The sequence below is a fragment of the Cedecea davisae DSM 4568 genome, assembly GCF_000412335.2.
Classification (GTDB): domain Bacteria; phylum Pseudomonadota; class Gammaproteobacteria; order Enterobacterales; family Enterobacteriaceae; genus Cedecea; species Cedecea davisae.
The window spans coordinates 4,267,915-4,351,889 of sequence record NZ_KE161030.1; the positions used below are offsets into that span (position 1 = coordinate 4,267,915).

Sequence of the window (83,975 nt, forward strand, 5' to 3'; positions counted from 1 at the left end):
ATGGGAAGTGTTGATGGTGATACCACGAGCTTTTTCTTCTGGTGCGTTATCGATCTGGTCGAATGCACGAGCAGAACCACCGTAGGTTTTAGCCAGAACGGTAGTGATTGCAGCAGTCAGAGTGGTTTTACCGTGGTCAACGTGGCCGATAGTACCAACGTTGACGTGCGGTTTTTTACGTTCAAATTTTTCTTTAGACACGGCTATATTCCTTACTATTGTGCTCGCCCCTCGTGGAGAGAGCACGGGATCATTGTGTTAAAAGCGTTGGCTTATTTGCCACGAGCTTCGATTACGGCCTGAGCAACGTTGTTAGGTGCGTCATCATACTTCAGGAATTCCATGGAGTAAGATGCACGACCTTTGGTCAGAGAACGCAGCTGAGTTGCGTACCCGAACATTTCAGACAACGGAACTTCAGCATGAATCTGTACGCCAGTAGCGTTAGATTCCTGGCCTTTCAGCTGACCACGACGACGGCTAAGGTCACCGATAACGTCACCAGTGTTCTCTTCCGGAGTCTCAACTTCAACCTTCATGATAGGCTCAAGCAGAACTGGTTTAGCTTTCTTAAAGCCATCTTTGAAGGCAATAGAAGCGGCCAGTTTAAACGCCAGCTCGGAGGAGTCAACGTCGTGGTAAGAACCGAAGTGCAGACGCACGCCGAGATCGACTACCGGGTAGCCCGCCAGAGGACCAGATTTCAGCTGCTCCTGGATGCCTTTATCAACAGCAGGGATGTATTCGCCAGGAATCACACCACCTTTGATGTCGTTGATGAACTCGTAACCTTTAGGGTTAGAGCCCGGCTCCAGTGGGTACATGTCGATAACAACATGACCGTACTGACCACGACCACCAGACTGCTTGGCGTGTTTACCTTCGATATCGGTAACTTTCGCGCGAATCGCTTCACGGTAAGCAACCTGTGGTTTACCGACGTTCGCTTCAACGTTGAACTCACGCTTCATACGGTCAACGATGATGTCGAGGTGCAGCTCACCCATACCCGCGATGATGGTCTGGTTAGATTCTTCATCAGTCCATACGCGGAATGATGGGTCTTCTTTAGCCAGACGGCCCAGAGCCAGACCCATTTTTTCCTGGTCAGCTTTGGTTTTCGGCTCAACGGCGATGGAGATTACCGGTTCAGGGAATTCCATACGCTCCAGAATGATCACGTTGTCCGGATCACAGATGGTATCACCTGTAGTCACGTCTTTCAGGCCGATTGCCGCAGCAATGTCGCCCGCGCGAACTTCTTTGATCTCTTCACGTTTGTTAGCGTGCATCTGAACGATACGACCGAAACGCTCACGAGCCGATTTAACCGGGTTGTATACGGTATCACCGGAGTTAACCACGCCAGAGTACACGCGGAAGAACGTCAGGTTACCTACGAACGGGTCGGTAGCGATTTTGAATGCCAGAGCAGCAAATGGCTCGTCGTCGCTAGCGTGACGCTCAGATGGAGTGTCTTTACCGTCGTCCAACATACCGTTGATAGCAGGTACGTCAGTTGGTGCTGGCAGGTAATCAATTACCGCATCCAGCATCGCCTGAACACCTTTGTTCTTAAATGCAGAACCACAGGTAACCAGGATGATTTCGTTGTTCAGAACGCGCTGACGCAGAGCAGTCTTGATTTCTTCCTCGGTCAGCTCTTCGCCGCCCAGGTATTTTTCCATCAGCTCTTCAGAAGCTTCTGCAGCGGACTCGATCAGGTTCTGGTGCCATTCGTCAGCCAGGTCCTGCATGTCAGCCGGGATATCTTCGTATTCGAAGGTAACGCCCTGATCTGCATCGTTCCAGTTGATGGCTTTCATTTTCACCAGGTCGATAACGCCGGTGAAACCTTCTTCAGCACCAATTGCCAGCTGAAGCGGAACAGGGTTCGCGCCCAGGCGGGATTTGATCTGGCCTACAACTTTCAGGAAGTTTGCACCCATACGGTCCATTTTGTTAACGAACGCGATGCGTGGAACTTTGTATTTGTTAGCCTGACGCCATACGGTTTCAGACTGTGGCTGAACACCACCAACTGCGCAGTAAACCATTACTGCACCGTCAAGAACACGCATGGAACGTTCAACTTCGATGGTGAAGTCAACGTGCCCTGGGGTGTCGATGATGTTTACGCGGTGCGGTTCATACTGCTTAGCCATACCAGACCAGAATGCAGTAGTTGCAGCGGAGGTAATGGTAATACCACGCTCCTGCTCCTGCTCCATCCAGTCCATGGTTGCAGCGCCGTCATGAACTTCACCGATTTTGTGGTTTACACCGGTGTAGAACAGAATACGTTCGGTAGTAGTGGTTTTACCGGCGTCGATGTGTGCACTGATACCGATGTTGCGGTAGCGTGCAATGGGTGTTGTACGAGCCATTTGATTCCTCTATATCCTGGGACGTTCAAGTTAAGTAACCCAAAGCGGGCAGCTCACATGAAGCACCCGCTCTGGGACTAACACTACGAAGGATTTGTTACCAACGGTAGTGAGCGAACGCCTTGTTGGCTTCTGCCATACGGTGAACGTCTTCACGTTTCTTAACTGCAGTACCTTTGTTTTCTGCAGCATCAGACAGTTCATTCGCCAGGCGCAGAGCCATGGATTTATCACCGCGTTTACGAGCAGCTTCTACGATCCAACGCATTGCCAGGGCATTACGACGAACCGGACGAACTTCAACTGGAACCTGATAAGTAGAACCACCAACGCGGCGGGACTTAACTTCGACGGTCGGACGGACGTTGTCCAGAGCGACTTCGAATGCTTCCAGCTCGTTTTTACCAGAACGCTGAGCCAGGGTTTCCAGCGCGGTATAAACGATAGATTCTGCGGTAGATTTCTTACCATCTACCATCAGGATATTTACAAATTTGGCCAGCAGTTCTGATCCGAACTTAGGATCCGGCAGAATTTTACGCTGACCAATGACGCGACGACGTGGCATGGGAATACTCCGTTGTTAATTCAGGATTGTCCAAAACTCAAAGAGTTTATTTTGACATTTATTTAAAACGTTTGGCCTTACTTAACGGAGAACCATTAAGCCTTAGGACGCTTCACGCCATACTTGGAGCGAGATTGCTTACGGTCTTTAACGCCGGAGCAGTCAAGCGCACCACGAACGGTGTGGTAACGAACACCTGGCAAGTCTTTTACACGACCACCACGGATCAGGATCACGGAGTGTTCCTGCAGGTTGTGACCTTCACCGCCGATGTAGGAGGTGACTTCAAAACCGTTAGTCAAACGCACACGGCAAACTTTACGCAGTGCGGAGTTTGGTTTCTTAGGAGTGGTGGTATATACACGGGTACATACACCACGTTTCTGCGGGCAAGCTTCCAGCGCAGGCACGTTGCTTTTTGCAACTTTGCGCGCGCGTGGTTTGCGAACCAGCTGGTTAACTGTTGCCATTAAATAGCTCCTGGTTTTAGCTTTTGCTTCGTAAACACGTAATAAAACGGCCTCATATAATATGAGGACGCAGAATTTTAGGGCTGAGCCGAAAAGGTGTCAAGAAATATACAACAATCTGCCATCACCAGGCGAACTGCTGGTCGTGTTTTACCGCTAATCTGACGAAATCAGTATAGCTGACACACTCAACTTTGGATGAAATTTGAGCAATCAGGCCACGAGCCTCGATATCTTCCTGCAGAGCGCTTACAGAGATGGGGGCGCTAAGCAGTAATTCAAGCGCCCTGCTGTTACCGAGCGCGGCAATCACGCCGTCCTCAATCAGCAACAGGTCATCTCCGGGCTGCATAAAGCGCAATATTTCAGCTAGATCGCACTGAAACGGCGAGTGACGTAGGGTATGGAGCATGGGCGCCTCAGAAAGTTAATACCACATCGAACTGGTTCAGCTTTTCGCGCAAAACATCGGACGCCAGCGGTTCAGCTTCGATAACCCACGGCGACTCGGTCGATAAGCCGCGCTCGCACAGAGAGTCTGCGCACAGAAAGCATTGCTCGATATCGTAAAGCGGCAGAACACGGAAAGTAGCAATGTAATCCCGCCCCAGCACCTTCGCAGGCTGCTGGCCCGGCAACAGTTGCAAAACGCCATCGCCGATAAAGAACACGCCGATATCCTCAGAAAGCGCGGAGGTAGCCAGCAGCGCATCTAAACCTTCACGACCGGCCGTACTGCCGTGCGGCGCCGTGCGAAAAACAAATGCGACACGCTTCATCAGAATTGCACCATTCTTTCGCAGGTGAGCGCGGCTTCCGCCAGCGCGCCGAGGCCGCTCAGCGTAAATCCGGGCTGAAGATTATTACCGCTTAGCCCCAGCGACTTCGCCTGCTCTTCATCCGTCACTCCGCGGCGCAGCGCCGCCGCAACACAGATATGCAGCGCTACGCCATGCTGCTGGTTCAGCGCCTGCCACTCGCGCACCAGGTCAACTTCATCGCTGGCCGGAGAAGTTAGCTGGTTCGCGTTATAAATACCTTCGCGATAGAAAAAAACACTCTCCAGCGTATGCCCTTCCGCCAACAGCGCACGGGCAAACAGCAGCGCGCTGCTCGCCTGCTGCGTACCGTAAGCGGGGCCGGTAACCATTAACGCAAACCGCATTACTTGTCCTGGCCGAGGAAGTCGCCATTTTTGAACTGGCGAATGTAGAGATAAACCGTGTGCTTGGAGATGTTCAGGCGATCTGCCACCTGGTTAATCGCATCTTTAATATCGAAGATGCCCTTCTCGTACAGATTCAAAACTATCTGGCGATTTTTCGCGTTATTTGACACGTTGCGATCGGCGTTCACCTCTTCGATCGTGAACTCAAGGGTTTGCATCACAAGGTCTTCAACGGAAGAAGCGAAGTTAACCGAAGACGGCACTTCCTGATCCTGAGTCTCAGGCGGAATGAAGGTCGACATAATCTGGGAAAACGGAACATCGAGGTTCATGTTGATACACAGCAGGCCAATCACGCGCTGGTCACGGTTGCGGATAGCAATCGTCACCGACTTCATCAGCACTCCGCTTTTGGCGCGGGTAAAGTAACATCTGGACACGCTGCTGTCGGCGCCGGTCATATCGTGCAGCATACGCAGCGCCAGGTCGGTAATCGGCGAGCCGATTTTTCGCCCGGTATGCTCACCGTTGGCAATACGAATTGCCGAGCATTTCAGATCCTGCAGAGAATGCAGAACGATTTCGCAATGTGAACCAATCAGCATCGCTAACCCGTCCACCACCGCTTCATAGGATTTTAAGATTTCGAAGTCGGTTTGCTCAAAAGGACGCTGGTCCAGTAAATCGAGTTCACTGGTTTCGTTGGTTAAAAGCGAATTGGACATGTAAAAATACCACCCTCTAATGAGAGCCTGTCGCGCTTTATTGGTGTCAGGGCAGACTCATACTCGGTTGAAACGCTGCCCGCTAAGGTAATACAACGTCAGACGTGCTTTCCAGTCTTTATTCTAGCCTGGATGGGTCAGATGGCCGAAGTGGGAGCCTGAAAACAAAACCGCCGCCCGGAGGGCGGCGGTGGAGACGGTCAGCAAATTATTTGCTTTTTGCCGCGTCGGCGGCTTTGGCGGCCGCTGCTGCATCAGGCTTAGCGTCAGCTTTTGGTGCCTGTTTGATGTCCAGCAGTTCAACTTCGAACACCAGCGTAGAGTTAGCCGGAATGCCCGGAACGCCGGTTTTACCGTAAGCCAGCTCCGGTGGGATAACCAGCTCGATTTTGCCACCTTTCTTGATGTTTTTCAGGCCTTCGGTCCAGCCAGGGATAACACCGTCAAGACGGAAGGAAAGCGGCTCGCCGCGGGTATAGGAGTTGTCGAACTCTTTACCGTCGATAAGCGTACCTTTGTAGTTTACTACCACGGTATCGGTATCTTTCGGCGCATCGCCGGTGCCTTCTTTCTCTACTTTGTACAGCAGGCCGGTAGAAGAGGTTTTCACGCCTTTCTGTTTAGCGAAAGTGTCGCGGTAGGCTTTGCCTTTGTCCGCATTTTCTTTAGCGTCTTTTTCCATCTTCTCCTGAGCGGAGGCTTTTACGCGGGTTTCAAACGCCTGCAGGGTTTTCTCAATTTCCTGGTCAGAGAGTTTGCTCTTGTCGGCAAACGCGTCCTGCACGCCTGCGATCAGCTGAGCTTTATCCAGGGTGATGCCCAGTTTTTCCTGCTCTTTAAGGGAGTTTTCCATGTAACGGCCAAGCGATGCGCCCAGTGCGTAGGCTGCTTTCTGGTCATCGTTCTTAAAGGCGGCTTTGCTGTCGGCCTGAGCGGCGGCAGGAGCGGCATCCTTTGCGGCAGCCGGAGCAGCAAACGCAGGAGCATTAAGGACAACGGCCATCGTGGTCGCCAGAAGCGTTACTTTAAATAATGATTTCATCCATTTCTCCAGGGCCGGGGCCTCTCACCCCAGGGTTTCAAATAAACTAAGTGACGTACTATAACGTCGTGAAAGAAATCTACACAATCTCTCAGTACGTTATCGAGTCAAATTCAGATTCTTTTTGTTTAAAGAAGTTTCCTTCCGCGTGCATCTGCGCTGTAAAGCTGAGTCATTTTCAGTAAAATCGCCGCATCTTGTCCATCGAGCAGGCAGAAAGAGGAATCGCCATGCACACTAAATCCACCGAACAGCGGCTGGAAGAGCTCGAAAGTCGTCTCGCGTTTCAGGAGATAACGATTGAAGAGTTGAACCAGACCGTCACGGCGCACGAACTTGAGATGGCCAAACTACGCGAGCATTTCCGTCTGCTGGTTGAAAAGCTAAAGGCCAGCCAGCCGTCAATGGTCGCTTCTGAGGCGGAAGAGACGCCGCCGCCGCATTACTGAATTGCGGGCATAAAAAAAGCGGTGATTGGCATCACCGCTTTTTTCTTTTGCTGCAATTAGTGGCAGCCGCACCCGCCGTTACCGCAACCACCTTTACCGTGCTCATGGTCATGGTCGTGATCGTGGCCGTGACCGCCGCAGCAGCCGTCGTGATCGTGGTCATGGTGATGGTCGTGTTCGCCGTGAACGTGGCCGTGAGCCAGCTCTTCTTCGGTCGCTTCGCGGATCGCCACAACTTCAACGTTGAATTTCAGGTTCTGACCAGCCAGCATGTGGTTACCGTCAACCACTACGTGCTCGTCTTCCACTTCGGTGATTTCTACCGGCACCGGGCCCTGATCGGTTTCCGCCATGAAGCGCATACCAACTTGCAGTTCGTCAACGCCCATGAAGACGTCTTTCGGTACGCGCTGTACCAGGTTTTCGTCATACTGGCCGTAAGCGTCGTTTGCGCCCACTTCAACGTCAAATTTGTCGCCAACTTCGTGACCGTCCAGCGCTGTTTCCAGGCCAGAAATCAGGGAGCCGTGGCCGTGCAGGTAGTCCAGCGGCGCGCTCACCGGAGACTCATCGACCAACACACCGTCTTCTGTACGTACCTGATAAGCCAGGCTGACCACCAGGTCTTTTGCTACTTTCATGATATCTCCTGAACGAGCGTGGGGAAAAAACTGGCGCAGATTGTAACGGAAATCTGCGCCGCTGTACCCTCTAGCTTAAAAAAAGCTGCCTCATCCCGCTAGTCAGGATGAAAAATCCCTATCACTTGTTCCTGTTCGCGAACGTGCTCGCGAACCTGCTTATCCGCCTCGCGCATCTGGTGGCCGCACTTAACACATTCAACGATATCAACATTGTTCTCGCGCCACAGGGCGAGAGAATCCTTAGCCTGGCACTTGGGGCAAACCGCTCCGGCAATAAAACGTTTACGCACTGACATTGGCTTCACCTGATGTTCTGAAAAAGAGGGAAAAAGCGTGGTTTTTCCCTCTTTTTGGTTATCTGGCGAAAATCAATAAATTGATTTTCCTGGTTTATTTCTTGCTTCCGCCGATCAAATCTCTATCGTAGGTATTTCTTCTACGGGCTGGTTTACTATTCAAATTCATCCCAGCCGTCCAGCTGGCGCCGTTCTTGCTGCATTTCTCGCTCAAAAATCTCCTCCAGTTCGCGGCGGGCTTCACGCACCCTGGAAATCTGCGCGGTATCGGTATGGATGGGCATCAGCTCGCGCAGCATGCGCATATCCAGACGGCGGAAGTGCAGCTGAGCGCGGTGCGCCTGATGCGGATGCATACCCAGAGTTAACAGCGCCTTACGCCCAAGTTCAAGGGCGCTGGAGAAGGTTTCACGCGAGAACAGTTTAACCCCGGCCTGGAGCAATTCGTGCGCCTCAACGCGCCCGCGAGCGCGGGCCAGAATGGCCAGATGTGGAAAGTGCTGTTGACAGAGATGCACAATCCGCATCGTATCTTCCGGCTCGTTACAGGTGATGACGATGGATTTTGCCGCCTCTGCGCCAGCCGAACGCAGCAGTTCCAGCTCGGTCGCGTCGCCGTAATAGACTTTATAGCCGTATTTGCGCATCAGGCTTACCGCACTTATGTCGCGTTCCAGCACCGTAATGCGCATTTTATTAGCCATCAGTAAACGGCCAATAACCTGCCCGAAACGCCCGAAACCAATGATAATGACCTGCGGCTGATCGTCTTCCACATAAGGGGCTTCATCCGTCTCTTCGCCGCTATTAAAGCGCCGGGCCAGAATGGCATCCACGCCTTTCATCAACAGCGGCGTGGTCATCATCGACAGCGTCACCGTCACCAGCAGGAGCGGCATTTGCTCGCCCTGAAAAAGCTTCTGCGAGGCCGCGGCGGAAAACAGCACGAAGGCAAACTCCCCGCCCTGGCTCAGTACGCCAGCAAACTGGAGCCGCTCAGAGCTACGCAGGCCGTAGACTCGCGACAAGCCGTACAAAATGGAAGCCTTCACCGCCACCAGCCCAAGCACGCTAACCGCTATCCACAGCAGATGGGTAAACAACACGCCAAGATTCAGGGCCATGCCCACCGAGATAAAGAACAGTCCCAGCAGCAACCCTTTAAAGGGATCGATAGCGATTTCGAGCTCGTGGCGATACTCGCTTTCCGCCAGCAGTACGCCAGCCAGAAACGTCCCCAGAGCCATTGAGAAACCGAGCGCGTCCATAAATAGCGCCGAGCCAAGCACCAATAACAGCGACGCGGCGGTAAACACTTCGCGCACGCCGGAGCTAGCGATAAAGCGAAACACCGGACGCAGCAGGTAGCGTCCGCCCAGCAACATGCCGATAAACGCCAGCGCCTTGAGCCCGACTTTAATCCAGTCGGTATGATTATCGCCATTTCCCGCCAGCAAAGGCACCAACGCCAGCGCAGGAATAACCGCGAGATCCTGGAATAACAACACCGAAAAACCCAGCTGCCCGGACTCATTGCGGTTCATGCCCTTGTCGCGCATCAGCTGTAGCGCCATTGCCGTAGAAGACATAGCGAGACCAATCCCGCCGATGACCGCCGCCTGCCAGGAGAAATCTGTCAGCATCAGCAGGCCGCCCAGCACCACGGCGCTTAAAATAACCTGTGCCGCGCCGACGCCGAATATCGAACGCCTGAGCTGCCACAGCTTAGAGGGATTCAGTTCAAGGCCGATGATAAACATCAGAAACACAACGCCAAGTTCGGAGAAGTGCAGGATTTCATCGACGTCGCTGATAAAACCCAGGCCCCATGGGCCAATCGCTATCCCGGCCAGCAAATAGCCCAGCACCGCGCCAATGCCGAGGCGGGCCGCAATCGGCACCGCCACCACCGCCGCAAACAGAAACAGCACGCCGGCTAACAATAAATCAGAACCTTCCATTAGCGGCCTCCCATCGGCAGCGGATTGGCCAGCCATTCGCCATAGGCTTTTGCATGGTTTTCCAGCTCCTGCTTAGACTGGCGGCGAGCCCAGTAAACGACGATAGGCGTCATCCAGTGCATTTTGCACATCGCGGCAGTCAGCTCAAAAGGGCGCAAAATTTCAGTCAGCGGAAAGCGGTTATAGCCATCGTAGCGGTAGGCACCTTCCGGCTCACCGGTCGTTATCACGCTGCGCCAGTACTTTCCCGCCAGCGCATTGCCCCCCACTCCGCTGGCAAAATCGCGGCTCAGAACGCGATCCATCCACTCTTTCAGTAACGCAGGGCAACTATAGGTGTAGAGAGGGTGTTGAAAAACAATGACATCGTGCTCCAGCAGCAATGACTGTTCGTGATAAATGTCGATAAAAAAATCAGGATAGTGCGCGTAAAGATCGTGCACGGTAACATTTGCAAGCTGCAGAGCCGGTTTGAGCAAAACCCGGTTGGCAACCGAGTCCTGGGATTCCGGATGGGTATATAGCAGCAAAACTTTCGGCGGCTGCGACATCATTACCCTCCAGGGCGTCGTCATAGTCATTATTTTGGGCTACCATGCAGCCCGACCTGTTGCCGAGGCGACATGTTAACGAATTACAATGACAATTTAACATACTCTGAACATACGGCGCTTTATGATTGTTTTCTCCTCGTTACAAATTCGTCGCGGCACCCGCGTTCTGCTGGATAACGCCACCGCCACCATCAACCCAGGGCAGAAAGTCGGCCTGGTGGGTAAAAACGGCTGCGGAAAATCCACGCTGCTGGCGTTATTAAAAAACGAGATAAGCGCCGACGGCGGCAGCGCAAGCTTCCCCGGCAACTGGCAGCTCGCCTGGGTTAACCAGGAAACGCCCGCTCTTGCCATGCCCGCCATTGAGTATGTCATCGACGGCGACCGTGAATTCCGCAAGCTGGAAGCCGAGCTGGCGCAGGCCAACGAGCGCAACGACGGCCACGCCATCGCGCTGGTTCACGGCAAGCTGGATGCGGTAGATGCGTGGACTATTCGCTCCCGCGCCTCCAGCCTGCTGCACGGTCTGGGCTTCAGCAATGAGCAGCTGGAACGCCCTGTCAGCGACTTTTCGGGCGGCTGGCGCATGCGCCTTAACCTGGCCCAGGCGCTGATTTGCCGCTCTGACCTGCTGCTGCTCGATGAGCCAACCAACCACCTCGACTTAGACGCGGTAATCTGGCTCGAGCGCTGGCTGAAGAGCTACCAGGGCACGCTGATCCTTATCTCCCACGACCGCGATTTCCTTGACCCGGTGGTGGACAAAATTATCCATATCGAACAGCAAAGCATGTTCGAATACACCGGCAACTACTCTTCGTTCGAGATCCAGCGCGCCACGCGCCTGTCTCAGCAGCAGTCGATGTATGAAAGCCAGCAGTTGAAGGTCGCGCACCTGCAAAGCTTTATCGACCGCTTTAAAGCTAAAGCGTCCAAGGCCAAGCAGGCTCAAAGCCGCGTGAAAATGCTGGAACGCATGGAGCTGATTGCCCCTGCGCACGTCGATAACCCGTTCCAGTTTAGCTTCCGAGCCCCGGAGAACCTGCCGAATCCGCTGTTGAGAATGGAAAAAGTGAGCGCCGGTTACGGCGAGCGCATTATCCTCAACTCGATAAAGCTCAACCTGGTGCCCGGCTCTCGCATCGGCCTTCTCGGCCGTAACGGCGCGGGGAAATCTACGCTTATCAAGCTGCTGGCCGGTGAGCTTGAGCCATTGCAGGGTGAAATTGGCCTGGCGAAGGGCATCAAGCTTGGCTACTTCGCCCAGCACCAGCTTGAGTATCTGCGGGCCGACGAGTCACCGCTTCAGCATCTTGCCCGCCTGGCTCCTCGCGAGCTGGAGCAACAACTGCGCGACTACCTTGGCGGCTTTGGCTTCCAGGGCGACAAAGTTACCGAGGTGACGGCACGTTTTTCCGGCGGTGAAAAAGCGCGTCTGGTACTGGCTCTGGTTGTCTGGCAGCGCCCTAACCTGCTGCTGCTCGATGAACCGACTAACCACCTCGACCTCGATATGCGTCAGGCGCTGACCGAAGCGCTGATCGACTTCGAAGGTGCGCTGGTTGTGGTTTCGCACGACCGCCACCTGCTGCGCTCCACCACCGATGACCTCTATCTGGTTCACGATGGTAAAGTTGAGGCCTTCGACGGCGACCTGGAAGATTATCAGCAATGGCTGAGCGACCTGCAAAAACAGGAAAATCAGCCTGCGGATACTGCAAAAGACAACGCCAACAGCGCTCAGGCGCGTAAAGATCAGAAGCGCCGCGAGGCAGAGCTTCGCACCCAGACCCAGCCGCTGCGCAAGCAAATTACCCAGCTCGAAAAGCAGATGGAAAAACTCAACGCCCAGCTTGCTGAGGTAGAAGAGAAACTGGCGGACAGCGCGATTTACGAGCAAAGCCGCAAAGCTGAAATGAACGAATGCTTGCAGACGCAGGCAAAAGTGAAATCGGCGCTGGAAGAGTGCGAGATGGAATGGCTCGATGCTCAGGAACAGCTCGAGCAGATGCTACAGGGCGAGTAACAGTTAAGATTAACCCTCTCCCGGCGGGAGAGGGTTAGCAGCATCAACGCCAGATAAGCAGCACGCAGGCGGCGGTTAATACGCCCATGCTGACGTTGAAAATAGCCCAGGAGCGACGGCTGCGCAGGAACAGGCCTATCAAGCTGCCAAAGGCAATCCAGATAACGCCTGCGACGATGTTCACCAGCGCAATGCCGACGCTTATCATCGCCACCGAATGCAGGTAAGCAGCACCGGCAAGGCTAAAACTGGCGACCGCACCGAGTGCCATTAACCAGGCTTTGGGGTTGATAACCTGCAACAGCCCGCCCTGCCAGAACGGCACAGGAGCAGGCGGCGCGGCACCGGTTTCCAGGCGCTCATATTTTGCGGTGCCGATTTTCCAGGCCAGCCACAAAAGGTAAACGCTCCCTGCAATCTTAAGGATAAGGTGCAAAGCCGGGTACAGCAGGATCAAACTGCCGACGCCAAAGGCAACCAGCACTAAAATGCACTGCATGCCCAGCATAATGCCTATCATCAGCGGCAGACTGCGGAAGAAACCGTAATTCGCCCCGGATGCGGTAAGTAACGTATTATTAGGGCCAGGTGTAATAGCGGCGACCCAGAGAAAGCCCAGCATCGAAAGAAAAAGCGTTGAGTCCATTAAGTGGGCGCTCCACACCCGATAGAATAATTAGCGAACTAAACGAAACTAACAGTGTGATATGGCCAGTACAAGCCCTTTAGAATTGAATATTCATCATGATGAAGGTGACGATTTCCGCCCTATGCGCGGGCTGAGTAACCCGCATCTGCAAACCATGATCCCACGTTTGATTCGCAGACGGATCAATTTCAAACCCCACTGGCAGCGTCTGGACATGCCGGACGGGGATTTTGTCGATCTCGCGTGGAGCGAAGACCCGCAGGCAGCCGCACACAAGCCGCGCCTGGTGGTGTTTCACGGACTGGAGGGAAGCCTGCACAGTCCTTATGCCCACGGCATGATTGAGGCCGCTAAAAAACGCGGCTGGTTAGGCGTAGTGATGCATTTTCGCGGCTGTAGCGGCGTCCCTAACCGCAAAGAACGCATCTATCATTCCGGCGAAACCGAAGACGGCAGCTACTTCCTGGACTGGTTAAATCAGCGCTATGGCGAAGTGCCTACCGCTGCGGTCGGCTTCTCGCTCGGCGGCAATATGCTTGCCTGCCTGATGGCTAAACAGGGCGCGGCCTGCACGCTCAAAGCGGGCGTAGTGGTTTCCGCTCCGCTGATGCTCGAGCAGTGCTGCTACCACATGGAGCAAGGCTTCTCGCGCTTCTATCAGCACTATCTGTTGAACCTGCTGAAGAAGAACGCGGCGCGCAAGCTGAAAAGCTACCCTGGCTCACTGCCTATTGACCTGCGTAAGCTAAAAAGCCTGCGCCGGATACGCGAATTTGATGATTTAATTACCTCAAAGATCCACGGTTTTGCCGACGCGCTGGACTATTACCGCCAGTGTAGCGCCATGCCGCTTCTGCCGGACATCGCCAGCCCGACCCTCATTATTCACGCGAAGGACGATCCCTTTATGGATCATCACGTCATCCCCGACCGCGAGTCGCTACCGGCAAATATCCAATACCAGCTCACCACCTACGGCGGCCACGTTGGCTTTGTCGGCGGCACGCTGCTGCGCCCGCAAATGTGGCTGGAACAGCGTATTCCCGACTGGCTAACCCGCTACCTGGACAACTGAAATGATTCTTCCCTGGCAAGAGCTGGACCCGGAAACTCTCGATAACCTGATCGAATCTTTTGTATTACGCGAAGGCACGGATTATGGTGAGCAGGAGCGATCGCTGACGCAAAAAGTCGCCGACGTGAAGCGTCAATTGCAGAGCGGCGAAGCCGTGCTGGTCTGGTCTGAACTCCATGAAACGGTCAACATTATGCCGCGCGGCCAGCTTCGGGGCTAACTGCGACTCTCTGGGGTAATCTATACTTTCCAAAAAGTATAACTATCAGATGCAGGCTCCCTTTCTGATTACCCATGGAGTTGTAGCCCTATGTCAGCCAAACACCCGGTTATTGCGGTAACAGGTTCCAGCGGTGCCGGAACCACCACCACCAGCCTCGCCTTTCGTAAGATATTCCAGCAGCTCGGCCTGCGCGCTGCGGAACTGGAAGGCGACAGCTTTCATCGCTATACCCGCCCTGAAATGGATATGGCGATCCGCAAAGCCCGTGATTCAGGCCGCCATATCAGCTACTTCGGGCCAGAAGCCAACGACTTTGGGCTGCTGGAGCAAACCTTTATCGAATATGGCCAGAGCGGCAAAGGCCAGTCCCGTAAATACCTGCATACCTACGACGAAGCCGTGCCGTGGAATCAGGTGCCGGGAACGTTTACCCCGTGGCAGCCGCTGCCGGAGCCAACCGATGTGTTGTTTTATGAAGGGCTACACGGCGGGGTTGTTACGCCGCAACACAGCGTGGCCGATTGCGTAGATTTGCTGGTTGGCGTGGTGCCTATCGTCAACCTGGAGTGGATCCAAAAGCTGGTGCGGGACACCGGCGAGCGCGGGCATTCACGCGAGGCGGTGATGGACTCGGTTGTGCGATCGATGGAAGACTACATCAACTTCATTACGCCGCAGTTCTCCCGCACCCACATTAACTTCCAGCGCGTACCCACGGTGGACACCTCAAATCCATTTGCCGCCCGCGCGATCCCTTCCCTCGATGAAAGCTTCGTGGTCATTCACTTCCGCGGACTCGACGATATCGACTTCCCGTATTTGCTGGCGATGTTGCAGGGATCGTTTATTTCCCACATCAACACGCTGGTGGTGCCGGGAGGGAAAATGGGGCTGGCGATGGAGTTGATTATGGCGCCGCTGGTAGAGAAATTGGCGCAGGGCAGGAAGATAGCTTAATCCGACATGGGCGGTGCCGACACCGCCCATCCCGAATATTACCCTTCGATCACTTCATAGCTGTGGCTTATCTCAGCCGCTTTCTCCAGCATCAGCGTGACCGAGCAGTATTTCTGTGCCGTCAGCTCGACGGCACGAGCGACCGCGCTGTCTTTCAGGTCTTTGCCGGTAACCACAAAGTGCAGGTTGATATGCGTGAACAGGCGCGGCGCTTCTTCACGGCGCTCGGACGTCAGCTTCACTTCGCAGTCGGTCACCGCGTGGCGGCCTTTTTGCAAAATAGAAACCACGTCAATCGAGCTACAGCCCCCGGCGGCCATCAGCAGCATTTCCATCGGGCTTGGTGCTTTATCTCCGGAGTTACCGTCCATCAAAACCTGGTGGCCGGAAGCGGATTCACCGAGGAAGGTCATGCCTTCCACCCATTTAACTCGTGCCTGCATTTGCGTACTCCCAGTTGAGAAAAATTTCTTTCAGATTACGCGCCTGGGCCAAAACTGGCAACGTAAGGCGATCCAGGTCATGCTGAAACGAGACAATACAAGACACTTACCAAAAGCTATGCTAAAACAATCCGGATGCTGCTGCGGGACAGAGACGTTGATGCACGTAAGCAGAGGAAACGACTAATTACAGGCCGCAGGATTGACCTGCTCGCCAGCTCCCAGGGCTTGGGAAAATTTCACGATTGCAACGCCAGACAAGAGGTTCCGAGTCTTGTCTTTGGTAGCCAGTTTACAACAGAGGATAACCGCGCATGGTGCTTGGCAAACCGCAAACAGACCCGACTCTCGAATGGTTCTTGTCTCATTGCCACATTCATAAGTATCCGTCGAAGAGCACGCTGATTCACCAGGGTGAAAAGGCGGAGACGCTGTACTACATCGTCAAGGGCTCCGTAGCTGTTCTGATTAAAGATGAAGAAGGCAAGGAGATGATCCTTTCTTATCTGAATCAGGGTGATTTCATTGGTGAATTAGGGCTGTTCGAAGAAGGTCAGGAGCGTAGCGCCTGGGTTCGCGCCAAAACAGCCTGCGAAGTAGCTGAAATTTCTTATAAAAAATTCCGTCAGCTGATTCAGGTTAACCCGGATATCCTGATGCGTCTCTCATCCCAGATGGCTCGCCGTCTGCAGGTGACTTCCGAGAAAGTCGGCAACCTCGCCTTCCTCGACGTAACCGGCCGTATCGCACAGACGCTGCTCAACCTGGCTAAACAGCCGGACGCGATGACCCACCCGGACGGTATGCAGATCAAAATCACCCGTCAGGAAATTGGCCAGATCGTGGGCTGCTCCCGCGAAACCGTTGGCCGTATTCTGAAAATGCTGGAAGATCAAAACCTCATCTCCGCACACGGGAAAACGATTGTCGTCTACGGCACTCGTTAATCAGTGCTAAAAAAGGCGTGTCGCTTCGGTAACACGCCTTTTTTGTCTCTACAATTCAGGCTATGTGGAAAAGATTAATTTACCATCCCGAGGTTAACTACGCTCTGCGGCAAACGCTGGTGCTGTGCCTTCCCGTCGCCGTCGGTCTGGTACTCGGCAGCCTGCAAAACGGCCTGCTGTTCTCATTAGTTCCCGCCTGCTGCAACATCGCCGGGCTGGACACCCCCCACAAACGCTTCTTTAAACGCCTGATTATCGGCGGTGGCCTGTTTGCCGTCAGCAGCCTGATAATGCAGCTTCTCCTGCTCTACACCAGCGTACCGCTGCCGGCGATACTCATCGTCATGGCCCTGCTGCTGGGCGTAACGGCGGAGATAAGTTCGCTGCACGCCCGCCTGCTGCCCGCCTCGCTGATTGCCGCCATCTTCACGCTTAGCATGGCCGGGAATATGCCCATCTGGAAGCCGATGTTGCTGTATATCTCCGGCACCATCTGGTACGGCGCATTCAACTGGTTCTGGTTCAGGATGTGGCGCGAGCAGCCGCTGCGGGAGTCGCTGAGCCTGCTCTACCGGCAGTTGGCCGATTACTGCGAGGCGAAATACAGCATGCTGACCCAGCACACCGATCCGGAAAAGGCGCTGCCGCCTTTGCTGGTTCGCCAGCAAAAAGCCGTGGATCTGATAACCACCTGCTACCAGCAGCTCCACATGCTGTCGGCCAATCAGCAGAACGGCTATAAGCGGCTGCTGCGTGCCTTTCAGGTCGCCCTCGATTTACAAGAGCATATTTCGGTTAGCCTGCATCAACCGGAGGAGGTTCAAAAGCTGGTGGAGCAAAGTCACGCCGAGGCCGTTATCCGCTGGAATGCACAAACTATTGCCGCCCGCCTGCGGGTACTGGCGGATGACATCCTTTACCACCGCTATCCCACGCGCTTCACCATGGAAAAACAGATAGATGCCCTGGAAAAGATTGCGCGCCAGAACCCTGATAACCCGGTCGGGCAGTTTTGCCACTATCACTTCAGCCGCATTGCCCGGGTGCTGAAAACCCAGCGCCCGCTCTACGTCCGGGATTTGATGGAGGACAGGGAGCGCCGCCTGCCGTTCTTCCCGGCGCTCAGGAATTACCTCTCGTTCAAATCCTCCGCGCTGCGCAGCTCCGCCCGCCTCGGCGTAATGCTGACTATCGCCAGCCTGCTCGGCTCGTTTTTACATCTGCCAAAGCCCTACTGGATCCTGATGACGGTAATGTTCGTCACCCAAAACGGCTACGGCGCAACGCGGGTACGCATCGTCCACAGGGCGGCAGGCACCATGGCGGGCCTGTGTATCGCCGGGATAACCCTGCACTTCCACGTCCCGGACAGCTACACGCTGCTGGCAATGCTGGCGATTACCCTGGTGAGTTACCTGTTTATCCGCAAAAGCTACGGCTGGGCGACCATCGGCTTCACCGTCACGGCGGTATACACCCTCCAGCTGATTACGCTGAGCGCCGAGAGCTACATCATTCCAAGGCTGATAGACACCCTGCTCGGCTGCCTGATAGCCTTCGGCGGCATGGTCTGGCTCTGGCCGCAGTGGCAAACCGGCCTGCTGCGCCAGAACGCTCACGACGCGCTGGAAACCGACCAGGACGCGATTCGCCTGATCCTGAGTAATGACCCGGAGCCCACCCCGCTTGCCTGGCAGCGTATGCGGGTAAACCAGGCACACAACGCGCTGTTTAACTCGCTCAACCAGGCGATGCAGGAGCCGGGGTTCAATTCTCATTATCTTGCGGATATGAAGCTTTGGGTGACGCACAGCCAGTTTATCGTCGAGCATATCAACGCCATGACCACCCTGGCGCGCGAGCACAACATGCTGACGCCGGACCTGGCGCAGAAATATCTGCAATCCTGTGAAATAGCGCTTCAGCGCTGCCAGCAAAGGCTGGAATATGACGGGCCGGGGAGTTCGAACGATGCCAATATTCTGGACTCGGACACGCTGCCCACGGGGCCGTTAAGCACCATGGAGCAGCATTTACAGCGGATTCTGGGCCACCTTAACACCATGCATACCATTTCGTCGGTTGCCTGGCGTCAGCGGCCTCATCACGGGATTTGGCTGAGTCGCCGCCTGCGGCGCTCGGGTTAAACTTAGCCTGCCACAACCCGGGCAACGGCTTTGGCAAAGCGCTGCATGCCTTCTTCAATATCCGCCTCTTCAACAATCAGCGACGGTGCGAAGCGCATGACGTCAGGCCCGGCATTCAGCACCATCACGCCTTCAGCCGCTCCCGCATAGAGAAACTCACGCGCGCGGCCTTTGTATTGCTCTTTCAGCTCTGCGCCAATCAGCAGCCCCATGCCGCGAATATCGCTAAACAGATCGAACTGGTCGTTAATCTTCTGCAACTGTTCAACGAACAGTTGGCGCTTCACCGCCACGCCTTGCAGAACTTCTGGCGTGTTGATGATGTCGAATGCCGCCCCGGCCACCGCACAGGCCAGCGGATTGCCGCCGTAGGTTGAACCGTGGCTGCCAACGTGGAACGCCGAGGCAATATCGTTGGTCGTGAGCATCGCGCTCACCGGGAATCCGCCGCCGAGCGCCTTGGCGCTGGTAAGAATATCCGGCGTCACGCCGTAGTTGATGTAGGCAAACAGCTCCCCGGTGCGGCCCATGCCGGACTGCACCTCGTCAAACACCAGCAGCGCCTGGTGCTCATCGCACAGCTCGCGCAGCCCCTTCAGAAACTCAGGCGTGGCCGCCGTTACGCCACCTTCGCCCTGAATAGGCTCAACCACTATCGCGCAGGTATGATCGTCGATGACCGCTTTCACCGCAGCGAGATCGTTATAAGGGACGTGGATAATATCGGCCGGTTTCGGGCCAAAACCATCGGAATACTTCGCCTGACCGCCAACCGACACGGTAAACAACGAGCGGCCATGGAAGGCGTTATAGAAGGCGATGATTTTGCTTTTGTACGGGCTATGGCGGGTGGAGGCGTAGTAGCGTGCCAGCTTGAACGCCGTTTCGTTAGCTTCCGTCCCGGAGTTCATAAACACCACGCGCTCGGCGAAAGTGGCGTCAATCAGCTTACGGGCGAGCTTCAGGGCGGGTTCATTGGTAAATACGTTGCTGGTGTGCCACAGCGTTTCGCCCTGGGTTTTCAGGGCATCCACCAGCGCCGGGTGGCAGTGGCCTAATGCGGTAACGGCGATGCCGCCGGCAAAATCAACGTACTCTTTGCCCGCGCTGTCCCACACGCGGCTGCCCTTCCCTTTCACGGGAATAAACTCTGCTGGTGCATAAATCGGCAGAATCACTTCATCGAAGGTAGCCCGCGTTACCGCTGATTGTTCAGTTGCCATTTATTCCCCACCCGTTTTTACGCGTCAATCATGAATGAAAATATAATCACGAAATATGCATAAAAAACCAAATACAGGCAAGCAGGAATTTACCCGTTGAGGAAATTTGCCAGCAGCGCATGCCCCTGTTCGCTGAGAATACTTTCCGGGTGGAACTGCACGCCCTCCAGCGCCAGAGAGCGATGACGGATCCCCATAATTTCCTGCTTATCCGTCCACGCGGTAATCTCAAAGCAGTCGGGCAGGGTTTCGGGGGCAATCAGCAGCGAGTGGTAGCGGGTCACGGTCAGGGGATTGTTCAGCCCGCGAAATACGCCGCTGCCGCTATGAGTAATCGCCGAGGTTTTACCGTGCATCACCTGTTCTGCGCGAACGATAGTCGCCCCAAAGGCCTGGGCAATAGCCTGATGGCCCAGGCAAACCCCCAGGATGGGCAGCTTCCCGGCGAAATGGTTGATCGCCGCCAGCGAAATACCGGCTTCATTTGGCGTGCAGGGGCCGGGGGAGATGACCAGCTTTTCCGGGGCCAGTTGCTCGATGTCCGCCAGGCTTATTTCGTCGTTACGCTTAACCACCACTTCCGCACCCAGCTCGCAAAAATACTGGTACAGGTTCCAGGTGAAGGAATCATAGTTGTCGATAAGCAGTAACATGGCGGCTCCGGTGCAAAAAAATAACCGCGCTATTCTAGACGCTTTCCGGCACGAAGCTCACAAAAATCTCGGATGCGAAAACGAAGGGTGGCGCGGGTTGAAAGCCCGCGCCGGATTCTTATGGCAGAACTTTCGCGGACAGAATGACGATAGGTTTGGACGGAACATTCTGGTACGGGCCAACGTCGTGAGTCGGCGCCTGGGAAATCTTATCGGCAACATCCATGCCCTTCACGATTTTACCGAATACGGCATAACCAAAGTCACGCTGGCCGTGGTCGAGGAAGGCGTTATCGGCAACGTTGAGGAAGAACTGGCTGGTCGCGCTGTCCTTGTCTGCGGTACGCGCCATAGAAATAGTGCCGCGGGTGTTGCGCAGGCCGTTGTCCGCTTCATTTTTGATAGGCGGGTTAGGCTGCTTCTGATTCATATCTTCGGTGAAACCGCCGCCCTGAACCATAAAGCCCGGGATAACGCGGTGGAAGATGGTGTTGTTATAAAAACCGCTGTTGACGTAGTCAACGAAGTTTTTCACCGAAACAGGTGCTTTTTGGCTATTTAACTCAAGCTCAATATTGCCAGCCGAGGTGGTCAACAGAACGTGCGGGTCGCCTTTTGCAGCCAGCGCGGCAGGGGAAAGCGCGGAGAGGGCGAATACAGCTGCAACGGCCGCCAGTGTTGATTTGAGCATGAACAATTCCTTACGAAGGCAGTGAGTGAAGCAAGTGGCTTGATTGTAAAGAGGCGCCGCTATCGACGCCAGCCATTTACGGTTTTTTACTTTTACGCAAATCAACAAGTTGCAGCGCTCCGGGGCTGAAACAGATTGAAATATGTGACGCACTTCATGAATCGATCAGTTTATTTCTGTAATAAATTCATAATTCATTTAAATAGATCACGCAAATGACTAAAATCTGCCCGTCCGCCGCGCTGTCAATGCGCTTTACACTTCCTTGCACAGGCTCGTTATGACTAACAGCAACCGAACCAAGCTTTTATGGATTAGCTTCTTCTCCTACGCCCTGACCGGTGCGTTGGTAATTGTCACCGGCATGGTGATGGGGAATATCGCAGAGTACTTCAATCTGCCAGTATCCAGCATGAGTAACACCTTCACCTTTTTGAACGCCGGGATCCTTATCTCCATCTTCCTGAACGCCTGGCTGATGGAAATCGTTCCGCTGAAAACCCAGCTGCGCTTCGGCTTCCTGCTGATGGTGCTGGCGGTTGCAGGTCTGATCTTTGGTCATAACCTCGCTATCTTCTCGGCCTCTATGTTCGTTCTGGGCCTGGTAAGCGGGATTACCATGTCCATCGGTACGTTCCTGATAACCCACATGTATGAAGGACGCCAGCGCGGTTCACGCCTGCTGTTTACCGACTCCTTCTTCAGCATGGCCGGGATGATCTTCCCGATGGTTGCCGCTATCCTGCTGGCCCGCAGCATTAACTGGTACTGGGTCTACGTCTGCATCGGCCTGGTGTACGTTGCCATCTTCCTGCTGACCCTGGGCTGCGAATTCCCGGCGCTCGGCAAACATGCAAAACAGGAAAACACCCAGGTTACCAAAGAGAAGTGGGGCATCGGCGTGCTGTTCCTGTCCATCGCCGCACTCTGCTACATCCTGGGCCAGCTGGGCTTTATCTCCTGGGTACCGGAATACGCCAAAGGCCTGGGCATGAGCATCAACGACGCCGGTAAACTGGTAAGCGACTTCTGGATGTCTTACATGTTCGGCATGTGGGCCTTCAGCTTCATCCTGCGCTTCTTCGACTTGCAGCGCATCCTGACGGTTCTGGCGGGTGCGGCTACCGTGCTGATGTACCTGTTCAACCACGGTGACCCGGCTCATCTGGCCTGGTTTATTCTGGCGCTTGGCTTCTTCTCCAGCGCGATTTATACCACCATCATTACCCTAGGCTCACAGCAGACCAAAGTTTCTTCGCCGAAACTGGTTAACTTTGTGCTGACCTGCGGCACCGTGGGCACCATGCTGACCTTTATCGTCACTGGCCCAATCGTTGCCCACAGCGGCCCTCTGGCCGCTCTGCATACCGCTAACGGTCTGTACGCTGTTGTCTTCGTCATGTGTCTGGTGCTTGGTTTCGTGACCAAACACCGTCGCCATGGCGCTGAGGCTGCCGCGCACTAATCGTCTTGCTGTTCCCCCTCTCCCTTAGCGGGGAGAGGGTCCTGCAAACCGAATTTCTTCTGCTTTATCACCCAGCATTATCTTCGTTTGAGCAGGCTGCGTAGTCGCAATGACCCGCCCGGCACGAATCGACCAGCGCACCGGCACCTGACGGCGCACCGCATCAAACCCGTTTTCAGCAGGCAGGATCACCAGATTCGCCGTGTTGCCCTCAGTAATACCGTAGTCCTCCACGCCAAAGGTTCGGGCGCTGTTATCGGTAATCAGCTTTAGTCCCTCATCAATCTGTCGGTAACCCATCAGCTGGCAAACGTGCAGCCCCATATGAAGAACCTGCAACATATTGGCGGTTCCCAGCGGATACCACGGGTCGAAGACATCGTCATGACCAAAGCATACGTTGATGCCCGCGCCCAGCATCTCCTTCACCCGCGTTACGCCCCGGCGTTTAGGGTAGTCATCAAAGCGCCCCTGCAAATGAATGTTGACCAGCGGGTTAGCGACAAAGTTAATCCCGGAAAGCTTCAGCAGGCGGAACAATCGTGAAGTATAGGCCCCGTTGTAGGAGTGCATTGCCGTGGTGTGGCTGGCGGTGACACGCGCACCAATGCCGTCACGATGGGCAAGAGCGGCGACCGTTTCTACAAAGCGCGACTGTTCGTCATCAATTTCATCGCAGTGAATATCCAGCCGACGATTGTATTTTTGCGCCAGGGCAAAGGCTTTATGCAGCGACTCAACGCCATATTCGCGGGTAAACTCGAAATGCGGGATAGCGCCCACAACGTCGGCACCAAGTTGCAGCGCTTCTTCCAGCAGAGCTTCACCGTTCGGATAAGAGAGAATGCCCTCCTGCGGGAACGCCACCAGCTGCAGCTCTACCCACGGGGCAACTTCCTGCTTCACTTCAAGCATCGCCTTCAATGCGGTCAGCGTCGGGTCAGAAACGTCCACATGGGTACGCACATACTGGATGCCGTTGGCAATCTGCCACTTCAGCGTTTGCCACGCCCGGTTTTTTACATCCTCATGGCTAAGCAGAGCCTTGCGCTCCGCCCAGCGCTCGATACCTTCGAATAAAGTGCCGGACTGGTTCCAGCTCGGCTGCCCGGCAGTTTGTGTGGTATCGAGGTGAATATGCGGCTCGACGAAAGGGGCAATGGCTAACCCGCCGTTACCGTCCAGAACCTGCCCGCCTTCTGGCAGGGCATCGCCCATCGGCGTGATGCCCCGAAATTTTCCGTCGGCAATCGACAACTGCCACAATCCTTCTCGCCCGGCCAGCCGCACATTCTGAATCACCTGTAGCGCCATCGTCTCCATAAGTCCTCTCTTCTTCGTGTCGCAGTTTGCTTCATAGCATACACCGCTTAACGGCGGCATCTTGCTTTATCTGGCGAAAAACCAGCCAATTCCATAACTTACAAAACCCCATCAAAATCAACCATATACCTATTAAGGGGTATATAAAGGCGTATTTGATTTGCATCAATAATCACCGTAGCTGAATCGTTAAGGTAGGCGGTAATAAAAAAGAAATTGAGGCAATTATGAGCAAAGTCAGAATCGCAGTTATCGGTAACGGCATGGTTGGCCATCGCTTTATCGAAGACTTACTTGATAAAGCCCAGCCCGACCAGTTCGATATCACCGTATTTTGTGAAGAGCCACGCAAAGCCTATGACCGCGTGCATCTCTCGTCTTATTTCTCCCATCATACTGCTGAAGAACTCTCGCTGGTCCGCGACGGCTATTACGAAAAACACGGCGTGAAAGTGCTGGTTGGCGAACGCGCCATTACCATCAACCGCCAGGAAAAGGTTATCCACTCCAATACCGGCCGCACGGTGTATTACGACAAGCTGGTCATGGCGACCGGCTCCTATCCGTGGATCCCGCCGATTAAAGGTTCTGAAACCCAGGACTGTTTCGTTTACCGCACCATCGAAGATCTTAACGCTATCGAGTCCTGCGCACGCCGCAGCAAACGCGGCGCGGTAGTCGGCGGCGGCCTGCTGGGCCTGGAAGCCGCAGGCGCGCTGAAAAACCTCGGCGTGGAAACCCACGTTATCGAATTTGCCCCAATGCTGATGGCCGAACAGCTTGACCGCATGGGCGGCGAGCAGCTGCGCAGCAAAATCGAACGTATGGGCGTTCGCGTACATACCGGCAAAAACACCCAGGAAATCGTGCAGCAGGGTAACGAAGCGCGTAAAACCATGCGCTTTGCCGACGGCAGCGATCTTGAAGTCGACTTTATCGTGTTCTCTACCGGCATTCGTCCTCAGGACAAGCTCGCGACCCAGTGCGGGCTTGAAACCGCCCAGCGCGGCGGTATCGTGATTAACGACAGCTGCCAGACCTCGGACCCGGATATTTACGCCATCGGCGAGTGCGCCAGCTGGCAAAACCGCGTTTTCGGTCTCGTCGCCCCCGGCTACAAAATGGCGCAGGTCACCGCGGACCATCTGCTCGGCACCGCAAATGCCTTCGAAGGCGCGGATATGAGCGCCAAGCTGAAGCTGCTCGGCGTTGACGTCGGCGGCATTGGCGACGCGCACGGCCGCACGCCAAACGCACGCAGCTATGTCTATCTGGACGAAAGCAAAGAAATCTACAAACGCCTGATCGTAAGCGAAGACAACAAAACCCTGCTCGGCGCGGTGCTGGTTGGCGATACCAGCGACTACGGCAACCTGCTGCAACTGGTGCTAAACGCCATTGAGCTGCCGGAAAATCCGGACTCGCTGATCCTCCCGGCCCACGCCAGCGGCGGCAAGCCTTCTATCGGCGTCGACAAACTGCCGGAAAGCGCGCAAATCTGCTCATGTTTTGACGTCACCAAAGGCGACCTGATCAAAGCTATCAATAAAGGCTGCCATACCGTTGCGGCGCTGAAAGCGGAAACCAAAGCCGGTACGGGCTGCGGCGGCTGTATTCCGCTGGTCACTCAGGTGCTGAACGCCGAGCTTGCTAAAGCCGGGATCGAAGTTAACAACAACCTTTGCGAACACTTTGCTTTCTCACGCCAGGAGCTGTATCACCTGATCCGCGTTGAAGGCATCAAATCCTTCGACCAGTTGCTTGAGAAGTACGGCAAGGGCTACGGGTGTGAAGTTTGCAAACCAACCGTTGGCTCGCTGCTGGCTTCCTGCTGGAATGAGTATGTGCTGGAGCCGGAGCTGACCCCGCTACAGGACACCAACGACAACTTCCTCGGCAACATTCAGAAAGACGGCACCTACTCGGTCATCCCGCGCTCCGCAGGCGGCGAAATTACCCCTGAAGGGCTGATGGAAGTGGGCCGTATCGCCCGCGAATATAACCTCTACACCAAAATAACCGGCTCTCAGCGCATCGGCCTGTTCGGCGCGCAAAAAGACGATCTGCCGGAAATCTGGCGTCAGCTGATTGAGGCTGGCTTTGAAACCGGCCACGCCTACGCAAAAGCGCTACGCATGGCGAAAACCTGCGTGGGCAGCACCTGGTGCCGCTATGGCGTGGGTGATAGCGTGGGCTTCGGCGTCGAGCTGGAAAACCGCTACAAAGGCATCCGCACGCCGCACAAAATGAAGTTTGGCGTTTCCGGCTGTACCCGCGAATGTGCGGAAGCCCAGGGCAAAGACGTCGGTATTATCGCCACCGAGAAAGGCTGGAACCTGTATGTTTGCGGTAACGGCGGCATGAAACCACGCCATGCGGACCTGCTGGCGGCCGACCTCGACCGCGAAACCATCATCAAGTATCTCGACCGCTTTATGATGTTCTACATCCGCACCGCGGACAAACTCACCCGTACCTCCGTCTGGCTGGAAAACCTTGAAGGCGGCATCGACTACCTGCGCAGCGTTATCATCGACGACAAGCTTGGCCTCAATGAGCATCTGGAAGCCGAACTGGCCCGGCTGCGTGAGAAAGTCATTTGCGAGTGGACCGAAACGGTCAATACGCCGCAGGCGCAGGTCCGCTTCAAGCACTTTATCAACAGCCCGCTGCGTGACCCGAATGTGCAGGTGGTGAGCGAGCGCGAACAACATCGTCCGGCTACGCCATACGAGCGTATCCCGGTCACTCTGGTAGAAGTGGAGGAACACGCATGAGCCAGTGGACAACCGTTTGTCAGCTAAACGACATCCTGCCCGCGACCGGCGTTTGCGCCCTGGTGGGCAATGCTCAGGTTGCGATTTTCCGCCCGCGCAAAGATGAGCAGGTGTACGCCATCAGCAATATCGACCCGTTCTTTGAAGCAAGCGTGCTTTCACGCGGGCTGATTGCCGAACACCAGGACGAGCTGTGGGTTGCCAGCCCGCTGAAAAAACAACACTTTCGCCTGCGCGACGGGCTTTGCCTGGAAGATGAAAGCCGCTCCGTACCGCACTATGAAGCCCGCGTGCAGGACGGATTGGTGCAGGTAAAAGCGTAATTCTTAAAACAACCCTCACCCTGCCCTCTCCCTGAGGGAGAGGGTATCGTCGGTATTCTCCCCTCGAACTGAGGGAGAGTGCCGAAAGTATTCCTCCCTCGGGAGAGAGGGAACCGATCGAGCAAAAATAGCGACGACGGTTTCCCCCTCTCCCTTTGGGAGAGGGTTGGGGTGAGGGCAATTCATTTTTACTTTTTCTTTTTTAACTTCATTTGGGATAACAAAAATGTTCACCGATACCATCAATAAGTGTGCGGCGAATGCCGCGCGTATTAACCGGCTCTCGCAGAGCAATCCTCTCGGTTTCTGGGTCAGTTCCGCCATGGCGGGGGCCTATGTCGGCCTCGGCATCATCCTGATATTTACCCTCGGTAACTTGCTCGACCCTTCCGTGCGGCCGCTGGTCATGGGTGCCACCTTCGGTATAGCCCTTACGCTGGTAATTATCGCCGGTTCAGAGCTGTTTACCGGCCACACCATGTTCCTGACCTTCGGCGTAAAAGCGGGCACTATTTCGCACGGGCGCATGTGGGCAATTCTGCCGCAGACCTGGCTTGGTAACCTGCTGGGTTCCGTTTTCGTTGCCCTGCTCTACAACTGGGGCGGCGGAAGCCTGCTGCCGGTTGATACCAGCCTCATTCATAGCGCGGCGCTGGCAAAAACCACCGCCCCGGCGATGGTGTTGTTCTTCAAAGGCGCGCTGTGTAACTGGCTGGTTTGCCTGGCTATCTGGATGGCAGTCCGTACCGAAGGCGCGGCGAAGTTTATCGCCATCTGGTGGTGCCTGCTGGCGTTTATCGCCTCCGGCTACGAGCACTCCATCGCCAATATGACGCTGTTTGCTCTCTCCTGGTTTGGCAACCATAGCGAGGCTTATACCCTGTCCGGTATCGGCCACAACCTGCTGTGGGTCACGCTGGGGAATACCCTTTCCGGCATAGTATTCATGGGTCTGGGTTATTGGTATGCTACGCCGAAAGCCGAGCGCCCGCAGCCTGAGCGCGTAAGCGCGCCGGAAACCGCCCGTAATTAATTGAGGATTGACCGTGGATCACCTGCCGATATTTTGTCAGTTACGTGGCCGTGCCTGCCTGCTGGTAGGCGGTGGCGACGTTGCTGAACGCAAAGCGCGTTTATTGCTGGAGGCAGGTGCGCGCATCACCGTTAACGCCCTTGAGTTCAGCCCACAGTTTAAAGCGTGGGCCGAACAGGACATGCTGACTCTGGCCGAAGGCGCATTCTCACCCACTCTGCTGGACGAGAGCTGGCTGGCCATCGCCGCCACCGATGACGATGCTGTAAACCAGCAGGTTAGCGACGCCGCAGAGGCTCGCCGAATCTTCTGCAACGTTGTCGATGCTCCAAAGCAGGCAAGCTTCATTATGCCTTCGATAATCGACCGTTCTCCGCTGATGGTCGCCGTCTCTTCCGGCGGCACCTCTCCGGTGCTGGCCCGACTGCTGCGTGAAAAGCTGGAAGCCACCCTGCCGCTGCATCTCGGCAAAATTGCCGCTTATGCGGGAACCCTGCGCGGGCGCGTAAAGCAAACCTTCGCCTCTATGGGCGAGCGCCGTCGCTTCTGGGAAAAGTTCTTCACCAACGACAGGCTGGCACAGTATCTGGCCAATGAAGACCAGCTTGCCGTTGAGAAAGAGACGGAAACGCTGTTTTCTACCCCGCTCGATCACCGCGGCGAAGTCGTGCTTGTCGGTGCCGGGCCTGGCGATGCGGGTTTACTGACTCTGAAAGGTTTGCAGCAGATCCAGCAGGCCGACGTAGTGGTTTACGACCGCCTGGTATCTGACGACATTATGAATCTGGTGCGCCGCGATGCAGATCGCGTATTCGTCGGTAAACGAGCGGGCTACCACTGCGTACCGCAGGAAGAGATTAACCAAATCCTGCTGCGCGAAGCGCAAAAAGGCAAACGTGTTGTGCGCCTGAAAGGCGGCGATCCGTTTATCTTCGGGCGCGGCGGCGAAGAGCTGGAAACCCTGTGCAACGGAGGGATCCCGTTCTCCGTGGTGCCGGGAATTACCGCAGCCTCGGGCTGCTCCGCTTACTCGGGCATCCCGCTGACCCACCGCGACTATGCGCAAAGCGTGCGCCTGGTCACCGGCCATTTAAAAACCGGCGGCGAACTGGACTGGGCCAACCTGGCTGCGGAAAAACAGACGCTGGTGTTCTATATGGGCCTCAATCAGGCCGCGACCATTCAGCAGCAGCTGATTGCTCATGGTATGGAAGAGAATATGCCGGTGGCGCTGGTAGAAAACGGCACTGCGGTAAATCAGCGTGTGGTAAGCGGCAGTCTGAACCAGCTCGGCGAGCTGGCGACCCAGGTTGGCAGCCCGGCGCTGATTATCGTCGGGCGCGTGGTTGCCCTGCGAGATAAGCTCAACTGGTTCTCAAATCACTAATGGAAAGGGAGGCTCTGGCCTCCCTTTTTTACTTTTCTACCGCCGCACAGCTTTCCCGTAAGATTCTTAGCACCGTCCCGGCACCGCTGCGGTTCGGGTTAATACGGATAGTCCGCTGCTCAAGGCTCGCGTCGGACTGCCGGAACGTGCCGGAAACGCGATAAAACAGCGGCGGGACTTCATATTTAGACTCGGCCCCAACCGGGTAAGGCAGCGCGCCAAGCTTGTGGGCCTCGGCCAATACCTGTTCGGCAATCGGCCGATGAAACTCAACCAGCAATACCTTCGACTGAGCGTTGGCGATAAGCGCCTGCTTCACCTGCGGTATTGCTCCTGCGTTGAGTGCCGCCGCCAGCTCATCGTTAACCTGGGCCTGAACCGCATGCATCACGGGTGCAAACACCAGCCCGCGCAGCACTTCCATTGCCTGGAACCCTTGCACCTGGCTGCCGCCGGAATACAGGCTGTGGCGCACGGCCTTCACCGCGCCCGCTTCGCCTACCACCACGCCAACGCCAGCCGGGCCAAACAGCTTGAAACTGGAGAAAGTTGAAAGCGTGGCTCCGCATTCGCAGCCGATTTTATCGACCTTCATCACCGCATAGTTATCGTCGGTAAGCGACGGCAAACCGAGACGGTTAAAACAGGCGATAACTTCAGCCAGATGATAAGCATCGTCGAGTTGCTGACGGGTATGCTGGACTAAAGCCACGACCGGGCGATGCGCAACGATGGATTTTTCCACCTTGCTTAGCTCATTAAAATCAGCCCGCACCAGCTCAAGCCCCATCTGTTCAGCAATCACCGCCGTTGTAGGATACAGAGGGGCATCATGCACCAGCAGCTTATCGCCCGCCTTTAACAACGCAGCCAGCCCGCTGCGAATTGCTCCGGTTCCCGCCCCCTGCACTAGCGCGGCAGCCGGTACAGAAAAGAAGTCCGCCAGCACCGCCTCAACCCGCCGGGTCATATGCGGCTGGTTAAGGCCGGTCGCCAGCCCAACATCGCCCAGGGTAAGGAAATCCTCCCCCGGAAAATGGCGGCAGATAATATCCACCAGGCGAAACTGTTTTAGCCGGGCCTGTTCCATGCTCAGGCTTTGCAATGGCGAGCTTTTCACGCTACCTCCCTCAGGCCGGGATAAACAGGCCGCAGAAGAACAGAATATTCAGCACGATGCCGGTTATCATCACCGCCACAACCGGCGCGGCCATTTTCTGCACCGGACGCCCCAGCGACTCGTTCAGGAAGTAGAGCGCCGTCGCGATGGTAAAGCCGGTATAACCCGCCATCTTAATGGCCGCAAAAATAGAGCCAATAAGCAGCGCCATTTCCATCAGCATATTCATGGCGTTACGGATATTGTCCGAAGCGTTACGCACCGAAGGATAGCGCCCCAGCCATTTCCCGATGGAGCGCAGCAACAGCACCTCGGCGGAGATAACCAGCGCCCCGACCACAAAAGCAATCAACGGGTTAGCAATCAGGTAACCAACGGCAAACACGAAGGTGAAGCCCGCCACCGCGTAAACGCCGGTCGCCAGCGCCGTGGTAGCAATCATCGGCACAAAGCCCAGCCCGCGCATAAATTCAGCCAAAGCGGCCTGGTCTATCAGGCTCTGGGACTGCGCAGGGTCGAGGCCAATTTTGTAGGCTTTCTCCAGCGTGAAGATAGACACCTCGCTACCGGCGAACAGCTTCATGCTGGCAACGGCGGCGATCAGTCCGCCAACGATGGCGATATATGGCAGATTTTTAATTATCCTGGAGGTTCGCTCCTCGAATACCGACTGCCCGTGAGCGTCATGCTCATTCTCGCCGCGAGAACGCAGATCCTGAACAATGGCGATAGCCAGCAGCATAATCATGCCGACGAAAATCTCGATAGACTCCGGGTTAAGCAGCGGGAAGAAACGCACCACCAGCACGCGGGTCAGCAGCACGACAACCGCCGCGAACAGGCTGTTCTTCCAGCCGAACTGATAAAAAATCGCCACCAGCGGGAAGAGAGCAAAAGCCGAAACAACCGGAGAACTTAGCTCGCCTAGCGAGCCGAGAACATCCACCGGCAGCGCGGTAAGCAGGTGGTTAACCGGCACCAGGCAGGTGAGGATCAGCACGCCCCAGATGGCCCCAAGCCCGAATGCCAGCAGGCTGTTAGCCGCCAACACGCCGAGAATATCTGTAGGCAGGAACAGCAGCCAGCTATTCAGCAGCCCGGTCTTCAGGGTGAACGAAATACCCACCGAAGCCACAAAGCCGATGCTCAGGCCAAAGGCGATGCTCCCCGCCTCGCGGCGGTTCATATTGCCTTCAATCAGCTGCGGCAGGATCGGACGAATACCGTCGTGAAATACCGCCGCAGAGCGATGCGCCAGCAGCGCCGTCATCCCGGTGAGCAAGGCAACAACTACAAGGTGAAGGTAAAATTCCATACGGATGCCTTTATTTTAAATGGTTAACCAGCAGCGGAATGGCATGCTCGATATGTTCGACGGAGAGGCCAAATGCCACCTTGCCTTCGGACACCAGGCGGGCAATTTGCTCCTCTTTTGCTTTAATGCCGGGCTTGGCAATGGTGCAGCTGCGGTTATAGCCAATCACCGCGATGGCAATCGACAAGGCCGCACCTGCCCCGGTATTGCAGGCGCCAATGTAGTAATCAAGCTGGCCGGATTTCACCTTCAGCGCGGCATCCATGTCGTTATAGATAAACACTTCGAAGCAGCCCGGAGCGGCCGTTTCGATGGTTTGTTTGATGAGTTCGCGCTGTAAGCCAGCGACACCGATCTTTTTCATGGAAAATCCTTACTTAAAGAAGACAGAGGGGTTGTCACGCAACATCAAATCGATATCTGGCTGGCTGAAACCGGCCTCCAGCAGCATCGGCACAAACGTGGTAAGCAAATATTCAAAACCTGGACCGCCGTTGGCTTTCAGATGAGAGCGGCGGGTAATATCCATCGACAGCATGACATGGTCGAGCAGCCCACGATTCTTTAGCTCGTTCAGCATCCAGATGCGCTTCTCATCCGGGTAATAGCTGTTTTTTCCGATGGTATCGAACTGAACGTAGGCTCCCTGGTCAATCATCCGCAGGATATTGTCGAGGTTATCTTTCAGGTCGCAGTGGCCGACGGTGACGCGGGAAAGATCCACGCACCACGATTTCAGCAGCGCCAGCTGCTCAAGCCCCATGGTGCTGAAAGAGGTATGGGTCGAAATCGGCCTGCCTGTTTCGTGATGAGCAATAGCCGCCGCCTGGAAAACGCGGGCTTCAACGGGCGTGATGACATCCACGCTGGAGCCAATTTCCGCGATAATCCCGGCTTTTAACTCCGTGCCGTCGATACCGATTTCAATTTCGTCGATCATCTCCTGAGCCAGCACCTTTACCGGCGTCGTCGCCACATGCGGCGGGAAGAAGTCGTGCTGGTAGTAACCGGTGCAGGCCATCACATTGATGCCGGTATCACGCATGATATCCAGCATAAACTGAGGGTTACGCCCCATATAGCGGTTAGTCATCTCAATGATGTTGCGCACGCCCCGCTGGTAAAGCACCTTCATTTCCCCGCAAATCAGCTCATACCGATCGAGGCGGCAATCAATGTTGTCCTTGAAGCTGGAAAGGTCGATGTGAAGATGCTCATGGGCATAGGTATAGCCCGATGGATCGATATGCTTATGCCCCGTCATGATTGACTCCACTTGCAGAAGAGAGATTCAGCAGCGGCAGGAACGAAACGCCGTTCTGCGGCGCTGCCGCCCGGAAAAAGTCACAAACCGTCGCACCTACATCAGAAAGCGTAGCGCGTGCCCCAAGATGAGCGCCGACGATGCCCGGCTGCCACACCAGCAGCGGGACGTTTTCACGCGTGTGTTTGCTGTGGCCGATGGTCGGGTCGTTGCCGTGGTCGGCCATCACCACCAGGCAGTCTCCGGCCTGCATATCCGCCATCAGCAGAGCCAGATTTTTATCGACCAGCTCCAGCCGCTCGGCGTATCGTTCGACGTCCTGGGCATGGCCCGCCAGGTCGGTTTCCTGGATATTGGTGCAAATAAAGACGTTACCGGGCTTATTCAGCTCATCCCGCGTGATATCGAGAATCGCCTGCGAGTCGACCAGGTTTTGGTAGCTGACGCCATGCGGATTAATCGCGATATCGGCAACTTTGCCGACCAATACCGTTTTTACCCCGACCTGATGCAGCTGCTGCGGAGCCTGAACGCTGGCGTCAACGCCATAGCCCATATGCACGACCTGGAACCCGCTTTTATATACCCCGGAACGCGGCGCATTAATGCCGATATAACGGCCCTGTTTTTCTTCAGCGGCTTGAATCAACTGTTCGCTGCTCTCAAGCAGGCCGCCAAAGGCAATCACCCGCCCGACTTTGACGCAGCGGCGCACCACTTCGCCAATCGCCCGCACCTGCTCAAACGGCACGGCGTTAAGATTGGCGCTGATATTAAAAACCTGCCCGAGATCGGCCTCGAGGTTATCGCCAACGGCCACCGCCTGGTTTACCCAGAGGAATTGCAGCTCCGCGCCTTTTCGTTCCGTATGCCAGCCCTCGGCCAGCAGCGCTTGCTCTACCTGGTCGATAACTTCTGAGAACGGCATGCGCAGAGGCGTTTGCGGGCGCGTACCCAGAATTTCCTGGTGCCCCATAAAGGTGTCGCCGCCTTCATGCTGTAGCGCTGCGGTGCCATAAACCGCGTCGGCGTTTGGCTGCATTACGTTAGCCGCGAAGCCCAGAGCGTTGATCAGCCCCAGCTTTTCCAGGGTCGGCAGGCGCAATTGCGGGAAGTGCTGCAAAATATGCCCGCAGGTATTCGCCCCAACATCCTGGGGGCGGACTTCAGGTACATCGTCCATCGCCCCCACGCCGAAGCTGTCTATCACCAGAACCAAAAACTTACTCATGCTGCCCTCCCGAAATGGGGTGCCCAAGGCTGTCGTACAGCGCTTCCAGCACCGGGTTTCCGCTCTGAATGCCCGAAACCAACGCTACGTCGCTGCGGGTAACAAAAATCTGGGTGCGGAAACACATCACCACCGGGCTGCCCACCGGATAGCTACCTTCGAGCGCCAGATGGTAATCAATACTGGTGTCGTCTATCGGCAGCAGGCGTGCTTCAACCGGCGTATCGGGGGCGGTAAACACCAGCGCGTTCCGGGCGTGCCCCCGGCGATAATATCCGCCGCCGAAGCAGTAGCTCTTGCCCTGAAACTGGTGAGAAACCTCGGTCAGATAAAGCATGGCGATGGCTTCAGGCTGGTCGCCGTGCTGGTTAGCCGGAATTGTGCCGGTCAGCGCATGGCCCGGTTCGGCATGGGTAACGCCGTACTGCGCCAGAATCGGCAGCGTGCTGCAACTTGAGGCCGAGGGAGCATTGATCTGCTCAACCGTAATCCCACGCTCTTTCAGCAGGTCACGAGCTTTTAAGAGCGTCATCAGGTTACGGGTCGGCTGCGTCTGCTGTTGCTCATCGTTCCACAGCAGGCAGGGAAAATGCGTCAGGCCGGTCAGCCGAATTCCCGGCATCGCAAGGATTTCACGCACGACATCGTCCAGCTCGTTTAGCGGGAACCCCGCTTCCTGGCCTGGATAAAGGCGGTCATATTCGGCAAAAACTTTCAGCATCACCGGCTGAACCCGCCCGCAGGCCAGCGCGGCGGCAGAAACCTCGCGTGCTTTTTCAAGCGAGAATAGCGTGATAATTTCCGTCGAGCCGCTGACGCTTTCTTCCACCTGCGCCACGGGAACCTGCACTAAATGGCCGACGTGGGAAACCGCTATCCCGGCGTCACGCAGGGTTCTGGCCTCTTTGAAATCCACCGCCACCGCCCCGTGAAACCCCAGCTCGATAAGTTTCCCGGCAAGCCACGGGTTACGCCCAATCTGCTTGGTCATAAAATAGAGCGTGATGCCGTGGCGCTGCGCGGCGGCGAGCAGCTTACGCCCGTTATCCAGCAGTCTATCGACGTCGATAACATAAGTGTCCGGCAGGATTTCGCCCCGCTGCCAGAGGGCCTGAGCCGCCTTAATTAGCGCCGGATTCTGTGCCTTGAGTGCCTCAATAAACATGCCTTGCCTCGCGACCTGGGAAACAAATCAGCCTAAATAATCATTTTTTTGAATATTTAAATTAAGAGATACTGCCGCAAACAACATCCGTTAGCTCTTGTGGATCAGCCACAGGCTGAACAGGTTTGCCAGCAGGTAACCCTCTTCATTCGGGTGCAGCTGAACGCTAAACGGCACCAGTAAAGCGTGGTGTACCTGTTCAACTTCGCCAAACACGCTGTCGGCCTTGATCTCCGCCAGCAGCTCGGGATCCAGCGGGCCAACCTCTTCTCCACGGCGGCTGCGCATCAGCGCGTTCGCCATATGGGTAATGGCCATCGTGCCCTGGTCATTTTGCAGCGGAATGTCCCAGCGGGTTTCCAACTGGGACACCACCTGTTTCATGCCATCGCAAATATCCCGGTCGATGACGCCTGCATCACATAGCAGGTTGAGCCGGTCTTCCATACTGATTACCTCTGTCAATAGCTCGGTTCCTGTTCGCCGCTCAGCACGCTTTGCTGATGGGCCAGCAGTTCATTCTTATCCACCACCGTTCTCAGCAACTGCTGGATAGGGATATCTTCGCTTCGCGTCAGCACCACCGCCTCTGAAGCCTCAAGGAAACAGGCATCGCCGCTGAGCGGCAGCGCGGTTAGCCCCAGGGCCTCCAGGCTCGACTCATTGCTGACGTTCCAAATCACCGCATCCACGTCGCCTTTAGCAATCCGGTGCAAGCATTCGTGGTAAGAAACATCCAGCAATTCAACATCCTGCCCGGCAAAATAAACGCCCGTCATGATGCGCTGGTCGGCAGAGCGCGGGTCAATGCCGATGCGGCGAATCTTATCCTGCTGCCCGGTTCGGCAAATCAATTTGTGCTCGCCGACATAGGTATGCGGCCCGAGGGACAGCGCGATAAAAATCTCAGGGTTGCTGAGGTAACTTTGCGCCGCCAGCCGGGAGACCACCGCCAGGTCATAGACGCCGTTCAGCAGGCACTCCACGCGCACATCCGACCCTCGCATATGGGCGTAGTAAAACGGAATGCCGTCAAACTGCGCCTTCAGGCCGCTGGCCAGCCCTTCATAAAGCCGGGTGTACGGCAGCGGCATAGCACACACTACATTGCCGATATCAGCGAACGCTAATAGGGCTTTGTTATCCATGCTCATCAGGTAACTACCGTTGCGCCCCCGGCGCTCAACGGCTACCGCTCCTGCCTTCTCCAGCGTCTTTAAAGCCGCCTGCGTCAGGCCAACGGAGAAACCGCACTCACCCGCCAGTTCATCGATGGTTTTCAGTCGGTTACCACATTTTTCACCCAGTAAATAACGGGCCAGACTGGATTGGGCTACGCCCTCTTTTTTTATAAAGCTGCGGCTCATTGGTTATCTTCAATTTATTGAATGAATATATCTTCATAAAATTGAATATAGATGGCAAAGGGGAAAATGACAAAAGGAGAATGGGGTCACAAAAAAGAAATAACCCGCCTGGCGACGGGTTATGCATAGGGAAAAGTTATGGCTGGGCGACGAAACCTATCGCTTCGTACACCTTTTTCAGCGTCTCGCTGGCGCGAGCGCGGGCTTTCTCAGCCCCTTCTTTCATCACCTGCTGCAGGAAGGCTTCGTCGTTACGATAACGGTGATAGCGCTCCTGAAGCTCGGTCAGCATGCCGGATACGGCTTCCGCCACTTCGCCTTTCAGGTGACCATACATTTTACCTTCGAAGCTGGCTTCCAGCTCGGCAATCGGCTTGCCGGTCACGCCGGAGAGGATATCAAGCAGGTTAGAAACGCCGGCTTTTTCCTTCACGTCATAACGCACCACTGGCGGCTCTTCGGAGTCGGTTACCGCACGTTTAATTTTCTTCACCACCGACTTCGGATCTTCCAGCAGGCCGATAACGTTATTGCGGTTATCGTCCGACTTGGACATCTTTTTGGTCGGCTCCAGCAGGGACATTACGCGCGCGCCGGACTTAGGAATAAACGGCTCAGGCACTTTGAAAATATCGCCGTACAGCGCGTTGAAGCGGCTGGCAACATCGCGGCTCAGCTCCAGATGCTGCTTCTGGTCTTCGCCCACCGGCACCTGAGTGGTCTGGTACAGCAGGATATCTGCCGCCATCAGCACCGGATAGTCGAAGAGACCGGCGTTGATGTTTTCTTCATAACGTGCGGATTTGTCTTTGAACTGAGTCATGCGGCTCAGCTCGCCGAAGTAGGTGTAGCAGTTCAGCACCCAGCTCAGCTGCGCGTGCTCCGGTACGTGAGACTGAACGAAAATGGTGCTTTTCTTCGGGTCGATACCGCAGGCAAGATACAGCGCCAGCGTATCCAGCGTGGCTTTACGCAGCGCGGCCGGGTTCTGGCGAACGGTGATAGCGTGCTGGTCAACGATGCAGTAAATGCAGTGATAATCATCCTGCATATTCACCCATTGACGCAGCGCACCCATGTAGTTACCGATGGTTAATTCACCTGAAGGCTGTGCGCCGCTAAAGACGATGGGCTTACTCATGTTCTGCTTCCTGATTTGCTAATGGTGGTAGCCCGAAAGCGGGCAGTAATTCATCGAAACGGTCAAACACAACGTCCGGTTTGCTCAGTTCAATCGCTTCGCCATAGTTATAACCCCAGGTCAGCCCGACGCTCGGGCAGCCTGCCGCCTGCGCGGCCTGGATATCATTGCGGGAATCGCCAACAAAAAGCAATTCGTCCGCGGCCAGCCCCATGTTTTCCATCACTTTGAACAGGGCTTCCGGATGCGGTTTTTTCTCTTTCACATCGTCGCCGCCGATGATGACCTGGAAGTACTGCGCAATGCCGAGATCTTCAAGCATCGGCACCACAAACGGCGTCGGTTTGTTGGTCACCACGCCAAGCGGTAGCCCCTTCTGCTTCAGGGCCGCCAGCGTATCCGCTACGCCCGGGAACAGGAAACTCCCCTGTTCAACCGTTTCGGCGTAATAGCGATCAAACAGTTTGCGCGCAATATTCAGCTGAGCGAGATCGGGTTCTTTATCTTTCAGCGCCCACTTCAGCGCCCTTTGCATCATGACATCCGCGCCGTTACCCACCCAGGTCACGACACGCTCTTCTCCCGCCGTCGGCAGTTCAAGCGCATAAAGCGCCAGATCCACCGCCTGACTCAGGCCAAGTGCAGTGTCGATTAACGTGCCGTCAAGGTCGAAGGCGATACCGCGAATTTTTTGAAACTTATCCATGACTTACCTTAGCCAGTTCAGAACGCATGCGGTCGATAACCGCTTTATAATCAGGCTGGCCGAAGATAGCAGAGCCGGCAACGAACATGTCTGCGCCCGCCGCTGCGATTTCAGCGATATTATCGGCCTTCACGCCGCCGTCTACTTCGAGGCGAATATCATACCCGGAGGCGTCAATGCGCTCGCGTACCTGGCGCAGTTTTTCAAGCGTGTGGGGAATAAACGACTGGCCGCCAAAGCCCGGGTTAACGGACATCAGCAGAATAACATCCAGCTTATCCATAACGTGGTCAAGCCAGGAGAGCGACGTCGCCGGGTTCAAGACCAGGCCAGCTTTACAGCCGTATTCTTTAATCAGCTGCAGGGAGCGGTCAACGTGCTCGGAGGCTTCCGGATGGAAGGTGATAATGCTGGCACCGGCGGCGGCAAAATCGGGAATGATGCGATCGACCGGCTTCACCATCAGATGCACGTCGATAGGGGCGGTCACGCCGTAGTCACGCAGCGCTTTGAGCACCATCGGCCCCATCGTCAGGTTGGGAACATAGTGGTTGTCCATGACGTCAAAATGGACGACGTCGCCACCTGCGGCCAGCGCTTTAGCCGTGTCCTCGCCCAGGCGGGCGAAGTCGGCAGAGAGGATTGAGGGGGCAATCAAATACTGTTTCATCCGCTTCTCCATGAGTCATTCATCTTTCGGCGGCGGGCGAAACGGCTCAGGCAAGCTTTACTTTATAAAGCGCCAGAAGTTCGTCCACCTTGTTACGGGCTCCACCGTTTCGGCTGATGCTGCGTCTTACCTGCAGCTTGCGGAAATCGGTAGCATTCTTATACCACTCGCGAGTGAGTTCGGTGTCGTGATTGGAAATCACCACCGGGATGCTCTGCTCGCGCAGTTTTTCAGCCAGGTCCGCCAGATGTTTCTGCTGCACCATGCTGAAGCTGTCGGTGTGATAAGCGGTAAAGTTGGCGGTAGCGGAAAGCGGCGCATAAGGCGGGTCGCAATACACTACCGAACCTGCGGCAACGTTTATCATACTGACGTCATAAGACTGGCAGAGAAAAGTGGCATTTTTGGCCCGTTCGGCAAAGTGGTACAGCTCCTCCTCAGGGAAGTAAGGCTTGCTGTAGCGGCCAAACGGAACGTTAAATTCACCGCGCAGATTATAACGGCACAGACCGTTGTAACAATGGCGGTTGAGATACAAAAACAGCACTGCACGGCGGAATTCATCCCGGCATTGATTAAATTCGGTGCGAAAACCGTAGTAGGTGGCCTCTTCATTCATCGCTTTGGTGAATAGCAGGCGAGACTCCCGCACGTATTCGTCCGCGCGGTTTTTTACGATGTTGTAGAGGTTAATCAGGTCGCTATTGATATCCGCGAGGAGATAGCGCTGATAGTCGGTATTGAGGAATACCGAGCCCGCACCAACAAAGGGCTCGATCAGACAGTCGCCTTCCGGCAGATGCTTTTTTATATCGTCCAGCAGGGGGAATTTCCCCCCTGCCCATTTCAGAAAAGCGCGATTTTTTTTCATGCTGTCTTACTATTTACACCTTATCCAGCTGTGGAAAGGCTCCGACAGCGACTGCGCTTATTTTCACTTGAGGTCAGACTGCACCTGATGAATAGGTTTTGCCCACGGGTTTTTCGCCTGCACGTCTGCCGGTAGCGTAGAAACCGCGCGTTTAGCGTCATCCTTGGTTGCATAAACACCACTTACCAGGACATACCACGGCTGGCCGTTACGCTGAGTCTGATAAACCACATAGTGCTGCAGGTTCTCTTTCTTCGCCCAGGCATTCAGGTTAGCCGAGTTGGAAGAGGAGCTAAGTTGCAGAGTGTAATGGCTACCCGGAGCGCCTTTAATCGCGCTGGCATCGCCGGTCACGCTGGCACCCGCTGGTGCCACTGCAGCAGATTTAGGCTCGGCCTTAGCTTCAGCTTTTGGCGCTACAGAAGCCGTGGCTTTCGGTGCCTGAGTCGGAGCCGCTGCGCTGGTGGATGGAGCTTTCACCGGAGCAGATACCGCCGGAGCAGGTTCGCTATGCTTAGCGGTTGCTACAGGCTTGCTTTCGGCTTTAACCTGCTGCTTAGGCTCAGCTTTACGCACCGGCTCAATGACCGTTTTCTTACGTTCAGGACGCGACTCAACGTTACGGGTCGGCTCCTGAGTCCCGGCCAGCTTACGCGGCTCGGTTTTGACACCGGCAATCGGCGCTACGGTTGCTGGCTCGGTTGGCAGCGTGGAGTTGCTGACCACGTTATCAATCTGACCCTGCTGCTGAGGCTGAGTCAGCGCATTATTCAGATTCCCCGGGACTTCAACGCGCTGCTGGCCTTCCGGCTGCGGCTGGTTTTGGGCCTGGGTCGGGGTAGAAGAAATCGGCGGCAGGGAAACATCCTGCGGGTTCTGCTGACCAGAGGCTGGAGCAGTGCCCGGCTGCGGCTGCGCGCCGTTAGCCTGGTCCGCCGGAGCCGCAGAACTGGAGCCGGAGAGATCGATGCTCTTTTCAGCGCCCGGCTTCTGCTCGGCGCTATCAGGGCTGGATGAAGGTGCTTTCAGGGCAGAACCGATGCCAATAATCAGCAGCAGCAGAACCAGAATACCAATCCCCATCATCATATGCTGACGTGAAACTGGCACCTTCTGTTTTGCTGCCTTTTTGCGTCCACGAGCAGGACGAGGTTCTGCGGCCATGCCGTCATCACCTTCGTACTCGTCTTCAACTTCTTCTTCACGCTCGCGGCGTGAACGAGAAGGACGACGTTCGTCAGCGTCAAGATCGACGTCATCAACGTTGATCTGCGGCTCTTTATCAAACTCGTCAGGTTTGCGGGAACGCCCAGGACGACGATCGCTCGGATCGGGTTTCAGCTCGTCTTCTGGTTTGAACTCATCCATTTAACACCCCACTCAAAGACGCATGCCCATGTCCGCATAGCGCCCGAAGTTAAAAACTATAAGATTCTAATTGTTAAGCCTGCTGGCAATCAGCAATGGCTGACAGAACAACGTCGTGCGGTACTCCACCGCGCACTTCACTCTTCCCTATCGCCAGCGGCAGGATTAAACGCAGCTCACCGGCTAATACTTTTTTGTCACGCATCATGTGGGGCATATACGCGTCAGGCGACATTTCCTGCGGCCCGTTAACCGGCAACCCGGCACGCAGCAGCAGCGCGATAACTCGCTGAACTTCAGCCTCACTGAACTGACCAAGGCGCTGGGCGGTACGCACCGCCATCACCATTCCGGCTGCGACGGCCTCACCGTGCAGCCAGTTGCCATAGCCCATTTCGGCTTCAATGGCATGGCCAAAAGTATGACCCAAATTCAGTAAAGCACGTAAGCCGCTTTCGCGCTCGTCGGCAGCGACAACTTCGGCTTTCAGCTCACAACAACGGCGAATACAGTAGGCCATCGCCTTGCCGTCAAGCTTCAGCAGCGCGTCGATATTCTCTTCCAGCCAGTCAAAGAACTCGCCGTCGAGAATGATGCCGTATTTAATGACTTCGGCCAGGCCAGAAGCCAGCTCCCGCTTAGGCAGTGTAGAAAGGCAGTCCAAATCAACCACAACCGAAGCCGGCTGGTAGAAGGCGCCAATCATATTTTTACCCAGGGGATGGTTGACGGCCGTTTTGCCGCCTACGGAAGAGTCCACCTGCGACAGCAGCGTGGTTGGAACCTGAATAAAGCGCACCCCGCGCTGATAGCTCGCCGCAGCAAAACCGGTCAGATCGCCCACCACGCCGCCGCCTAAGGCAATCAGTGTGGTATCACGACCGTGAGGTTTTTCCAGCAGCGCCGTAAACACGGTATCGAGCACCGAGAGGCTTTTAAACTGCTCGCCATCCGGAAGAATGACGGTATCGACTTTAACGCCTGCCTGTTCCAGAAGACCACGAACCCTGTCCAGATACAGCGGTGCCAGAGTTTCGTTAGTGACCAGCATAGTCTGGTCGCCAGCTTTTAGCGGCCAAAAGGAAGCCGGGTCATTAAATAACCCGGCGGCAATGGTAATAGGGTAACTACGTTCCCCGAGAGTGACTGTCAGCCTCTCCATTACGCGGAGCCCACCTTATGTTGCTTTGCCCGCAGGCGTTACTTGATTAAGCCAGAATCAGTTGCTTTCCAGCATATGAATAATCTGGTTGGCAACCACTTTGGCGCTTTGGTCGTCAGTGCGAATCGTCACATCGGCAATCTCTTCGTACAGAGGATTGCGTTCGTGCGCCAGCGCTTCCAGAACTTCACGAGGTGGAGTCTCAACCTGCAGCAGCGGACGCTTTTTATCGCGCTGAGTACGAGCAAGCTGTTTCTCAATAGTGGTCTCAAGGTAAACCACTACGCCACGGGCGGAAAGGCGGTTACGGGTTTCGCGAGACTTCACAGAGCCGCCACCGGTAGCCAGCACAATGCCCTGTTTTTCAGTGAGTTCGTTGATGATTTTTTCTTCGCGATCGCGGAAGCCTTCTTCGCCTTCAACGTCGAATACCCAGCCCACATCAGCTCCGGTACGTTTCTCAATCTCTTGATCAGAATCGAAAAATTCCATATTGAGTTGCTGAGCTAACTGACGCCCAATAGTGCTTTTGCCGGCACCCATAGGCCCAACCAGAAAGATATTGCGTTTCTCTGCCATTTTTTCGGTACTACTAAGACAATTCGTTGATGATAAACCCGCCCGATAACAACCTGCTGTGGCGGGACATGAACTGAAACCTCATAAGCGTGAGTGCGAGAATCAGACTAAAAATTATCTCAACACTCAAGGGGGTTTGGCAACCGAATAAATCACCACCGCCCGGCTCGGGGCGAAAAGCGTGCTTCGGCTTCCCGGCCGCAGGTTCTCTTTACCCTGCCTCCCGAAACGGTACACCTTGTAAGCTAATTCCTCTCTGCCGTCAAACACCTGGCGTCCGTTTAGCAGAAAAATACCCGGACTGGAGAAGAAACGCGCTAGGGCGCGGCAATCAGTCTTGGGGTGATAAACACCACTAATTCCCGACGTTGGCGTTTTTTACCCTCATGCTGGAACAATTGGCCAATAAGGGGAATATTGCCCAACAGCGGCACGCTATCACGGGTGTTATTGCTCTGCTGCTGGAAGATCCCGCCCAGCGCCAGGGTCTCGCCATCCTGCACCTCCACCTGTGTTTCAATTTCCTGTTTATCGATAGTCAGCACTTCGCCATCCACATGCTGGATGCTGCGGCCTGGCATATTTTGGCTAATGCGTAATTTCAGGCGAATACTGCCGTGCTGGCTAATGGTCGGCGTCACCTCCATCCCCAGCACCGCTTCTTTAAATTCCACTGAAGTGGCTTCATTTTTACCGTTTGAGACCTGGTAGGGAATTTCGGTACCCTGCTTAATACTGGCCGACTGCTGGTGCGCAACCAGCAGACGCGGGCTGGCGATAATCTCCAACTGATGCTGCTGTTCAAGTGCGCTAAGCTCCAGCTCCAGCATGCGGCCATTCAGCCGCCCGATGTTAAAACCAAGCGTAGTGGTTGCCGCCGCAAACGCCAGGTTGCTGGAGACGGTTGTCGGCTGATACAGACCGGGCGCGCTTTCTGCCTCGGCTGCGCTCCACTTCACGCCAAGCTCTCGCAGCTTCTCCCGATTGATGGTGACAATATGCGCCGATAGCTCCACCTGCCCCATCGGCACGTCCATGTCGGCTACCCAGGCGGCAATTTGCTTTTGCGCCTGTTTGTTGTCCCTCACAACCAGCCGATTGGTGCGCTTATCAACGGTTACGTTGCCGCGCGGCCCAAGCAATTTTTCTCCGCTGCCTTTGAGCCCTGCCGCCAGTTCCACAACGTCCGCATAGCGTGGCATATAAACTTGTTGCACTAACGGCTGCTCAAGTGCTCTCTGTTTGCGTGTCGCCTCCTGCTGGGCCCGCAGCATAGCCGGGTCCTGCTTTGGCTGGATCTGTAACACATTCCCCACTTTTGAAGCGCTAAGATCTGCCAGCTTGATCATCAGTTGAAACGCCTGCTCCCACGGAACCTCAACCAGGTGCAGAGAGAGCTTGCCCTGCACGCCAGGGGCTACCACGACGTTCAGCTTCTGCTGCTCTGCCAGCATCTGCAACACCTGAACAACCGGAGCTTCATCAATCATGAGCGTCACGGTTTTAGTTGCCCAGCCCGCCAGCGGCAATAGCGCCAGCGCGAATACTGCGACGATCCTTATCATTGATTCCTCCCGGTAAACTCCAGTGGTAGTAACTTGCTTCGCACGGCCCGCTCAGGGATGCGGTTACCCGCTGCCCGGCAATCGCCAAAACCCGAACGCCCGGCTCAAGCTCCTGCCCCGTGCGCACTCTGCGCCATTGCTGCGCTGGCAGGCCAAGCAGCGCCATACTGTTTCCCGGCTGATAAAACACGCCGCGTAATTGCCAGCGGTCAAGGCGCTTCAACAGCGCCTCACAGGGGGATGAAAGTGCGATAAATGGATTTCGTGGCTGCGCATATGAAACCGAGCACAGGAGCAGAACTAAAAGCCCGCTAGCTGCTTTCATCGATGAACTCCAGCGTCAGCACGACTCTGACCCGCTCTCCGGCTGCGCCTAATTCGAAAGCAGGCAGCCTTAGCCGCTGGTAGCCCGCCAGTTGCTGAAAGAGTGCCGGGACTTTTCGCCACGGCAGCAAAATCTCCAGCAAAGAGTGTTTTATGCCCGGTTGCCATTTCACCAATCTTCCTCCCGACTGCCTGACCGCCTCCATCGCTGAAAACGGCTCTGCCGGAGCAGCGGCAGGCAGGGGGTCAATGTCTGGTAATGTTGCAATGCTTTTTTGCCGCGCCGCAGTCTGCTGCGCGGCCTGCTGGCATTGCGATATCAGCTCAAGCCTCAAGTGCCGCTGGGGCTGAACCAGCAGCCATTGGCAGATAAAAACCACGGTGAGCAGGCAAACCAGCAGGGCGGAGATACGCAGGCCGAAATACCTGCCGGGAAGCCGTTTAAGGTAGCGGTTCACTCGCTTCTCCTTCCGGCTCTAAGATGAAATTAAAGGAAACGCCCTTATTTTCCTCGTCGCGTAACTCCCCGGGTTTAATCGTAAAATTCCCCGGCAAAGCGCTAAGACTCGCCTCGAACCGGCTCAGTTCACCGGCATCCCCCGCTACGCCCTGCACGGAGACCTTGCTGTTGCGCCAGCTCAGGCTTAGAAGCCAGCTGTTTTCCGGCAGCCCGGCCGCCAGCGCGTTAAGCACCTTTTCCCAGCGGGAAATATTTGCCCTTACAGCCTCTGCGACCCGCAGCCGCTCCCGCAACTGTTGAGACTCTTTAAGCGCACGCTGGCGGCTTTGCAGCAGCACCTGCAACGTCTGCTGCTGCAAAGCCATACTGCTGGCCTGAACACGCAGCAGGCTAACCTCCAGCTTCAGCAGTTGCGTATGCCAGGCCGCCAGGGTAAGAACCAATAACATGCCGAGCAGCATGGTTCCGCCCCACAGTCTCAATCTCCGCTGCCGCCTTTGGCTGCGCCACGGCAGCAGGTTGATAAGCGCCGCCATTAGCGACTGAGCCCCAGCGCCAGACCCAGCGCGATGGTATATAGCCCGCCGTGAACCGGCAGCGGCGGCTGATGGCGTATAATCGGCTGCCAGGCATTCAGGATTTTTGCATCGGCGGGCATAGCACCGGCACCGTTCGCACGGCTAATCGCTACCTCCCCGGCGCTTACGCCCAGTTGCAGGCAGAGCGCCGCAAAATCAGCCACCTGCCGCTTATCAAGCCAGCCGGAGCGCCCCGGTTCCAGAACCGATGCCCACAGCCAGTATCGTTCTTCTTCATGAGCTAAAAAGCGGCAATCCGCCGGATAACATGCCGCTGGCAAAGCGCTAAGCGCCTTGTCTCCGGGCGTAATGCATGCGGGAAATAATTTTGCGTTTGCCAGGCTCGCCAGCAGGTTTTTCAGATCCTGCTGGCGGGCAGCCGTTACGTTCAGCGGCTCGCCGTAATCCGGGTAGTCATAGCAAAGCTGTGAGGCGGGCATTTGCAGCTGGCGAGCCGTAGCACCGGCGATATACTTCTCCTGTGCCGACTCCTGCAGGCGGCTGTCCGGCGCGGGAACCTGCCGCTGCAAAGTGCGCTGAACGGGAAAGCCTACCCGCAAGTGATGGCGTATCGGGATCTCTTTGCGCCATGCGCTAAGCGCCTCGCACAGCGTGCCGGGTTCGGGTAACATGCCGTCCGCAAGTCCCTGTTCCGGGAAGGGTAAAAACCACCAATGCCGCAATTGCCACCCTTGCCGGTGCCATTGCACCGCCGCGGCGCGTACGCCCTCCGCCTGGATGTCCAGGCCAATCCGCCAACCAGGAAACATCATGGTTTCGATCTCCTTATCAAGCTAGTGATGAAAGGCTCTGATCCCGAAACGGCAACGGGTATATCAAAGCTCCTGGCTTGCCTTTATACTACCGCGCGGTTGATTAGAAACTGCCCAATTGAAACCTAATGGGAAATTTAAGGTGAAGTTCGTAAAGTACTTATTAATCCTTGCAGTCTGTTGCGTTCTGCTGGGAGCTGGCTCGATATTCGGCCTATACAAATACATTGAGCCGCAGCTTCCCGACGTCGCGACGTTAAGAGACGTGCGGCTGCAAATTCCAATGCAGGTTTACAGCGCTGACGGAGAGCTTATCGCCCAATACGGCGAGAAACGTCGTATTCCGCTGACCCTGAACCAAATCCCACCGATTATGGTAAAAGCGTTCATCGCCACCGAGGACAGCCGTTTCTATGAACACCACGGCGTTGACCCGGTGGGGATTTTCCGCGCCGCCAGCGTAGCGCTCTTCTCCGGCCATGCTTCTCAGGGGGCGAGTACCATCACCCAGCAGCTGGCACGTAACTTCTTCCTTAGCCCTGAACGCACTCTGATGCGTAAGGTCAAGGAGGCGTTTCTCGCCGTGCGTATTGAGCAGATGCTGAGTAAGGATGAAATCCTTGAGCTGTATCTGAATAAAATCTATCTCGGCTACCGCGCTTACGGCGTAGGCGCCGCCGCTCAGGTCTACTTCGGCAAGACTGTCGATCAGTTGACCCTAAGCGAGATTGCGGTGATTGCCGGGCTGCCTAAGGCGCCTTCGACATTCAACCCGCTTTACTCCATGGATCGTGCCGTCGCGCGGCGCAACGTAGTGCTCTCGCGCATGCTGAGCGAAGGCTATATCACCCAGGCGCAGTATGACGAAGCGCGTAGCCAGGCTATCGACGCCAGCTACCACACGCCGGAAATTGCTTTCTCCGCGCCTTATCTGTCCGAGCTGGTGCGCCAGGACCTGGTGGCCCGCTACGGCGATAAAGCCTATGAAGATGGCTATAAGGTTTACACCACCGTCAGCCGTAAAATTCAGCAGGGCGCGCAGGAAGCGGTTCGCAATAACGTCATGGCTTACGACATGCGCCACGGCTATCGCGGCCCGTCAAACGTGCTGTGGAAAGTGGGTGAAAGCGCGTGGGACGAGAAGAAAATCATCGACTCTCTGAAAAACCTGCCGGTTTATGGCCCGCTGTTCCCGGCAGTTGTTACCCGCGCAACGGTAGAAGAAGCCACGGCTTTACTGGCGGACGGCAGCTCCGTCTCGCTGGGTATGGAAGGCATGCGCTGGGCTCGCCCTTATCGCTCCGACACCGCTCAGGGCCCTACCCCGCGTAAAGTGACCGACGTGGTTCAGGCCGGCCAACAGATTTGGGTTCGTAAAGTTGATACCGCATGGTGGCTTGGTCAAGTGCCGGATGTTAACTCCGCGCTGGTTTCGCTTAACCCACGCGACGGTGCCGTACTGGCGCTGGTCGGCGGTTTTGACTTCAACCAGAGTAAATTTAACCGCGCTACCCAGGCGCTGCGCCAGGTAGGTTCTAACATCAAGCCGTTCCTCTACACCGCAGCGATGGATAAAGGCCTGACGCTTGCCAGCATTCTTAACGACGTGCCGATTTCGCGCTGGGATGCGGGTGCAGGCTCCGACTGGCGGCCGAAAAACTCCCCGGCGCAATATGCAGGGCCGATTCGTCTGCGCCAGGGCCTCGGCCAGTCTAAAAACGTCGTGATGGTGCGCGCGATGCGTGCGATGGGCGTAGATTACGCGGCAGAATATCTACAGCGCTTTGGCTTCCCGGCGGCAAATATCGTTCACACCGAATCACTGGCGCTGGGTTCAGCTTCATTTACGCCAATGCAGGTTGCTCGTGGCTATTCGGTAATGGCCAACGGCGGCTTCCTGGTTGATCCGTACTACATCGCCAAAATCGTCGATGACACCGGCAATACCGTGTTTGAGGCAAAACCAAAAGTTGCCTGTGCCAGCTGCGACCTGCCTGTTATCTACGGCGACACGCCGAAATCAACGGTGCTGGAAAATCAGGATGTGGAAGACGTAGCCGTTTCGCAGACGCCGCAAAACAGCAACGTGCCGATGCCTCAGCTGGAGCAGGCGAACAAAGCGCTGGTGGAAAAAGTTCAGGGCGAAGAGTATGCCCCGCACGTGATAAATACCCCGCTGTCGTTCCTGATCAAAAGCGCGCTCAACAGTAATATTTATGGCGAACCGGGTTGGCAAGGTACTGGCTGGCGAGCGGGGCGTGACCTGAAACGCCGGGACATCGGCGGTAAAACCGGGACCACCAACAGTTCGAAAGATGCCTGGTTCTCCGGCTACGGACCGGGTGTGGTAACTTCGGTATGGATTGGCTTTGACGATCACCGCCGCGATCTTGGCCGCACCACGGCTTCAGGCGCAATCAAAGATCAGATTTCAGGTTACGAAGGCGGCGCGAAGAGCGCTCAACCAGCCTGGGACGATTTTATGAAGGTCGCCCTTTCCGGCGTACCGGAAGAGCCGCTAACGCCACCGCCGGGAATTGTCACCGTGAATATCGACCGCAGCTCCGGTCAGTTAGCCAACGGCGGTAACAGCCGTGAGGAATACTTTATCGAGGGCACCCAGCCTACTCAGCAGGCCGTGCATGAAGTAGGCACTACGATTATCGACAATGGCGAAGAACACGAGCTGTTCTAAACCAAACAAAAGGGCCGCTTCTCGCGGCCCTTTCTCATTCTCTCTTTGCTAACTAGAGCCTGCCCTGTTGTTTTAACCACTCGCGCACCAGGAACAGAGCGCTGACGTTGCGCGCCTCGCTGAAGTCTTCTTCATTCAGCAAATCCAACATTTTTGCCAGCGGCCAGCGCTCCTGCACCAGCTCTTCCGGCTCGTCCCCTTCCAGCGACTCCGGGTAGAGATCCTCAGCGATAACGATGTTCATTTTGCTTGAGAAATAGGACGGCGCCATGGTCAATTTTTTCAGGAATGTCAGCTGGTTTGCACCAAAGCCAACTTCCTCTTTCAGCTCGCGGTTAGCGGCTTCAAACACCGTTTCACCCGGGTCAATCAGGCCCTTAGGGAAACCCAATTCATAGGATTCGGTGCCTACGGCGTATTCACGAATAAGGATCAGGTGGTCATCAACAATAGGCACGATCATCACCGCCTCACGCGAGGAAGGTCGCATCCGCTCGTAAACGCGGCGCACGCCATTGCTAAACTCCAGATCCACCGTTTCGACGTTAAAAAGTCGCGAACGCGCCACGGTTTCTACATGTAAAATCGTTGGTTTTTTAAGAGATTTGCTCATGTGGCTGGGATCAACAGTGAAAGAGGTAAGTTATTGTGCGGCATGCCGCACATATTGCGCAACGAGCATTGGCTATTATTTACATTTTTGCAACTTGATGTTTTTCCAAAACACGTAATGCGCGCCCCTGTCAAGACAGGTAGTATGGAATAGGAATTTACTTGTATTTCAGACGAAGTCGCTTTGCTAACATTGTGTTACTGCAGGTTGTTTATTATAAAAACAGCTTAAGTTAGCACTCTCACCTGCCGATAATGATTTCTGATCTCTTAACCTTTTGAAGGGCCGATCTTTTGCCGCGCTTGATGAAAAAGACGATTGTTTGATGGGGAAAGCATGAGCACCTTATTATTTCTGTTAGCTGCTATGCTGGCCTGCGCCCTGATTGCCGGATGGCTAATCTGGCGGAGCCTGAGGCTGCGCGCCCGGGTTCCGCGTGAACATTCGTTCCCCGGAGCCACAACCCGCAAACTGACTCCGGAAGAGCGTATTGCCGTCGAAAATTATCTTGAGCGCTATTCACGCACCCAGGAGCTGATTGGCCCCTCAGGTGCAAGCAATCCGCCGCCAAAACTGACGCTGACCGCGCAAAGCAACACGGTTATCTCACTTACCCGCTCGATTACCCGCTACGGTCTGTCTGCCGACGACGCCAATAAATGGCGCTACTATCTGGACTCGGTTGAAGTCCATTTGCCGCCGTTCTGGGAACAGTACATTACCAACGATAACGACGTGGAGCTTATCCGCACCAGCACCATTCCGCTGGTTATCTCTCTCAACGGCAATACGTTGCAAAATGACGCTCTGGACAGCCAGCAATACGCTATCGAAGGCTATTCCGGCACGCAGGCCTCGATTCGCGGTGAAGAAAGCGAGCAAATTGAGCTGCTGAATATTCGTCAGGAAACCGAGGAAGAGTATTCCCTGAGCCGCCCGGACGGGATCCGCGAGGCCGCGCTTATCTGCGTCGCATTCATTATGCTGTTCCTGAGTCTGGTTACGCCGCCGGTATTTCTGCCGTGGCTGCTCGGTGGTTCAGCGCTGCTGGTAGCCGCTGGTTTGTGGGGGCTGTTTGCGCCACCGGCCAAAAATGCGCTGCGCGAGATCCACTGCCTGCGCGGTACGCCCAAACGCTGGGGGCTGTTTGGCGAGTCCAATCAGGAGCAGGTCAACAATATATCCCTCGGCATTATCGACCTTATCTATCCGCCGCACTGGCAGCCTTTTGTTACCCAGGATCTCGGGCAGAAAACCGATATTGATATCTACCTCGACCGCCACGTTGTGCGCCAGGGGCGCTTCCTCTCGCTGCATGACGAGGTGCGCAATTTCCCGCTTCAGCACTGGGTGCGCAACCTGCTGATCGCCTCCGGTGCGCTGCTGGTTCTGCTGATGATGACGCTTTGGGTGCCGCTGGAGATGCCCATCAAGCTCAGCGTTTCCTGGTTAAAAGGCGCGCAGTCCATCGAGGCAACCAGCGTTAAAGAGCTGGAGCAATACAAGCTACAGGTTGGCGACACGCTGAGAGTGAACGGCACCGGCATGTGCAACATCCATACTCCGGGCGGGTACAGTTCGCGTCAGAGCTTCCCGTTCACCCCGTTCGACTGCTCGCAAATTATCTGGAATACCGCGCGCCCTCTTCCGCTGCCGGAGTCCGAGGTCATGGACAAGGCGGTTGCGTTGACGAAGGCGGTTAGCGGGCAAATCCACCCTCAGGGCGACGAAGCCGACAGCAAGGTTAACCCGCAGCTGGCGGATGCCATCCAGAAGTCGGGCATGGTGCTGCTGGACGATTTCGCCGGTATTGTGAAAAAGACACAGGCGCTGTGTACCGCAGAAGATGAATGTGTACGCCTGAAAAATGCGCTGGTGAATTTGGGCAACACCAAAGACTGGGACTCGCTGATAAAACGGGCAGATTCGGGCAAGCTGACCGGAGTGAACGTTCTGCTGCGGCCGGTTAGCGCCGAATCGCTGGATAATCTGGTCACGACGTCCACCGCGCCATTCTTTATTCGTGAAACCGCGCGCGCCGCGCAGTCGCTGAACAGCCCGGCGCCGGGCGGCTACGTGATAATTAATGATGAAGGTGGCGACCTTGTCGATCAGCCGCTGCCGCCGGTTTCACTGTATGACTTCCCGGCCCAGGAGCAGTGGACAGAGTTCCTTCGCCTGGCGGATATGCTGCTGCAAACGCCTTTCCACGCCGAGGGGATAATCACCGGGGTCTATACCGATGCCAACGGCACTCAGCACGTTACCCTGCACCGTATCTCCGACACGCATAGCCTTTGGAGCTACATCAGCATTTCTCTGATGCTGATAGCGATGCTGGCATGCTTCGTCATCAATACCGTGCTGGCTATTACCCGCTATCGCCGCGCCAGCACAAGACTGGCCGAAATTCATCGCTACTACGACAACTGCATCAACCCGACGCTGACTCCGCCATCCCTTTTGCGGTAGCCGTTACGGGTAAACTTTGCGTACCGGGTTGTGCTACCCTGGTACGCAAATTTTCCTCTACCGAGACTGAAACCTATGCCTGGTACAATAGCCTGGCAGGACGTTGACACCCTGCTGCTGGATATGGACGGGACCCTGCTGGACCTGGCCTTCGATAACCATTTCTGGAAAAAGCTGGTGCCGGAAACCATCAGTCTTAAGCGAGGCATTCCGCTACAGGAAGCCCATCAGCTCATATCGCATGAGTACCACGCCGTACAGCATACGCTAAACTGGTACTGTCTCGATTACTGGAGCGAAAAGCTCGGGCTGGATATCCGCGAGATGACAACGGAACAGGGGCCAAATGCCGCGCTGCGCGATGATACGGTGCCGTTTCTGGAGGCGTTAAAAGCCAGCGGGAAACGCCGTATTCTGCTGACCAACGCCCATCCGCACAACCTGGCGGTGAAACTTGAACATACCGGTTTAGACCAGCACCTTGATTTATTGCTTTCGACCCACACATTTGGTTATCCGAAAGAAGATAGACGTTTATGGCAGGCGGTGGCCGGGCATACCGGATTCGATCCGGCCAGAACGGTGTTTATCGACGATAGCGAAGCGATTCTTGATGCCGCGGCAAATTTTGGTATTCGTTACTGCTTTGGCGTGCTGAACCCGGATTCCGGTGAAGCGGAAAAAACCTTCACCCGCCATCCCGGCCTTAGCGATTACCGAACTCTGATCCCATCGCTTTCCGTCAAGGAGGCGTGATGAAAGACAAAACGGCCGAAGGGGTGCGCCTGGATAAATGGCTGTGGGCCGCCCGTTTCTATAAAACCCGAGCCGTGGCGCGGGAGATGATTGAAGGCGGCAAAGTGCATTATAACGGGCAGCGTAGCAAACCCAGCAAGCTGGTGGAGCTGAATGCGGTTCTCACCCTGCGCCAGGGTAACGACGAGCGCACCGTTAACATCCTCGCGATTACCGAACAGCGTAGGCCGGCGACGGAAGCCACCCAGCTTTATGAAGAGACGGCGGAAAGCATCGCCAAACGGGAAAAAGTGGCGCTGGCGCGCAAGATGAATGCGCTGACCATGCCGCATCCCGACCGCCGCCCGGATAAAAAAGAGCGCCGGGATTTGATGAAATTTAAACACGGTGGCGAGGAGTAGCCCGCCCACCAGCAAGAGAGATGACGATGACTCAACACGACCAACTACACCGCTATCTGTTTGAAAACTACGCCGTACGCGGCGAGCTGGTGACGGTTTCTGAAACCTGGCAGCAGATCATGGAAAACCATGATTACCCGCAGCCGGTCAAAAAAATCCTCGGCGAGCTGCTGGTTGCGACCAGCCTGCTGACGGCCACCCTGAAGTTTGACGGCGACATTACCGTTCAGTTGCAGGGCGATGGCCCGATGACTCTGGCGGTGATCAACGGCAATAACAAACAGCAGATGCGCGGCGTAGCTCGCGTTCAGGGTGAAATCCCGGCTGAAGCCGAGCTGAAAGACCTGGTAGGCAACGGCTATCTGGTTATCACTATCACCCCGAGCGAAGGCGAACGCTACCAGGGCGTTGTAGGCCTGGAAGGCGACACGCTGGCGGCCTGCCTTGAAGATTACTTCATGCGTTCAGAGCAGTTGCCAACCCGCCTGTTCATTCGCACCGGCGAATTTGAAGGGAAAGCGGCCGCTGGCGGCATGTTGTTACAGGTCCTTCCTGCGCAAAATGCCCAGACCGACGACTTTAACCACCTGGCAATGCTGACCGAAACTATCAAGGCTGAAGAGCTGCTGACGCTTCCGGCTAATGATGTGCTGTGGCGCCTGTATCACGAGGAAGAAGTCACCCTGTACGATCCGCAGGCGGTAGAGTTTAAGTGCACCTGCTCCCGCGAGCGCTGTGCGGATGCGCTGCGCACTCTCCCGGACGAAGAGATCGACAGCATCCTCGCGGAAGATAATGAAATAGACATGAACTGTGATTACTGCGGTAGCCACTACGTGTTTGATGCTATGGATATTGCGGCTATCCGCAAAAATGCCTCTCCGGCTGACCCTCAGATCCACTAAATCTGTTAAACGCCTCCGCCAGCGGAGGCGTTTTTTCCTTAGCGGTAGTAATCAACCTTGACCCGCTGACCATCCACCATCACGTCCTGCCATGCCTTCGGGGCCGCCGTTAACTTACCTTCCGTTGCCGCCTGCTTCAGGGCCGCCATCATCTGGTTTTTATCCAGGTCACGGGCCTGGCCAATGTCCTTCCAGCCGCCGTCTATTTTTCCATACACTTTGCAGTAGCTCATTTCCGGCTGGCAAAGCAGCCATTCGTCCTTGCCGTCGCCGTTAAGATCCATCCCCACCAGCAGGCATTTGTCATCGTCGTCCAGACACTCTCTTGCCTGGTAGCTTTCGTCTTTTACCATTGCCTGCCACCAGGCGTTTTCCGGTACGCGGTTCTTATCCGCCAGTACGATGCGCTGGCGCAGCGATTCAACCGTAAGCTTCACGGCGGCAAAGCCGTTCGCCTTGCTGTCGCTCAATATCCTGGCGAGCTGCCTTTTACGTTCCGGGCTGGCGCTGAATAGCGGGTCTTGTTGCAGCTCACGCATTGCATCGTAACCGCGCCGCCCGGAGGATTGCAGCATCGACAAGCTCAGTTTCTCCGGCTTCAGCACGCCGCTGTGGTAGCGAGCCATTTGATTGTTCACGCTAATGCGATAAGGGTCGAGCAACGGGGAGTTAACGGCAACCAGCAGGGCAAGAGCCAGCAATAAAACCATACGGTTGATATAGCCCGGCTGCAATATGGCTTCACGACGCTGGCGAATAAGAGTCACCGCATAGCCGAAGGCCCACACCACGACAGCTAAGGTTATCAGCGCTGCATATACCCGGGCAGGTGTCCAACCGTATGCCGAAACGCGCTGCCAAAGCGCATAACTTGCCAGCAGGGCATAAACCGGAGAAAGCAGCAGCGTCAGCTTAATCAGGCCATCCAGCCAGGTCGGGTAAGGCCGCGCCTCTCTTTCCGGGTGCCAGACCACTGCGGCGGTAACCATCACCATCAGCGTCAGGGTGTTCAGCAGCGCGTTGCAGGAAACGTGCTGTGAAATGGACCCCAGCCCGACCACCGGTAGCGTTGCCAGAAACATCAACGCAATCAGCGACAGCAGCGGCAGTAGGCCGGTGGTAAACACGCTGAAGAAGTGCCTGACAGCGCTAATTGCCCGCTTCTGGTCGCGGCAGAGCGTAACCGCGAGCGCCGCCGCCGCACAGGTAGCTATCCAGGCAAAAGCAGGCGTGCTGAAAAATAGACGATCGAAAAAGGTGATATCCACCAGCTTGAAAAGCACGGCCCATAGCGCCAGCACGCCCCAGAAAAAGAGCACCAGCAGCCCGGTCAACAGCAGCGTTATCCCGTTACGCCATAGCTGACTGTAAAACTCACGCCAGCTTCCCCAGCCGTTACCCGGGCGCAGGCGCCCCTGCAGCCAGGGCAGTGCCAGCAAGACCATCGCCACCAGCGCACACTGGTAGCCAAGAAGAACATCATGACGAACCCAGCGCTCCAGGCCGTGGGCGTTCCAGTTGACCCAGCCGCTCATCATCCCCACAAAAGGCAGAGGGAGCAGCGCCAGTCCCCAGAAGCGGAGCGAATTGAATCTCACAACAAGCAGCGCCACCGTCGTAGCCAGCACTACTGAGAGTGTACGAATATAGAGCACCAGGTTTTCCCCCGGTAGCCATGCGCCACTCGTGCTATCCAGATCGGTAAGATACAGCACGATGCCGAGCATAAAACCAGCCAGCAAAATGCCCCAGCGAGTCGCCCTGGGCAACGGTTCGGACAAGAACATGGTAGCAATCCTTTGTTAGTCAGATTCAGCGTTCATTGTAGAGGGCTATCGGCAGCCAAAGTTCATTGTGCGGAATTTAAATGTACGTTAGTAGAGAGGCGCGTTATTCGACACGGCATTAACCTGCGGGCATAAAAAAGCTTCTGACGGTTTGCACCACCAGAAGCCATAGGTTAGCTAAATTTTCTCTGTATTTACCTTACAAGGACCAGTTGCCACCTTTGTTAGCAGACTCATGGGAACCACCATTTATAGAGACACTGTAGACGTTTAATGTCTCGGACTCTCCGTTAAAACTGATTAATAGCTCAGTATTGAACACCCTTGTGTGGTCTGCCCAACAGTCCTCCTGTAATGCATCATAGCTTAAGGGATCGAGAGTGTTACTGCTGTCCGTAGCCACACCACTCAATAAAGCAAAGGTTTGAGCGCGATACCCGCCAACAGATCCTTTTAGCGTTGCGGTAAGAGGCGAAATAATTTTTTTACCGCCTGGCTTAAAATCGATACGCCCTCTTCCGCGCCAGTCGGTTGCCGGATTACTCGCCGTACTTTTACAGTAATCGGTTAAGTTACCTTTCTGGTCCGTGGTATAGACGTAGCTGTTACCGGAGATCAGCGGCTTAATATCGGCCAGCTTTGGAGTGGCTACAAGCACAGACCTGCCGGCGACAACGCTAGTTTCTAAGTTGCCATATCCTTTGGCTACCAGTTCAACGGTAACGTTCTCCCCCCAGAATTGTTGCAAAGGCACAAACTGGGTAACAATACTTCCGGTTGGGTTACGCACGGTTTTAGTCGATAGCTTAATACCAGAGCTGGTTTTTAATATCACATCGACGCTGGCCGGAGCCGTATATTCATTAGCGGTATCGGCACTCCAGGTTACTGAGAAAATATCGCCGGTATACAGCGGCTTCCAGTCACCTGAACTGCTTGATGACCCCTTACTGGTATAGCTTATGCTGCCCATACTAATGGTAGGCTTACTGTAAATGAGCACGTCATAGTAGGCGGTGCTGGCGTTATAATAATCGTTAGCGACGATATTCAGCGTCAGCCGGGACTTACCTTTACCCACATTTCCCTGTACCGAGCCGGACTCAGACAGGCGCACCACATTGCTATCGCTGGACTCCCAGATAGTTTTTGCATCGGACGGTATAGTCCTGCCGGGCTGCTGAAGCGCAAATGACTGTTCATCCGTCGTTTTCACCTCCGATTTACTAAACCCAATATTGATAGATGCCTTTTTAAGCACATAACTTACATCCACCGACTCACCGTAGAATTGCTCTGTTTCCAACACGTCGAACGTAATTGTCGTTTCACCCGGTTTTACCGCCTTTAATACCCCGCTGCCGTCAACGGTTACCACGCCGGTGTTCTTGCTGACGTAGCGTGGAGTGAGGACAGTGGCGGCATCGCTATTACCGAACTGGGCTAAAACCTTATAGCTCCCTCCGTCGGCCCATTCAGCGGTTATCAGGCTGCCATTTTTCGCGCTGAGCTGCGGATGCGCTTTCTCTACGGCCAGACTATAGCTCGCCATCGCCGGGTTATATTGTGCGTTGCCGGGAGTGGTCACGATAATATTCGCTTCGCCGGATTTCAGCAGCGTAACCTTCCCTGTCTGGCCGTCGACGGAGGCTACTTCGGGGGCCGAGCTTGACCACTGCTGCGTTAAACCGCCGGGCATACCGCGCACGGCCTGCGACTGGGTGAAGTTTCGGGTATAGACCGCCTGCTGTTGGGCATTGTCGAAGCGCAGATCAAGGGTTACAGCGCCGACGACTACGTCGATTGGCGACCCAATTTTTTTGCCCTCTGAGCTGGCGCTCAGCGTCACTTTACCTTTCGCGGTTGAAGTTGCCTCCGAGGTATAGGACCCATCTTTATTATCAACCACTTTAGACAGGTTAAATCCAGAGAGCGCAGAGCCGCCGCCCAGCGTTACCGTTTTGCCCACAATAGCGTTGTCGTAGCTGTCCTTCAGCACCACCGTCAGGCTCGACTTCTCTTTACCATCCGCGCCAATCGTTGTTTTATCTGCGGTAAATGAAGAATGTGCTAAATCTATGGCCGCAGCTTTGACTTCCACAGGCCCAGCCTGAAGGTTATTTCCCATATCAAGCCAGGCTTCCATCATCAACGTACCGGCGGTATTACTTTTCACCGTGGTGGCCGCAACCCCTTCCGAGTTTGTCCGTGAAGTAGGTTCAAAACTCTCTGATGCCCCTTTCAACTGCCAGGAAACCACCACGTCAGAAAGTTTGTTGCCAAATCCGTCCGTCACCGTCGCGCTGTAGGTCACGCCTTTGGCGTCACCGGCCACAAAGCTAGTGGTATCTGGCTTCACGCTGATAATCTTCCAGCTGCTGGTATCGGCCGAGGCTTCAACGGACAGCGTCTCTTTTTGCCCATTTGCCAGACCGGCCGTAACCAAAATACTGCCCGATTTTTTGGTGACCAGCGTGGCTTTGATGAGCCCGTTTTGATCGGTCTGCGGCGCAAGCGGCGTTAGCGTGGCACCGCCATTGGCCGACAACGCGACCGGGATATTTGGCAGCGGATTCCCCAGCGAATCGGCAATTTTGGCCGTAATAGTGGCGCTATCTTTACCATCCGCAACAATCGCAGGCTTATCGCTTACCAGGCGGGCAATCAGGCCCTTAGTGCTGTCGGCAACGAAGGTAATGGGGTCCGCCGTTTTTGATGAGGCATTGGTGAAGGCCGTGATGGAAACCGGGTAGGCGCGCGTGCTGGTAACGTCAGTTTTGGCAATCCCTTTATCGTCAGTTACGGTTTGCAGGGCGCTAAATTTAACTTCATTGCTGTCCCTGTCGGACTTCCAGTCCACCGCGATATTCGGCAGTGGATTACCGTTATCGTCATTAATCAATGCGCTAAAGGTCACGGCCGATGTTCCATCCGCCGTATATGGAGGGTTGGCCGGAGTCACCTGAACCACCGAGGCCTTATCGCTATTACCGGTAAACATCGTGTCTTTCGTAACGCTGTGTTTGTTCACCTTCACCGTCACCTGAGAAACACCGGCAGTCAGGCTGGTTAAGCTTGTTGTGGCCTCTCCCTGCGCATTTGTTTTCAGCGAAGCGTCTTTCAGCTTTGCGTTATTGCTGGCGCTCAGCGCGACGGTAACATTGGGCACCGGGTTGTTTTTTGCATCGGTCACCAACACGCTTACCGTTTTTTCCGCTTTGCCGTTGGCAGATGAAATCTCCGGCGTTACCGCCAGATTGCCGCTGGCGATCTGCGCGCTTCCCTCATCAGCAACAAACACAACCTTTGCCGTTTTACTTTCACTGCCCTCGAACCCTGCCGTTACCGTCACTTCACCGGAGCGGACATGGGTCAGCGATACCGCAGCCTCGCCTTTGCTGTCGGTAGTTACGCTTTTAGCAATAATCGCCCCATCGCTGGCCGCTAAATTAACGATTTGAGACGGGACTTTATTGCCTTCTCCATCAATGACCACAACGCTGAGCTGATTCTGGTCTTTACCGTCAGCTTTAGCGTTGTCATGCACGACGGATAGTTCCCCGACATGGGCAGTTGTGCTATCCGCGCTAATCGCCACACTGGCCGCAGCCAGGCTCATGTTGCGCACCACGGGGGTCATGGTGAACGTTTCCGCCATAGTCCCGGCGGTGAGCGTAGCAACATATTCTCCTGCTGCGCGGCGGGTGAAGGCCGTCAGTGAGTGGCCAACGCTATCCTGCGGCTTAATCCCGGCCTTCTGAGGACTCCGGGTCTGTTGTGCCTGAGTTTTCACCGTTATTTCATCGGCAGCGATGTCAACGGGGTTTCCGTCCTTATCGCTTACCTTCAGGACAAACACCTGCTGCGCCGTTCCGTTGGCGGTCAGCGTCGCATCCGTTGGCGTTAGCGAACTGCTGTTTAAGCTGATCGCCGCCTGGGTCACCGTGACCTGGGTCTCGGCACGCTCTGAAGCATTGCCTTTTATATCAAAAGCTATCCCGGAGACAGTGTAGGTGTTCACGCCGCTCTCACCCGGCTGCCAGCCCGGCAGGATAACGCTGTAGCTGGCTTCGCTTTCCCTGAGAATTTGCCCACCGGCCGAGAGCAGCGAAGGCGCAGCCCACTCGATCCTGTCCAGCCCGTTCTTCGCGTTAACCGAGACATTTAGCGACTTCTGCTCACCCGCATAGCCCGCCAGAAGATCCGCAGTTTGTAAGCGGATAACCTCTTTTTTGCGGTACTCCAGCACGATATTGTTATTGCGATCGACCAGATCGTAGCGGCTGCCCGCCAGGCTACGCATGCTGCCAACGGCATCCGGACTGATTTGCTGCTGCCACGGCATTCCGAACTGATAATTTAGCTGTACGCCAAACTGCGTCGCCTTTTCACCCGCTTTACCCTGCCGCTGATCTACATTGAAAGTGACGAGCGGAACCGGCGTATAGCTCAGCCCGGCCGTGAGAGCATAGGGGTCGCTCTGGCGATTATCTTTGCCAAAGAGCGCAACTTCTTTGCCGTAATATTGCTCATACGTCAATTTCCCGCCCAGCTGTGGTAAAGCTGGCAACCAGCCTTCTGCGCGAAGATCCCATCCGTTTGCCGGGCGTTCTTCGTAATCTTCGATATCTTTGGAATTCTTCCAGCCGGTTAAACGCAGATAGCTGTTGGCGCTGAGCTTTAAGAAATCTCGCCAGTACTCCCCCCCCAGGCCAAGGCGCGCATGCGCCCGCGACCAGTCATAGTCGAGGAAGGTGTTACCCCCCAGCATATAGCCATCGTTAAACCAGCGCAGGCCTGCCCCTAAATTCGATTGCAGCCTGTCGTCCGTCTCATGCAGGCTACCCTGGGCAAAAAGCAGTTTGTTTTCCTGTTCATACCAGGGAATCAAAAGGTCGAGCTGGGAGTTTTCGAGCGAGAAGTTTTTGTCGGCATTAAGCTGTACGCGAGCGGTACCAAATTGGCTAAGCCATTGCTGGAGATGGCTGCTGGCCTCGCCTGTTGCCATACCGCGCGCCATTGAACTCGCGGCATCACCGTTAGGATTTGCCGATAAAAAAGCCCCGGTACGGCTCGCCAAAGAGGCCCACTTTTGTACCTGAGCCTCTTTCTCCGCAGAGGCACTCTCATCCGAACGCCACTTATCTGCCGGAAGCGGCGCAAGAGGAACGACGAGGGTGTCGCCGGACTTAACGTTGTTAAATCCCTTAGCAAAAACCTGCGACTGATTCATTGCACGTAATGACGCCAGGCTCATATTATATTTTCTGGCAACGGATGCCGCATTCTCACCCGGTTGCAGAATATATAATTCCGTAGCTGCTTGAGAAACAATTGATTTTTGAGCTGCAGCTCCGGCCGATGCGGGTGCCAGCGTACAGGCGAGAGGAAACAAAATCTGTACACCGATCTGCAGCCAGGCAAAGGATTTAAGATAAAACGGAATGGGGATTTCTGTATGCTTGTTCACTGCGCTAACCTTCACTAAGTCCTTATGAAAGTACGGCCCTCCATGGGTCATTATTTATAGCAGTAAGCACTTCATCCGTATGGGAAATATGATATCTTACAGACCGGCGACGATGTTCGGAGAGCGACGTTTCAGGGAGTTTATAATGGAAGGCGAAATCTAGCCCGGCCATTAATTCCTAACTATAAAAAAACGCTCATTAAAAATATATCGCAGAAAAATAAAAAATAAAAAAACAACCCAACACACTGATAAATAATGAATTTCCATTTAAACATGATGCAATAATCATCAAAAAAAACGCAATAACAACAAATATTCATTATAATTATTAAGTTTCTCTACCCACCTCCCAAAATAAACAAAAAGCAATCGCCCAGCGCTATTAACAAATAGAATATTAAATTAATATTCACTTTGAATACAAACATCAATTAAATACTTTTAAATACAATTAAATATTAGAACAATAAAACGACAGCAAGGCATAACCGTTTCAGCCTGCAATTAATCTTATTTATTGATTCGAAATATCAATTTTTTGGCGGATCCCCAAATCTATGATGATGGTCGCGGTTAACAACCCCTAAACAATTCTACAATATTGGGCACTATAAATTGGCTAAGGAGCAGTGAAATGCGAGTTAAAGGCATAACCCCGCAAGATCTCAAGGCTTATGGCATTAATGATGTTAGCGAAGTCATCCACAACCCCGATTATGACACCCTCTACCGCGAAGAGCTCGACCCCAAACTGGAAGGTTACGAGCGTGGCGTAGTGACAAATTTAGGCGCAGTTGCCGTCGATACCGGGATCTTCACCGGCCGCTCGCCGAAAGATAAATACATCGTTCGCGATGACACCACCCGCGACACGCTCTGGTGGGCCGATAACGGCAAAGGCAAAAACGATAACAAACCCCTTTCTGAAGAGACCTGGCATCAGTTGAAAGGCCTCGTCACCGGGCAGCTTTCCGGCAAACGCCTGTTTATTCTCGATGCATTCTGCGGCGCCAACGCCGACACGCGCCTCTCGGTCAGGTTTATTACCGAAGTCGCCTGGCAGGCTCATTTCGTTAAAAATATGTTCATTCGCCCGACCGACGAAGAACTGGCAACGTTCGAGCCGGATTTTGTGGTGATGAACGGCGCAAAATGCACCAACCCAAACTGGAAAGAGCAGGGCCTGAACTCCGAAAACTTTGTGGCGTTTAACCTTACTGAACGCATGCAGCTTATCGGCGGCACCTGGTACGGCGGCGAAATGAAAAAAGGGATGTTCTCTATTATGAACTACCTGCTGCCGTTGAAAGGTATTGCCTCAATGCACTGCTCGGCAAACGTTGGCGAGAAAGGCGATGTGGCCGTGTTCTTCGGCCTCTCCGGCACCGGTAAAACCACCCTTTCTACCGACCCGAAACGCCGCCTGATTGGCGATGATGAGCACGGCTGGGACGATGACGGCGTATTCAATTTCGAAGGTGGCTGTTACGCCAAAACCATTCGCCTGTCGGAAGAGGCCGAGCCGGATATCTACCACGCTATCCGCCGCGACGCGCTGTTGGAAAACGTCACCGTTCGGGCAGATGGTACGATCGATTTTGATGACGCATCCAAAACGGAGAACACCCGCGTCTCTTACCCGATTTACCACATCGACAATATCGTTAAGCCGGTTTCGAAAGCGGGTCACGCGACCAAGGTTATCTTCCTGACGGCGGATGCATTCGGCGTACTGCCTCCGGTCTCACGCCTGACGGCAAACCAGACCCAGTATCATTTCCTGTCCGGCTTTACCGCCAAGCTCGCGGGCACCGAGCGCGGCGTTACCGAGCCGACACCAACCTTCTCCGCATGCTTCGGCGCAGCCTTCCTGTCGCTGCACCCAACACAATATGCCGAAGTGCTGGTTAAACGCATGCAGGCCGCTGGCGCGCAGGCTTACCTGGTCAACACCGGCTGGAACGGCACCGGCAAACGTATCTCAATTAAAGATACCCGCGCCATCATCGACGCTATCCTCGATGGCTCGCTGGATGATGCCGAAACCTTCACCCTGCCGATGTTTAACCTGGCTATCCCGACCTCGCTAGCCGGCGTGGACAGCCATATTCTGGACCCGCGTAATACCTACGGCTCCCCGGAACAGTGGCAGGAAAAAGCGGAGCAGCTGGCGAAACTGTTTGTAGAAAACTTCGAGAAATACACCGATACCCCTGCCGGGGCGGCGCTGGTTGCGGCCGGTCCTAAGCTTTAATTAGCTGATACAGGCGAAAAAAAACGAACCCTTCGGGGTTCGTTTTTTATTTAGCCTGGCGATTAACTTTCGCGATGAGCCACCACGCGGACTATTGGCAGCGGTAAATAAGCACGAATACGCAGCCCACCCCGCTCGCTTTTCCCTAAGTCCAACATCCCGTTATGGTTATCGATAATCCGCTGTACGATGGCTAAGCCAAGCCCGGTGCCGCTGGTACTGCGGGCGCTGTCGCCGCGCACAAACGGCTGGAACAGATGCTGGAGCTGATCCGGCTCAATGCCCGGGCCATCATCCTCAACCTGGAACCAGGCGCGATTTAGCTCGCTGCCGCTGCTAACCTTGATCCAACCGTTACCGTAGCGGGCGGCGTTAACCACCATATTCGCCACCGCGCGCTTAATTGAAAGCGGGTGAATATTAAGGCGAATTTCCCCGTCCATCAGGTCGGTATCAATTTCGCGCTCATAGCCACTCTCGGCGGCGATCACTTCGCCCAGCACGCTGTTAAGATCGGCCATTTCCAGCGGCATTTCCTGCCCGGTGCGCAGGTAGTCGATAAACTGCTCGATAATCGCATTACACTCTTCGATATCTTTATTTATCGACTCCGCCAGATAGCCATCTTCCTGGCCCATCATTTCCGTCGCCAGGCGAATACGCGTCAGCGGCGTACGCAGGTCATGGCTCACGCCCGCCATCAGCAACGTGCGGTCATCGGCAAGCTGCTTAACGCCCGCGGCCATGTGGTTAAACGCCCTGGTTACCGACCTCACTTCCGAAGCCCCGTATTCACGCAGCGGCGGCGGAATTATGCCTTTACCGACCTGCAGCGCTGCGTGCTCCAGGTCGACCAGCGGTCGGTTCTGTATTCGGATAAATAGCCAGGCCCCGCCGATTGCCAGCAGCATAATCGCCAGCGTATAGCGGAACAGCGGGGAGAAATCACCCTGATGGATTTCGGTAAGCGGCACCCGCACCCAGATATTTGGCGACAGCCAGGTTTTCAGCCAGACGACCGGCGAGCTTTTGTTAACCTCAACGCGTACTTCCGTCGGGCCGCCAAGCTGCTGCGCCATCTGCTGGCTGAGAAACTCATAATGCTGCGCCCAGCGCAGGCCTGCATCTTCCGCCGCCTCGTTAGAGTAAAGCGAAATCCCCAGCTCGCGGTAAATCTCACGACGAAATGCAGGCGGCACCACAAGCTGGGTGCCGTCTTCAAGCTGCAGTTTGTCGGTCATCAGCATCCTGACTTCGTACGCCAACACCTTATTAAACTGCTGCAGGCTCGGCAAAATCGCGAAGTTCAGGACCACAAGATAGGTCGTCACCAGGCTGACGAACAGCAAGGTGACGATCAGCAACAGCGTACGGGCAAACGAGCTTCTGGGTGAGAAGCGGACTCGCCTCATGCCTTAGCGCCGTCCGGGACGAAGACGTAGCCAAGACCCCAAACGGTCTGGATATAACGCGGATGCGCCGGGTCCTCTTCCACCATGCGGCGCAGGCGGGAGATTTGTACGTCGATGGAGCGTTCCATCGCGGAGTATTCACGACCGCGCGCAAGGTTCATTAACTTATCGCGGGAAAGCGGCTCACGCGGGTGGCTCACCAGTGCTTTCAGCACCGCAAACTCACCGCTGGTCAGCGGCATAGGCTCGTCTTCGCGGAACATTTCGCGAGTACCGAGGTTCAGCTTGAATTTACCGAACGCAATAACCGCTTCTTCCTGAGAAGGTGCGCCCGGCAGTTCATTGGCCTGACGGCGCAGCACGGCACGAATACGAGCCAGCAGTTCACGTGGGTTAAACGGCTTAGGAATATAGTCATCCGCCCCAATTTCCAGGCCAACGATGCGGTCGACTTCTTCGCCCTTGGCGGTCACCATGATAATCGGCATCGGGTTGCTCTGGCTGCGCAGACGGCGGCAGATAGAAAGGCCATCTTCGCCCGGCAACATCAGGTCCAGCACCATCAGGTGGAAGGATTCGCGGGTCAGCAGGCGATCCATTTGTTCGGCGTTGGCGACGCTGCGAACCTGGAAGCCCTGCTCGGTGAGATAACGCTCTAACAGCGCGCGCAGGCGCATGTCGTCATCGACGACCAGAATTTTATAGTTCTCTTGCATCGTAAGTACTCCCAAAGGCTCGAACAGTTGAGTGTCTATTCTTAAAAAACTGCGTTAATACAACCAGTCAATTCTGGTATACATTCTAGTCGAAATTGTTACAAAGCATATTAAACAGTCGGTTATCAACGTTTTAAATCAAAATTTGGTGACTTGCTTCCCAAATTACGGCGGTTGCATTCCTCATTGAGCATCGGTTTAAATCACACTCTGATTTTACAGGCAGCAGGGCAGAAAAATGAAAACGCCGTTAATCACCCGTGAAGGCTACGAAAAGCTCAAAAAAGAGCTGGATTATCTGTGGCGTGAAGAGCGCCCCGAAGTGACCAAAAAAGTCACCTGGGCGGCAAGCCTCGGCGACCGCAGTGAAAACGCCGACTACCAGTACAATAAAAAGCGGCTCCGCGAGATAGACCGTCGGGTTCGCTATATCACCAAATCCCTTGAGCGGCTGAAAATCGTCGATTACTCGCCGCAGCAGGAAGGCAAAGTCTTCTTTGGTGCCTGGGTCGAAATTGAAAACGACGACGGCAACCTGCTGCGCTTTCGCATCGTCGGTTACGACGAGATTTTTGGCCGCAAGGATTACATTTCTATCGATTCACCGATGGCCCGCGCCCTGCTAAAGAAAGAAGTCGGCGACCAGGCCGTGGTGCAAACCCCGTCCGGGGAGACGCAGTGGTACGTCAATGAAATTGAGTACCCTAAGCCAGAATAACGAGCGGCAGAACAGTCCGAAACCCGATATTCGTCGGTCGGCGGCTGGCAATTTTACGCCCCTATCCGTATAACTGTTTGCTGAATTTTCCGTATTACACAGATGAAAAGCCATGATGAATGATTCGCTTTGCCGCATTATTGCGGGTGAGCTTCACGCCAGAAACGAACAGGTAGAAGCCGCCGTTCGCCTGCTGGATGAAGGGAATACCGTGCCGTTTATCGCACGTTATCGTAAGGAAGTCACCGGCGGTCTGGATGACACGCAACTGCGTCAACTGGAAACTCGTCTTAGTTACCTGCGTGAACTTGAAGAGCGCCGCCAGACCATCCTCAAGTCGATTGCCGACCAGGGCAAACTGAGCGACGAGCTTGCAGGGGCGATTAACGGGACTTTAAGCAAAACCGAGCTTGAAGACCTCTACCTGCCGTATAAACCGAAACGCCGCACCCGCGGGCAAATCGCCATTGAAGCGGGCCTTGAGCCGCTGGCCGACTTGCTGTGGAACGAGCCTTCCCACGAGCCGGAACAGGAAGCAGCCCGCTTCGTTGATGCCGATAAAGGTGTTGCCGACGTCAAAGCCGCGCTGGATGGCGCACGCTATATCCTTATGGAGCGCTTCGCGGAAGACGCTGGGCTGCTGGCCAAAGTGCGTGACTATTTGTGGAAAAATGCCCATCTGGTTTCCGTTGTTGTCAGCGGTAAAGAGGAAGAAGGCGCTAAATTCCGCGACTACTTCGACCACCATGAACCGATTTCCACCGCACCCTCGCACCGCGCGCTGGCGATGTTCCGTGGCCGCAACGAAGGTATTTTACAGCTGTCGCTCAACGCCGACCCGCAGTTTGATGAGCCGCCGCGCGAAAGCTACTGCGAGCAGTTGATCATCAACCATCTCGGTCTGCGCCTGAATAACGCGGCGGCAGACGTCTGGCGTAAAGCGGTTGTCAGCTGGACGTGGCGCATTAAGGTGCTGATGCATCTGGAAACCGAGCTGATGGGCAGCGTGCGCGAACGTGCGGAAGACGAAGCGATTAACGTCTTTGCCCGTAACCTTCACGATCTGCTGATGGCCGCTCCGGCCGGGCTGCGCGCCACAATGGGCCTCGACCCTGGCCTGCGTACCGGCGTGAAGGTGGCGGTAGTTGACGCCACCGGCAAACTGGTCGCGACCGACACGATTTACCCCCATACCGGCCAGGCGGCCAAAGCGGCTGTCGCCGTTGCGGCACTGTGCGAAAAGCACAACGTCGAGCTGGTCGCCATCGGCAACGGCACCGCTTCCCGCGAGACAGAACGTTTCTTCCTCGACGTGCAAAAACAGTTCCCGAAGGTCACGGCGCAGAAAGTTATCGTCAGCGAAGCTGGAGCTTCCGTCTACTCGGCTTCAGAGCTGGCCGCGCTGGAATTCCCGGACCTGGATGTGTCTATTCGCGGCGCTGTTTCCATCGCCCGCCGCCTGCAGGACCCGCTGGCAGAGCTGGTGAAAATCGATCCGAAATCAATCGGCGTTGGCCAGTACCAGCACGACGTGAGCCAAACGCAGCTGGCGAAGAAGCTGGATGCGGTGGTGGAAGACTGCGTAAACGCCGTTGGCGTAGACCTGAATACCGCCTCCGTTCCGCTGCTGACCCGCGTTGCGGGACTAACGCGCATGATGGCGCAGAATATCGTGAGCTGGCGTGATGAAAACGGCCGCTTCCAGAACCGCCAGCAGTTGCTGAAAGTTAGCCGTCTGGGGCCAAAAGCCTTCGAGCAATGTGCGGGCTTCCTGCGTATTAACCACGGCGACAACCCGCTTGATGCTTCTACCGTCCACCCGGAAGCCTACCCGGTGGTCGAGCGTATTCTGGCTGCAACCCAGCAGGCGCTTGCCGACCTGATGGGCAACAGCAACGGGCTGCGCGACCTGAAGGCCAGCCAGTTCACCGATGAGCGTTTCGGGGTGCCAACCGTCACCGACATCATCAAAGAGCTGGAAAAACCGGGCCGCGATCCACGCCCTGAGTTTAAAACCGCGCAGTTTGCTGAAGGCGTTGAAACCATGAACGACCTGACGCCGGGCATGGTGCTGGAAGGTGCGGTGACCAACGTCACTAACTTTGGTGCTTTCGTGGATATCGGCGTTCATCAGGACGGGCTGGTGCATATCTCGTCCCTGTCCGACAAGTTTATCGACGACCCGCATAAAGTGGTGAAAGCAGGCGATATCGTGAAGGTCAAAGTGCTGGAAGTCGATTTGCAACGTAAACGCATCGCTTTAACCATGCGCCTTGACGAGCAGCCGGGCGAAAGCGGTAGCCGTCGCAGCAGCAGTAACAGCCCCCCCCGCGAGCAGAAAGGTCGCCCTGCGGCACAGCCGAAACCGCGCGGGCGTGACAACGCCAGCGGCGGCAACAGCGCAATGATGGATGCGCTGGCGGCAGCAATGGGCAAGAAGCGTTAAATCATGCTCCTCTTCCTGCAAAGGGAGAGGAGTTATTTTCATTTGCGGTGTAAAAACGAAAAAAATAAGCCTGGCTTGATCTAAATCAATTCTCAATAAATACTCAACGCGGAAACCAGCAATTATCACCTTCGTAACATCAGCGATACCTGAATAACATCGCAATAATAATTTAACGCCACAAATTAAAAATAAATTGTAACTATTCAAATAGTTACAGATAACCCCCATCATCAATGCATTACGCCCCCTCTCTAATCACCAGAAAAAAATAATTAAATTCGTTAAATCCGGCCTCAAAAATAAATATTGTGGGCGGTAACCATTCTCATTATCATTGCATTGAACGTTATTTCTTCTCTTTCTTCCGACAGTTTAATTGGCATTCATCGTACGAATACATCGCCATTGAAACGAGAATTCAGCCAGAGTCAATGCAGAGCCCAGCTCTAAGTAGGTCCTATGCAATTCTTACCGAATAGCGCGTGGAAAATTACCGGCTTCGCCCGCGAAATCAGTCCGGCTTATCGCCAGAAATTATTGTCCCTCGGCATGCTTCCGGGTTCCTCGTTTAACGTGGTACGCGTAGCCCCACTCGGCGACCCCATTCATATCGAAACTCGCCGCGTTAGCCTGGTGCTGCGCAAGAAAGATCTCGCGCTGGTTAATGTCGAAGCCGTTTTCTAACGGCAGGTGAGCGCTCGCGCTTGTTGCAAACTCAACGAAGTCCACGAATAAAATGAAAAACTTAACCATTGGTTTAATCGGTAATCCCAACTCGGGGAAAACCACGCTCTTCAATCAGCTGACGGGTGCCCGCCAGCGCGTGGGCAACTGGGCTGGTGTGACCGTAGAACGTAAAGAAGGTCAGTTTTCCACCCTTGAGCATCAGGTGACGCTGGTTGATTTACCCGGCACCTATTCACTCACCACTATTTCGTCCCAGACTTCTCTTGATGAGCAAATCGCCTGCCACTACATCCTCAGCGGCGATGCAGACTTGCTGGTAAACGTGGTTGATGCTTCCAACCTTGAGCGCAACCTGTACCTCACCCTGCAACTGCTGGAGCTGGGCATTCCGTGCGTGGTCGCGCTTAACATGCTCGACATCGCCGAGAAGCAGGCCATCCGTATTGATATCGATGCCCTCGCCGCTCGCCTGGGCTGCCCGGTCGTGCCGCTGGTCTCAACCCGCGGTCGCGGCATCGAAAGCCTGAAGCTCGCCATCGACCGCAAACAGCCCAACCAACAAAGTGACCTGGTGCATTATCCGCAGGTCTTGTTGCAGCAGGCAGACAGCCTTGCCGCAGACATGCCGCAGGAGATGCCCGCCAAACAGCGCCGCTGGCTGGCGCTTCAAATGTTGGAAGGCGATATCTACAGCCAGGCTTACGCTGGCAACGCTTCCGACAAGCTGGAAATTGCTCGCGCCCATCTGGCGGAGACGATTGAAGATCCGGCCCTGCTGATTGCCGATGCGCGTTATCAGAGCATTGCTTCGGTATGCGAGGCGGTCAGCAACAGCCTGACGGCGGAGCCAAATCGCCTGACCGTAGCGATGGACAAAGTCATCCTCAACCGCTATCTCGGCCTGCCGGTATTTATGCTGGTGATGTATCTGATGTTCCTGCTGGCGATTAATATCGGCGGCGCGCTACAGCCAATATTTGACGCAGGCTCGGTCGCTATCTTTATCCACGGCATTCAGTGGCTGGGGTACACGCTGCATTTCCCGAACTGGCTCACCGTCTTCCTGGCTCAGGGCGTGGGCGGCGGGATCAACACCGTGCTGCCGCTGGTGCCGCAAATCGGCATGATGTATCTGTTCCTCTCCTTCCTGGAGGACTCCGGCTACATGGCTCGCGCCGCATTTGTGATGGACCGCCTGATGCAGTCTCTCGGTCTGCCGGGCAAATCATTCGTGCCGCTAATCGTTGGCTTCGGCTGTAACGTGCCTTCGGTTATGGGCGCACGAACTCTGGATGCCCCACGCGAACGCCTGATGACCATTATGATGGCACCGTTTATGTCCTGCGGCGCTCGGCTGGCAATTTTCGCGGTATTTGCCGCTGCCTTCTTCGGCCAGCAGGGCGCGCTGATTGTGTTCTCCCTTTATATTCTCGGCATCGTGATGGCGATTCTCACCGGCCTGATGCTGAAACACACCATCATGCGCGGCGAGGCGACGCCTTTTGTTATGGAGCTACCGGTTTATCACGTTCCGCACCTTAAGAGCCTGCTGCTGCAAACCTGGCAACGTCTGAAAGGCTTTGTACTGCGTGCCGGTAAAGTGATTGTCATCGTCAGTATTTTCATCGGCGCGTTGAACAGCTTCTCGTTCAGCGGCAAAGCGGTAGATAACATCAACGACTCGGCTCTGGCATCCGTCAGCCGTGTGTTAACACCGCTGTTGAAACCGATCGGCGTGCATGAAGACAACTGGCAGGCTACCGTTGGGTTGTTTACCGGCGCGATGGCAAAAGAAGTTGTGGTCGGTACCCTGAACACCCTTTACACCGCCGAAGATATTCATAACGAAGAGTTCGACGCGGCCAGCTTTAATCTGGTTGACGAACTCGGTGCCGCCGCCGATGAAACCTGGCAGAGCCTGAAAAATACCTTCAGCCTCAGCGTGCTGGCAAACCCGATAGAGGCCAGCAAAGGCGACGGGGAGATGTCCTCCGGCCCGATGGGCGTGATGAGCAGCAAGTTTGGCAGCGAAGCCGCGGCCTACAGCTACCTTATCTTCGTCCTGCTCTATATCCCGTGCATCTCCGTAATGGGTGCGATTGCCCGTGAGTCCAGCCGCGGCTGGATGACCTTCTCGGTGCTTTGGGGGCTGAACATCGCCTATTCGCTCTCCACGCTGTACTACCAGAGCGTCACCTTCAGCGCCCATCCTCGGTTTAGCCTGGTCTGTATTCTTGCGGTGGTGCTTTTCAACGTGCTGCTGCTTGGCGGCCTGCGCCGCGCCCGCAGCCGGGTTGACGTGTCGCTGTTGGCAACCAGAAAAACGCCGTCCACCTGCTGCCAGAGCAGCGCGGGCGACTGCCATTAAGGAGCGAATCATGGCGAGCCTGATTGATATCCGCAACGCGTTGGCGCTCCAGGGCCGCCTGGAAGCCTCGCAGATAAGCCAGCAGCTCGCTACGCCCCTGCCAATGGTTACCGCCATGCTGGGGCGACTTGAAGCCATGGGCAAAGCGATGCGCATCAGCGAAGACCCGAGTAGCTGCCTGACGGGGAGCTGCAAAAGTTGCCCGGAAGGAAAGAAATGCGTGCGGGAGCTTTGGGCCTTACGCTAGATAAAAAAAGGCGGGTCATCCCCGCCTTGCTTCATTCCTGAGTGTGTTACTTCGCTATTTTGTACACGTCCGCAGTGGCATGCACGTTTTTGGTGTATTTCTCAGCGCTGGTCACGACAAAGTAGTCCCCGCCCAGCTTATCGGCCTTTTTGGTTAGATCTCTTCTTGCGTCCATCGGCGCGGAGGTTTTATCCGTCACGATAGTGCCGATTTTAGTTAACTTCATGCCTGCAACTTTATCTTTTTCAAGTTCTTTAGCCGCAAAAGCGCCAAAGGAAACAGCACTAACCAACAATGTCGTAACGATGCCTGTTATCAATTTCATAGCCAGCACTCTCCGTAGGTATCTGTTTTTTTCAACCGGGATTCACCCCGTAACGGTTAATTATTCACCCTTTGCACGGTGAATAATTGAGTATTGGCACAAAATGATTTTTTCGCCACGGATGAACAGGTTACTCCTCCAGCTGTTGATTAAGCTCAAGTAGCGTCTGGCAAAACTCATTCGGGTGAGAGATAAACGGCGCATGAGCCGCTTTAGCGAATATCTGCGAACGAGACTGCGGCCAAAGTTCGTCGAGCAAAGGTACGATTTTGCGCGGCACCAGCCCGTCCAGGCGACCATACAAGCGTAAATGTGGAACGGTTGAATGAGCCAGAGCGGCTCGCAGGTCGGTCGTTCTCAGGATCTCCAACCCGCCGTTTAATACTTCAACCTCCGGCATCGGCTGCTCAAGCACCACCGATTTAAGCAGGCGTGCGTCCTGGCGAGCCGTTTCCGTACCCATAGTTTGCAGCGCGAGGAAGCGTTCGACCGTGCGCTGAAAATCTTCGCTAAGCTGCTGCTGGAAACCGGCCAGCACCTCAGGCTTGATCCCCGGCCAGTCGCCGCTGGCGGTGAAGCAGGGAGAGGAAGCTACCGTCACCAGACCCCGCACTCGCTCCGGCTGTAAAAGCGAAATCTGGCTTGCCACAAGCCCGCCCAGACTCCAGCCCAGCCAGATAGCGCGCTCCGGCGCCTGAGCCAACACGATGTCCGCCATTTGCTCCAGGGTTAACGAGCCAAAACCTTTGCTCCTGCCGTAGCCCGGCAAATCAACAAGGTGAAGCCGGAAATGCGAGCCGAGTTCCGCCGTAATGTTATGCCACACTCCGGCATTCAGTCCCCATCCGTGCAACAGCACAAGATCGTCTTTTCCTTCACCTTTTGTTTGCCACCACAGGTCGCTCATCAGTTACCGTTCTCGTTTTAATCCGCAAGGAGGCCGCTATGCTAACAATCCCTGGCCGCTGTTGGCTATGCCAGTTACCGCTCGCGTGCCCGGGGTGGGGAATTTGCTCACGCTGCACCGGCTCGCTTCCACAACCTCCGCCCTGCTGCTCGTGCTGCGGCCTGCCCGCATTAAGCGGAAAATTGCTCTGCGGGCGCTGCCTGCAAAAACAGCCGGAGTGGGACAAGCTAACCTTCGTGACAGATTACCTTCCGCCGCTGAATAAGCTTATCCACCAGCTAAAATTTAACGGTTCACCTTCCCTCGCCCCGGCGCTGGCCCGGCTTTTACTGCTGAGCGTGCTGGCCGCCAGGCGCGAAGGCAAAATTAGCCTGCCGGACCTCATCCTCAGCGTGCCGCTGCACCACACCCGGGCATGGCGGCGCGGCTATAACCAAAGCGCACTTATTGCCACCCCGCTGGCACATTGGCTGGGGCGAGAACATTTGCCTTTTGCTATCAAACGCATACGTTCATCACCCGCGCAGAGCCGGCTGACGGCCAGGCAGCGAAAGAAGAATTTGAAAGGCATCTTTAGGGTTGAAATCCCGGTGGCAGGTCGCCATATCGTTGTTGTGGATGATGTCGTGACGACGGGTAGCACTGTTGCGGAGATAGCGCGCATGCTGAAGAGGCAGGGCGCGGCGACTGTCCAGGTATGGTGCCTGTGTCGAACCTTGTAGACCCTCGACGATGGGCGTATTATAACCGACTAAAATAGTCAACTATTGAGCAATCGTTATGATCCGTATTTCCGATGCTGCACAATCCCACTTTGCCAAACTGCTGGCAAATCAGGAAGAAGGGACGCAAATCCGCGTATTCGTAATCAATCCTGGCACCCCAAATGCGGAGTGTGGTGTGTCCTATTGTCCGCCGGATGCGGTTGAAGCTACCGATACCGCCCTGCCGTTTGAGCAGTTAACCGCTTATGTGGACGAGCTGAGCGCACCTTATCTTGAAGATGCCGAAATTGACTTCGTCACCGACCAGCTTGGCTCCCAGCTGACGCTGAAAGCGCCAAACGCGAAGATGCGTAAAGTTTCCGACGATGCGCCGCTGATGGAGCGCGTTGAGTATATGCTGCAGGCCACCGTTAACCCACAGCTGGCAGGCCACGGCGGCCGCGTAACGCTGATGGAAATCACCGACGAAGGCTACGCTATTCTGCAATTTGGCGGCGGCTGTAACGGCTGTTCAATGGTAGACGTAACGCTGAAAGAAGGGATTGAGAAGCAGCTGCTGAACGAGTTCCCTGAGCTGAAAGGCGTGCGTGACCTGACCGAGCACCAGCGCGGCGAGCACTCTTATTACTAATTAGATAAACCCCTCACCCCGGCCCTCCCCCCCAAAGGGGTGAGGGAGGAAAGAGCTCTCGTAGGTTTCACCATGCTGTTCCCTCTCCTTTCCAGGGAGAGGGTTAGGGTGAGGGTCGTCAAATCACATTTTCTTACGCCGTTTATCTAAATCCTTCAGCAGCTTATTCACTCTCTCATCGCCAAACATCTGCTCAAGCGAATGCGTTAACTTGCGACGCCAGTTTTTATACTGATCGCTGGTTCCCGGAATATTCACCGGTTCCGCCATATCCAGCCAGTCTTCCGGCTGTAGCCCAAGTAAGGCGCTGTTGCTGTCGGCTATATAGCGCTGCATCCCGCGATTTAATGTATCGGTCATGGTCATCAGGCTGGCTTTGTGCCCTGCACGTTTCGGCAGGCAGCCGTACTTATGCAGGCTGTCCAGCAGGCCCTGTTTAGCCCTTTCGCGATCCTCATACAGTCCTTTCAGAACGGCTTCATCGGGATAAAGCCCGAGCGTTTTGCCGAGCGTTAAATCGCCGCTGTTCCAGTAGCCCCGCAGGGTAGGCAGGTCGTGAGTCGTTGCGACCGCCATAGACTGTTTCAGCCACGCGGCAGGTGCGCGGAACTGCTTCTCGCCGTCATGTTCGAAATACAGCACTTTGTACGAGTAAACCCCGCTGTCGCGCAGCTTGCCGACAATTTCCACCGGCACGGTTCCCAAATCCTCGCCAATCACCATGCAGCGGTGCCGCTGGCTTTCAAGGGCCAGAATGGCAAGCAGGTCGTCTACCGGATACTGAACGTAAGCCCCTTTATCCGCCGTTTCGCCGTAAGGGATCCACCACAGCCGCAGCATAGACATAACGTGATCTATGCGCAGCGCGCCGCAGTGGGTCATATTGGCACGCAGCAATTCGACGAAAGGCTGGTAGGCACGAGCCACCATCACATGAGGATCAACCGGCGGCAGCCCCCAGTTCTGCCCAAGCGGCCCGAGAATATCAGGCGGCGCGCCCACGGAGGCTTTCAGGCAGTAGAGTTCACGGTCGCACCAGGTTTCAGACCCGCCTTCCGCCACGCCTACCGCCAGATCGCGGTAGAGGCCAATCGGCATGTTATAGCCCTGGCTCTCGTCCCAGCAGGCTTTAAACTGACGCCAGGCAAGATATTGCAGCCAAAGCCAGAAGTTAACCTCGTCGCGATGTTCATCGCAGAACAACTTAACCTCGGCGCTGTGGGCATCACGATAGCCTTCCGGCCAAACCGGCCAGCCCCAGCGCATTGCGTCCTGCTTGACCTGGTTTGCATGCAGCGCGTCATAAGCCGCCTGATAAAACAGCCCTTCACCGCCGTCGGCAACAAACTGGTTAAACGCCGCAACCTGCGGGTCTTTAGCCTTCCGCTGAGAAAACTGCTGCCACGCCATGCGCAGAGCGGAAATCTTGAGCGCCGTAACGGCAGAATAATCTACCCACTCGGCGTCCCTGGCCGCACGAAGCTGCTGCTGAGTCGAGCTTTTTTTCCACCACGCCTGCGCCTCTTTGCTGCTCTGAAAATCTTCAACCGCGTTAACGTCAATATAGATAACGTTCAGCCAGCGGCGAGATGAAGGGCTATACGGGCTGGCGCTCTCCGGGTTCGCCGGGTATAAAGCATGGATAGGGTTAAGGCCGATAAACGATCCGCCACGGGCCGCAACATCTGCCAGCATGAGCTTTAAATCGCCAAAGTCCCCAATTCCCCAGTTTGCGTCGGAGCGCAGAGTGTAGAGCTGCACGCAGGCGCCCCACAGTTTTTTATCCTGCAATAAAGCATCCGGCTCATAACAGCGCTGCGGCGCAACGATAATCCGGCAGGCCCAGCGGCGGCCACCCTGCTCCACCCTCAGGTCGTGATAACCTTCAGGGAGTTTGGCGGGCAGCACCAGGTTCTTCCCGGCCACCGCGCTGCCGTGATGCTGCTCTCCGTCTTCGGTCGTCAGATGCCAGCTAAATTCCCCTTCGCCCACCAGCGCCAGCTGCATACGCTGCCCGGCGGTAAAGACCTTAACGCCTGCCACCGGGCCAGGCCCGGATTCAGGTGCCGCAGTGCGGTTCATCGCCTCCAGCAGACGCCTTTTAGTGTCCTCAGGAATATCCTGCGGCTTACCGTGCGCGTTGATGTAGTTCGGGCTAATTCCTGCCGCCAGAGCAGCTTTATCAAGGCGTTTGCGTTCCATGGCGCTCCCTTAGCGTTTTGCCTGCCAGATACGTTGCTGGTAATCGCGAATCGAGCGATCGGAGCTAAACATTCCGCAGCGGGCGCTGTTCAGAATCGCCGCACGAGTCCAGGCCTCCTGGTCGAGATAGAGCTTGTCGGCAAGCTTCTGCGCTTCGGCGTAGGCGCTGAAGTCCGCCATCACCAGATACGGGTCGCCGCCTTCTTTACCCATGCTGTGCAGCATCTGATCGAAAGCGTGTTTATCGCCGTCGCTGTATTTACCCTGCTCAAGTTCTTTGAGCACCGCATCCAGCACCTTGTCTTTCTTGCGCCATTTCAGCGGATCATAGCCTTTCGCTTTCAGCGCTTTAACCTGCTCCACCGTATGGCCGAAGATAAAGATATTCTCGTCGCCGACCTTCTCGGCAATCTCAACGTTAGCGCCGTCCAGCGTGCCGACCGTTAACGCGCCGTTAAGCGCCAGCTTCATGTTGCCGGTACCGGAGGCTTCTTTGCCTGCGGTAGAAATCTGCTCTGAGATATCCGCCGCCGGGATCATCACTTCCGCCGCTGAAACGCAGTAATCCGGCAGGAACACGACCTTCAGCTTGTCTCCAACCAGCGGATCGTTATTCACCGCTTCGGCCACTTTGTTAATCGCGAAGATGATATTTTTAGCCAGGTAGTAGCCCGGCGCGGCTTTCGCCCCAAACAAATAGACGCGCGGCACGCGGTCTGCATTCGGGTTTTCACGGATTTCTTTGTACTGCGCCAGGATATGCAGCAGGTTCAGGTGCTGGCGTTTGTACTCGTGCAGGCGTTTTATTTGCACATCAAACAGCGCGTCCGGGCTAATCACAATTCCGGTTCGCGCCTTCACGAACGCGGCCAGCTTCACTTTGTTCTGGTATTTAATCTCGCGCCAGGTCTGGCGGAATTTGGCGTCATCGGCGTATTTTTCCAGCCCTTCCAGCACGTCGAGATTGTTGGCCCACTCTTTTTTCAGCGTTTTGTCGAACAGCGCGGCCAGCGCCGGGTTGCACTGCTTGATCCAGCGGCGCGGCGTAATGCCGTTGGTCACGTTGTGGAATTTATTCGGCCAAAGCTGGTGATACTCAGGGAACAGATCTTTTACCACCAGCTCAGAATGCAGCGCCGCAACGCCGTTCACCGCGAAGCCGCCCACTACGCAAAGGTTAGCCATGCGCACCTGTTTGTTGTGCACCACGGCAAGCTTCGCCCAAACGGCTTCGTCACCCGGCCAGGTTTTATCGACCAGCACTTTAAACCGCTTATTGATTTCAGTGATTATCTGCATATGCCGCGGCAACAGCGCCTTAACCAGCTTTTCATCCCAGCACTCAAGCGCTTCCGGCATCAGAGTGTGGTTGGTGTAGGCGAAAGTTTTGCTGGTGATTGCCCAGGCGTCGTCCCAGCTCAGTTGATGCTCGTCAATCAGCACGCGCAGCAGCTCAGGGATAGCGATAGTCGGGTGCGTGTCGTTCAACTGGATAACTTCGTAATCCGGCAGCTCGGCAAGCTTGCGGCCCGCCAGATGATGACGGCGAAGAATGTCTGCCACCGAACAGGCGCACTGGAAATACTGCTGCATCAGGCGCAGCTTTTTGCCGTTCAGATGGTTGTCGTTCGGGTAAAGCACTTTAGTCAGCTTTTCGGCATCAATGCCCTGCTGCTCGGCCTTCAGGAATTCGCCGTCGTTAAATTTAGTCAGATCGAACGGATGGGCGTGTTTGGCCTGCCAGAGGCGCAGCGGCTGAGCCACGCCGTTACGGTAGCCAAGCACGGGCAGATCCCATGCTTCACCGTGAAAAATAAAGGCTGGCTCCCAGCGCTGAATTTTCCCGGCTTTCACTACTTTGCCTCCCACGCCAACCTGGACGTCAAGCTGGGTATTATGGCGGAACCAGGGATAGCTTCCGCGCAGCCAGTCGTCCGGGGCTTCCATCTGCTTGCCGTCCTTGAAGGACTGGCGGAACAGGCCGTACTGATAGTTAAGGCCATAGCCAATTGCCGACTGCCCAACCGTCGCCATTGAATCCAGGAAACAGGCTGCAAGCCGCCCCAGTCCGCCGTTACCCAGCGCCGGGTCAATCTCTTCTTCCAGCAGGTCGGTGAGGCTAATCTGGTGCTCCTGAAGCACCTCACTTACCTCAGAGAACCAGCCCAAATTAAGCAGGTTATTTCCCGTCAGGCGGCCAATCAGAAACTCCATAGAGATGTAGTTTACATGGCGCTGTTTAGCTGCGGGTTTGGCGGCAGGAGAAGCAGCCAAAAGCTCGGCCAGCGCTCCGCTAACCGCATGCCACCACTGGCTACGGGTTATTTCACCGGCATCATGAAGCCCATAACGCTGCCACTGGCGCGTCAGAGCGGCCTGAAACTGTTGTTTACTGAAGATCGGCTGTGACATAGGAAATCGGTCCTGTAATGTTCGAAAATCATTACCCGTTAGTGTGCCGGGCAGCCTGGTTGACTTCCTCATCCCGCTGCGGATTAGGCGGGGAGGAGTAGCGAGGATGAGCGAAAAATGTGATCTCTGCCACCCGCCGACGCGATGTAACAGGTTTCATTCGTTCCGGAGCAAGGAGTGAGCAATCGCATTCATGAAAAAAATGGAACTGTGACAGGGTGCAACTTACCGAGCACGGAAAGTTCAACAATCTTGCAATAAAGAACGTTCTGGTCGACCTTATCCGTAAGCATTAATTACGAAGCGTAAAAAAAATCGCATCCTTGAACATTTTCCCTCCTTTATTGTCTACGCGGCCGCGCGAAACGGCGCTGCTGCGTGCAATATGTCGGGGAAATTTATACACAGTGAAGTGATCAACTATGTTAATCCCATCCAAATTAAGTCGCCCTGTTCGGCTGGAAAACACTGTGGTTCGCGACCGCCTGTTGGTGAAGCTTTCGACTGCCGCCAACTACCGGCTGGCGCTGATCGCCAGCCCCGCAGGTTACGGTAAAACTACCCTGGTCTCACAGTGGGCGGCGGGGAAAAAAGAGCTGGGCTGGTACTCCCTGGATGAGGGGGACAACCAGCAAGAGCGCTTTGCCAGCTACCTGATCGCCGCCGTTCAGCACGCCACCGGCAGCCACTGTGTCAGCAGCGAAATCATGGCGCAAAAACGCCAGTACGCCAGCCTTTCGTCGCTATTTTCCCAGCTGTTTATCGAGCTGGCAGGATGGGATAAACCGCTGTATCTGGTGATTGATGATTATCACCTGATAAGCAACCCGGTTATCCACGAAGCGATGCGTTTCTTTATTCGCCACCAGCCGGAAAACCTGACGCTGGTTATTTTGTCGCGCAATTTACCCCAGCTTGGTATTGCCAACCTGCGGGTGCGCGATCAGCTGCTGGAAATCGGCAGCCAGCAGCTCGCCTTTACCCATCAGGAAGCCAAGCAGTTCTTTGATAACCGCCTGGCAAGCCCGATTGAGCACGCCGACAGCAGCCGTCTGTGCGATGACGTTGCCGGATGGGTTACCGCCCTCCAGCTTATCGCCCTTTCCGCACGCCAGAGCAACACGCCCGCCCAGCATTCGGCGCGCCGCCTGTCGGGCATCAACGCCAGCCATCTGTCGGACTATCTGGTAGATGAGGTGCTGAATAACGTAGACGCGGATACCCGCAACTTCCTGCTGCGCAGCTCTATTTTGCGCTCGATGAACGACGCGCTGATTGTCCGGGTCACCGGCGAAGAAAACGGCCAGATGCGCCTGGAAGAGACCGAGCGCCAGGGCTTGTTCCTGCAGCGCATGGATGATTCGGGAGAATGGTTCTGTTTCCACCCGCTGTTCGGCAGTTTCCTGCGTCAACGCTGCCAGTGGGAGCTGGCCGCTGAGCTGCCCGATATTCACCGCGCGGCGGCAGAAAGCTGGATGGCTCAGGGCTTCCCGAGCGAGGCAATTCACCACGCGCTGGCGGCCGGTGATGCCAATATGCTACGCGATATTCTGCTGGGCCACGCCTGGGCGCTGTTTAACCACAGCGAGCTGACGCTGCTGGAAGAATCGCTCAAGGCGCTGCCGTGGGAAAGCCTGCTGGAGAACCCGAAGCTGGTGCTCCTCCAGGCCTGGCTGATGCAAAGCCAGCATCGTTACAGCGAAGTAAATACCCTGCTGGCTCGCGCCGAGCAGGAGATGGATTTAGTCATCGACGATACGCTACACGGCGAATTCAACGCCCTGCGCGCTCAGGTGGCGATTAATGCTGGCGACCCGGCAGAAGCCGAGCGTCTGGCGATGGTGGCGCTGGAAATGCTGCCCCTGGCCAATTTTTACAGCCGCATAGTGGCAACCTCCGTTCATGGCGAAGTGCTGCACTGCAAGGGCGATCTCACTAAGTCGCTCTCGGTAATGCAGCAAACCGAGCAGATGGCGCGCCGCCACGATGTCTGGCACTACGCGCTTTGGAGCCTCATCCAGCAAAGCGAAATTCTGCTGGCGCAGGGTTTCCTGCAGGCGGCCTGGGAAACCCAGGAAAAAGCCTTTGTGTTAATCCGCGAGCAGCATCTTGAACAGCTCCCGCTGCACGAGTTCCTACAGCGTATTCGCGCTCAACTACTTTGGGCGTGGGCGCGACTGGATGAAGCAGAAGCAGCCGCTCGCTGCGGAATGGAGGTGCTTTCCAGCTTCCAGCCGCCTCAGCAGCTACAGTGTCTGGCGCTGCTGGTTCAGTGCTCGCTGGCCCGAGGCGACCTGGACAATGCCCGCAATCACCTTAACCGTCTTGAAAATTTACTCGGGAACGGTCCCTGGCACAGTGACTGGGTGTCTAATGCCGACAAGGTACGAGTTATCTACTGGCAAATGACCGGCGACAAGAAGTCGGCCGCCAACTGGTTACGCCAGACGCCGAAGCCGGAGTTCGCCAATAACCACTTCCTGCAAAGCCAGTGGCGCAACATCGCCCGGGTGCAGATCCTGCTCGGCGAATATGATCCTGCGGAAATGGTGCTGGAAGAGTTAAACGAAAACGCCCGCAGCCTGCGCCTGATGAGCGATCTCAACCGCAACCTGCTGCTGCTGAACCAGCTTTACTGGCAGGCTGGGCGCAAGAGCGACGCCCAGCGCGTTCTGCTTGAGGCGCTGGCGCTGGCAAACCGCACCGGGTTTATCAGCCACTTTGTGATTGAAGGTGAGCCGATGGCTCAGCAGCTGCGCCAGCTGATCCAGCTCAATACGCTGCCGGAGCTGGACCAGCACCGCGCCCAGCGTATTCTGCGCGAAATTAATCAGCATCATCGCCACAAGTTCGCGCACTTCGACGAAAGCTTTGTTAACCGCCTGCTGAATCACCCCGAGGTGCCGGAGCTTATCCGCACCAGCCCGCTTACCCAGCGCGAATGGCAGGTGCTGGGGCTGATTTATTCTGGTTACAGCAATGAGCAGATAGCGGGCGAGCTGGATGTCGCTGCGACCACGATAAAAACGCACATTCGTAATTTGTATCAGAAGCTTGGCGTGGCACATCGCCAGGAAGCGGTGCTGCACGCGCAGAAATTGCTGAAGATGATGGGATATGGGGTTTAAATAGGGCGCATTCAATGCAGCTCCAGGCATACATTGGCCTGGCTTTCAGAAATGTGTAAATAGCAATAATCTAAAGGCATTGCCTCTATAAGCCTGCAATTTTTCCGTTCACCCGTAGTACTTTTCCCCTGCACGTTCCGCGAACGGTGAACGTGTCAGGGGAGTCACCGTCACTCCCCTGAGAACCCGGACTCCCGGCGAGAGAAAACGGAGGCGATTTAAGCCGGAACAACGGCCACGCTTTTGTCTCCGGTTCTCATTATCCCCCTCACCCCGTCCCTCTCCCCAAACGGGCGAGGGGGCAAAAAATAGATTTGTATCACCAGTGCCAGATCGCGTTAGATTCCGCAGCCACGCCCTTTTCCCCGGCTCTCATCGTCCCCGGCTTTGACCCAATTCAGACGGGGTTGAGCTGCCGGGAGCAGCG

The 83,975-nt window shown here is 55.4% G+C and carries 74 protein-coding genes; 26 read left to right on the forward strand and 48 right to left on the reverse strand.

The genetic code is table 11. The features are described from left to right. The 9 genes from HMPREF0201_RS19550 to fkpA form a co-directional block, all read right to left on the reverse strand. On the reverse strand, positions 1-201 hold a 201-nt coding region (locus HMPREF0201_RS19550), incomplete at its 3' end, for a GTP-binding protein (protein WP_016517376.1). A gap of 71 nt (positions 202-272) precedes the next feature. Beyond that, positions 273-2,387, reverse strand: coding sequence for an elongation factor G (gene fusA, locus HMPREF0201_RS19555; RefSeq protein ID WP_016538472.1), 2,115 nt, complete (start codon positions 2,385-2,387; stop codon positions 273-275). A 97-nt stretch (positions 2,388-2,484) separates the two neighbouring features. Beyond that, positions 2,485-2,955, reverse strand: coding sequence for a 30S ribosomal protein S7 (gene rpsG, locus HMPREF0201_RS19560; RefSeq protein ID WP_008457106.1), 471 nt, complete (start codon positions 2,953-2,955; stop codon positions 2,485-2,487). A 95-nt stretch (positions 2,956-3,050) separates the two neighbouring features. Further along, positions 3,051-3,425: a 30S ribosomal protein S12 gene (gene rpsL / locus HMPREF0201_RS19565; RefSeq protein ID WP_003023654.1), complete on the reverse strand. Its 375-nt coding sequence runs from the start codon at positions 3,423-3,425 to the stop codon at positions 3,051-3,053. A gap of 124 nt (positions 3,426-3,549) precedes the next feature. Beyond that, positions 3,550-3,837, reverse strand: coding sequence for a sulfurtransferase complex subunit TusB (gene tusB, locus HMPREF0201_RS19570; RefSeq protein ID WP_016538473.1), 288 nt, complete (start codon positions 3,835-3,837; stop codon positions 3,550-3,552). A 7-nt stretch (positions 3,838-3,844) separates the two neighbouring features. Then, positions 3,845-4,204 carry a sulfurtransferase complex subunit TusC gene (gene tusC / locus HMPREF0201_RS19575; RefSeq protein WP_016538474.1) on the reverse strand — a complete coding sequence of 120 codons (360 nt, stop codon included), beginning with the start codon at positions 4,202-4,204 and terminating at the stop codon, positions 3,845-3,847. Beyond that, entirely contained in the window at positions 4,204-4,590 is a 387-nt protein-coding gene (tusD, locus tag HMPREF0201_RS19580; protein WP_016538475.1) for a sulfurtransferase complex subunit TusD, read from the reverse strand. The genes tusC and tusD overlap by 1 nt, the downstream gene beginning before the upstream one ends. After that, entirely contained in the window at positions 4,590-5,318 is a 729-nt protein-coding gene (locus HMPREF0201_RS19585; protein ID WP_016538476.1) for a helix-turn-helix transcriptional regulator, read from the reverse strand. The genes tusD and HMPREF0201_RS19585 overlap by 1 nt, the downstream gene beginning before the upstream one ends. Positions 5,319-5,526: 208 nt before the next feature. Beyond that, positions 5,527-6,360: an FKBP-type peptidyl-prolyl cis-trans isomerase gene (gene fkpA, locus HMPREF0201_RS19590; protein ID WP_016538477.1), complete on the reverse strand. Its 834-nt coding sequence runs from the start codon at positions 6,358-6,360 to the stop codon at positions 5,527-5,529. Between the two features lie 230 nt (positions 6,361-6,590). On the opposite strand from fkpA, the gene HMPREF0201_RS19595 reads away from it, so the two are divergent. Beyond that, positions 6,591-6,809 (forward strand): protein SlyX, encoded by a 219-nt coding sequence (locus tag HMPREF0201_RS19595; protein ID WP_039898891.1) that lies wholly within the window; start codon positions 6,591-6,593, stop codon positions 6,807-6,809. A gap of 56 nt (positions 6,810-6,865) precedes the next feature. Here HMPREF0201_RS19595 and slyD read toward each other — a convergent pair whose 3' ends face one another. The 4 genes from slyD to kefG form a co-directional block, all read right to left on the reverse strand. After that, the gene (gene slyD, locus HMPREF0201_RS19600; RefSeq protein ID WP_039898893.1) at positions 6,866-7,450 is read right to left on the reverse strand and encodes a peptidylprolyl isomerase; all 585 of its coding nucleotides are present in this window, start codon (positions 7,448-7,450) and stop codon (positions 6,866-6,868) included. 98 nt (positions 7,451-7,548) lie between these two features. Further along, positions 7,549-7,749 (reverse strand): YheV family putative zinc ribbon protein, encoded by a 201-nt coding sequence (locus HMPREF0201_RS19605; RefSeq protein WP_016538480.1) that lies wholly within the window; start codon positions 7,747-7,749, stop codon positions 7,549-7,551. 155 nt (positions 7,750-7,904) lie between these two features. After that, the gene (gene kefB / locus HMPREF0201_RS19610; protein WP_016538482.1) at positions 7,905-9,710 is read right to left on the reverse strand and encodes a glutathione-regulated potassium-efflux system protein KefB; all 1,806 of its coding nucleotides are present in this window, start codon (positions 9,708-9,710) and stop codon (positions 7,905-7,907) included. Next, positions 9,710-10,261: a glutathione-regulated potassium-efflux system ancillary protein KefG gene (gene kefG, locus HMPREF0201_RS19615; protein ID WP_172570351.1), complete on the reverse strand. Its 552-nt coding sequence runs from the start codon at positions 10,259-10,261 to the stop codon at positions 9,710-9,712. Before kefG ends, kefB begins: the two co-directional genes overlap by 1 nt. A gap of 124 nt (positions 10,262-10,385) precedes the next feature. Between kefG and HMPREF0201_RS19620 the strand changes: the two genes are divergently transcribed. After that, positions 10,386-12,290: an ABC transporter ATP-binding protein gene (locus HMPREF0201_RS19620; protein ID WP_016538484.1), complete on the forward strand. Its 1,905-nt coding sequence runs from the start codon at positions 10,386-10,388 to the stop codon at positions 12,288-12,290. A gap of 43 nt (positions 12,291-12,333) precedes the next feature. Here the strand turns inward: HMPREF0201_RS19620 and HMPREF0201_RS19625 are convergent, their stop codons facing one another. Further along, positions 12,334-12,936, reverse strand: coding sequence for a LysE family translocator (locus HMPREF0201_RS19625; protein ID WP_016538485.1), 603 nt, complete (start codon positions 12,934-12,936; stop codon positions 12,334-12,336). A gap of 61 nt (positions 12,937-12,997) precedes the next feature. Between HMPREF0201_RS19625 and HMPREF0201_RS19630 the strand changes: the two genes are divergently transcribed. The 3 genes from HMPREF0201_RS19630 to HMPREF0201_RS19640 all read left to right on the forward strand — a co-directional run bounded on the left by HMPREF0201_RS19630 (position 12,998) and on the right by HMPREF0201_RS19640 (position 15,194). After that, positions 12,998-14,014, forward strand: a complete 1,017-nt coding sequence (locus tag HMPREF0201_RS19630) for a hydrolase (protein ID WP_016538486.1) — start codon at positions 12,998-13,000, stop codon at positions 14,012-14,014. Between the two features lies 1 nt (position 14,015). Beyond that, complete coding sequence (locus tag HMPREF0201_RS19635; protein WP_016538487.1) at positions 14,016-14,234, forward strand: YheU family protein; 219 nt, start codon at positions 14,016-14,018, stop codon at positions 14,232-14,234. Positions 14,235-14,324: 90 nt separating this feature from the next. Further along, entirely contained in the window at positions 14,325-15,194 is an 870-nt protein-coding gene (locus HMPREF0201_RS19640) for a phosphoribulokinase (RefSeq protein ID WP_016538488.1), read from the forward strand. A gap of 38 nt (positions 15,195-15,232) precedes the next feature. Here the strand turns inward: HMPREF0201_RS19640 and HMPREF0201_RS19645 are convergent, their stop codons facing one another. Further along, the gene (locus HMPREF0201_RS19645) at positions 15,233-15,637 is read right to left on the reverse strand and encodes an OsmC family protein (RefSeq protein ID WP_016538489.1); all 405 of its coding nucleotides are present in this window, start codon (positions 15,635-15,637) and stop codon (positions 15,233-15,235) included. Positions 15,638-15,951: 314 nt separating this feature from the next. Here HMPREF0201_RS19645 and crp point away from each other — a divergent pair, with 314 nt between their 5' ends. Both crp and HMPREF0201_RS19655 read left to right on the forward strand, forming a co-directional pair. After that, positions 15,952-16,584, forward strand: coding sequence for a cAMP-activated global transcriptional regulator CRP (gene crp, locus HMPREF0201_RS19650; RefSeq protein ID WP_000242758.1), 633 nt, complete (start codon positions 15,952-15,954; stop codon positions 16,582-16,584). Positions 16,585-16,646: 62 nt separating this feature from the next. Further along, positions 16,647-18,731: a YccS/YhfK family putative transporter gene (locus tag HMPREF0201_RS19655; protein WP_016538491.1), complete on the forward strand. Its 2,085-nt coding sequence runs from the start codon at positions 16,647-16,649 to the stop codon at positions 18,729-18,731. A 2-nt stretch (positions 18,732-18,733) separates the two neighbouring features. On the opposite strand, the gene argD is transcribed toward HMPREF0201_RS19655, so the two are convergent. The 3 genes from argD to ppiA form a co-directional block, all read right to left on the reverse strand. Next, positions 18,734-19,954: a bifunctional acetylornithine/succinyldiaminopimelate transaminase gene (gene argD / locus HMPREF0201_RS19660; RefSeq protein ID WP_016538492.1), complete on the reverse strand. Its 1,221-nt coding sequence runs from the start codon at positions 19,952-19,954 to the stop codon at positions 18,734-18,736. An 89-nt stretch (positions 19,955-20,043) separates the two neighbouring features. After that, positions 20,044-20,607 (reverse strand): aminodeoxychorismate synthase component II, encoded by a 564-nt coding sequence (locus HMPREF0201_RS19665; RefSeq protein ID WP_016538493.1) that lies wholly within the window; start codon positions 20,605-20,607, stop codon positions 20,044-20,046. Positions 20,608-20,725: 118 nt separating this feature from the next. Next, positions 20,726-21,298, reverse strand: a complete 573-nt coding sequence (gene ppiA, locus HMPREF0201_RS19670; RefSeq protein ID WP_016538494.1) for a peptidylprolyl isomerase A — start codon at positions 21,296-21,298, stop codon at positions 20,726-20,728. Between the two features lie 280 nt (positions 21,299-21,578). On the opposite strand from ppiA, the gene tsgA reads away from it, so the two are divergent. Continuing rightward, a complete protein-coding gene (tsgA, locus tag HMPREF0201_RS19675) occupies positions 21,579-22,763 on the forward strand; it encodes an MFS transporter TsgA (RefSeq protein WP_016538495.1) in 1,185 nt (394 codons plus the stop codon). A 24-nt stretch (positions 22,764-22,787) separates the two neighbouring features. Here tsgA and HMPREF0201_RS19680 read toward each other — a convergent pair whose 3' ends face one another. Then, positions 22,788-24,086 carry a cytosine deaminase gene (locus HMPREF0201_RS19680; RefSeq protein ID WP_016538496.1) on the reverse strand — a complete coding sequence of 433 codons (1,299 nt, stop codon included), beginning with the start codon at positions 24,084-24,086 and terminating at the stop codon, positions 22,788-22,790. Positions 24,087-24,313: 227 nt separating this feature from the next. On the opposite strand from HMPREF0201_RS19680, the gene nirB reads away from it, so the two are divergent. From nirB to cysG, 4 genes are all read left to right on the forward strand, one after another. After that, positions 24,314-26,863, forward strand: a complete 2,550-nt coding sequence (nirB, locus tag HMPREF0201_RS19685; protein WP_039898895.1) for a nitrite reductase large subunit NirB — start codon at positions 24,314-24,316, stop codon at positions 26,861-26,863. Next, on the forward strand, positions 26,860-27,186 hold the full coding sequence (nirD, locus tag HMPREF0201_RS19690) for a nitrite reductase small subunit NirD (RefSeq protein WP_016538500.1): 327 nt from the start codon (positions 26,860-26,862) through the stop codon (positions 27,184-27,186). Before nirB ends, nirD begins: the two co-directional genes overlap by 4 nt. Positions 27,187-27,412: 226 nt before the next feature. Beyond that, positions 27,413-28,219, forward strand: coding sequence for a nitrite transporter NirC (gene nirC / locus HMPREF0201_RS19695; RefSeq protein WP_016538501.1), 807 nt, complete (start codon positions 27,413-27,415; stop codon positions 28,217-28,219). A 13-nt stretch (positions 28,220-28,232) separates the two neighbouring features. Next, positions 28,233-29,606, forward strand: coding sequence for a siroheme synthase CysG (gene cysG, locus HMPREF0201_RS19700; protein ID WP_016538502.1), 1,374 nt, complete (start codon positions 28,233-28,235; stop codon positions 29,604-29,606). Positions 29,607-29,634: 28 nt separating this feature from the next. Here cysG and HMPREF0201_RS19705 read toward each other — a convergent pair whose 3' ends face one another. The 20 genes from HMPREF0201_RS19705 to HMPREF0201_RS19800 all read right to left on the reverse strand — a co-directional run bounded on the left by HMPREF0201_RS19705 (position 29,635) and on the right by HMPREF0201_RS19800 (position 47,265). Beyond that, positions 29,635-30,726, reverse strand: coding sequence for an aminotransferase class V-fold PLP-dependent enzyme (locus tag HMPREF0201_RS19705; protein WP_039898897.1), 1,092 nt, complete (start codon positions 30,724-30,726; stop codon positions 29,635-29,637). 10 nt (positions 30,727-30,736) lie between these two features. Then, positions 30,737-32,041, reverse strand: coding sequence for a YhfT family protein (locus tag HMPREF0201_RS19710; RefSeq protein ID WP_016538504.1), 1,305 nt, complete (start codon positions 32,039-32,041; stop codon positions 30,737-30,739). Between the two features lie 10 nt (positions 32,042-32,051). After that, on the reverse strand, positions 32,052-32,405 hold the full coding sequence (locus tag HMPREF0201_RS19715) for a DUF2620 domain-containing protein (RefSeq protein ID WP_016538505.1): 354 nt from the start codon (positions 32,403-32,405) through the stop codon (positions 32,052-32,054). Between the two features lie 9 nt (positions 32,406-32,414). Beyond that, positions 32,415-33,305, reverse strand: coding sequence for a phosphotriesterase-related protein (locus tag HMPREF0201_RS19720; RefSeq protein WP_016538506.1), 891 nt, complete (start codon positions 33,303-33,305; stop codon positions 32,415-32,417). After that, entirely contained in the window at positions 33,292-34,536 is a 1,245-nt protein-coding gene (locus tag HMPREF0201_RS19725) for a phosphopentomutase (RefSeq protein WP_016538507.1), read from the reverse strand. The genes HMPREF0201_RS19720 and HMPREF0201_RS19725 overlap by 14 nt, the downstream gene beginning before the upstream one ends. Beyond that, positions 34,529-35,701 carry a YhfX family PLP-dependent enzyme gene (locus HMPREF0201_RS19730; protein WP_016538508.1) on the reverse strand — a complete coding sequence of 391 codons (1,173 nt, stop codon included), beginning with the start codon at positions 35,699-35,701 and terminating at the stop codon, positions 34,529-34,531. Before HMPREF0201_RS19730 ends, HMPREF0201_RS19725 begins: the two co-directional genes overlap by 8 nt. Before the next feature lie 90 nt (positions 35,702-35,791). After that, on the reverse strand, positions 35,792-36,148 hold the full coding sequence (locus HMPREF0201_RS19735) for a PRD domain-containing protein (RefSeq protein ID WP_016538509.1): 357 nt from the start codon (positions 36,146-36,148) through the stop codon (positions 35,792-35,794). A 14-nt stretch (positions 36,149-36,162) separates the two neighbouring features. Beyond that, entirely contained in the window at positions 36,163-37,068 is a 906-nt protein-coding gene (gene yhfZ / locus HMPREF0201_RS19740; protein ID WP_016538510.1) for a GntR family transcriptional regulator YhfZ, read from the reverse strand. A 136-nt stretch (positions 37,069-37,204) separates the two neighbouring features. Beyond that, on the reverse strand, positions 37,205-38,209 hold the full coding sequence (gene trpS / locus HMPREF0201_RS19745; protein ID WP_016538511.1) for a tryptophan--tRNA ligase: 1,005 nt from the start codon (positions 38,207-38,209) through the stop codon (positions 37,205-37,207). Further along, the gene (locus tag HMPREF0201_RS19750; protein ID WP_016538512.1) at positions 38,202-38,915 is read right to left on the reverse strand and encodes a phosphoglycolate phosphatase; all 714 of its coding nucleotides are present in this window, start codon (positions 38,913-38,915) and stop codon (positions 38,202-38,204) included. The genes trpS and HMPREF0201_RS19750 overlap by 8 nt, the downstream gene beginning before the upstream one ends. Then, on the reverse strand, positions 38,908-39,585 hold the full coding sequence (gene rpe, locus HMPREF0201_RS19755; protein ID WP_039898899.1) for a ribulose-phosphate 3-epimerase: 678 nt from the start codon (positions 39,583-39,585) through the stop codon (positions 38,908-38,910). The genes HMPREF0201_RS19750 and rpe overlap by 8 nt, the downstream gene beginning before the upstream one ends. 46 nt (positions 39,586-39,631) lie before the next feature. Continuing rightward, positions 39,632-40,456 (reverse strand): adenine-specific DNA-methyltransferase, encoded by an 825-nt coding sequence (gene dam, locus HMPREF0201_RS19760; RefSeq protein WP_016538514.1) that lies wholly within the window; start codon positions 40,454-40,456, stop codon positions 39,632-39,634. A gap of 63 nt (positions 40,457-40,519) precedes the next feature. Then, positions 40,520-41,824, reverse strand: a complete 1,305-nt coding sequence (gene damX / locus HMPREF0201_RS19765; RefSeq protein WP_016538515.1) for a cell division protein DamX — start codon at positions 41,822-41,824, stop codon at positions 40,520-40,522. Positions 41,825-41,897: 73 nt separating this feature from the next. Continuing rightward, positions 41,898-42,986, reverse strand: coding sequence for a 3-dehydroquinate synthase (aroB, locus tag HMPREF0201_RS19770; protein ID WP_016538516.1), 1,089 nt, complete (start codon positions 42,984-42,986; stop codon positions 41,898-41,900). Between the two features lie 57 nt (positions 42,987-43,043). Beyond that, positions 43,044-43,565, reverse strand: coding sequence for a shikimate kinase AroK (gene aroK / locus HMPREF0201_RS19775; RefSeq protein ID WP_016538517.1), 522 nt, complete (start codon positions 43,563-43,565; stop codon positions 43,044-43,046). Positions 43,566-43,882: 317 nt separating this feature from the next. Then, positions 43,883-45,130: a type IV pilus secretin PilQ gene (gene pilQ / locus HMPREF0201_RS19780; protein ID WP_016538518.1), complete on the reverse strand. Its 1,248-nt coding sequence runs from the start codon at positions 45,128-45,130 to the stop codon at positions 43,883-43,885. Next, complete coding sequence (locus HMPREF0201_RS19785; protein ID WP_039898900.1) at positions 45,069-45,455, reverse strand: HofP DNA utilization family protein; 387 nt, start codon at positions 45,453-45,455, stop codon at positions 45,069-45,071. The genes pilQ and HMPREF0201_RS19785 overlap by 62 nt, the downstream gene beginning before the upstream one ends. Beyond that, positions 45,442-45,912, reverse strand: coding sequence for a HofO family protein (locus tag HMPREF0201_RS19790; RefSeq protein WP_016538520.1), 471 nt, complete (start codon positions 45,910-45,912; stop codon positions 45,442-45,444). The genes HMPREF0201_RS19785 and HMPREF0201_RS19790 overlap by 14 nt, the downstream gene beginning before the upstream one ends. Further along, positions 45,896-46,450 carry a PilN domain-containing protein gene (locus HMPREF0201_RS19795; protein ID WP_016538521.1) on the reverse strand — a complete coding sequence of 185 codons (555 nt, stop codon included), beginning with the start codon at positions 46,448-46,450 and terminating at the stop codon, positions 45,896-45,898. Before HMPREF0201_RS19795 ends, HMPREF0201_RS19790 begins: the two co-directional genes overlap by 17 nt. Continuing rightward, positions 46,450-47,265 (reverse strand): type IV pilus biogenesis protein PilM, encoded by an 816-nt coding sequence (locus HMPREF0201_RS19800; protein WP_016538522.1) that lies wholly within the window; start codon positions 47,263-47,265, stop codon positions 46,450-46,452. The genes HMPREF0201_RS19795 and HMPREF0201_RS19800 overlap by 1 nt, the downstream gene beginning before the upstream one ends. Positions 47,266-47,407: 142 nt before the next feature. On the opposite strand from HMPREF0201_RS19800, the gene mrcA reads away from it, so the two are divergent. Further along, entirely contained in the window at positions 47,408-49,960 is a 2,553-nt protein-coding gene (gene mrcA, locus HMPREF0201_RS19805) for a peptidoglycan glycosyltransferase/peptidoglycan DD-transpeptidase MrcA (protein WP_039898901.1), read from the forward strand. A 52-nt stretch (positions 49,961-50,012) separates the two neighbouring features. Here the strand turns inward: mrcA and nudE are convergent, their stop codons facing one another. Further along, positions 50,013-50,573 (reverse strand): ADP compounds hydrolase NudE, encoded by a 561-nt coding sequence (gene nudE / locus HMPREF0201_RS19810; protein ID WP_016538524.1) that lies wholly within the window; start codon positions 50,571-50,573, stop codon positions 50,013-50,015. 336 nt (positions 50,574-50,909) lie between these two features. On the opposite strand from nudE, the gene HMPREF0201_RS19815 reads away from it, so the two are divergent. The 4 genes from HMPREF0201_RS19815 to hslO all read left to right on the forward strand — a co-directional run bounded on the left by HMPREF0201_RS19815 (position 50,910) and on the right by hslO (position 55,107). Beyond that, entirely contained in the window at positions 50,910-53,045 is a 2,136-nt protein-coding gene (locus HMPREF0201_RS19815) for an intracellular growth attenuator family protein (RefSeq protein ID WP_016538525.1), read from the forward strand. 75 nt (positions 53,046-53,120) lie between these two features. After that, positions 53,121-53,801 (forward strand): GMP/IMP nucleotidase, encoded by a 681-nt coding sequence (yrfG, locus tag HMPREF0201_RS19820; RefSeq protein WP_016538526.1) that lies wholly within the window; start codon positions 53,121-53,123, stop codon positions 53,799-53,801. Further along, positions 53,801-54,202, forward strand: coding sequence for a ribosome-associated heat shock protein Hsp15 (hslR, locus tag HMPREF0201_RS19825; RefSeq protein ID WP_016538527.1), 402 nt, complete (start codon positions 53,801-53,803; stop codon positions 54,200-54,202). The genes yrfG and hslR overlap by 1 nt, the downstream gene beginning before the upstream one ends. A gap of 26 nt (positions 54,203-54,228) precedes the next feature. Further along, the gene (hslO, locus tag HMPREF0201_RS19830; protein WP_083478404.1) at positions 54,229-55,107 is read left to right on the forward strand and encodes an Hsp33 family molecular chaperone HslO; all 879 of its coding nucleotides are present in this window, start codon (positions 54,229-54,231) and stop codon (positions 55,105-55,107) included. 38 nt (positions 55,108-55,145) lie between these two features. Here the strand turns inward: hslO and HMPREF0201_RS19835 are convergent, their stop codons facing one another. Continuing rightward, on the reverse strand, positions 55,146-56,894 hold the full coding sequence (locus tag HMPREF0201_RS19835) for a DUF4153 domain-containing protein (RefSeq protein ID WP_016538529.1): 1,749 nt from the start codon (positions 56,892-56,894) through the stop codon (positions 55,146-55,148). A gap of 199 nt (positions 56,895-57,093) precedes the next feature. After that, positions 57,094-62,151, reverse strand: a complete 5,058-nt coding sequence (locus HMPREF0201_RS19840; protein WP_160160637.1) for an inverse autotransporter beta domain-containing protein — start codon at positions 62,149-62,151, stop codon at positions 57,094-57,096. A gap of 850 nt (positions 62,152-63,001) precedes the next feature. On the opposite strand from HMPREF0201_RS19840, the gene pckA reads away from it, so the two are divergent. Further along, on the forward strand, positions 63,002-64,621 hold the full coding sequence (gene pckA, locus HMPREF0201_RS19845; RefSeq protein WP_016538532.1) for a phosphoenolpyruvate carboxykinase (ATP): 1,620 nt from the start codon (positions 63,002-63,004) through the stop codon (positions 64,619-64,621). 62 nt (positions 64,622-64,683) lie between these two features. Here the strand turns inward: pckA and envZ are convergent, their stop codons facing one another. Both envZ and ompR read right to left on the reverse strand, forming a co-directional pair. Next, positions 64,684-66,033, reverse strand: coding sequence for a two-component system sensor histidine kinase EnvZ (gene envZ / locus HMPREF0201_RS19850; RefSeq protein ID WP_016538533.1), 1,350 nt, complete (start codon positions 66,031-66,033; stop codon positions 64,684-64,686). Beyond that, positions 66,030-66,749: an osmolarity response regulator transcription factor OmpR gene (ompR, locus tag HMPREF0201_RS19855; RefSeq protein ID WP_006177890.1), complete on the reverse strand. Its 720-nt coding sequence runs from the start codon at positions 66,747-66,749 to the stop codon at positions 66,030-66,032. The genes envZ and ompR overlap by 4 nt, the downstream gene beginning before the upstream one ends. 238 nt (positions 66,750-66,987) lie before the next feature. Here ompR and greB point away from each other — a divergent pair, with 238 nt between their 5' ends. The 5 genes from greB (at position 66,988) to feoC (ending at position 73,218) form a co-directional block, all read left to right on the forward strand. Next, positions 66,988-67,467: a transcription elongation factor GreB gene (gene greB / locus HMPREF0201_RS19860; RefSeq protein ID WP_016538534.1), complete on the forward strand. Its 480-nt coding sequence runs from the start codon at positions 66,988-66,990 to the stop codon at positions 67,465-67,467. Between the two features lie 112 nt (positions 67,468-67,579). Beyond that, the gene (locus tag HMPREF0201_RS19865; protein ID WP_016538535.1) at positions 67,580-69,913 is read left to right on the forward strand and encodes a Tex family protein; all 2,334 of its coding nucleotides are present in this window, start codon (positions 67,580-67,582) and stop codon (positions 69,911-69,913) included. A gap of 462 nt (positions 69,914-70,375) precedes the next feature. After that, positions 70,376-70,600, forward strand: a complete 225-nt coding sequence (gene feoA, locus HMPREF0201_RS19870) for a ferrous iron transporter A (RefSeq protein WP_016538536.1) — start codon at positions 70,376-70,378, stop codon at positions 70,598-70,600. 52 nt (positions 70,601-70,652) lie between these two features. Then, the gene (feoB, locus tag HMPREF0201_RS19875; protein ID WP_016538537.1) at positions 70,653-72,971 is read left to right on the forward strand and encodes a Fe(2+) transporter permease subunit FeoB; all 2,319 of its coding nucleotides are present in this window, start codon (positions 70,653-70,655) and stop codon (positions 72,969-72,971) included. 10 nt (positions 72,972-72,981) lie between these two features. Further along, the gene (gene feoC / locus HMPREF0201_RS19880; RefSeq protein ID WP_016538538.1) at positions 72,982-73,218 is read left to right on the forward strand and encodes a [Fe-S]-dependent transcriptional repressor FeoC; all 237 of its coding nucleotides are present in this window, start codon (positions 72,982-72,984) and stop codon (positions 73,216-73,218) included. A 46-nt stretch (positions 73,219-73,264) separates the two neighbouring features. Here feoC and HMPREF0201_RS19885 read toward each other — a convergent pair whose 3' ends face one another. Together HMPREF0201_RS19885 and bioH are read right to left on the reverse strand one after the other, a co-directional pair. Beyond that, a complete protein-coding gene (locus HMPREF0201_RS19885) occupies positions 73,265-73,543 on the reverse strand; it encodes a YdgH/BhsA/McbA-like domain containing protein (RefSeq protein WP_016538539.1) in 279 nt (92 codons plus the stop codon). Positions 73,544-73,673: 130 nt separating this feature from the next. Then, positions 73,674-74,450 carry a pimeloyl-ACP methyl ester esterase BioH gene (gene bioH / locus HMPREF0201_RS19890; protein ID WP_016538540.1) on the reverse strand — a complete coding sequence of 259 codons (777 nt, stop codon included), beginning with the start codon at positions 74,448-74,450 and terminating at the stop codon, positions 73,674-73,676. Positions 74,451-74,488: 38 nt separating this feature from the next. Here bioH and gntX point away from each other — a divergent pair, with 38 nt between their 5' ends. Beyond that, complete coding sequence (gene gntX / locus HMPREF0201_RS19895) at positions 74,489-75,172, forward strand: DNA utilization protein GntX (protein WP_055696379.1); 684 nt, start codon at positions 74,489-74,491, stop codon at positions 75,170-75,172. A gap of 58 nt (positions 75,173-75,230) precedes the next feature. Further along, complete coding sequence (gene nfuA / locus HMPREF0201_RS19900) at positions 75,231-75,806, forward strand: Fe-S biogenesis protein NfuA (RefSeq protein WP_016538542.1); 576 nt, start codon at positions 75,231-75,233, stop codon at positions 75,804-75,806. A 123-nt stretch (positions 75,807-75,929) separates the two neighbouring features. On the opposite strand, the gene malQ is transcribed toward nfuA, so the two are convergent. Then, a complete protein-coding gene (gene malQ / locus HMPREF0201_RS19905; protein ID WP_016538543.1) occupies positions 75,930-78,008 on the reverse strand; it encodes a 4-alpha-glucanotransferase in 2,079 nt (692 codons plus the stop codon). Positions 78,009-78,017: 9 nt separating this feature from the next. Continuing rightward, positions 78,018-80,420: a maltodextrin phosphorylase gene (gene malP / locus HMPREF0201_RS19910; RefSeq protein ID WP_016538544.1), complete on the reverse strand. Its 2,403-nt coding sequence runs from the start codon at positions 80,418-80,420 to the stop codon at positions 78,018-78,020. A 422-nt stretch (positions 80,421-80,842) separates the two neighbouring features. Here malP and malT point away from each other — a divergent pair, with 422 nt between their 5' ends. Next, positions 80,843-83,548, forward strand: coding sequence for an HTH-type transcriptional regulator MalT (malT, locus tag HMPREF0201_RS19915; RefSeq protein WP_016538545.1), 2,706 nt, complete (start codon positions 80,843-80,845; stop codon positions 83,546-83,548). The last annotated feature ends 427 nt before the right edge of the window (positions 83,549-83,975 follow it).

Coding starts and splice junctions, on each gene's coding strand:
- fusA (WP_016538472.1), bottom strand. CDS start 2,387: ATGGCTCGTACAACACCCATTGCACGCTACCGCAACATCGGTATCAGT.
- rpsG (WP_008457106.1), bottom strand. CDS start 2,955: ATGCCACGTCGTCGCGTCATTGGTCAGCGTAAAATTCTGCCGGATCCT.
- rpsL (WP_003023654.1), bottom strand. CDS start 3,425: ATGGCAACAGTTAACCAGCTGGTTCGCAAACCACGCGCGCGCAAAGTT.
- tusB (WP_016538473.1), bottom strand. CDS start 3,837: ATGCTCCATACCCTACGTCACTCGCCGTTTCAGTGCGATCTAGCTGAA.
- tusC (WP_016538474.1), bottom strand. CDS start 4,204: ATGAAGCGTGTCGCATTTGTTTTTCGCACGGCGCCGCACGGCAGTACG.
- tusD (WP_016538475.1), bottom strand. CDS start 4,590: ATGCGGTTTGCGTTAATGGTTACCGGCCCCGCTTACGGTACGCAGCAG.
- HMPREF0201_RS19585 (WP_016538476.1), bottom strand. CDS start 5,318: ATGTCCAATTCGCTTTTAACCAACGAAACCAGTGAACTCGATTTACTG.
- fkpA (WP_016538477.1), bottom strand. CDS start 6,360: ATGAAATCATTATTTAAAGTAACGCTTCTGGCGACCACGATGGCCGTT.
- HMPREF0201_RS19595 (WP_039898891.1), top strand. CDS start 6,591: ATGCACACTAAATCCACCGAACAGCGGCTGGAAGAGCTCGAAAGTCGT.
- slyD (WP_039898893.1), bottom strand. CDS start 7,450: ATGAAAGTAGCAAAAGACCTGGTGGTCAGCCTGGCTTATCAGGTACGT.
- HMPREF0201_RS19605 (WP_016538480.1), bottom strand. CDS start 7,749: ATGTCAGTGCGTAAACGTTTTATTGCCGGAGCGGTTTGCCCCAAGTGC.
- kefB (WP_016538482.1), bottom strand. CDS start 9,710: ATGGAAGGTTCTGATTTATTGTTAGCCGGCGTGCTGTTTCTGTTTGCG.
- kefG (WP_172570351.1), bottom strand. CDS start 10,261: ATGTCGCAGCCGCCGAAAGTTTTGCTGCTATATACCCATCCGGAATCC.
- HMPREF0201_RS19620 (WP_016538484.1), top strand. CDS start 10,386: ATGATTGTTTTCTCCTCGTTACAAATTCGTCGCGGCACCCGCGTTCTG.
- HMPREF0201_RS19625 (WP_016538485.1), bottom strand. CDS start 12,936: ATGGACTCAACGCTTTTTCTTTCGATGCTGGGCTTTCTCTGGGTCGCC.
- HMPREF0201_RS19630 (WP_016538486.1), top strand. CDS start 12,998: ATGGCCAGTACAAGCCCTTTAGAATTGAATATTCATCATGATGAAGGT.
- HMPREF0201_RS19635 (WP_016538487.1), top strand. CDS start 14,016: ATGATTCTTCCCTGGCAAGAGCTGGACCCGGAAACTCTCGATAACCTG.
- HMPREF0201_RS19640 (WP_016538488.1), top strand. CDS start 14,325: ATGTCAGCCAAACACCCGGTTATTGCGGTAACAGGTTCCAGCGGTGCC.
- HMPREF0201_RS19645 (WP_016538489.1), bottom strand. CDS start 15,637: ATGCAGGCACGAGTTAAATGGGTGGAAGGCATGACCTTCCTCGGTGAA.
- crp (WP_000242758.1), top strand. CDS start 15,952: ATGGTGCTTGGCAAACCGCAAACAGACCCGACTCTCGAATGGTTCTTG.
- HMPREF0201_RS19655 (WP_016538491.1), top strand. CDS start 16,647: ATGTGGAAAAGATTAATTTACCATCCCGAGGTTAACTACGCTCTGCGG.
- argD (WP_016538492.1), bottom strand. CDS start 19,954: ATGGCAACTGAACAATCAGCGGTAACGCGGGCTACCTTCGATGAAGTG.
- HMPREF0201_RS19665 (WP_016538493.1), bottom strand. CDS start 20,607: ATGTTACTGCTTATCGACAACTATGATTCCTTCACCTGGAACCTGTAC.
- ppiA (WP_016538494.1), bottom strand. CDS start 21,298: ATGCTCAAATCAACACTGGCGGCCGTTGCAGCTGTATTCGCCCTCTCC.
- tsgA (WP_016538495.1), top strand. CDS start 21,579: ATGACTAACAGCAACCGAACCAAGCTTTTATGGATTAGCTTCTTCTCC.
- HMPREF0201_RS19680 (WP_016538496.1), bottom strand. CDS start 24,086: ATGGAGACGATGGCGCTACAGGTGATTCAGAATGTGCGGCTGGCCGGG.
- nirB (WP_039898895.1), top strand. CDS start 24,314: ATGAGCAAAGTCAGAATCGCAGTTATCGGTAACGGCATGGTTGGCCAT.
- nirD (WP_016538500.1), top strand. CDS start 26,860: ATGAGCCAGTGGACAACCGTTTGTCAGCTAAACGACATCCTGCCCGCG.
- nirC (WP_016538501.1), top strand. CDS start 27,413: ATGTTCACCGATACCATCAATAAGTGTGCGGCGAATGCCGCGCGTATT.
- HMPREF0201_RS19710 (WP_016538504.1), bottom strand. CDS start 32,041: ATGGAATTTTACCTTCACCTTGTAGTTGTTGCCTTGCTCACCGGGATG.
- HMPREF0201_RS19715 (WP_016538505.1), bottom strand. CDS start 32,405: ATGAAAAAGATCGGTGTCGCTGGCTTACAGCGCGAACTCATCAAACAA.
- HMPREF0201_RS19720 (WP_016538506.1), bottom strand. CDS start 33,305: ATGACGGGGCATAAGCATATCGATCCATCGGGCTATACCTATGCCCAT.
- HMPREF0201_RS19725 (WP_016538507.1), bottom strand. CDS start 34,536: ATGAGTAAGTTTTTGGTTCTGGTGATAGACAGCTTCGGCGTGGGGGCG.
- HMPREF0201_RS19730 (WP_016538508.1), bottom strand. CDS start 35,701: ATGTTTATTGAGGCACTCAAGGCACAGAATCCGGCGCTAATTAAGGCG.
- HMPREF0201_RS19735 (WP_016538509.1), bottom strand. CDS start 36,148: ATGGAAGACCGGCTCAACCTGCTATGTGATGCAGGCGTCATCGACCGG.
- yhfZ (WP_016538510.1), bottom strand. CDS start 37,068: ATGAGCCGCAGCTTTATAAAAAAAGAGGGCGTAGCCCAATCCAGTCTG.
- trpS (WP_016538511.1), bottom strand. CDS start 38,209: ATGAGTAAGCCCATCGTCTTTAGCGGCGCACAGCCTTCAGGTGAATTA.
- HMPREF0201_RS19750 (WP_016538512.1), bottom strand. CDS start 38,915: ATGGATAAGTTTCAAAAAATTCGCGGTATCGCCTTCGACCTTGACGGC.
- rpe (WP_039898899.1), bottom strand. CDS start 39,585: ATGAAACAGTATTTGATTGCCCCCTCAATCCTCTCTGCCGACTTCGCC.
- dam (WP_016538514.1), bottom strand. CDS start 40,456: ATGAAAAAAAATCGCGCTTTTCTGAAATGGGCAGGGGGGAAATTCCCC.
- damX (WP_016538515.1), bottom strand. CDS start 41,824: ATGGATGAGTTCAAACCAGAAGACGAGCTGAAACCCGATCCGAGCGAT.
- aroB (WP_016538516.1), bottom strand. CDS start 42,986: ATGGAGAGGCTGACAGTCACTCTCGGGGAACGTAGTTACCCTATTACC.
- aroK (WP_016538517.1), bottom strand. CDS start 43,565: ATGGCAGAGAAACGCAATATCTTTCTGGTTGGGCCTATGGGTGCCGGC.
- pilQ (WP_016538518.1), bottom strand. CDS start 45,130: ATGATAAGGATCGTCGCAGTATTCGCGCTGGCGCTATTGCCGCTGGCG.
- HMPREF0201_RS19785 (WP_039898900.1), bottom strand. CDS start 45,455: ATGAAAGCAGCTAGCGGGCTTTTAGTTCTGCTCCTGTGCTCGGTTTCA.
- HMPREF0201_RS19795 (WP_016538521.1), bottom strand. CDS start 46,450: ATGGCGGCGCTTATCAACCTGCTGCCGTGGCGCAGCCAAAGGCGGCAG.
- HMPREF0201_RS19800 (WP_016538522.1), bottom strand. CDS start 47,265: ATGATGTTTCCTGGTTGGCGGATTGGCCTGGACATCCAGGCGGAGGGC.
- nudE (WP_016538524.1), bottom strand. CDS start 50,573: ATGAGCAAATCTCTTAAAAAACCAACGATTTTACATGTAGAAACCGTG.
- HMPREF0201_RS19815 (WP_016538525.1), top strand. CDS start 50,910: ATGAGCACCTTATTATTTCTGTTAGCTGCTATGCTGGCCTGCGCCCTG.
- yrfG (WP_016538526.1), top strand. CDS start 53,121: ATGCCTGGTACAATAGCCTGGCAGGACGTTGACACCCTGCTGCTGGAT.
- hslR (WP_016538527.1), top strand. CDS start 53,801: ATGAAAGACAAAACGGCCGAAGGGGTGCGCCTGGATAAATGGCTGTGG.
- hslO (WP_083478404.1), top strand. CDS start 54,229: ATGACTCAACACGACCAACTACACCGCTATCTGTTTGAAAACTACGCC.
- HMPREF0201_RS19835 (WP_016538529.1), bottom strand. CDS start 56,894: ATGTTCTTGTCCGAACCGTTGCCCAGGGCGACTCGCTGGGGCATTTTG.
- HMPREF0201_RS19840 (WP_160160637.1), bottom strand. CDS start 62,151: ATGAGCCTGGCGTCATTACGTGCAATGAATCAGTCGCAGGTTTTTGCT.
- pckA (WP_016538532.1), top strand. CDS start 63,002: ATGCGAGTTAAAGGCATAACCCCGCAAGATCTCAAGGCTTATGGCATT.
- envZ (WP_016538533.1), bottom strand. CDS start 66,033: ATGAGGCGAGTCCGCTTCTCACCCAGAAGCTCGTTTGCCCGTACGCTG.
- ompR (WP_006177890.1), bottom strand. CDS start 66,749: ATGCAAGAGAACTATAAAATTCTGGTCGTCGATGACGACATGCGCCTG.
- greB (WP_016538534.1), top strand. CDS start 66,988: ATGAAAACGCCGTTAATCACCCGTGAAGGCTACGAAAAGCTCAAAAAA.
- HMPREF0201_RS19865 (WP_016538535.1), top strand. CDS start 67,580: ATGATGAATGATTCGCTTTGCCGCATTATTGCGGGTGAGCTTCACGCC.
- feoA (WP_016538536.1), top strand. CDS start 70,376: ATGCAATTCTTACCGAATAGCGCGTGGAAAATTACCGGCTTCGCCCGC.
- feoB (WP_016538537.1), top strand. CDS start 70,653: ATGAAAAACTTAACCATTGGTTTAATCGGTAATCCCAACTCGGGGAAA.
- feoC (WP_016538538.1), top strand. CDS start 72,982: ATGGCGAGCCTGATTGATATCCGCAACGCGTTGGCGCTCCAGGGCCGC.
- HMPREF0201_RS19885 (WP_016538539.1), bottom strand. CDS start 73,543: ATGAAATTGATAACAGGCATCGTTACGACATTGTTGGTTAGTGCTGTT.
- bioH (WP_016538540.1), bottom strand. CDS start 74,450: ATGAGCGACCTGTGGTGGCAAACAAAAGGTGAAGGAAAAGACGATCTT.
- gntX (WP_055696379.1), top strand. CDS start 74,489: ATGCTAACAATCCCTGGCCGCTGTTGGCTATGCCAGTTACCGCTCGCG.
- nfuA (WP_016538542.1), top strand. CDS start 75,231: ATGATCCGTATTTCCGATGCTGCACAATCCCACTTTGCCAAACTGCTG.
- malQ (WP_016538543.1), bottom strand. CDS start 78,008: ATGGAACGCAAACGCCTTGATAAAGCTGCTCTGGCGGCAGGAATTAGC.
- malP (WP_016538544.1), bottom strand. CDS start 80,420: ATGTCACAGCCGATCTTCAGTAAACAACAGTTTCAGGCCGCTCTGACG.
- malT (WP_016538545.1), top strand. CDS start 80,843: ATGTTAATCCCATCCAAATTAAGTCGCCCTGTTCGGCTGGAAAACACT.